Annotated in this window: 111 protein-coding genes and 1 pseudogene (2 of these 112 only partly in view); 53 read left to right on the top strand and 59 right to left on the bottom strand. The window is 68.7% G+C overall.

Annotated features, from left to right (window positions below; all coding sequences use genetic code 11):
• A protein-coding gene (gene acnA / locus CV103_RS00215) for an aconitate hydratase AcnA (protein WP_107393569.1) crosses the window boundary here: on the bottom strand, nucleotides 1-1427 show its 5' portion. The gene continues 1252 nt to the left of window position 1, outside the view; 1427 of the gene's 2679 nt are visible here — the first part of the coding sequence; the start codon lies at nucleotides 1425-1427; its stop codon lies off the left edge, out of view.
• Between the two features lie 239 nt (nucleotides 1428-1666).
• On the opposite strand from acnA, the gene CV103_RS00220 reads away from it, so the two are divergent.
• Complete coding sequence (locus CV103_RS00220; RefSeq protein WP_015458857.1) at nucleotides 1667-2536, top strand: LLM class F420-dependent oxidoreductase; 870 nt, start codon at nucleotides 1667-1669, stop codon at nucleotides 2534-2536.
• Between the two features lie 38 nt (nucleotides 2537-2574).
• On the opposite strand, the gene CV103_RS00225 is transcribed toward CV103_RS00220, so the two are convergent.
• The 5 genes and pseudogenes from CV103_RS00225 to CV103_RS00245 all read right to left on the bottom strand — a co-directional run bounded on the left by CV103_RS00225 (nucleotide 2575) and on the right by CV103_RS00245 (nucleotide 10873).
• Nucleotides 2575-3576 carry a fumarylacetoacetate hydrolase family protein gene (locus CV103_RS00225; protein ID WP_070931705.1) on the bottom strand — a complete coding sequence of 334 codons (1002 nt, stop codon included), beginning with the start codon at nucleotides 3574-3576 and terminating at the stop codon, nucleotides 2575-2577.
• Between the two features lie 36 nt (nucleotides 3577-3612).
• Nucleotides 3613-4932, bottom strand: coding sequence for a UDP-glucose dehydrogenase family protein (locus tag CV103_RS00230; RefSeq protein WP_070931703.1), 1320 nt, complete (start codon nucleotides 4930-4932; stop codon nucleotides 3613-3615).
• A gap of 172 nt (nucleotides 4933-5104) precedes the next feature.
• Nucleotides 5105-6529, bottom strand: a complete 1425-nt coding sequence (locus CV103_RS00235) for an efflux transporter outer membrane subunit (RefSeq protein ID WP_015458854.1) — start codon at nucleotides 6527-6529, stop codon at nucleotides 5105-5107.
• Nucleotides 6522-9690: pseudogene (locus CV103_RS00240) on the bottom strand (efflux RND transporter permease subunit). Before CV103_RS00240 ends, CV103_RS00235 begins: the two are co-directional and overlap by 8 nt.
• 4 nt (nucleotides 9691-9694) lie before the next feature.
• Entirely contained in the window at nucleotides 9695-10873 is a 1179-nt protein-coding gene (locus tag CV103_RS00245) for an efflux RND transporter periplasmic adaptor subunit (protein WP_070931701.1), read from the bottom strand.
• Between the two features lie 170 nt (nucleotides 10874-11043).
• Here CV103_RS00245 and CV103_RS00250 point away from each other — a divergent pair, with 170 nt between their 5' ends.
• The gene (locus tag CV103_RS00250; RefSeq protein WP_015458851.1) at nucleotides 11044-11703 is read left to right on the top strand and encodes a TetR/AcrR family transcriptional regulator; all 660 of its coding nucleotides are present in this window, start codon (nucleotides 11044-11046) and stop codon (nucleotides 11701-11703) included.
• Entirely contained in the window at nucleotides 11700-12470 is a 771-nt protein-coding gene (locus tag CV103_RS00255) for an NUDIX hydrolase (protein WP_107393570.1), read from the top strand. The genes CV103_RS00250 and CV103_RS00255 overlap by 4 nt, the downstream gene beginning before the upstream one ends.
• Before the next feature lie 90 nt (nucleotides 12471-12560).
• On the opposite strand, the gene CV103_RS00260 is transcribed toward CV103_RS00255, so the two are convergent.
• The 4 genes from CV103_RS00260 to hisS form a co-directional block, all read right to left on the bottom strand.
• On the bottom strand, nucleotides 12561-13316 hold the full coding sequence (locus CV103_RS00260; protein ID WP_107393571.1) for a DUF4167 domain-containing protein: 756 nt from the start codon (nucleotides 13314-13316) through the stop codon (nucleotides 12561-12563).
• Nucleotides 13317-13604: 288 nt separating this feature from the next.
• Nucleotides 13605-14459, bottom strand: a complete 855-nt coding sequence (prmC, locus tag CV103_RS00265) for a peptide chain release factor N(5)-glutamine methyltransferase (protein ID WP_107393572.1) — start codon at nucleotides 14457-14459, stop codon at nucleotides 13605-13607.
• On the bottom strand, nucleotides 14449-15534 hold the full coding sequence (prfA, locus tag CV103_RS00270) for a peptide chain release factor 1 (protein WP_107393573.1): 1086 nt from the start codon (nucleotides 15532-15534) through the stop codon (nucleotides 14449-14451). Before prfA ends, prmC begins: the two co-directional genes overlap by 11 nt.
• Nucleotides 15534-16781: a histidine--tRNA ligase gene (hisS, locus tag CV103_RS00275; RefSeq protein WP_107393574.1), complete on the bottom strand. Its 1248-nt coding sequence runs from the start codon at nucleotides 16779-16781 to the stop codon at nucleotides 15534-15536. Before hisS ends, prfA begins: the two co-directional genes overlap by 1 nt.
• An 87-nt stretch (nucleotides 16782-16868) precedes the next feature.
• Between hisS and ppa the strand changes: the two genes are divergently transcribed.
• Nucleotides 16869-17414 (top strand): inorganic diphosphatase, encoded by a 546-nt coding sequence (gene ppa / locus CV103_RS00280; protein WP_015458845.1) that lies wholly within the window; start codon nucleotides 16869-16871, stop codon nucleotides 17412-17414.
• A gap of 61 nt (nucleotides 17415-17475) precedes the next feature.
• Nucleotides 17476-19590: an AsmA family protein gene (locus tag CV103_RS00285; protein WP_107393575.1), complete on the top strand. Its 2115-nt coding sequence runs from the start codon at nucleotides 17476-17478 to the stop codon at nucleotides 19588-19590.
• 18 nt (nucleotides 19591-19608) lie between these two features.
• Here CV103_RS00285 and hisN read toward each other — a convergent pair whose 3' ends face one another.
• Nucleotides 19609-20373 (bottom strand): histidinol-phosphatase, encoded by a 765-nt coding sequence (hisN, locus tag CV103_RS00290; RefSeq protein ID WP_107393576.1) that lies wholly within the window; start codon nucleotides 20371-20373, stop codon nucleotides 19609-19611.
• Nucleotides 20374-20520: 147 nt separating this feature from the next.
• On the opposite strand from hisN, the gene CV103_RS00295 reads away from it, so the two are divergent.
• The gene (locus CV103_RS00295; protein WP_107393621.1) at nucleotides 20521-20940 is read left to right on the top strand and encodes a VOC family protein; all 420 of its coding nucleotides are present in this window, start codon (nucleotides 20521-20523) and stop codon (nucleotides 20938-20940) included.
• Nucleotides 20941-20968: 28 nt separating this feature from the next.
• On the opposite strand, the gene thrS is transcribed toward CV103_RS00295, so the two are convergent.
• Nucleotides 20969-22966, bottom strand: coding sequence for a threonine--tRNA ligase (thrS, locus tag CV103_RS00300; RefSeq protein ID WP_107393577.1), 1998 nt, complete (start codon nucleotides 22964-22966; stop codon nucleotides 20969-20971).
• A gap of 86 nt (nucleotides 22967-23052) precedes the next feature.
• Between thrS and CV103_RS00305 the strand changes: the two genes are divergently transcribed.
• Nucleotides 23053-23796, top strand: coding sequence for an alpha/beta fold hydrolase (locus tag CV103_RS00305; protein WP_015458840.1), 744 nt, complete (start codon nucleotides 23053-23055; stop codon nucleotides 23794-23796).
• Complete coding sequence (locus CV103_RS00310; protein WP_015458839.1) at nucleotides 23793-24524, top strand: tetratricopeptide repeat protein; 732 nt, start codon at nucleotides 23793-23795, stop codon at nucleotides 24522-24524. Before CV103_RS00305 ends, CV103_RS00310 begins: the two co-directional genes overlap by 4 nt.
• A gap of 84 nt (nucleotides 24525-24608) precedes the next feature.
• On the opposite strand, the gene CV103_RS22285 is transcribed toward CV103_RS00310, so the two are convergent.
• Nucleotides 24609-24857 (bottom strand): hypothetical protein, encoded by a 249-nt coding sequence (locus tag CV103_RS22285; protein WP_170112513.1) that lies wholly within the window; start codon nucleotides 24855-24857, stop codon nucleotides 24609-24611.
• On the opposite strand from CV103_RS22285, the gene CV103_RS00315 reads away from it, so the two are divergent.
• The 6 genes from CV103_RS00315 to CV103_RS00340 all read left to right on the top strand — a co-directional run bounded on the left by CV103_RS00315 (nucleotide 24814) and on the right by CV103_RS00340 (nucleotide 30273).
• A complete protein-coding gene (locus CV103_RS00315) occupies nucleotides 24814-25560 on the top strand; it encodes a hypothetical protein (protein WP_245896585.1) in 747 nt (248 codons plus the stop codon). The genes CV103_RS22285 and CV103_RS00315 overlap by 44 nt on opposite strands.
• Nucleotides 25557-26726 carry a M48 family metallopeptidase gene (locus CV103_RS00320; protein ID WP_015458837.1) on the top strand — a complete coding sequence of 390 codons (1170 nt, stop codon included), beginning with the start codon at nucleotides 25557-25559 and terminating at the stop codon, nucleotides 26724-26726. Before CV103_RS00315 ends, CV103_RS00320 begins: the two co-directional genes overlap by 4 nt.
• An 8-nt stretch (nucleotides 26727-26734) precedes the next feature.
• Nucleotides 26735-27319, top strand: coding sequence for a hypothetical protein (locus tag CV103_RS00325; RefSeq protein ID WP_015458836.1), 585 nt, complete (start codon nucleotides 26735-26737; stop codon nucleotides 27317-27319).
• A gap of 115 nt (nucleotides 27320-27434) precedes the next feature.
• Nucleotides 27435-29204, top strand: a complete 1770-nt coding sequence (gene recQ / locus CV103_RS00330; RefSeq protein WP_107393579.1) for a DNA helicase RecQ — start codon at nucleotides 27435-27437, stop codon at nucleotides 29202-29204.
• Between the two features lie 135 nt (nucleotides 29205-29339).
• The gene (locus CV103_RS00335) at nucleotides 29340-29753 is read left to right on the top strand and encodes a protein tyrosine phosphatase family protein (RefSeq protein ID WP_070935326.1); all 414 of its coding nucleotides are present in this window, start codon (nucleotides 29340-29342) and stop codon (nucleotides 29751-29753) included.
• Between the two features lie 7 nt (nucleotides 29754-29760).
• Nucleotides 29761-30273, top strand: a complete 513-nt coding sequence (locus CV103_RS00340) for a DUF1993 domain-containing protein (RefSeq protein WP_015458833.1) — start codon at nucleotides 29761-29763, stop codon at nucleotides 30271-30273.
• Between the two features lie 151 nt (nucleotides 30274-30424).
• On the opposite strand, the gene CV103_RS00345 is transcribed toward CV103_RS00340, so the two are convergent.
• The 3 genes from CV103_RS00345 to CV103_RS00355 form a co-directional block, all read right to left on the bottom strand.
• Nucleotides 30425-31729: an ammonium transporter gene (locus tag CV103_RS00345; protein WP_015458832.1), complete on the bottom strand. Its 1305-nt coding sequence runs from the start codon at nucleotides 31727-31729 to the stop codon at nucleotides 30425-30427.
• A gap of 16 nt (nucleotides 31730-31745) precedes the next feature.
• Entirely contained in the window at nucleotides 31746-32084 is a 339-nt protein-coding gene (locus tag CV103_RS00350) for a P-II family nitrogen regulator (protein WP_015458831.1), read from the bottom strand.
• 188 nt (nucleotides 32085-32272) lie between these two features.
• A complete protein-coding gene (locus CV103_RS00355) occupies nucleotides 32273-32815 on the bottom strand; it encodes a TlpA family protein disulfide reductase (RefSeq protein WP_070931683.1) in 543 nt (180 codons plus the stop codon).
• Nucleotides 32816-32843: 28 nt separating this feature from the next.
• Here CV103_RS00355 and argH point away from each other — a divergent pair, with 28 nt between their 5' ends.
• From argH to CV103_RS00385, 6 genes are all read left to right on the top strand, one after another.
• Nucleotides 32844-34220 carry an argininosuccinate lyase gene (gene argH, locus CV103_RS00360; RefSeq protein WP_107393580.1) on the top strand — a complete coding sequence of 459 codons (1377 nt, stop codon included), beginning with the start codon at nucleotides 32844-32846 and terminating at the stop codon, nucleotides 34218-34220.
• The gene (locus CV103_RS00365; RefSeq protein WP_107393581.1) at nucleotides 34217-34456 is read left to right on the top strand and encodes a hypothetical protein; all 240 of its coding nucleotides are present in this window, start codon (nucleotides 34217-34219) and stop codon (nucleotides 34454-34456) included. The genes argH and CV103_RS00365 overlap by 4 nt, the downstream gene beginning before the upstream one ends.
• A 40-nt stretch (nucleotides 34457-34496) precedes the next feature.
• Complete coding sequence (lysA, locus tag CV103_RS00370) at nucleotides 34497-35771, top strand: diaminopimelate decarboxylase (RefSeq protein WP_107393582.1); 1275 nt, start codon at nucleotides 34497-34499, stop codon at nucleotides 35769-35771.
• An 18-nt stretch (nucleotides 35772-35789) separates the two neighbouring features.
• A complete protein-coding gene (gene galU / locus CV103_RS00375) occupies nucleotides 35790-36656 on the top strand; it encodes a UTP--glucose-1-phosphate uridylyltransferase GalU (RefSeq protein ID WP_107393583.1) in 867 nt (288 codons plus the stop codon).
• 67 nt (nucleotides 36657-36723) lie between these two features.
• Nucleotides 36724-37455, top strand: coding sequence for a precorrin-2 dehydrogenase/sirohydrochlorin ferrochelatase family protein (locus CV103_RS00380; RefSeq protein WP_107393584.1), 732 nt, complete (start codon nucleotides 36724-36726; stop codon nucleotides 37453-37455).
• Nucleotides 37452-38414, top strand: coding sequence for a zinc transporter ZntB (locus CV103_RS00385; protein ID WP_015458824.1), 963 nt, complete (start codon nucleotides 37452-37454; stop codon nucleotides 38412-38414). Before CV103_RS00380 ends, CV103_RS00385 begins: the two co-directional genes overlap by 4 nt.
• A 457-nt stretch (nucleotides 38415-38871) precedes the next feature.
• Here CV103_RS00385 and mnmA read toward each other — a convergent pair whose 3' ends face one another.
• A complete protein-coding gene (gene mnmA / locus CV103_RS00390) occupies nucleotides 38872-39996 on the bottom strand; it encodes a tRNA 2-thiouridine(34) synthase MnmA (protein ID WP_107393622.1) in 1125 nt (374 codons plus the stop codon).
• Nucleotides 39997-40118: 122 nt separating this feature from the next.
• Here mnmA and CV103_RS00395 point away from each other — a divergent pair, with 122 nt between their 5' ends.
• The 3 genes from CV103_RS00395 (at nucleotide 40119) to CV103_RS00405 (ending at nucleotide 41335) form a co-directional block, all read left to right on the top strand.
• Entirely contained in the window at nucleotides 40119-40418 is a 300-nt protein-coding gene (locus CV103_RS00395; RefSeq protein ID WP_015458822.1) for a hypothetical protein, read from the top strand.
• 114 nt (nucleotides 40419-40532) lie between these two features.
• Complete coding sequence (sciP, locus tag CV103_RS00400; protein ID WP_015458821.1) at nucleotides 40533-40832, top strand: CtrA inhibitor SciP; 300 nt, start codon at nucleotides 40533-40535, stop codon at nucleotides 40830-40832.
• 245 nt (nucleotides 40833-41077) lie between these two features.
• Nucleotides 41078-41335, top strand: a complete 258-nt coding sequence (locus CV103_RS00405) for a GlsB/YeaQ/YmgE family stress response membrane protein (protein ID WP_015458820.1) — start codon at nucleotides 41078-41080, stop codon at nucleotides 41333-41335.
• A gap of 69 nt (nucleotides 41336-41404) precedes the next feature.
• Here the strand turns inward: CV103_RS00405 and CV103_RS00410 are convergent, their stop codons facing one another.
• A complete protein-coding gene (locus tag CV103_RS00410) occupies nucleotides 41405-42127 on the bottom strand; it encodes an SIMPL domain-containing protein (RefSeq protein ID WP_041865329.1) in 723 nt (240 codons plus the stop codon).
• A 134-nt stretch (nucleotides 42128-42261) separates the two neighbouring features.
• Nucleotides 42262-42522, bottom strand: a complete 261-nt coding sequence (locus tag CV103_RS00415; RefSeq protein WP_015458818.1) for a GlsB/YeaQ/YmgE family stress response membrane protein — start codon at nucleotides 42520-42522, stop codon at nucleotides 42262-42264.
• A 275-nt stretch (nucleotides 42523-42797) separates the two neighbouring features.
• On the opposite strand from CV103_RS00415, the gene CV103_RS00420 reads away from it, so the two are divergent.
• From CV103_RS00420 to CV103_RS00430, 3 genes are all read left to right on the top strand, one after another.
• Entirely contained in the window at nucleotides 42798-43946 is a 1149-nt protein-coding gene (locus CV103_RS00420; protein ID WP_041865328.1) for an efflux RND transporter periplasmic adaptor subunit, read from the top strand.
• A gap of 26 nt (nucleotides 43947-43972) precedes the next feature.
• Nucleotides 43973-47044 carry an efflux RND transporter permease subunit gene (locus CV103_RS00425; protein ID WP_015458816.1) on the top strand — a complete coding sequence of 1024 codons (3072 nt, stop codon included), beginning with the start codon at nucleotides 43973-43975 and terminating at the stop codon, nucleotides 47042-47044.
• A 97-nt stretch (nucleotides 47045-47141) separates the two neighbouring features.
• On the top strand, nucleotides 47142-48425 hold the full coding sequence (locus tag CV103_RS00430; protein WP_211314312.1) for a DUF445 domain-containing protein: 1284 nt from the start codon (nucleotides 47142-47144) through the stop codon (nucleotides 48423-48425).
• 27 nt (nucleotides 48426-48452) lie between these two features.
• Here CV103_RS00430 and CV103_RS00435 read toward each other — a convergent pair whose 3' ends face one another.
• A complete protein-coding gene (locus CV103_RS00435; protein ID WP_070931669.1) occupies nucleotides 48453-48674 on the bottom strand; it encodes a hypothetical protein in 222 nt (73 codons plus the stop codon).
• A gap of 192 nt (nucleotides 48675-48866) precedes the next feature.
• Nucleotides 48867-49154: a hypothetical protein gene (locus CV103_RS00440; protein WP_144062030.1), complete on the bottom strand. Its 288-nt coding sequence runs from the start codon at nucleotides 49152-49154 to the stop codon at nucleotides 48867-48869.
• 118 nt (nucleotides 49155-49272) lie between these two features.
• Between CV103_RS00440 and hisC the strand changes: the two genes are divergently transcribed.
• On the top strand, nucleotides 49273-50385 hold the full coding sequence (hisC, locus tag CV103_RS00445; protein ID WP_070931665.1) for a histidinol-phosphate transaminase: 1113 nt from the start codon (nucleotides 49273-49275) through the stop codon (nucleotides 50383-50385).
• Complete coding sequence (locus CV103_RS00450; protein ID WP_070931663.1) at nucleotides 50385-51293, top strand: prephenate/arogenate dehydrogenase family protein; 909 nt, start codon at nucleotides 50385-50387, stop codon at nucleotides 51291-51293. Before hisC ends, CV103_RS00450 begins: the two co-directional genes overlap by 1 nt.
• Before the next feature lie 83 nt (nucleotides 51294-51376).
• Here CV103_RS00450 and CV103_RS00455 read toward each other — a convergent pair whose 3' ends face one another.
• The 7 genes from CV103_RS00455 to hisB form a co-directional block, all read right to left on the bottom strand.
• Nucleotides 51377-52939 (bottom strand): amino acid permease, encoded by a 1563-nt coding sequence (locus CV103_RS00455; RefSeq protein ID WP_107393586.1) that lies wholly within the window; start codon nucleotides 52937-52939, stop codon nucleotides 51377-51379.
• A 99-nt stretch (nucleotides 52940-53038) separates the two neighbouring features.
• A complete protein-coding gene (locus CV103_RS00460) occupies nucleotides 53039-53419 on the bottom strand; it encodes a histidine triad nucleotide-binding protein (RefSeq protein ID WP_015458809.1) in 381 nt (126 codons plus the stop codon).
• 20 nt (nucleotides 53420-53439) lie between these two features.
• Nucleotides 53440-53760 carry a phosphoribosyl-ATP diphosphatase gene (locus CV103_RS00465; protein WP_070931657.1) on the bottom strand — a complete coding sequence of 107 codons (321 nt, stop codon included), beginning with the start codon at nucleotides 53758-53760 and terminating at the stop codon, nucleotides 53440-53442.
• Nucleotides 53761-53795: 35 nt separating this feature from the next.
• Nucleotides 53796-54557 carry an imidazole glycerol phosphate synthase subunit HisF gene (hisF, locus tag CV103_RS00470; protein ID WP_107393587.1) on the bottom strand — a complete coding sequence of 254 codons (762 nt, stop codon included), beginning with the start codon at nucleotides 54555-54557 and terminating at the stop codon, nucleotides 53796-53798.
• On the bottom strand, nucleotides 54554-55285 hold the full coding sequence (gene hisA / locus CV103_RS00475) for a 1-(5-phosphoribosyl)-5-[(5-phosphoribosylamino)methylideneamino]imidazole-4-carboxamide isomerase (RefSeq protein ID WP_107393588.1): 732 nt from the start codon (nucleotides 55283-55285) through the stop codon (nucleotides 54554-54556). The genes hisF and hisA overlap by 4 nt, the downstream gene beginning before the upstream one ends.
• Before the next feature lie 56 nt (nucleotides 55286-55341).
• Nucleotides 55342-55965 carry an imidazole glycerol phosphate synthase subunit HisH gene (gene hisH / locus CV103_RS00480; RefSeq protein WP_107393589.1) on the bottom strand — a complete coding sequence of 208 codons (624 nt, stop codon included), beginning with the start codon at nucleotides 55963-55965 and terminating at the stop codon, nucleotides 55342-55344.
• Nucleotides 55955-56581: an imidazoleglycerol-phosphate dehydratase HisB gene (gene hisB / locus CV103_RS00485; RefSeq protein ID WP_015458804.1), complete on the bottom strand. Its 627-nt coding sequence runs from the start codon at nucleotides 56579-56581 to the stop codon at nucleotides 55955-55957. The genes hisH and hisB overlap by 11 nt, the downstream gene beginning before the upstream one ends.
• Before the next feature lie 79 nt (nucleotides 56582-56660).
• Between hisB and CV103_RS00490 the strand changes: the two genes are divergently transcribed.
• The 4 genes from CV103_RS00490 to CV103_RS00505 all read left to right on the top strand — a co-directional run bounded on the left by CV103_RS00490 (nucleotide 56661) and on the right by CV103_RS00505 (nucleotide 59595).
• Nucleotides 56661-57140, top strand: coding sequence for an SspB family protein (locus CV103_RS00490; protein WP_107393590.1), 480 nt, complete (start codon nucleotides 56661-56663; stop codon nucleotides 57138-57140).
• Nucleotides 57141-57276: 136 nt separating this feature from the next.
• Nucleotides 57277-58665, top strand: coding sequence for a class II fumarate hydratase (fumC, locus tag CV103_RS00495; protein ID WP_107393591.1), 1389 nt, complete (start codon nucleotides 57277-57279; stop codon nucleotides 58663-58665).
• A 126-nt stretch (nucleotides 58666-58791) separates the two neighbouring features.
• Nucleotides 58792-59322: a nuclear transport factor 2 family protein gene (locus CV103_RS00500; RefSeq protein ID WP_015458801.1), complete on the top strand. Its 531-nt coding sequence runs from the start codon at nucleotides 58792-58794 to the stop codon at nucleotides 59320-59322.
• 75 nt (nucleotides 59323-59397) lie between these two features.
• A complete protein-coding gene (locus CV103_RS00505) occupies nucleotides 59398-59595 on the top strand; it encodes a hypothetical protein (protein ID WP_015458800.1) in 198 nt (65 codons plus the stop codon).
• A gap of 99 nt (nucleotides 59596-59694) precedes the next feature.
• Here CV103_RS00505 and CV103_RS00510 read toward each other — a convergent pair whose 3' ends face one another.
• Entirely contained in the window at nucleotides 59695-61035 is a 1341-nt protein-coding gene (locus tag CV103_RS00510; protein ID WP_015458799.1) for a sensor histidine kinase, read from the bottom strand.
• Entirely contained in the window at nucleotides 61025-62422 is a 1398-nt protein-coding gene (locus CV103_RS00515; protein WP_107393592.1) for a sigma-54-dependent transcriptional regulator, read from the bottom strand. Before CV103_RS00515 ends, CV103_RS00510 begins: the two co-directional genes overlap by 11 nt.
• Before the next feature lie 235 nt (nucleotides 62423-62657).
• On the opposite strand from CV103_RS00515, the gene CV103_RS00520 reads away from it, so the two are divergent.
• Genes CV103_RS00520 through CV103_RS00530 form a run of 3 tightly spaced genes read left to right on the top strand, consistent with a single transcriptional unit; the run spans nucleotide 62658 to nucleotide 67203 of the window.
• The gene (locus CV103_RS00520; RefSeq protein ID WP_015458797.1) at nucleotides 62658-63983 is read left to right on the top strand and encodes an efflux RND transporter periplasmic adaptor subunit; all 1326 of its coding nucleotides are present in this window, start codon (nucleotides 62658-62660) and stop codon (nucleotides 63981-63983) included.
• A 6-nt stretch (nucleotides 63984-63989) separates the two neighbouring features.
• Nucleotides 63990-64670 carry an ABC transporter ATP-binding protein gene (locus CV103_RS00525; protein ID WP_015458796.1) on the top strand — a complete coding sequence of 227 codons (681 nt, stop codon included), beginning with the start codon at nucleotides 63990-63992 and terminating at the stop codon, nucleotides 64668-64670.
• 28 nt (nucleotides 64671-64698) lie between these two features.
• Entirely contained in the window at nucleotides 64699-67203 is a 2505-nt protein-coding gene (locus CV103_RS00530) for an ABC transporter permease (protein WP_015458795.1), read from the top strand.
• A gap of 42 nt (nucleotides 67204-67245) precedes the next feature.
• Here CV103_RS00530 and CV103_RS00535 read toward each other — a convergent pair whose 3' ends face one another.
• Both CV103_RS00535 and CV103_RS00540 read right to left on the bottom strand, forming a co-directional pair.
• A complete protein-coding gene (locus tag CV103_RS00535; RefSeq protein WP_015458794.1) occupies nucleotides 67246-67776 on the bottom strand; it encodes a GNAT family N-acetyltransferase in 531 nt (176 codons plus the stop codon).
• A 71-nt stretch (nucleotides 67777-67847) separates the two neighbouring features.
• Nucleotides 67848-68822 carry an alpha/beta fold hydrolase gene (locus CV103_RS00540; protein ID WP_070931642.1) on the bottom strand — a complete coding sequence of 325 codons (975 nt, stop codon included), beginning with the start codon at nucleotides 68820-68822 and terminating at the stop codon, nucleotides 67848-67850.
• A 225-nt stretch (nucleotides 68823-69047) separates the two neighbouring features.
• Between CV103_RS00540 and CV103_RS00545 the strand changes: the two genes are divergently transcribed.
• Nucleotides 69048-69710 (top strand): DUF4893 domain-containing protein, encoded by a 663-nt coding sequence (locus CV103_RS00545; protein WP_245896586.1) that lies wholly within the window; start codon nucleotides 69048-69050, stop codon nucleotides 69708-69710.
• A gap of 166 nt (nucleotides 69711-69876) precedes the next feature.
• Here the strand turns inward: CV103_RS00545 and CV103_RS00550 are convergent, their stop codons facing one another.
• Entirely contained in the window at nucleotides 69877-70968 is a 1092-nt protein-coding gene (locus CV103_RS00550) for an ABC transporter substrate-binding protein (RefSeq protein ID WP_107393594.1), read from the bottom strand.
• An 85-nt stretch (nucleotides 70969-71053) separates the two neighbouring features.
• On the opposite strand from CV103_RS00550, the gene CV103_RS00555 reads away from it, so the two are divergent.
• On the top strand, nucleotides 71054-72355 hold the full coding sequence (locus CV103_RS00555) for an NAD(P)/FAD-dependent oxidoreductase (protein ID WP_107393623.1): 1302 nt from the start codon (nucleotides 71054-71056) through the stop codon (nucleotides 72353-72355).
• Between the two features lie 208 nt (nucleotides 72356-72563).
• Here the strand turns inward: CV103_RS00555 and CV103_RS00560 are convergent, their stop codons facing one another.
• The 8 genes from CV103_RS00560 to CV103_RS00595 all read right to left on the bottom strand — a co-directional run bounded on the left by CV103_RS00560 (nucleotide 72564) and on the right by CV103_RS00595 (nucleotide 81921).
• Complete coding sequence (locus CV103_RS00560) at nucleotides 72564-73910, bottom strand: glutamine synthetase family protein (protein ID WP_107393595.1); 1347 nt, start codon at nucleotides 73908-73910, stop codon at nucleotides 72564-72566.
• Complete coding sequence (locus tag CV103_RS00565) at nucleotides 73907-75313, bottom strand: aminotransferase (RefSeq protein WP_107393596.1); 1407 nt, start codon at nucleotides 75311-75313, stop codon at nucleotides 73907-73909. The genes CV103_RS00560 and CV103_RS00565 overlap by 4 nt, the downstream gene beginning before the upstream one ends.
• 2 nt (nucleotides 75314-75315) lie before the next feature.
• Nucleotides 75316-76083, bottom strand: coding sequence for a gamma-glutamyl-gamma-aminobutyrate hydrolase family protein (locus CV103_RS00570; protein WP_107393597.1), 768 nt, complete (start codon nucleotides 76081-76083; stop codon nucleotides 75316-75318).
• Between the two features lie 70 nt (nucleotides 76084-76153).
• On the bottom strand, nucleotides 76154-77278 hold the full coding sequence (locus tag CV103_RS00575; protein ID WP_015458786.1) for an ABC transporter ATP-binding protein: 1125 nt from the start codon (nucleotides 77276-77278) through the stop codon (nucleotides 76154-76156).
• Nucleotides 77278-78117 (bottom strand): ABC transporter permease, encoded by an 840-nt coding sequence (locus CV103_RS00580; protein ID WP_015458785.1) that lies wholly within the window; start codon nucleotides 78115-78117, stop codon nucleotides 77278-77280. Before CV103_RS00580 ends, CV103_RS00575 begins: the two co-directional genes overlap by 1 nt.
• Nucleotides 78114-79001: an ABC transporter permease gene (locus CV103_RS00585; protein ID WP_015458784.1), complete on the bottom strand. Its 888-nt coding sequence runs from the start codon at nucleotides 78999-79001 to the stop codon at nucleotides 78114-78116. Before CV103_RS00585 ends, CV103_RS00580 begins: the two co-directional genes overlap by 4 nt.
• 23 nt (nucleotides 79002-79024) lie before the next feature.
• Nucleotides 79025-80407: a glutamine synthetase family protein gene (locus tag CV103_RS00590; protein ID WP_107393598.1), complete on the bottom strand. Its 1383-nt coding sequence runs from the start codon at nucleotides 80405-80407 to the stop codon at nucleotides 79025-79027.
• Nucleotides 80404-81921: an aldehyde dehydrogenase gene (locus CV103_RS00595; protein ID WP_107393599.1), complete on the bottom strand. Its 1518-nt coding sequence runs from the start codon at nucleotides 81919-81921 to the stop codon at nucleotides 80404-80406. The genes CV103_RS00590 and CV103_RS00595 overlap by 4 nt, the downstream gene beginning before the upstream one ends.
• A 192-nt stretch (nucleotides 81922-82113) precedes the next feature.
• Between CV103_RS00595 and CV103_RS00600 the strand changes: the two genes are divergently transcribed.
• The 5 genes from CV103_RS00600 to CV103_RS00620 all read left to right on the top strand — a co-directional run bounded on the left by CV103_RS00600 (nucleotide 82114) and on the right by CV103_RS00620 (nucleotide 87526).
• A complete protein-coding gene (locus CV103_RS00600; RefSeq protein WP_107393600.1) occupies nucleotides 82114-83193 on the top strand; it encodes a type III polyketide synthase in 1080 nt (359 codons plus the stop codon).
• A complete protein-coding gene (locus CV103_RS00605) occupies nucleotides 83190-83885 on the top strand; it encodes a methyltransferase domain-containing protein (protein ID WP_107393601.1) in 696 nt (231 codons plus the stop codon). The genes CV103_RS00600 and CV103_RS00605 overlap by 4 nt, the downstream gene beginning before the upstream one ends.
• A complete protein-coding gene (locus tag CV103_RS00610; RefSeq protein ID WP_107393602.1) occupies nucleotides 83864-84958 on the top strand; it encodes an NAD(P)/FAD-dependent oxidoreductase in 1095 nt (364 codons plus the stop codon). Before CV103_RS00605 ends, CV103_RS00610 begins: the two co-directional genes overlap by 22 nt.
• 32 nt (nucleotides 84959-84990) lie before the next feature.
• The gene (msrB, locus tag CV103_RS00615; RefSeq protein WP_015458778.1) at nucleotides 84991-85401 is read left to right on the top strand and encodes a peptide-methionine (R)-S-oxide reductase MsrB; all 411 of its coding nucleotides are present in this window, start codon (nucleotides 84991-84993) and stop codon (nucleotides 85399-85401) included.
• A 64-nt stretch (nucleotides 85402-85465) separates the two neighbouring features.
• Nucleotides 85466-87526, top strand: coding sequence for a transglycosylase domain-containing protein (locus CV103_RS00620; RefSeq protein ID WP_236626759.1), 2061 nt, complete (start codon nucleotides 85466-85468; stop codon nucleotides 87524-87526).
• On the opposite strand, the gene CV103_RS00625 is transcribed toward CV103_RS00620, so the two are convergent.
• Genes CV103_RS00625 through CV103_RS00635 form a run of 3 tightly spaced genes read right to left on the bottom strand, consistent with a single transcriptional unit; the run spans nucleotide 87502 to nucleotide 89223 of the window.
• Nucleotides 87502-88218 (bottom strand): M48 family metallopeptidase, encoded by a 717-nt coding sequence (locus CV103_RS00625; RefSeq protein ID WP_015458776.1) that lies wholly within the window; start codon nucleotides 88216-88218, stop codon nucleotides 87502-87504. The genes CV103_RS00620 and CV103_RS00625 overlap by 25 nt on opposite strands.
• A complete protein-coding gene (locus tag CV103_RS00630; protein WP_015458775.1) occupies nucleotides 88199-88639 on the bottom strand; it encodes a YcgN family cysteine cluster protein in 441 nt (146 codons plus the stop codon). Before CV103_RS00630 ends, CV103_RS00625 begins: the two co-directional genes overlap by 20 nt.
• The gene (locus CV103_RS00635) at nucleotides 88627-89223 is read right to left on the bottom strand and encodes an SCO family protein (RefSeq protein ID WP_041864875.1); all 597 of its coding nucleotides are present in this window, start codon (nucleotides 89221-89223) and stop codon (nucleotides 88627-88629) included. The genes CV103_RS00630 and CV103_RS00635 overlap by 13 nt, the downstream gene beginning before the upstream one ends.
• Before the next feature lie 61 nt (nucleotides 89224-89284).
• Between CV103_RS00635 and CV103_RS00640 the strand changes: the two genes are divergently transcribed.
• Nucleotides 89285-89896, top strand: a complete 612-nt coding sequence (locus CV103_RS00640; protein ID WP_015458773.1) for an ankyrin repeat domain-containing protein — start codon at nucleotides 89285-89287, stop codon at nucleotides 89894-89896.
• Nucleotides 89897-89977: 81 nt separating this feature from the next.
• Here CV103_RS00640 and CV103_RS00645 read toward each other — a convergent pair whose 3' ends face one another.
• The 10 genes from CV103_RS00645 to CV103_RS00690 form a co-directional block, all read right to left on the bottom strand.
• The gene (locus CV103_RS00645) at nucleotides 89978-90463 is read right to left on the bottom strand and encodes an MmcB family DNA repair protein (RefSeq protein ID WP_015458772.1); all 486 of its coding nucleotides are present in this window, start codon (nucleotides 90461-90463) and stop codon (nucleotides 89978-89980) included.
• A 36-nt stretch (nucleotides 90464-90499) separates the two neighbouring features.
• Entirely contained in the window at nucleotides 90500-90838 is a 339-nt protein-coding gene (locus CV103_RS00650; protein ID WP_015458771.1) for a DUF1491 family protein, read from the bottom strand.
• Nucleotides 90835-91305, bottom strand: coding sequence for a PaaI family thioesterase (locus CV103_RS00655; RefSeq protein ID WP_015458770.1), 471 nt, complete (start codon nucleotides 91303-91305; stop codon nucleotides 90835-90837). Before CV103_RS00655 ends, CV103_RS00650 begins: the two co-directional genes overlap by 4 nt.
• The gene (gene ptsN, locus CV103_RS00660; protein ID WP_015458769.1) at nucleotides 91295-91804 is read right to left on the bottom strand and encodes a PTS IIA-like nitrogen regulatory protein PtsN; all 510 of its coding nucleotides are present in this window, start codon (nucleotides 91802-91804) and stop codon (nucleotides 91295-91297) included. The genes CV103_RS00655 and ptsN overlap by 11 nt, the downstream gene beginning before the upstream one ends.
• A gap of 7 nt (nucleotides 91805-91811) precedes the next feature.
• Nucleotides 91812-92399 (bottom strand): ribosome hibernation-promoting factor, HPF/YfiA family, encoded by a 588-nt coding sequence (gene hpf / locus CV103_RS00665; protein WP_015458768.1) that lies wholly within the window; start codon nucleotides 92397-92399, stop codon nucleotides 91812-91814.
• A 78-nt stretch (nucleotides 92400-92477) separates the two neighbouring features.
• The gene (dnaQ, locus tag CV103_RS00670) at nucleotides 92478-93191 is read right to left on the bottom strand and encodes a DNA polymerase III subunit epsilon (RefSeq protein WP_107393603.1); all 714 of its coding nucleotides are present in this window, start codon (nucleotides 93189-93191) and stop codon (nucleotides 92478-92480) included.
• 9 nt (nucleotides 93192-93200) lie between these two features.
• Nucleotides 93201-93797 (bottom strand): dephospho-CoA kinase, encoded by a 597-nt coding sequence (coaE, locus tag CV103_RS00675; protein WP_015458766.1) that lies wholly within the window; start codon nucleotides 93795-93797, stop codon nucleotides 93201-93203.
• Nucleotides 93794-94654, bottom strand: coding sequence for a shikimate dehydrogenase (gene aroE, locus CV103_RS00680; RefSeq protein WP_107393604.1), 861 nt, complete (start codon nucleotides 94652-94654; stop codon nucleotides 93794-93796). Before aroE ends, coaE begins: the two co-directional genes overlap by 4 nt.
• The gene (locus CV103_RS00685) at nucleotides 94651-95247 is read right to left on the bottom strand and encodes a Maf family protein (RefSeq protein WP_107393605.1); all 597 of its coding nucleotides are present in this window, start codon (nucleotides 95245-95247) and stop codon (nucleotides 94651-94653) included. The genes aroE and CV103_RS00685 overlap by 4 nt, the downstream gene beginning before the upstream one ends.
• Nucleotides 95244-96068 (bottom strand): pyruvate, water dikinase regulatory protein, encoded by an 825-nt coding sequence (locus CV103_RS00690; protein ID WP_015458763.1) that lies wholly within the window; start codon nucleotides 96066-96068, stop codon nucleotides 95244-95246. The genes CV103_RS00685 and CV103_RS00690 overlap by 4 nt, the downstream gene beginning before the upstream one ends.
• Before the next feature lie 312 nt (nucleotides 96069-96380).
• On the opposite strand from CV103_RS00690, the gene hemE reads away from it, so the two are divergent.
• The 4 genes from hemE (at nucleotide 96381) to CV103_RS00710 (ending at nucleotide 100140) form a co-directional block, all read left to right on the top strand.
• A complete protein-coding gene (gene hemE, locus CV103_RS00695; RefSeq protein ID WP_070931618.1) occupies nucleotides 96381-97442 on the top strand; it encodes a uroporphyrinogen decarboxylase in 1062 nt (353 codons plus the stop codon).
• A gap of 11 nt (nucleotides 97443-97453) precedes the next feature.
• A complete protein-coding gene (locus tag CV103_RS00700; RefSeq protein WP_015458761.1) occupies nucleotides 97454-97921 on the top strand; it encodes a CopD family protein in 468 nt (155 codons plus the stop codon).
• Between the two features lie 160 nt (nucleotides 97922-98081).
• Entirely contained in the window at nucleotides 98082-99338 is a 1257-nt protein-coding gene (rho, locus tag CV103_RS00705; RefSeq protein ID WP_015458760.1) for a transcription termination factor Rho, read from the top strand.
• A 130-nt stretch (nucleotides 99339-99468) separates the two neighbouring features.
• Nucleotides 99469-100140 (top strand): YjbE family putative metal transport protein, encoded by a 672-nt coding sequence (locus tag CV103_RS00710; protein ID WP_015458759.1) that lies wholly within the window; start codon nucleotides 99469-99471, stop codon nucleotides 100138-100140.
• Between the two features lie 42 nt (nucleotides 100141-100182).
• Here CV103_RS00710 and CV103_RS00715 read toward each other — a convergent pair whose 3' ends face one another.
• From CV103_RS00715 to CV103_RS00725, 3 genes are read right to left on the bottom strand one after another with little or no spacing between them, the layout of a single operon-like run.
• On the bottom strand, nucleotides 100183-101163 hold the full coding sequence (locus CV103_RS00715; protein WP_107393606.1) for a quinone oxidoreductase family protein: 981 nt from the start codon (nucleotides 101161-101163) through the stop codon (nucleotides 100183-100185).
• Nucleotides 101160-101855: a dienelactone hydrolase family protein gene (locus CV103_RS00720; RefSeq protein WP_107393607.1), complete on the bottom strand. Its 696-nt coding sequence runs from the start codon at nucleotides 101853-101855 to the stop codon at nucleotides 101160-101162. The genes CV103_RS00715 and CV103_RS00720 overlap by 4 nt, the downstream gene beginning before the upstream one ends.
• Nucleotides 101856-101857: 2 nt before the next feature.
• Nucleotides 101858-102313, bottom strand: coding sequence for a methylated-DNA--[protein]-cysteine S-methyltransferase (locus CV103_RS00725; RefSeq protein WP_107393608.1), 456 nt, complete (start codon nucleotides 102311-102313; stop codon nucleotides 101858-101860).
• 63 nt (nucleotides 102314-102376) lie between these two features.
• Here CV103_RS00725 and CV103_RS00730 point away from each other — a divergent pair, with 63 nt between their 5' ends.
• The 6 genes from CV103_RS00730 to CV103_RS00755 are packed head-to-tail and all read left to right on the top strand — an operon-like array spanning nucleotide 102377 to nucleotide 108144.
• Nucleotides 102377-102613, top strand: a complete 237-nt coding sequence (locus CV103_RS00730; RefSeq protein WP_015458755.1) for a DUF6489 family protein — start codon at nucleotides 102377-102379, stop codon at nucleotides 102611-102613.
• A gap of 13 nt (nucleotides 102614-102626) precedes the next feature.
• The gene (gene mnmE / locus CV103_RS00735) at nucleotides 102627-103898 is read left to right on the top strand and encodes a tRNA uridine-5-carboxymethylaminomethyl(34) synthesis GTPase MnmE (RefSeq protein WP_107393609.1); all 1272 of its coding nucleotides are present in this window, start codon (nucleotides 102627-102629) and stop codon (nucleotides 103896-103898) included.
• Nucleotides 103899-103953: 55 nt separating this feature from the next.
• Nucleotides 103954-105816, top strand: coding sequence for a tRNA uridine-5-carboxymethylaminomethyl(34) synthesis enzyme MnmG (mnmG, locus tag CV103_RS00740; RefSeq protein ID WP_107393610.1), 1863 nt, complete (start codon nucleotides 103954-103956; stop codon nucleotides 105814-105816).
• Nucleotides 105813-106454, top strand: coding sequence for a 16S rRNA (guanine(527)-N(7))-methyltransferase RsmG (gene rsmG / locus CV103_RS00745; protein ID WP_107393611.1), 642 nt, complete (start codon nucleotides 105813-105815; stop codon nucleotides 106452-106454). Before mnmG ends, rsmG begins: the two co-directional genes overlap by 4 nt.
• A complete protein-coding gene (locus tag CV103_RS00750) occupies nucleotides 106451-107245 on the top strand; it encodes a ParA family protein (protein WP_107393612.1) in 795 nt (264 codons plus the stop codon). The genes rsmG and CV103_RS00750 overlap by 4 nt, the downstream gene beginning before the upstream one ends.
• The gene (locus CV103_RS00755) at nucleotides 107242-108144 is read left to right on the top strand and encodes a ParB/RepB/Spo0J family partition protein (protein ID WP_015458750.1); all 903 of its coding nucleotides are present in this window, start codon (nucleotides 107242-107244) and stop codon (nucleotides 108142-108144) included. Before CV103_RS00750 ends, CV103_RS00755 begins: the two co-directional genes overlap by 4 nt.
• A 309-nt stretch (nucleotides 108145-108453) precedes the next feature.
• Here CV103_RS00755 and ssb read toward each other — a convergent pair whose 3' ends face one another.
• Together ssb and CV103_RS00765 are read right to left on the bottom strand one after the other, a co-directional pair.
• Complete coding sequence (gene ssb, locus CV103_RS00760; protein WP_041864874.1) at nucleotides 108454-109005, bottom strand: single-stranded DNA-binding protein; 552 nt, start codon at nucleotides 109003-109005, stop codon at nucleotides 108454-108456.
• Between the two features lie 96 nt (nucleotides 109006-109101).
• Nucleotides 109102-110305, bottom strand: partial view of an autotransporter outer membrane beta-barrel domain-containing protein gene (locus CV103_RS00765; RefSeq protein WP_107393613.1) — the 3' end only. The gene runs 2027 nt beyond the window's last position; 1204 of the gene's 3231 nt are visible here — the last part of the coding sequence; its start codon lies beyond the right edge, outside the window; it ends in the stop codon at nucleotides 109102-109104.

A 110305-nucleotide genomic window follows, 5' to 3' on the forward strand; every position in this document is an offset into this window, starting at 1 on the left:
ACGACCTGGCTGCCGGGGGCGAGCGAGGTCTTGACCCAGGGCTTCGGCTTCAGGCCCTTCTCTACCGCCTTCCTGGCGACGAGGCCGGCGGCGACCAGCACGCTGGGGTTGGAGGTGTTGGTGCAGCTGGTGATCGCGGCGATCACCACGTCGCCGTCGCCGATGTCATGATCGCGGCCCTCGACGGGAACGCGCTTGGCGGCGGCCTTCTTGTAGACGGTCTCGAGGTCGTTGTTGAACACCTCGTCCACCTGGGTCAGCACCACCTTGTCCTGCGGGCGCTTCGGGCCGGCGAGCGACGGCACCACCGTGCCCATGTCCAGCTCGAGCGTGTCGGTGAAGACGGGATCGGCGGCGGCGGGATCGAGCCAGAAGCCCTGCGCCTTGGCATAGGCCTCGGTCAGCGCGATCTGTTCCTCGTCGCGGCCGGTGAGGCGCATATAATCGAGCGTCTTGCCGTCGATCGGGAAGAAGCCGCAGGTCGCGCCATATTCCGGCGCCATGTTGGCGATGGTCGCGCGGTCGGCGAGGCTGAGGGCCGAGACGCCGGGGCCGTAAAATTCGACGAAGCGGCCGACCACGCCCTTGGCGCGCAGCATCTGGGTGACGGTGAGCACGAGATCGGTGGCGGTGATGCCTTCGGACAGCGCGCCGGTGAGCTTGAAGCCGACCACTTCCGGGATCAGCATGGACACCGGCTGGCCGAGCATGGCGGCTTCCGCCTCGATGCCGCCCACGCCCCAGCCGAGCACGCCGAGGCCGTTGATCATCGTGGTGTGGCTGTCGGTGCCGACGCAGGTATCGGGATAAGCGACGGTGGCGCCGTCCGCATCGGCCGAGGTCCACACCGCCTGGGCGATATTCTCAAGGTTCACCTGGTGACAGATGCCGGTGCCCGGCGGCACCACCTTGAAATTGTCGAGCGCCTTGGAACCCCATTTCAGGAATTCATAGCGCTCGCCGTTGCGCTGATATTCCAGCTCGACATTGTCCTCGAACGCCTTGGGCGTGCCGAATTCGTCGACCATCACCGAATGGTCGATCACGAGGTGCACGGGCACCTGCGGGTTGATCTTGGTGGCGTCGGCGCCCAGCGCGTTCATCGCGTCGCGCATCGCGGCCAGATCGACCACGCAGGGCACGCCGGTGAAATCCTGCATCAGCACGCGGGCCGGGCGATACTGGATCTCCCGTTCGGAGGTGCGATCCTTCTGCCAGTCGGCGATCGCCTGGATATCCTCGGCGGTCACGGTCACGCCGTCCTCGAAGCGCAGCAGATTCTCCAGCAGCACCTTCATCGAGAAAGGCAGGCGGGACACGTCGCCGAGCTTCTCGGCCGCCTTCGGGATGGAGTAATAATGGACGGTCTTGCCGCCGACCTGAAGAGTCGTGCGGGTGTTGAGCGTGTCCTGTCCGACGGCGGTCATGGCGCTGTTCCCTATGCTGCGGATGCGAGAGTCCCGGCGCCCTTAGCAGGCCGCATCCGGGGGGGGAAAGCCTGAATCGGGCGAAAGGGCCGGTGCGGACCGGCAGGCCCGCGCAGGAAGCGGTGCGCAGAACGGGCCAATCGCGGCCGATCGGGCCACGGATGCCGCGCGGGGCTTTCCTCCCGGCCGATCGGATGGAAACCTGCCGGCAAACAGAAAGCCCCTTGGGAGATTTGCCGATGAAGTTCGTCCTGTCCGCCGCCTTCGCGCCGGTGCCCGCCTTGCCCGATATCGCCGTCGCCGCCGACGAGGCCGGCTGGGCGATGATCACCATGTCGGATCATGTCGTGAATCCCGAAACGCTGACCGTGCCTTATCCCTATACACCCGATGGCTCGCGGCGCTGGCCCGAATTCACCGACTGGCCGGACCAGATGGTGATGATGGGCGCCTATGCGGCGATCACCAAGCGCATCCGCTTCACCACCAACGCCTTCGTGCTGCCGATGCGCAATCCCTTCCTGGTCGCCAAGGCGGTATCGACCGTGTCGGCCATCTCCAACAACCGGGTGGTGCTGACCTGCGGGGTCGGCTGGTCGAAGGACGAATATGGCCTGCTGGGGCAGGATTTCCACACGCGCGGCAAGCGCGCGGACGAGATGATCGAGATCATGAAGCTGCTGTGGACGGGCGAATATGTCGAATATCACGGCAAATATTACGATTTCCCGCGGATCGAGATGAATCCGAAGCCCGCCGGCCCGGTGCCGATCTGGATCGCCGGCATATCCGATGCCGCGCTGAAGCGCGCGGCGCGCGTGGGCGAAGGCTGGCTGACCGATCTGCAGCCGGCGGCCGAGATATTGGAAAGCATCGCCCGCATCCGCGAGCTGCGCCGCGAATATGGCCGCGATCACCTGCCGTTCGACGTGCTCGCCTCGCCCTCGGACGTGTTCGACGTCGACGGCTACAAGCGGCTGGAGGACCAGGGCATCACCCATATCCTGATGCAGCCCTGGCACCTCTATCATCCCGGAACCCAGGATGTCGGCCAGATGATCGACAGCGTGAAGCGCTACGCCGACGACGTGATCGCGCGCTTCGAATAAGCGCGCGGCCGGGGGGCGGGCCTGACCTGGAGTCGGGCTCAGCCCACCGTCTGCTCGATCGCGCCGAAGATGCTGTGGCCGCGATCGTCCTCGGCCCAGATCCGCACCGTATCGCCCCGCTTCAGGAACGGCGTCGAAGGCGCGCCGTTGAGGATCGTCTCCACCATCCGCACCTCGGCGATGCAGCTATAGCCGCGCCCGCCATCCGCGATCGGCCGGCCGGGGCCGCCATCGGCATCGCGGTTGGAAACGGTGCCCGAACCGATGATGCTGCCGGCGCAGAGGCTGCGCGTCTTGGCGAGATGCGCGATCAGCGTGCCGAAATCGAAGGTCATGTCCTCACCCGCCTGGGTGCGGCCGAAGGGCGCGCCGTTGATGTCGACGTCCAGCCGGCGATGGAGCTTGCCGTCGCGCCATCCGTCCCCCAGCTCGTCCGGCGTCACCAGCACCGGCGACAGCGCGGAGGCCGGCTTCGACTGGACGAAGCCGAAGCCCTTGGCCAGCTCCGCCGGGATCAGGTTGCGCAGCGACACGTCGTTGACGAGGCCGACCAGCCGGATCGCGCCCAGCGCGGTCTCGCGATCGCTGCCCTGCGCGACGTCGCCCGTCACCACCACGATCTCCGCCTCGAGATCGCAGCCCCAGGCCTCGTCCGCCAGCGGGATGGGATCGCGCGGCCCCAGGAAGCCGTCGGACCCGCCCTGATACATCAGCGGATCGGTCCAGAAGCTTTCGGGCAGCTCCGCGCCCCGCGCCTGCCGGACGAGCTGGACATGGTTCACATAGGCCGATCCGTCCGCCCACTGATAGGCGCGCGGCAGCGGGGCCGCCGCCAGCCGTTCGTGGAAGCGCATCATCGGGATCGCCTCATGGGCGAGATCGGTCGCGAGCAGTTCCAACCCGGGCGCGACATTCTCCCAATCGTCCAGCGCGGCCTGCAGCGTCGGCGCGATGTGCGTCGCATCCGCGCACCAGGCGAGATCGCCGCTGACGACCACCAGCCGCCCGTCACGCCCCTGCTTCAGCGATGCCAGCTTCATTCCGCCTCTCCCTGATTCATGTTCCGGCGTTCGTCCTCAGGCTTCATCGGCATCGCCGCGGCCGACGCCGGTATAGCGCAGCCCGGCGCGCAGCGCCTCCTCCGGCGGATAGATATTGCGCAGGTCGACCAGCACGGGCGCGGCCAGCAGGCCGGCGATCCGCTTGAGATCGAGCGCGCGGAAGGCGTTCCATTCGGTGACGATCACCAGCGCGTCGGCGCCGTCCGCCACGGCATAGGGATCCTCGGCGAAATCGACATTGGGCAGCAGCGGCCTTGCCTGCTCATGCCCTTCGGGATCGAAGGCGCGCACCCTGGCGCCGGCATCCTCCAGCGTCTGGATCAGCGAGAGGGACGGCGCGTCGCGCATGTCGTCGGTATTGGGCTTGAAGGTGAGGCCGAGCACGCCGACGGTGCGGCCACGCACGTCGCCGCCCATCGCCTTGATGACCTTGCGGCCCATCGCCCGCTTGCGCGCGTCGTTCACCTTCACCGTGGCCTCGACGATGCGCAGCGGCGTCTCATGATCGTCCGCCGTCTTGAGCAGCGCCAGCGTATCCTTGGGGAAGCAGGACCCGCCATAGCCGGGGCCGGCGTGGAGGAACTTGGCGCCGATGCGGTTGTCGAGCCCGATGCCGCGCGCCACCTGCTGCACGTCGGCGCCGGCGACCTCGCAAAGGTCGGCGATCTCGTTGATGAAGGTGATCTTCACCGCCAGGAAGGCGTTGGCGGCATATTTGATCAGCTCGGACGTCCGCCGGCCGACGAACAGCAGCGGCGCCTGGTTCAAATAAAGCGGGCGGTAGATTTCCTGCATCACCGCGCGGGCGGGCTCGTCCTCCAGGCCGATGACGATGCGATCCGGCCGCTTGAAATCCTCGATCGCCGCACCTTCGCGCAGGAATTCCGGGTTGGAGACGACATAGGCCTCCGCATCGGGCGCCACCTCGCGGATGATGCGCTCCACCTCGTCGCCGGTGCCGACCGGCACGGTCGATTTGGTGACGACCACGGTCGGCCCGGTGATCGCGGCCGCGATCTCGCGCGTGGCGGCGAAGACGTAGGAGAGATCGGCATGCCCGTCGCCCCGGCGCGAGGGCGTGCCGACGGCGATGAACACCGCGTCCGCCCCGGCGACGGCGGAGGCGAGATCGGTGGTGAAGGACAGCCGCCCCGCGCGGACATTGCCGGCGACCAGCGCATCGAGCCCAGGCTCGTAGATCGGGATTCCGCCCGCCTCGAGCGCCGCGATCTTGCCGGCATCCTTGTCGACGCAGATGACGTCATGACCGAAATCGGCAAAGCAGGCCCCGGACACCAGCCCGACATAGCCGGTGCCGATCATTGCGATACGCATGGTGGGCTATTTCCCCTTGTAAGCGGTTGCCGGCCATCGGCTAGCATCGACCATGCCGCGCCGCAACCGGAGCCCCATGAGCGGAGGCCGGCCATCGCCGGGCCGCACCGGATACGGGCCGGCAGGGGCGGCGGCGGATGCCCGGCCAGCCGCTGCCGGACACCCGCGCCGTTCATTCCTGCGACGTCAGCCCGCCGCCCAGCGCGACATAGAGCGAGACGAGATTGGCCAGTTCCGCCCGGCGGAGCTGGATCAGGCTCTGCTCGGCGGAGAACAGGTTACGCTCGGCATCGAGCACCTCGATATATTGCGCGACGCCATTGTCGTAACGCGACCGCGCCAGCTCGGCGAGACGCCGCTGGGCGTTGGCCGCGCGTTCCTGCGCGGCGACCTGATCGGCCAGCCAGCGGCGCCCGGCCAGCGCGTCCGCCACCTCGCGGAAGGCGGTCTGCACCGTCTTTTCATAGGTGGCCACCGCGATGTTCTCGCGCGCGACGGCGACGCTGAGATTGCCCTTGGTGGCGCCCCAGTCGAAGATCGGCAGGCGGATGCTGGGGCCGAAGCTCCAGGTCGTGCCGCCATCCTTGAACAGGCCGTCGAGCTGGTTGGAGGCGAAGCCCGCCGATCCCGTCAGGCTGATCGTCGGGAAGAAGGCGGCGCGGGCCGCGCCGACATTGGCGCGCGCGGCGCGAAGCTGCTCCTCGGCCGCCAATATGTCCGGCCGGTTGTTGAGCAGGTCGGACGGCAGGCCCGGCCCGATATCGCGGATGATGCCCTGCCGCGCCATCGGCAGCGGATCGGGCAGATCGTCCGGGATCGGCCGGCCGACCAGCACGTAGGAATAGTTGCGGGTCTGGGCGCGGGCCAGCCGCAGATTGGCAAGCTCCGTCTCCGCCTGGGTCAGCAGCGTTTCCGCCTGGCGATAATCGAGCGCGGAGGTGACGCCGGCATCGAGGCGGAGCTTGGCGATGCGAAGCCCCTCCTGCCGGCTGCTCACCGTCTGCTCGGCCAGCGCGATCCGCTCCGCCTGCTCGCGCGCCTGGAGATAATTGACCGCGACGTCGCGGATCAGCGACAGGCGGAAGGCCCGCTCGGCCGCGACCGTCGACAGGTAGGTGGAACGCGCGGCCTCCGACAGATTGGCCACCCGACCCCAGAAATCGAGCTCGAACGAGGCCACGCCGACGCCGATATCGTAGCGGTTGAGCGTCTCCGGCCCGCCGACGGTGCCGCCGCCCGGCAAGTTGAACTGGCCGTTGTTGGTGCGGCTGCGGGTGAAGCCGCCGTCCAGCGCGATTTCCGGCAGGCGCGCGGAATTCTGGATGCGATATTGGCCGCGCGCCTCGGCGATCCGTTCCACCGAGATGCGCAGATCGCGATTATTGTCCAGCGCCATCTGGATCACCGCCTGGAGGCGGGGATCGGTGAAGAAATCCTTCCAGCCGATCTCCGTCGCCTTCCGCATGCCTGCCTCGGGCTGATATTCGGGCGGATAGAGCGGCGCCGCGGCGAAGGGCGGCCGGCTATGCTCGGGCGCGAAGGAACAGCCGGCCAGCACCGTCGCGGCCAGCAGCGGGAGGAGAATGCGCTTAGCCATGCGCCGTCTCCCCGCCATCGGGGCCGTGCGACACACCGGGCGCATGCGGCGCCTTGCGCGTCAGCCAGCGGCGCACCGCCAGATAGAAAAGCGGGATGAAGAAGATGCCGAGCAGGGTCGCCGCGATCATGCCGCCCATCACGCCCGTGCCCACCGCCCGGCGGCTGGCAGCGCCGGCGCCGGTGGAGATGAACAGGGGCACCATGCCGAGGATGAAGGCGAGCGACGTCATGATGATCGGCCGCAGGCGCAGCTTCACCGCATCCATCGTCGCATCGAACACGGATCGGCCTTCCGCCTCGCGCTCGATCGCGAACTCGACGATCAGGATCGCGTTCTTCGCCGCCAGCCCGATGATCGAGATCAGCCCGACGTTGAAATAGACGTCCGCCGAAAGCCCGCGCATCATCGAGAAGAACACCGCCCCCAGCACGCCCAGCGGCACCACCAGCAGCACCGCCACCGGCACCGACCAGCTTTCGTAGAGCGCGGCCAGCAGCAGGAAGACGACAATCAGCGAAAGGCCGAGCAGCGCGCCGACCTGGCCCGCCGACTGGCGTTCCTCATAGGAGGTGCCGGTCCATTCGAAGTCGAAGCCGTCGGGAAGCTGCTGCGCCAGCCGCTCCATCTCGTCCATCGCCTCGCCCGACGAGCGGCCCGGCGCCGCCTGGCCCGAGATCGTCATCGCCGGATAGCCGTTATAGCGCTGGAGCTGCGGCGAACCCGAGGTCCATTGCGCGGTGGTGAAGGCGCCGAACGGCACCATCTGCCCCTGCGTGTTGCGCACGCGCAGGTTCAGCACGTCCTCCGGCGTCATGCGCGATCGCGCGTCCGCCTGCAGCATCACCTTCAGGATGCGGCCGTCATAGGCGAAGTCGTTGGCATAAGCCGATCCGAACGCGATCGAGAGCGTCGCGTTGACGTCGCCGATCGAGAGGTTGAGCGCGCGCGCCTTGACGCGATCGATCTCCACCTTGAGCTGCGGCGCATCCTCCTGCCCTTCCGGGCGGACGCCGGTGAGGATCGGGCTCTGGCTGGCGAGGCCCAGCATCATGTTGCGCGCCTCGACCAGCTTGTCATGCCCCAGCGCGCCGCGATCCTGCAGCATGAAGGTGAAGCCGCTGGCATTGCCCAGCTCGCGGATCGGCGGCGGGTTGATCGTGAAGATCATCGCCTGCTTGATCTGCATGAGCGCGCCGAACGCGCGGCCGACAAAGGCCTCGATGCCGTTCTCCTGGCCCTTGCGGTCCTTCCAGTCCTTCAGCACGACGAACATCATCGCCGCGTTCTGGCCCTGGCCGAAGAAGCTGAAGCCCCGGATCAGCACATAGCGGTCGATCTGCGGCTGCTCGGCATAATAATCCTTCATCTGCCGGATGGCTTCCTCGGTCCGCTCCAGGGTCGCGCCCGGCGGCGCCTGGACGATCGAGATGGCATAGCCCTGGTCCTCGTTCGGCAGGAAGCTGCTCGGCAGGCGCAGGAAGAGGAGCGCCGTCAGGCCGACCAGCGCCACGAACACCGTCAGCCAGCGCAGCGGGCGGGACATGATCTTGCCCACCCGGCCCTGATAGGCATCGGTCGTGCGGCCGAACCAGCCGTTGAACCGGTTGAAGAAGGCCTGGAGCCAGGGGAAGCGCGATTTCGCCTCGGGATCGTGCGGCTTCAGCATCGTCGCGCAGAGCGCAGGCGTGAGCGTGAGCGCCAGCAGCGCCGAAAAGGCGATCGACACGACCAGCGTGATCGAGAACTGGCGGTAGATGCCGCCCGTCGATCCGGGGAAGAAGGCCATCGGCACGAACACGGCGATCAGCACCAGCGTGATGCCGATGATGGCGGTGGTGATCTGGCCCATCGCCTTCACCGTCGCGTCGCGCGGGCTCAGATGCTCCTCGCTCATGATGCGCTCGACATTCTCGATCACGACGATGGCGTCGTCGACGAGGATGCCGATGGCCAGCACCATGCCGAACAGGGTGAGCACGTTGATCGAGAAGCCGAACAGCCAGAGGCCCAGGCAGGCGCCCGCGAGTGCGATCGGCACCACCAGCGTCGGGATCAGCGTGGCCCGCAGATTCTGGAGGAAGAGGAACATGACGAGGAAGACGAGCACCATCGCCTCGCCCAGCGTCTTCACCACTTCCTCGACCGAGATGGTGATGAAGGGCGTGGTGTCATAGGGCACGGACCAGGTGATGTCCGGCGGGAAGCCGCGCGCCAGCTCCTCCATCCGCCCGCGCGCGCACGCCCTCGGCGGTCGACAGCGCGTTGGCGCCCGGCACGGTCTGCACGGCGATGCCCGCCATCGGCCGGCCCGAAAGCTCCGTGCCGATGCCATAGCTCGCCGCCCCCAGCTCCACCTTGGCCACGTCGCCCAGCCGGATCGTCGATCCGTCCGGATTGGCGCGCAGGATGATGTTGCGGAACTGGTCCGCATTGGTGAAGCGGTTCTGGGTGATGATGGTGGCGTTCAGCTCCGCGCCCTTGGCGATCGGCTGGTCGCCGAGCTGGCCGCCGGCCGTCTGGCTGTTCTGCTCCTGCACCGCGGCGAGCGCCTCGGCCGCCGACATGCTGTAGCCGGCGAGCTTGTCGGGATCGAGCCAGACGCGCATCGCATATTCGGAACCCAGCAGGCGCAGGTCGCCCACGCCGGGCACGCGGCGCAGCTCGTCGATCACCTTGGCGGAGGCGACGTTGCCGAGCGCGAGGCTGTCGGTCGTCCCGCTCTTCGACGAGATGGCGACGATCATCAGGAAGCCGGAACCGGCCTTGTTCACCTGGATGCCCTGACGCCGCACCTCTTCGGGCAGGCGCTGCTCCACGCGGCGCAGGCGGTTGTTCACCTCCATTTGCGCGACGTCGAGATCGGTGCCCGAACGGAAGGTGACGGTGATCGTCGCCGTGCCGTTCGATTGGCTGTTCGAGAGCATGTAGAGGAAGCCCTCGACGCCGTTCAGCTCCTGCTCGATCACCTGGGTGACGTTGGTGGAGAGCGTCTCCGCGTCCGCGCCCGGATAGGTGACGCTGACGGTGAGCGAGGGCGGCGCCACGCTCGGATATTGCTCGATCGGCAGGTTGCGCAGCGCCAGCACGCCGGCGAGCGCGATGCCGAGGGCGATCACCCAGGCGAAGACCGGGCGGTCGATGAAGAAGCGGGCGAACATGCGATCAGCCGGCCACGGGCGTGGCGGGCTTGGCGGCCGGCTTCGCGCCGGGCTTGGCCGGCGGCGTCACCGTTACCGGCTGGCCGGGGCGCACCTTCTGCAGGCCGCTCACGATCACCCGGTCGCCGGGCTTCAGGCCTTCGTTGATTACCCAGGAATCGCCCTGCAGGCTGCCGAGCTTCACCGGCCGCGCCACCGCGACATTGTTCGCGCCGACGATCATCACATTGGCCCCCTGCTGGGTGACCTGCACCGCCCGTTGCGGCACCATGATGCCGCTGGGATTCACGCCCGCCTCCACCCGCGCGCGGACGAACTGGCCCGGCAGCAGGATGCGCTGGCGATTGGGGAATTCCGCGCGGAGCGAAACCGTGCCGGTCGATTCGTCGACCGCCATGTCGAGGAAGTCGAGATGCCCGGCCGGGCCATAGGGGCTGCCGTCCTCGAGGATCAGCGTCACGCGCACGCGATCGAGATTGTCCGCCTTGATCGCGCCGGTCGACATCTTGCGCCGGATCTGGAGCAGCTCGTTGCTGGACTGGGAAAAGTTCACATAGACGGGATCGAGCTGCTCGACCGTCGTCATCAGCGTCGCCGACGTCGCGCTGACCAGCGCGCCTTCCGTCACCTGCGCGCGGCCCGCCCGGCCCGATATGGGCGACGTGACCAGCGTGTAGTTGAGATCGAGCTTGGCGCGATCGAGCGCGGCGCGCGCCGAATTCACATCCGCCTCGGCCTGGCGGGCCTGGGCGACGGCGGCGTCATATTCCTGGTTGCTGATCGCCTGCTGCTTCACCAGCGGTGCATAGCGGCCGACCACCGCGCGGGTGTTGGCGGCCCCGGCCTCGGCCCGCGAAAGCGCGGCGGCCGCCGAATTATAGGCCGCCTGGTTCTGGCGCGGATCGATGCGGAACAGCGGCTGATCGGCGCGGACGTCGGTGCCTTCCTCATAGAGGCGGCGCTCGACGATGCCGTCGACGCGCGCACGCACCTCGGCGGTGCGCACCGCCTGGACGCGGCCCGGCAGCTCGATCACGTCGACCACGGCGGTGGGCGCGACGGTGACAACGTCCACCGGCGGCGGCGGCGGCGCCTGTTGCGGCTGTCCGCCGCAGGCCGAAAGGAAGGCAAGCCCTGCCAGCGCGGCAGCAAGCCGCGGCGTTTCCCCTGTGACAGCGCGCATGCGCACCAACGCTCCCTTGCAACTGGGACCGATTTCGAAAACCGGCCATACATGGTTGCGCAAACCGGCCCATAAGTCGATTGCGCTTGTGATTTTTCCGTAATGTAGGATACACTACAGGTCAAGCGGATGATGCGATGCAAAAATCCAGGCGGGAATCAGGGGAGATAATGCGCGCCACCACGACCGGTTCCGAAGCGAAGGGAGAATCCGAACGGCGCGAACGCCGGCGCCAGGCGATGATCGATGCAGCGCGCGCGCTGTTCGTGGAGCGCGGCTATGACGCCGTCAGCCTGTCGGAGATCGTCAAGCGCTCCGGCGGGTCGCTGGCGACGCTCTATGAGCTGTTCGAAAACAAGCACGGCCTTTTGACCGCGATCGTCGCCAGCGAGGATTTCCAGACCCACGAGCGGATCGACGAGGTGGTGGCGCGCGGCGGTTCGCCGGCGAAGGTGCTCGCGGAGATCGCCGGGATCATCGTCGACGGCTTTTCCGATCCGGAGAAGATCGGCCTCGTCCGCATCGTCATGGGCGAGTCATTGCGCGACCAGGCCTTTGCCGAAATGATGGTGCGGGCCGCGCACCAGCCGGCGGTGGAACGGCTCGCCAGCCTGTTCCGGACCTGGCACGAAAGCGGCAAGGCGGTTATCCCCGATCCGATCGTGACTGTGCACCTGTTCTTCGGCCTCGTGACCCACAGTTCCCACATGCGCGCGCTGTTCGGCGATTCATCGGTCGTCACCGACCTGCCCGCGCGCGACCGGCTGATCCGCGAGGCGACGGCATTGTTCGTCAATCATTACCGCATCCAGGACGACGAGCCGGCATGACGGGCGAGCTGGCCCCGGCCATTCCGGCGGCGACGCTGGTGCTGATGCGCGAATGCGGCGGCGCTGCGCCCGAGCTGCTGATGATCGAGCGCGCCGGCACCATGGCGTTCGCCGCGGGCGCGCTGGTCTTCCCCGGCGGCCGGATCGATCCCGGCGACGCGGCGCTGGCCGCCAATGCCGCCGTGGTGGGCGAAAGCCCGCCCGAGGATGCCGCCGCCCGGATCGCCGCGATTCGCGAGACGATCGAGGAAGTGGGCATCGCCATCGGCATCCGGCCCGCGCCCGAACCCTCGGCGATCGCGGCGTTGCGCGCGGCGCTGGCGGAAGGCGGCGATTTCGGCGCCCTGCTGGCCGCCGGCGGCTGGCGGCTGGATCTCGACGCGCTGACGGCCTTCGCCCGCTGGCGGCCCAATTTCAAGGAAACCCGGCTGTTCGATACCCGCTTCTATCTGGCGGCCGCTCCCGTCGATGCGACGCCGGCCGCCGATGGCGGCGAAAGCATCCATGCCCTGTGGATCGGCGCGGCCGATGCGCTGGCCGGGGCGTTGGACGGGCGGTTCCGGGTGATCTTCCCCACCCGGCGCAACCTGGAAAGGCTCGCTTTGTTCGACGGCATCGACGCGGCCATTGCCCATGCGGCGCGCTTCACGGTCGAGATGGTGACGCCCTGGGTCGAGGATCGCGGCGGCACGCAATATCTCTGCATCCGCGACGACCAGGGCTATCCGGTCACCGCCGTGCCCCTGGCGGACGAGCTGCGCGGCTGAACACGGGACCTATCGCCCCAAAGCAGGCGGCCCCGCCATCCACCTGGGGATGACGGGGCCGCTTTTTCGCATGTCGAAAGCGGGGCCGGATCAGGCCTCGGCGCCGGCGGCCTCCGCACGGGGGCGGCGGGTGCGGCGCTTGGGCTTCTCCTCGGTATCCGTCGGAGCCTCGGCGGGCTCGCTCGCCAGCGAGAGCGAGGGCGGCAGCCGGTCCATGTCGATGCGCTCGGCGGTTTCCGCCGGCGCGGCGGCCTCGGTCCGCCGGGGACGGCCACGGCGACGCGGCGCTTCGGCCTCGGCGGCTTCCGGGGCGGCCGCAACGGCATCCTCGCCCTGCTCCGCTTCGTCGCGCGGCGCGCGATCCTCACGGGGGCGGCGATCCTCGCGGGCCATCCGCTCCTCGCGCGGCGCGCGATCCTCGCGGAAGCTCCGCTCCTCGCGCGGGCGCGGCTCGCGACGCTCGCGACGCTCGCGATAATTGCGCTCGCCGCCGTCATTGCCACCGCGTTCCTCGCGCTCGCCGCCGGCAACGGCCTCGTCCTCGCCTTCCTCGTCCTCGAAGTCGGCATTGTCGAAGCGGTCGCGGCGCTGCTGCTCCTCGAAGCGCGGCCGGTTCTCGCTCAGCACGCGGAAATAATGGTCCGCGAACTGGAGATAATATTCGGTCATGACCCGATCGCCCTGGGTCTGGGCATCCCGCGCGAGGGTCTTGTACTTCTCATGAAGCTGGGCCGCGTTGCCGCGCGCGCGATTATCAATCCGGTTGCCGCCCTGGCCGTTGCCGCCATTCTGCCGGGGCGCGCCGCCGCGTCCACGGCGGCGACCGTTCTGACGATTGTTGATCAACGTTTCGCTGCCTTCGTCACTGGTGGTCGTTCGTCGCCACTCCCAATCCGGGCCCGCCCCGGACCTTACGGATTTCCGCCCCTTGAGGATGCGCCAAGGCAGGTGCGGTGCCGAATGGCCACGCAACCGCCTATCGCAGAACCGGCACCGCCAAATAGCGGATATCGCGGCAAAGCCATCGGGGGTCGGCGGGGGTTCTTACAGCCAGATGCTTGACGAAACCCCCAGTCCTGAGGCCGATGTAGTGGCTCACCGGGGGGATTCCAAGCGGAAATATGTTTCGCCTGCCTAGGAGGCTTCCGCCGCGACGATTATGCAACGGTCCCGCCCGCCGAGATCGCGACGAACCGTTGGAACGGCTCCTTCGGCCGCGAGGAGAGCGGATACCACCGCCGCCTGCCGATGCCCGATCTCGATCGCCGCCATTCCGCCCGGCGCGATCAGGCGCGGAATGGCGGGCGCCAGCCGGCGATAGTCGTCCAGGCCGTCGGCGCCCGCGAACAGCGCCCCGTGCGGCTCATGCTCCATGACGTCGCGGGCAAGCGCGGCATCGCTTTCCACATAAGGCGGGTTGCACAGCAGCAGATCGAACCGGCCGAGCGCATCCGCCCAGCCCGCCCTGGTCCAGTCGCCTTCGGCAAAGCGTGCCCTGGCGCCCATGCCGAGGCGCCCGGCATTGGCGGCGGCGACCGCGAGCGCGGCGGGCGATCGATCGATCCCCAGCCCCAGCGCCTCCGGCCACTCCGCCAGCGCCGCCAGCAGCAGCGCGCCCGATCCCGTGCCGAGATCGATCACCGATGCCGGCGCCCGGCCGGCCCGCGCGAAATGATCGACCGCCGCCTCGATCAGCGTCTCGCTGTCCGGCCGGGGGATCAGCACGGCAGGCGTGACGCCCAGATCGATCGTCCAGAAGGCGCGCGTGCCGGTGATATAGGCCACTGGCTCGCCCGCTTCCCGCCGCGCGACCAGATCGGCGAAGGCGGGCGGCGCGGGATCGTCCAGCGCGGCCAACAGCATCGCATCGCGCGACCGGCCCAGCGCATGGGCCATCAGCAGCTCGGCATCGAGCCGGGGCGTGGCGCTGACGGGTTCGAGGCGGCGGGCGGCGGCGGCCAGCGCCGCGCGCACCGTTTCAGGCGGCATCGAGATTGGCGAGCCGCGCCGCCTCGTCCTCCGCGATCAGGGCCGAGATCAGCTCGTCAAGGCCGGGGCCTTCCAATATCTCCGCCAGCCGGTGCAGCGTCAGGTTGATCCGGTGATCGGTCACGCGGCCTTGCGGGAAATTATAGGTGCGGATGCGTTCGGAACGGTCGCCCGATCCCACCATCGCCTTGCGCTCGCCGGCGCGCGCGCTGGCCAGCCGCTCGCGCTCCTGCTCGTAGAGCCGGGTGCGGAGCACCTTGAGCGCCTTGGCCTTGTTCTTGTGCTGCGATTTTTCGTCCTGCTGGATCACCACCAGCCCGGACGGGATATGGGTGATCCGCACCGCCGAATCGGTGGTGTTGACCGATTGGCCGCCCGGCCCGGAGGAACGATAGACGTCGATCCGAAGATCCTTGTCGTCGATCTGGAGGTCCACCTCCTCCGCCTCCGGCAGCACCGCGACGGTGGCGGCGGAGGTATGGATGCGGCCGCCGCTTTCGGTGGCGGGCACGCGCTGGACGCGATGGACGCCGCTTTCGAACTTCAGCCGCGCGAACACGCCCGCGCCGGTGACGGAGGCGACGACCTCCTTATAGCCGCCAAGCTCGGCCGGGCTGGCGGAGATCAGCTCCACCTTCCAGCCATGATCCTCGGCATAGCGCTGATACATGCGGAACAGATCGCCCGCGAACAGCGCCGCCTCGTCCCCGCCGGTGCCGGCGCGGATTTCCAGCATCGCCGCGCGCTCGTCCGCCGCGTCGCGCGGCAGCAGGCGGAGCGCGAGCTGGCGTTCGGCATCGGGCAGGCGGGCGCGGATGGAGGCCGCCTCGTCCTGCGCCATGTCGCGTATCTCGGCATCCGATTCGGGATCGTCGATCATGTGCGCGAGGTTGGCGAGCTCCGCGCGCAGCCGGCGCACCTCGCCGGCGGCCACAGCCACCGGCTCCAGCTCGGCATATTCCTTGGATACGGCGACGAAGCGATCGGCGGAAAGATCGCCGCGGGCCATCATCGCCTGCAGTTCATCGCGCCGGGCCTCGATCTGCGCGATCCGCGCGGGGGGAATCGAAACCATCAGCCAGCGAGCGCCCCGGCCAGCGCGTCGATCGGAACCGGCCGCTGCGTGCCGTCCGCCAGCGTCTTCACCGCCGCCTCGCAGCGCGCCAGCTCGTCATCGCCCAGGATCACGGCATAGCGCGCACCCCAGGCATCGGCCTTCTGCATCCGCTTCTTCATATTGCCGCGATAGGCCATGTCGCAGGCGATGCCGGCGCGGCGCAGCCTGGCGATGATGCCGGCGGCGGCGGCCTCGGCGGCCTCGCCCAGCGGCACGATGGCGACATCCACCGTCTGCGGCGCGGGCTGGTCGATCAGCATCGCCAGCCGCTCGATCCCGGCGGCCCAGCCGACGGCCGGCGTGTGCGGGCCGCCCAGCGCCTCGATCAGCCCGTCATAGCGGCCGCCGCCCAGCACCGTGCCCTGCGCGCCCAGCCTGTCGGTCACGAACTCGAAGGCGGTGTGGCGATAATAATCGAGGCCGCGCACCAGCGCGCCGTTGCGGACATAGGCGACGCCCGCCGCATCCAGCCCGTTGCGCACCGTATCGAAGAAGGCGCCCGCTTCGGCGGAAAGATAATCGTCGATCACCGGCGCGGCATCGGCCACCGGGCGATCGCGCTTGTCCTTCGAATCGAGGATGCGCAGCGGATTCTTGGCCAGCCGCTCCACGCTTTCTTCCGACAACGCATCGCGATGCGCCTCGAAATGCTTCACCAGCGCGGCGCGCCAGGCCTCGCGGGTTGCCGCATCGCCCAGCGTGTTGAGCTGGAGGGTGACGCCGTCGGACACGCCCAGCTCGCGCAGCAGCTGATCGGCGAACACCAGCAACTCCACGTCCGCCGCCGGCTCGCCCGCGCCGATCACCTCGGCATCGAGCTGGTGGAACTGGCGGAAACGCCCCTTCTGCGGGCGTTCGTAGCGGAACAGCGGGCCGTGCGTCGCCACCTTGAGCGGCGCGTGCTGCTGCCAGCCGTTGGTGAGGTAGGCGCGCGCGATGCCGGCGGTGAATTCCGGCCGGAGCGTGAGCGAATCGCCGCCGCGATCCTCGAACGTATACATCTCCTTCGAGACGACGTCGGTGGTTTCGCCGAGCGAGCGGGCGAAGACGGCCGTCGCCTCGAACACCGGCACCTCGACCCGGCCGAAGCCGTAGAGCCGGCGGACGCGATCGAAGGTTTCGACGACGCGGGCGAAGCGCAGCGCTTCCTCGCCGAGCATGTCCTGGGTGCCGCGAACGGCTTGGGGAGTGACGACCTTGGCCATGGGATGCGGCCCTAGAGCAACTTCCGGCCGGAAAAAAGCGGCGGATGCGACTTGACCCGTCACGAGGGAGGACTATTGCGCCGCACCATGAACATCGAACTCATCCCGACCGGCGATAATCCGCCCGAAAGCCTGAACGTGATCATCGAGGTTCCCGTTGGCGGCGAACCGGTGAAATATGAGTTCGACAAGAAATCGGGCGCGTTGTTCGTCGATCGCATCCTCCACACGCCGATGCGCTATCCGGCCAATTACGGCTTCGTGCCGCACACGCTTTCGCCGGACGGCGATCCGCTGGACGCGCTGGTGGTGGCGCGTTCGCCCTTCATCCCCGGCTGCGTGGTCAAGGTGCGGCCGATCGCCGTGCTGAAGCTGGAGGACGAGGCCGGCGGCGACGAGAAGCTGCTGACCGTGCCGGTGGACGCCACCTTCCCTTATTATGAGAAGGTGGATGAGAAGGAGCATCTGCCCGCGATCGTGATGCAGCAGATCGAACACTTCTTCACCCACTACAAGGATCTTGAAGCCAAGAAGTGGGTGCGGATCGGCACCTGGGGCGACGCCGCCGAGGCCCGCCGCATCATCCTGGAAGCGATCGAGGCCGACAAGGTCGCGAAGGCGGCCAAGGCCTGATCCACTCCGCCCCCGGCGCCAGCCGGGGGAACGGCCGGGGCCACTGGCGGGTTTTTCCGTCATGGCCGATCGTGATCCCAGCGATTTTCCGGGTCGCGCCACCGTAAAGCCCACGGCGGCGGCACCGGCAGCACTGCCTGGAAAATGGCGGATAGGGCGCGGCCGGCCTTGGCCCCGCCCGGTCCGCATCGCGATCCGCATCATTGCCGCGCTGGTCGGCCTCCTGATCCTGGCCTGGGCGATATTGTTCATCACCAAGGGCCGCTTCCTGAAACCCAGCTTCGAGCGGATGGCGACCGCATCTGCCGGGCGCGATGTCCGGGTGGCTGGCGATTTCCAGTTCTATTTCAACCCGATAAATCTGAAATTCGTGGCCGAGGGGCTGCGCATCGCCAATCCCGGCTGGGCGACGCGGCCCACCCTGTTCGAAGCACGGCGCATCGATCTGGACGGCGCCACCATCGCCTTCCTCTTCGGTAAGCGCCGGATCAACCGGCTGGACCTGGCGGACGGGCGGCTGGACCTGGAATGGGATGCCGCGGGACGCCGCAACAGCTGGACCTTCGGCGACCCCGACCGGCCCGGCAAGCCGCTGGACCTGCCCGTGATCCGCCGCGCGACCGTGGCCGGAACCCGGCTCCGCTATAGCGATCCTCGCATGCAGCTTGCCGCCGACATGCGCTTCGAAACGATCCGCGCCGCCGATACGCGCTTTGCCGGCGACGTGCGCTTCAGCGGCGAAGGCCGGATGCGCGGCCACGCCTTCACGCTCTCCGGCGGCCTGCTCTCCCCGAACGAGACGGTGGCAGGCGGCCGCAACCGGCTGGTCGCCGCCGCGCGGTCGGGGCGGACCGCGCTGGACGTTTCGGGCACGCTGCCGGCCGCGACCCGGATCGAGGGTGCCGACCTGCGGTTGGTGGCGCGTGGGCCGGACCTTGCATTGCTGTTCGATTTTCTCGGCGTCGCGATACCCGAAACCCGCGCCTATCGCTTCACCTCGCACCTGGCCAAGGACGGCGAGGCCTGGAAATTCACCAGCCTCGCCGGGCGCTTCGGCGATAGCGACCTTGCCGGGCGGATGACGATCACCATGCCGGGGGGCCGGCTGCGCATCGATGCCGGCCTGCGATCCGACGCCGTGGACATCATCGATGTCGGGCCGTTCATCGGCTACGATCCCGAACGGCTGGCCGCGCAGGGCGCCAAGGGCGCGGTGCGGCGGGTGAACGGCGCGCCGCGCCTGCTGCCCGATGCGCCGCTGCGGATCGAGGCGATCCGCAATTTCGACGCGCATGTCGATTATGCCGTGCGCGCCATCCGCGCGCCCAACCTGCCGATATCCAACGTGGCGCTGACCCTGGACCTCGACCGGAGCCTGCTGAAGCTCTCCCCGCTGACGATGGACGTGGCCGGCGGCAAGCTGGCGTCCGACATCACGCTCAACGCCCGCGCCCGGCCGGTGATGACCAGTTACGACATCCGCCTTGCGCCGACGCCGATGGGGCGGCTGCTGAAGGGCTGGGGCGTGGAGGAATCGGGCACGTCCGGCGTGGTGAAGGCGCGCGTGCAGATGAAGGGCGCGGGCGACACGGTGCATGAATCGCTGGCCCATGCGGACGGGCGGATCGCCGTGATCCTGCCGGCCGGCACCTTCTGGACCCGCAACATCCAGCTTTCCGAGCTGGATGTCGGCACCTTCATCACCAAGATGTTCGAGGACAAGCTGAAAAAGCCGGTGGCGGTCAATTGCGGGCTGATCGCCTTCACCGTGCGGCAGGGCGTGGCGGCGGCCGATCCGATCCTGATCGATACCGACAAGAATGTGATGCTGGGCACCGGCAGCTTCAGCTTCCGCGACGAATCGCTCGATCTGAAATTCCGCGCTGACGGCAAGAAGTTCAGCCTGCTGTCCGCCCAGTCGCCGGTGCGGATCGGCGGCTATTTCGCGGCTCCCGCGCTGGGCGTGATCGGCCCGGAGCTGCTGGCGCGGGGCGGCGCGGGCGTGGCGCTGGGCCTGGTGGCGAGCCCGATCGCGCCGATTCTGGCCTTCGTCGACATTGGCGACGCCAAGTCCGCCGCGTGCGGTCCGGTTCTGGCCGGCGCCAAGGCGAGCGGGCAGCGGACCAGCAAGGGCAAGCCACGCGACGATGTGGGATCGGGCCGGCCGAAGGGGTGAGCTTGGCCCGCCCTTGCGTCAGCTGAGCTTTTCCAGCGCCGCATCCAGCAGGCGGGGATCGCCGGTTGCGATCACCTGGCCGCTGCTGTCACGGGTGAGCGGCCGGCCGGCCCAGTCGCGCATCGCGCCGCCGGCCCCTTCCACCACCGGCACCAGCGCCGCGAGGTCGTAGAGCTTGAGCCCGCCTTCGACGACGAGGTCGAGATGGCCCGAGGCGAGCAGCGCATAATTATAGCAATCCCCGCCCCATAATGTGTCGCGCGCGGCATCGGACAAGCGATCGAAGGCCGCCTTTTCCGCTTCGGTGAACAGGCGCGGGCCGGTGGTGGCGAGATGCGCCCGATCGAGCGCCGGGCAGGCGCGGGCGCGGGTGGGCGCGCCGTTGAGCAGGGTGGGCCGCCCCGCGGCACCGATCCAGCGTTCGCCGATGATCGGCTGATCGATCACGCCGAGCACCGGCGCCCCGCCTTCGATCAGCGCGATCAGCGTACCGAAGATCGGCCGGCCGGCGATGAAGCTGCGGGTGCCGTCGATCGGATCGAGCACCCACAGCCGATCGGCCCCTTCGCGGGCATTGCCATATTCCTCGCCGATGATGCCGTCCGCCGGCCGTTCCGCCTCCAGGATCGCGCGGATCGCGGCTTCGGCGGCGCGATCGGCCTGGGTGACGGGGGAGGCATCCGCCTTGGTCTCGATATCGAACCGGGCGCGGAAATAGGGGCGGATGGCGGCGCCGGCGGCATCGGCGAGGCGGTGGGCAAGGGCGATATCGGCTTCGTTCATGCCCCCGTCCTAAAGCATTTTCGGGGCCGGCGGAATCGGGACGAAAGCGGAAGCCGGCGCCCCAGCCATGGCGGGCGATGGCGCTTTGGGATAGGCTGGCGTCACCCTTTCCGCAGGCCCGCCCGGCCGCCCATGAGGGAGACGGCGATGCCCCAACAGACGATCATCCCCTGCCTGCGCTATGCCGATGCGCCCACCGCCATCGATTTCCTGTGCCGCGCCTTCGGTTTCGACCGGCACGCCATCCATGCCGACGATGCGGACCCGCGAATCGTCCACCATGCCCAATTGCGGCTGGGCGCCAATCTGGTGATGCTGGGTTCCGCGCGGGCGGACGAGGCGCAGGCCCGCTATCGCTGGAAGACGCCGGCCGAGGCGGCAGGCGTCACCGCCTGCATCTATTGCGTGATCGACGACGACGACGCCCATTATGTCCGCGCGCGGGCCGAGGGCGCCGATATCGCGACGCAGCCGCACGACAATGAAGGCTATCCGGGCCGCAGCTACAGCGCGCGCGACCCGGAAGGGAATATCTGGGACTTCGGCACCTACGATCCCTGGGCCTGACGGGCCCGGAAACCGCGCCCGCGCCGCCTCAGCCGCGCAGATCGGGCGGCGTCGCCTCCGCCTTGAGCAGCGCGATCACCTCGTCCAGCGGCAGCACCGCCTGCGCCTGCTCGCCCAGGCGGCGGACGGCGACGGTGCCTTCCTCCGCCTCGCGCTTGCCGACGACCAACAGCACCGGGACCTTCGCCAGCGAATGTTCGCGGACCTTGTAGTTGATCTTCTCGTTGCGGACGTCGGATTCGGCGCGGATGCCGGCCGCCTTCAGCTTCTCCACCACCGCTTCGGCATAGCCGTCGGCATCCGACACGATCGTCGGCACCACCGCCTGCACCGGCGCCAGCCAGAGCGGGAACTTGCCGGCATGATGCTCGATCAGGATGCCGATGAAGCGTTCGAACGTGCCGAGGATGGCGCGGTGGAGCATCACCGGGCGGTGGCGCTGGCCGTCCTCGCCGACATAGGAGGCGTCCAGCCGTTCCGGCAGCACCGTATCGGCCTGGATCGTGCCCACCTGCCAGGTGCGGCCGATCGCGTCGGTCAGGTGGAATTCCAGCTTCGGCGCGTAGAAGGCGCCCTCGCCGAGCAGCTCCTCCCACCCATATTCGGGCGTGGCGCGGCCGGCGGCGGCGACGGCATCGCGCAGCGTCTGTTCCGCCTTGTCCCACATCTCGTCCGATCCGAAGCGCTTTTCGGGGCGGAGCGCGAGCTTGATCGCGTAGCTTTCGAAGCCGAGGTCGCGATAGACCGAATCGAGCAGGTCGCAGAAATCGCGGATCTCATCGATCAGCTGGTCCTCGCGCACGAAGATATGCGCGTCGTCCTGGGTGAACTGGCGGACGCGCATGATGCCGTGGAGCGCGCCGTGCGGCTCGTTGCGGTGGCAGCAGCCGAATTCGGCCATGCGGATCGGCAGGTCGCGATAGCTCTTGATCCCCTGGCGGAAGATCAGGACGTGCGCGGGGCAGTTCATCGGCTTCAGCGCCATCAGATCGGCATCGCTGGAGACGACCGGGCCTTCATCCTCGGTGGAGGGAATCTCGTCCGGCACGACGAACATGTTCTCGCGATACTTGCCCCAGTGGCCGGATTGCTCCCACTGGCGCGCGTCCATCAGCTGCGGCGTCTTCACCTCGGCATAGCCCGAGGCATCGAGCCGGCGGCGCATATAGGCTTCGAGCTGGCGCCACAGGATGAAGCCCTTGGGGTGCCAGAAGACCGAGCCCTGCGCCTCGGACTGAAGGTGGAACAGGTCCATCTCCGCGCCGATCTTGCGGTGATCGCGCTTGGCGGCCTCCTCCAGCCGGTGGAGGTGCGCGTCGAGCTGCTTCTTGTTGAGCCAGCCGGTGCCGTAGATGCGGCTCAGCATCGCGTTCTTCTGGTCGCCGCGCCAATAGGCGCCGGACACGCGCGTCAGCCTGAAGGCCTGCGGATCGAGCTTGCCGGTGGAGGCGAGGTGCGGCCCGCGGCACATGTCCAGCCAGTCGCCGCCCGACCAGTATACCGTCAGCTCCTCGCCCTCCGGCAGCTCGGCCGCCCATTCGGCCTTGAACGTCTCGCCTTCCGCCTGCCAGCGCGCGATCAGCGCCTCGCGGCTCCACACCTCGCGGCGGAGCGGCTTGTCCTCGGCGATCAGCCGGCGCATCTCCGCCTCGATCGCGGGCAGGTCCTCCTCGGTGAAGGGGCGGTCCTTCGGCGCGAAGTCGTAATAGAAGCCGTCTTCGGTGGCCGGGCCGAAGGTGATCTGCGTGCCGGGAAACAGCTTCTGCACCGCTTCGGCCAGCAGGTGGGCATAATCGTGGCGGACGAGCTCCAGCGCGTCGGCCTCGTCCTTCGCGGTCACCAGGGCCAGCGCGGCATCCGCTTCCAGCGGGCGGTTGATGTCGCGCAGCTCGCCATCGACGCGCGCGGCCAGCGCCGCCTTGGCGAGGCCGGGGCCGATGCTCTGGGCGATCTCAGCCGGGGTGGTGCCGGCGGCGACTTCGCGCACGGACCCATCCGGAAGGCTGATCTTGAGCATGGCGGACATCGGCTGAACAATCCTGTCGGCTGGAGGAAAACGCCGCGCTTATGCCCGCGATGGCGGCGAAAGGGCAAGCACGCTAGGAAGCGGGCATGAACGATCCCGATTTTCTCGCCCGGCCCGACGGGCTGAAGCTCGCCTACCGCCACCGCAAGGGCTGGGGGCCGACCATCGTCTTCCTGCCGGGCTACATGTCCGACATGGAGGGCGGCAAGGCGACCGCGCTCGATGCCTGGGCGGAGGAGATCGGCCGCGCGATGCTGCGCCTCGATTATGCCGGCTGCGGCGCGAGCGAGGGCCGCTTCGCCGACGGCACGCTGGCGAGCTGGCGGGACGACGTGCTCCACCTGATCGACCATCTGACCGATGGGCCGCTGCTGCTGGTGGGGTCCTCCATGGGCGGCTGGCTGATGTTGCTGGTGGCGCTCGCCCGGCCCGATCGGGTGAAGGGGCTGGTGGGCATCGCCGCCGCGCCCGACTTCACCGAATGGGGATTCGACGCGGAGGACCGGGAGAAGCTCGCCCGCGACGGCCGGATCGAGGAGATTTCCGAATATTCGGACGAGCCCTATGTCACCACCCGCGCCTTCTGGGAAAGCGGGCAGGCGAACCGGCTGCTGACGGGCGAGGAGATCGGCTTCGACGGGCCGGTGCGGCTGCTCCACGGCCAGCAGGATGACGACGTGCCCTGGCCGATCGCGGTGAAGCTGGCCGCCGCCCTCCGTTCAGCCGACGTCCATACGCTGCTGATCAAGGATGGCGACCACCGGCTTTCGCGCGGCGAGGATATCGCCCGCCTGATCTGGACGGTGGACGAGATATTGGAACGCCTGTGATCCTGCCCCTGATCCTCCTGCTGCAGACATCCTCCGCCCCCTTTCCGGACGGCGCGCAGAAACGCTTCGAGGCCTGCGCCGCCCTGGCGGAGAAGCAGCCCGAGCAGGCGGTGAAGGAAGCCGACGCCTGGCGCACCGGCGGCGGCGGGCTGCCGGCCCGGATGTGCCTGGGCCTGGCCTATGTTTCGCTGGAACGCTGGGGGCCGGCCGCGATCACCTTCGAGCAGGCGGCCAGGGAGGCCGAGATCCAGCGCGACGGCCGCGCCGCGCCGCTCTGGGTGCAGGCGGGCAATGCCGCGCTGGCGGGCGACGATCCGGCGATGGCGCGCGGCTATTTCGATCGCGCGCTGGCGCTGCCGGTGCTGTCCGATGCGATGCGCGGGGAAACCCTGCTCGATCGCGCCCGCGCGCAGGTGGCGATCAACAATCTGGCCGATGCCCGCGCCGATCTGGACAAGGCGCTCACCCTGGTGCCGCGCGATCCGATGGCCTGGCTGCTTTCCGCGACGCTGGCCCGCCGGCAGGGCGACGCCGCCCGCGCGACCAAGGATATCGCCGAGGCCGCCCGCCTCGCCCCCAACGAGGCGCCCGTCGCCTATGAGGAAGGCAATGCGGCGGCGCTGGCCGGCGACATGGACAAGGCCAAGGCCGCCTGGCAGCGCGCCGTGACGCTCGCGCCCGACAGTGATGCCGGCCAGGCGGCGGCGCTGGCGATCAGGGGGCAGTGACACCCGCCCCCCTCCTGTAGCGGTTGCGCCGTGAAGTGCGGCGCGAAATCCCTGGAATATCGATCCGATCCGAAGTTGCCGGCCTTATGGCGCGCAATGTTGGCCGGCCTTGCCCGCCAACAATTCAGCCGAACCACTTGCATCGCCGCTGGCCGGAACATGGATCGCACCGGTTTTCGGCAAAGGGGAAAATAGAGAACAAGAATTGCATAAAGCCCCTTCCGTTTCCCGAAGTTTCCAATAATCATCGCCGCGCCGATGGGGATCGGCATGAAATTCGGGGGGAGCAATGCGGAAGACACGTCTTCTTGCAGCCGCCATGGCGTGCGGCATATCATTATCGTTATTGTCGGCGCCGGCGCTGGCGCAGGAAAAAACCGGAGTGAAGGCCGGCTTTGTGATGCCGGCCGGCGGGACCCGCATCGTCCTGATGCGTCCCTCGGTCCGCGTCGGCGCGCAATCGACCGGCGGGCTGTTCGAACCCAATGCCGACTGGACCGCGCAGGCCCGCGAGAATCTCGACGCCGCGATCCGCAAGGCGCAGGGCCAGCTCGGGCATCAGGTGACGCCCTATGAGGACGGGACGGGCGCCGCCGACAGCCTGAGCAACCAGTATCGCGGCCTTTTCACCTCGCTTGCCGATTCCGTGCGCGAGTTCCAGTTCTTCCCAGGGAACCGGCTGCCGACCAAGAAGCGCAAGGACAGCTTCGAATGGACCATCGGGCCGGAGGCGAAGAATCTGCCCGGTCTGGAAAATGCCGACTATGTCCTGTTCATCACCACCGAGGACCATTACGGATCGGCCGGCCGGAAAGCCTTGCAGATCTTCGCCGCCCTTGGCGGCGTGGGCATCACATCCGGCGTGCATCTGGGCTATGCCGGCCTTGTCGACGTGCGGACCGGCGAGCTTGTCTGGCTGAATGCCGATCAGCAGATGGGCGGCGACGTCCGCACGACGGAAGGCGCGGAAAAGCGGGTATCGCAGCTTCTGGAAGGATTTCCGGGGAGCACGATCCGATCGGCATCGGCGCAATGATCGCCCCTCTCTGCCGGCGCGGGGCGGCGGCCGTGGCCCTTCTGGCGGGCCTTGCCTGCGGGCCGGCGATGGCCGCCGACCGCGCGGCCCTGCCCCCCTACAGCTTCGCCTACGAGCCCCAGGGCGTCGACGAGCGCGGAATGTGGATGATGGCGGACGAGGACGAACGGATCCTTCGCACGTCGAGCTTCGTGATCCGCGACGAGGAGCTCAACGCCTATGTCCGCGGCGTGCTCTGCCGGACGGTGGGTGAGGATCGCTGCCGCAACGTCCGCGTCTATGTGATGCGCATCCCGCAGTTCAACGCCACCATGTATGCCAATGGCATGATGACCGTCTGGTCCGGGCTGCTGCTCCGGGTCCAGAACGAGGCGGAGCTGGGTGCCGTGCTGGGCCACGAATTCGGCCATTTCGAGAAACGCCATTCGCTGAACGGTTTCAAGAACAAGCGCTCGGTATCGGACGTGCTGGCATGGCTCGGGATGGTGGGCCCGAATGCCGGCCTGTCGGCGTCGCTGGCGGGCTATGTCTATTCCTTCAGCCGCGCCCAGGAAACCGAAGCCGACCTGATCGGGATCCAGTATCTCGCATCGTCGGCCTATCCCTCCGCCGCGGCGCCGAAGGTCTGGTCCCGGCTGATGGCCGAGCAGGATGCGACGGCGGCGGGGCGCAAGCGCAAGGTCCGGCACAGCTATGCGGCCGGCTTCTTCGCCTCGCATCCGACCGAAGCCGCGCGGGAAGCCTATCTGTCCAGGGAAGCGGCGAAATATGCCGACGCGGGCGATCCGGGCGCCGAGGCCTATCGCAAGGGCATCGCCAAATGGCTGCCCCAGCTGCTCGACGACCAGATAAAGCTGAACGACTTCGGCGGAAGCGAATATCTGCTCGATCAGCTTGCCGCATCGGGCGGGAGCGCCGACGTGACCTTCGCGCGCGCCGAGCTCTACAGCCAGCGCGGCAACCCGCGCGATTATGTAACCGCCGCCGAACTCTATCGCGAGGCGATCGCGAAGGGATGCGACAGGCCCGAGGCGCGGCGCGGGCTGGGCCTCGCCCTGCTCCGCACGCAACAATCGGACGAAGGCAAGCAGGCCCTGCGCAGCTACCTCGAATTTCGGCCCGATGCCCCGGACGGGCCCATGATCAAATCGCTTGTTGGGAATTGAGGACCAGGATGAAACCGATCACCCTCATCATCGCCGCCGCGCTGGCGGCCGCACCCGCTTATGCCGGCAATTCGCTGATCCCGGCCGGGCGGACGGTGCAAGTCGCCAAATCGGCCATGGCCGTGACGCCCGGCAGCGAATGGAACAAGCTGGGCAGGCGCCCCGGCACCAATGGCGAGATCTGGACGCTGGACGGCGACAAGCTGAACAGGGTGACTTTCTATGGCGGCATCGCCCAGGACACCACCTTGTTCCGCGAAGTCGACAGGAAGAACAGCCCGCTCCCGCGCTTTTCCCAGACCATGCTTCTGACCGACGTTCCGAAGCTGCTGGAAAACAGCTATCGCGTCGCGCTCGGCAGCGCCCTCTTCACGATCGACCAGATGGAGCCCGCCAGGTTCGGCGGAGTCGACGGCATCCGCTTCACCTACAGCTTCGTCGCAGGCAATCAGGAAGTGCAATCGAAGGGCGAGGCGCGGGCCGCGATCGTCAAGGGCAGGCTCTACATGATATCCTATGAGGCGCCGGCCCTGCATTTCTTCGAGAAGAACGTGGCCCAGTTCCGCCAGATCGCGGACAGCGCGACATTCTGATTTTTTGAGGGCCTTTGCCGGCGGCGAAGGCCCGATCCGGGCGGCCCGGCCCGCTTCCGCGATTTCGGGCCGCTGGATGATTCCATCCGCCGCGAAATCCCTCTAAGGCCGGGCCATGCCCCAGCCGCTCGACGTTCTCCACGCCACCTTCGGCTATTCCGCCTTCCGGGGCCGGCAGTCCGAGGTGATCGATCGGGTGATGGCGGGCCGGCACACGCTGGCGGTGATGCCGACGGGCGCCGGCAAATCGCTGACCTACCAGATCCCGGCCCTCTGCCGGCCGGGCACGGGGCTGGTGATATCGCCGCTGATCGCGCTGATGCACGATCAGGTGCGATCGGCCGAGGCCGCCGGCATCCGCGCCGCCGCGCTGACGTCCGCCGACGACAATCGCGACGAGACCATCGCCCGTTTCCGCGACGGCGCGATCGACCTGCTCTATGTGGCGCCCGAGCGCGCATCGACCGAAGGCTTCCGCCGGATGATCGACCGCGCGCCGCCGCTGGCGCTGATCGCGATCGACGAGGCGCATTGCGTTTCCGAATGGGGCCATGATTTCCGCCCCGATTACCGGCTGCTGCGCCCGCTGCTGGATGCCTATCCCGATGTGCCGCGCCTGGCGCTGACCGCGACGGCCGACCGCCATACCCGCGCCGATATCCTGACGCAGCTGGGCATCCCCGAGGACGGGCTGATCCTCGCAGGGTTCGACCGGCCGAACATCCGCTATGCCATCAGCCCGCGCGACGGCCTGCCCCGCCAGCTCGCCGCGCTGGTGGCGGAGACGGAGGGGCCGGGCATCGTCTACGCCCCCAGCCGCGACGGGGCCGAGCGGCTGGCCGCCGCGCTGGCCGCCACCGGCCGGCCGACGCGCGCTTATCATGCCGGGCTCGATCCCTCCGTCCGCGCCGCCAACCAGCGCGCCTTCGTGGCATCGGAGGATATGGTGATGGTGGCGACGATCGCCTTCGGCATGGGCATCGACAAGCCCGACGTGCGCTTCGTCGCCCATGCCGGCCTGCCCAAGTCGATCGAGGCTTATTATCAGGAAACCGGCCGCGCCGGGCGCGATGGCGATCCGGCGGTGGCGCACCTGTTCTGGGGCGCGGAGGATTTCGCCCGCGCGCGGCGCCGGATCGAGACCGAGGTGGAGGAGGCCCGCCTGCCCGGCGAGCGCCAGCGGCTGAACGCGCTGGCCGGGCTGGTGGAGACGGCGGGCTGCCGGCGCGCCGTGCTGCTGCGCCATTTCGGCGAGACGCCGCCCGCCGCCTGCGGCAATTGCGACAATTGCCTGAACCCGCCCGCCTCGGTGGACGCGACCGAGGTGGCGCGCAAGCTGCTGTCCGCCGCCTTCCGCACCGAGATGCGATACGGCATCGGCCATCTGACCGACGTGCTGGCCGGCCGCGACAATGCCAAGGTGCGGACGCTGGGGCATGACCGGCTTTCGGTGTTCGGCATCGCCGAGGCGGACGAGCTGCGGCTGATCAAGCCCGTGGCCCGCGCGCTGATGGCGCGCGACGCGCTGCGCGCCGACGAATATGGCGGGCTGAGCTTCGGCCCCGCCGCCCGGCCGATCCTGAAGGGCGAGGAAGCGGTGGCCGTCGTGCTGCCGCCGGTGCGGGCGAAGCGGCAGCGGCGCGGCGGGCCGGCGGAGGAATGGCCGCACGATCCGCTGTTCGAGGCGCTGCGCGCCCGCCGGCGCGAGATCGCCAAGGAACTGGGCGTGCCGCCTTATGTGATCTTCCACGATGCCACCCTGCGCGAGATGGCGGGCCTCAAGCCCACCACCCGCCACGGCCTGGGGCAGGTGACGGGCGTGGGCACCCGCAAGCTGGACGATTATGGCGAGGCCTTCCTCGACGTGATCCGCGCGCATGGCTGACCGGAGAAGATGATGATGACACCCCTCCTCCTGCTGCTGGCCGCGCTTTCCGATCCGGGGGGAGTTTCCCCCGGCACCGATATCGCTCTAAACCCCGCCCGACCCACCAGGGAAACGGCAATCCGGGAGACGGCCATGTTCCGCAAGATCGACGACAGCATTTCGGTAAGCCCGCAGATCAGCCCCGATCAGGTGGCCGAGGCCGCGGCGCAGGGCTTCACCATGATCATCAACAACCGGCCGGACGACGAGCAGCCGGGCCAGCCTTCCGGCGCGGAGATCGAGGCCGCGGCCAAGGCGGCGGGCCTGCAATATCGCGCCATCCCGATCGGCCATTCGGGCTTTTCCGAACCGCAGGTGAAGGCGATGGCCGCGGCCCTTGCCGATGCGAACGGCCCGGCGCTCGCCTTCTGCCGATCGGGCACGCGCTCGACCTTCGCCTGGGCGCTCGCCCGGGGAGCGGCCGGCGACACGGCCGAGGGGATCGCCGCCAAGGCCGCCGCCGCGGGCTACGACATCGCCCCGATCCGCGCCTTCCTGCCGAACTGAGGACGTCATGACCGGCATGCTCGCGCGGACCGCGCATATCTTCACCTCGCGCCTCCATACCCTGCTGAAGCTGCTGGACAGGGGCGAGGCGGAGTGCGGCATCGACACGCTGATCGCCGCCCGGCTGGCGGAGGACATGCTGCCGCTCCCCTACCAGATCGTCTTCGCCAGCGACCAGGCCAGCCATTTCGCCGCCTGGTGCCTGGACGAGCCCTTCCCCCGCACCGACGCCGCCGGCCTCGATTGGGCGGCGCTGAAGCGCTACGCCGCCGATGCGATCGCGCTGGTCGAGCGGGCGGCGGGGGCCGTCGACGACGGGGTTTTCGCGCGCGGCAAGCGGGTCGATCTGCTGGACGGCATGTATCTGGAATTTTCGGGCGCGGATTATCGCGACGAATGGCTGATGCCGAACTTCTATTTCCACCTCGTCACCGCCTACGACATCCTGCGCGCGAACGGCGTGGCGATCGGCAAGCCGGATTATATGGCGCATCTGCTGGATCGCATCCGCAAGGACTGACGCGGCCGGGGTGGGCCGGGAGCGCATCGCACCGCCGGTCCGGCCCCAAAAAAGCCGGCGCATAAAAGAGGGCCGGCGGAAAACCACCGGCCCAGTCGTTCGCAGGAGGAACCCCTGTGGGGGCGCGGGACTGCCCCGCGCCCCGATCCGATCAGTAGTTGTAGGCGCGCTCGCCATGCTCCCCGAGGTCGAGGCCTTCGCGCTCGACTTCCTCGCTCACCCTCAGGCCGAACACGGCCTTGACGATGCCGAAGGCGATCGCCGAGCCGACGCCGGCCCACAGGATGGCGACGGCGGTCGCGAAAAGCTGGGTGCCGAGCTGCGGCCCGATCGCATAATCGGCCGCACCCGGCCCGCCGAAGCCCGGGGCATAGGTGAAGGCGGTGCCGATCGAGCCGACGATGCCCGCGACACCGTGGATGCCGAACACGTCGGCGGTGTCGTCGAAGCCCAGCTTCGGCTTGATGGTGGACACGAACACATAAGCGATGACCGAGGCGATCGCGCCGAGCACGATCGCGCCGAACGGCCCCGCATTGCCGGCCGCCGGCGTGACCGCGACGAGGCCGGCGATGACGCCCGAGCAGCCACCGAGCAGCGACGGCTTGTGGCCGGCCACCTTCTCGGCAAGCATCCAGACGAGCGCGGCGGCGGCGGTGGCGGTGAAGGTGTTGATCATCGCCAGGCCGGCGGTGCCGTTCGCCGCGAGCGCGGAACCGGCGTTGAAGCCGAACCAGCCCACCCACAGCAGGCCGGTGCCGATGAACGTCATCGTCAGCGAGTGCGGCGCCAGGACATCGCGCTGATAGCCGATCCGCTTGCCGAGCAGCAGGCAGCCGACCAGGCCGGAAACGCCCGCGTTGATGTGGACGACGGTGCCGCCCGCGAAATCAAGCGCGCCGCGTTCGAAGAAGAAGCCACCGGCCGACCAGACCATGTGCGCCAGCGGGAAATAGACGATGGTGAGCCAGATCAGCGTGGCCGCGAGCAGCGCGCCGAACTTGACGCGTTCGGCCAGCGAGCCGACGAACAGCGCGGCGGTGATCGCCGCGAATGTCATCTGGAAGCTGATGAACACGAATTCCGGGATCGTGCCGGACAATGTGTCGGCCGCCACGCCCTTCAGGAAGAGCTTCGAAAAGCCGCCAAAGAAGGGGGAACCTTCGGTGAAGGCGATCGAATAGCCCCAGGTGACCCACACCACCATCGCGAGGCAGGCCACGGCGAGGACATGCGTCAACATCGACAGCATGTTCTTGGTGCGCAGCAGGCCGCCGTAGAAGAGGGCGAGGCCGGGCAGGATCATCGCCAGCACCAGCACGGTCGAAACGAGCATCCAGGCGGTATCGCCCGCGCTCAGCGTCGGCGCCGCATCCTGGGCCCAGGCGGGCATCGCGGCGAGCAGCGTCGAGCCGACGGCCCCCGCCCCCGTCGCTATCTTGGTTGAAAGCTTCATGTGTCCCCCTTTTCGATCAGAGAGCGGAATCGTCGGTTTCGCCGGTGCGGATGCGCACGGCCTGGCCGACATCGAGGACGAAGATCTTGCCGTCGCCGATCGCGCCGGTGTTGGCGGCCTGCTGGATGGCTTCCACCACCCGGCCGGCGAGATCGTCTCCCGCGACGACCTCGATCTTGATCTTCGGCACCATGTTCGTGCTGTATTCGGCCCCCCGATAGATCTCGGTCTGCCCCTTTTGCCGTCCGAAGCCCTTAACCTCGGTCACGGTCATGCCCTGCACGCCCAGCGCGGAGAGGGCTTCGCGCACCTCGTCGAGCTTGAACGGCTTGATGACGGCTATCACGAGTTTCATTACGCCTCCCTCGCATTCTGGCGAGGATGCGTATCGCAAGGGCCATGCCAGCTTGCGGTTTCGGAATGATTCCGTTGCGTTGCAGCGAAAGGGTTGCTGCAACGCACATAATGGAGGCGAAACGATCGCCCAGCAATTGGGCAGGAAAAAGCCGCTGCCCAATAATTAGGCAGCGGCCTGGGTCGAAATCAGGGCTTTCCGGGCGGGTTGAGCGCGCCTTCGATCAGCGTCTTCGCGCGCTCGCCCGACCAGTCCATCGATCCGACGACGCGCCACTGCTCGCGGCCATGCGCGTCGTAGAAGAGCGTGGTCGGCAGCGTATCCGTCTTCAGCGCTTCCATCAGCACGTTCTGCTTGTCGAGATAGGGCCTGAGCGCCTTGAACCCCGCCTTGGCGAAATAGGGATCGACGGCGCGGCGCCCGGCCATGTCCATGCTGACGACGATCAGCTGCAGGCGATCCTTCTCCCGCCCGGCCAGCGCATCGAGGGTCGGCATCTCGTGCACGCAGGGCGCGCACCAGGTGGCCCAGAGGTTGACGATCAGCGGCTTGCCACGGAAGGTGGCGAGCGTGGCGGGGCCGCCGTCCGGCCCTTCGAAGGGGATGGCGGGGGCTTGCTGCCCGGCGTGGGAAATATCGACCTTGCCGATCGGTTCCTTCGCGTCGGCTTGCGGCGACTGGCTCTTCTCCTTATCGCAGGCACCGAGCGCAAGAGCGAGGATCAGGACCATTAGCAACCGCACGGACAGCTCCAATTCGATGTGGGGCGGGCGCTTCGCCGAAGGGCCCGCGGCGATCATGCGCGAGATCAACGCCTCGATACCCTTCGACCAGCGACTCTGGCGGCAGGACATAGCGGGATCGAAGGCCCACGTCTCCATGCTCGCCGCCAACGGCATCGTCACCGCCGAGGACGGCGCCGCCATCGCCCGCGGGCTGGACCGGATCGCCGGCGAATATGAGGCGGACGGCGTGCCCGTGGACCTCGCGCTCGAGGATATCCACATGGCCACCGAGAGCCGGCTGGCCGAGCTGATCGGCCCCGCCGCCGGCCGCCTCCACACCGCGCGCAGCCGCAACGACCAGGTGGCGACCGATTTCCGCCTGTGGGTGCGCGACGCGATCGACGCGGTCGATGCCGGCCTCAAGGCGCTGCAGGTGGCGCTGGTGACGCGCGCGGGCGAGCATGTGGCGACGGTGATGCCCGGCTTCACCCACTTGCAGGTCGCCCAGCCGGTGACGCTGGGCCACCACCTGCTCGCTTATCACGAGATGATCGCGCGGGATCGATCGCGCTTCCGGGATGCCCGCGCGCGGCTGAACCAGTGCCCGCTGGGATCGGCGGCGCTGGCCGGCACCGGCTTCCCCATCGATCGCGAGGCGACGGCGCGCGCGCTGGGCTTCGACGGGCCGACCCGCAACTCGCTCGATTCGGTTTCCGACCGCGACTTCGCGCTCGATTATCTGATGGCGGCGACGCAGGCCTCGCTCCACCTGTCGCGGCTGGCGGAGGAGTTCATCATCTGGGCGAGCCAGCCCTACGGCTTCGTCAGCCTGCCCGATGCCTATTCGACCGGCAGCTCGATCATGCCGCAGAAGCGCAACCCCGACGCGGCCGAGCTGGTGCGCGGCCATTCGGGCCGGATCGCCGGCTGCATGACCGCGCTCGTCATGACCATGAAGGGCCTGCCGCTCGCTTATTCCAAGGACATGCAGGACGATAAGCCGCCGGTGTTCGAGGCGCACGACCTGCTGGCGCTTTCGATCGCGGCGATGACCGGGATGGTCGAAACCGTCACCTTCGGGCCGGCGAAGCTGCGCGCGGCGGCGGAGGCGGGCTTTTCCACCGCGACCGACCTGGCCGACTGGCTGGTGCGCGTGGCCGACATCCCCTTCCGCGAGGCGCACCACATCACGGGTGCGGCGGTGCGGCTGGCCGAGCGGCTGGGCGTGGCCCTGGACAAGGTGCCGCTGGAGAAGCTGAAGGAGATTGACGAGCGCATCGACGGCCGCGTGTTCGGCGCGCTTTCGGTCGATGCATCGGTGGCCAGCCGCAGCAGCTTCGGCGGCACCGCGCCCGATCAGGTGCGCGCCCGCGTGGCCGAGGCGCGGGCCTATCTGGGGATGGACGGATGAGGAAGGCAGCGATCGCGATCGCCCTCTTGGCGACGCTGGCGGCCTGCGGATCGCGCGAGGCGCTGCGCCCCGCGCCGGGCAATTCGCTGCCGCCCAAGCCGGCCTTGGCCCCCACCCAGCCGACGACGACCGACCTGCTGACCCCGCGCCCGCAGGAACGGCCCGAACGCAGCGAGGAACTGCTCCGCCAATCCGAGGAACGGCGCGACGACCGTTTCGACCTTCCGCCCCAATAGCCCCCGAGCCAGCCCGACCCACGGCAGAATCCAGGACATAATGGACCATTTCCAGCTTCGCGACGGCGTGATGCATGCCGAGGATGTTCCCCTCACCCTGATCGCCGAAGCGGTCGGAACCCCGGTCTACGTCTATTCCACCGCCACGATCCGCCGGCATGTCCGCGTGTTCCAGGAAGCGCTGGCGGGCGTGGAATCGGGGCCGGAAGGGCCGCTGATCGCTTATGCGGTGAAGGCCAATCCCAATGCCGGCGTGCTGGCGACGCTGGCCCGCGAGGGGCTGGGCGCAGACGTGGTTTCGGCGGGCGAGCTGCTGCGCGCCATCCATGCCGGCGTCGATCCCGCGAAGATCGTGTTTTCGGGCGTTGGCAAGACGGCCGACGAGATGGCGCTGGCGCTGCGCCACGGCATCGGCCAGTTCAACGTCGAATCCGAACCCGAGGCGGTGATGCTTTCGGAGGTGGCGACCGCGCTGGGCATGACCGCGCCGATCGCCTTCCGCATCAACCCCGATGTCGATGCCGGCACCCACGCCAAGATTTCCACCGGCAAGTCCGACAACAAGTTCGGCGTCGCCTATCACCGCGCGGTCGCGGCCTATGCCATGGCGCGCGACCTGCCGGGCCTCGCCATCCAGGGTGTGGCGGTGCACATCGGCAGCCAGCTGACCGATCTCGCCCCGCTGGAGGCGGCCTTCGCCAAGATCGGCGCGCTGATCGCCACGCTGAGGGCCGAGGGCCATGCGATCAGCCATGCCGACCTGGGCGGCGGGCTGGGTGTGCCCTATGATCCCGCTTTGCCGCCGCCGCCCACGCCCGCCGATTATGGCGCGATGGTCGCCCGCGTCACCGCCGGCTGGAACGTGCGGCTGATGTTCGAGCCCGGCCGGCTGATCGTGGCCAATGCCGGCGCGCTGATGTCCCGCGTGATCCGGGTGAAGGAGGGCGCGAACGCCCCCTTCGTGATCGTCGACGCCGCGATGAACGACCTGATGCGCCCCGCTTTGTATGAAGCATGGCACGATATCCGGGCGATCGTCCCGCGATCGCAACGATTTGCCGCGAACGTCGTCGGCCCGGTCTGTGAGAGCGGCGATACCTTCGCCATGAACCGGCCGATGGACGCCGTCGAGGCCGGCGACCTCGTCGGCTTCATGACCGCCGGGGCCTATGGCGCGACGATGGCCAGCACATACAATAGCCGCCCGCTGACCGCCGAGGTGATGGTCGACGGTAACAATTGGGCTGTAGTGCGGGAGAGGTTGCCCGTGGAGGCGTTGATCGCGGCGGACACGCTTCCGCCGTGGCTGGAGTGAAGCTTGGCAGGAGTAGGCATGAAACCCGTCCGCAAGGCCGTCTTCCCCGTCGCGGGCCTCGGCACCCGCTTTCTTCCGGCCACCAAGGCCGTGCCGAAGGAAATGCTGCCCGTCGTCGACAAGCCGCTGATCCAATATGCCGTGGACGAGGCGCGCGCGGCCGGCATCGAACAGATCATCTTCGTCACCGGACGCGGCAAGAACGCGATCGAGGACTATTTCGACATCGCCTATGAGCTGGAAAGCACGCTCAACGAGCGGGCGAAGCACGATATATTGGCGACGCTCGACTGCACCCGGCTGGCGCCGGGCAACGTCGCCTATATCCGCCAGCAGGAGCCGCTGGGCCTGGGCCATGCCGTGTGGTGCGCGCGCGACCTGATCGGCGACGAGCCCTTCGCCGTGCTGCTGGCGGACGAGCTACTCTGGAACCCCGCCGCGCCCTGCCTGAAGCAGATGCGCGAGGTCTATGAAGCCAAGGGCGGCAACGTCATCGCCGTGCTGGAGGTGCCGGAGGAGCACACCAACCGCTACGGCATCGTCCGGCCGGGCGCGCAGGACGGCGTCGTCACCGAAGTGGCCGGCCTGGTCGAAAAGCCGAAGACGGGCGAGGCGCCGTCGCGGCTTGCCGCCGTCGGCCGCTACATCCTCCAGCCCGACGTGTTCGGCATCCTTTCGACGGGCCAGCGCGGCGCCGGCAACGAAATCCAGCTGACCGACGCCATGGCCGAGCTGATCGGCCGCCAGCCCTTCCACGCGCTGACCTTCACCGGCGACCGGCATGACTGCGGCGACAAGGCCGGCTATATCCAGGCGAACATCGCCCTGGCGCTGGAACGCGAGGATATCGGCCCGGCGGTGCGCGCCTTCATCAAGACGCTCTGACCGGGAAGGCCGGGGGAGGAACGCCACGCACAGCCTGCCGATCCTGCTCCGCCTGTCCGGCCGGCCGGTGATCCTGACCGGCGCGGGCGATGCCGCCGCCGCCAAGAGGCGCCTGCTGGAGCGCGCGGGCGCCCGCATCGTCGGCGAGGCGGACGAGGATGCGGGACGGGCGGCGATAGCGATCGTGGCCGATGGCGACGCGGCGGCCGTGGCGCGGCTGCGCGCGCGCGGCGTGCTGGTGAACGCCACCGACCGGCCGGACCTCTGCGATTTCACCCTGCCGGCGATCGTCGATCGCGATCCGGTGCTGGTGGCGATCGGCACGGGCGGCGCATCCGCCGGGCTCGCCAAGGCGCTCCGCCAGCGGCTGGAAGCCCTGCTGCCCGCCTCGCTCGGCCGGCTGGCCGATGAGCTGGCGGAAGCGCGCGAAAGCCTGCGGGCGCGCTGGCCCGAGGCCGGCGACCGGCGCCGCGCGATCGATGCCGCGCTCCAGCCGCACGGCCCGCTCGATCCGCTGGCGGAAACGGCGGACGGCGCCGTCGCCGGCTGGCTGGCCGGCGCCGGGGAGAGCATATCGGCGGACGGCCGCGTCCTGATCCGCCTGCGCTCGCCCGATCCCGACGACCTCACCCTGCGCGAGGCGCGATTGCTCGGCCAGTGCGACAGGCTCTACCACCGCGCCGACGTGCCGGCCGCGATCCTCGACCGCGCCCGCGCCGACGCGCTCCGCATCGCCTGCGAAATTGCCCCGGCCGAGGACGGGCCGGGCCTTGCGATCGACCTGGGATGGGACCGATGAAGAGCTGGTGCTGGGCCACCGACGGCAATGGCGGCGCCGTTCCGCGCACGATCGACCGGGCCGGCGCCAGCGCGCCCGACCATGGCTTCGTCTGGTGCCACCTCGACGGCCGGCTCGCCGAGGAACGCGCCTGGCTGGACGCGGAAAGCAACCTGTCCCCCGGCGTGATCGCGGCGCTGACCGCGGTGGAGACCCGGCCCCGCGCCGAGGCGATCGGCGACGGCGCGCTCATCAACATGCGCGGGCTGGGATCGATTCCCGACGAGGATTCCGATCCGCTCGTCTCGATCCGGCTATGGGCCGAAAAGGGGCGCGTGATCTCGGTGGGCTTCCGCCCGCTGGCGGCGAGCGAGACGGTGCGCGACCAGATGCGCGCCGGCGCCATCCATGATCCGGGCGACCTGATCGCGGCGCTGGCGATGGCGATCACCGAAACGCTCGACCCGCAGGTGGCGGCGATGGGCGACAGCATCGATACGTGCGAGGCCGATCTCGATCCCGAGCGCATCTTCGCCATGCGGCGGATCATCGCCCGCACCCGATCCGACGCCATCCAGTATCGCCGCTTCGTCACCCCGCAGCGGCAGGCGCTGGAGCGGCTCGCGGTGCTGAAGGCGGACTGGCTGGAGGAGGAGGACCGGCTGCACCTGCGTGACGCGGCCGACCGCTTCGCCCGCATGGCCGAGGAGCTGGAGGCGGTGCGCGAGCGCGCGGCGCTGCTCCACGAACAGCTGACCGACCTGCGCGCCGAGCAGATCGACACGCGCACGCTGCTGATCTCCGTCGTGGCGCTGGTGTTCCTGCCGCTGACCTTCCTGACCGGCCTGCTCGGCATGAACGTGCGCGGCATCCCCTATGCGGAGGCGCCCTGGGCCTTCTGGGGCGTCGTCGGCGTCTGCGCCGCGATCGCCGGCCTGATCACGGCATATTTCCTGCGCGCCCACTGGTTCCGGGGATAGGGCGCCCGCGCGACCCGATCGCCGAAGGAAAACCAGCCTCCTCACACCGCGCAAAGCCGAGAGCATCGAATGCGGATCGGGAATCCGGCGGTGCGATGACAATCGAAGCCGCAGCAGAGGAAGCCCGCTTCTTGCCCGATCTATTCGAGGACATGCCCGACCGGGCGGGTTGAGATGCCGGCGATCACCCCCGCCTGCGTGCCCATCGACGTTCCCAAGGGCAGGCAGGCAACCGTCGACAGCGCCTTCCGCCATGCTATGCTGATGTCGGAGCCTGATCGTGGCGTATTCCGGGCCTGTCCGGGTGCGCGCTCAATCCCGTCTACCTCGGCAGACGGGGCCTTCCTGTCAGGCTCCACCGCGCCTTCACCGTTGGCCGCGCGCTCCCTCGATCCCCTTTCGCGGCGGCAACCGGCCCATCCCGGCGGCTTGATCGCGCGGACCGGGAAACCGTTCCTCAGGCGGCCGCCAGCGCCTCGGCCGGCACGGTTTCCTCGATCCAGCCGCCGCCCAATACGCGATCGCCGGCATAGAGCACCGCCGCCTGACCGGGAGCGACGCCATATTCGGGGCTGTCGAACGTCACCATCCGCCCATCGAAGCGGGCGGGCGCGGGCCTGGCCATCGAGCGCACCTTGACCGTCATCGGCCCGTCGAAGCCCTCGGCCAGCCAGTTCACCTCCTCGATCCGCGCGGCGCTGACCGCCAGCGCGCGGCGGGGGCCGGCGACGACGCGGCGCCGTTCGGCATCGAGGCGGACGACATAAAGCGGCTCGGCCTGGCCGCCAATCTCCAGCCCGCGCCGCTGGCCGACCGTATAATGGATCAGCCCCCGATGGCGGCCGATGACGCGGCCTTCGAGATCGACGATATCGCCGCCTTCTTCCGCCTCCGGCCGGATCTTGCGGACGACGCCGGCATAATCGCCGTCGGGCACGAAGCAGATATCCTGGCTGTCGGGCTTGGCGGCGACGCCCAGGCCCAGCTCCGCCGCGATCTCCCGCACGCGGGGCTTGGGCAGGTCGCCCAGCGGAAAGCGCAGATAATCGAGCTGCGCGCGCGTGGTGGCGAACAGGAAATAGCTCTGGTCGCGGGCGGGATCGGCCGGGCGGTGTAGCTCCGGGCCGTTGGCGCCGATCACGCGCCGCACATAATGGCCCGTCGCCAGGCAATCGGCGCCGAGATCGCGGGCGATGCCGAACAGGTCGGTGAACTTCACCCCCTGGTTGCAGCGCACGCAGGGTATGGGGGTGCGCCCGGCCATATAATCGTCGGCGAAGCGATCGATCACGCCCTGGCGGAAGGCGCTTTCATAATCGAACACATAATGCGCAATGCCCAGCCTGTCGGCGACGGCGCGGGCGTCGCGGATATCCTGCCCCGCGCAGCAGCTGCCGGTGCGGCCGGTGGCGGCGCCGTGATCGTAGAGCTGGAGGGTGACGCCAATCACCTCGGCGCCGCTCTTCGCCGCGAGCGCGGCCACGACCGAGCTGTCGACCCCGCCGGACATGGCGACGACGATCCGCGCGCCCTTGAGCGATGCGCCCGACTCGAAACCCGTAAGCTGGAAATCCACGTTCATGGCCGCCCACATAGGGTATCGGCGGCGCAAACAAAACCGCATCGCCTTTACCGGGCCTTCAGACATCCGCCCTAACATGCCCGCCAAACAGGGTCGAACGGCAGAAGGAGGGCAGCCGCCCGATGGATTTGAGCTTCTCCCTTCACGGGGCCGCGCTGCGCGCCATCGTGACGGGACGGACCAACATCCGCATCACCCACGCGCGGCTGATCGCGGGGCTCGCGGCCGCCCAGGCATCGACGCCGACGGCGCGTGTCGCCGCGCGCCTGCCCGCGCCCGCACCCGTCGAGGCCGATCCCGTGGACATGCTGGTGACGCTGCTGGCCGCCGATCGCGGCTGGTCCGCCGCGCCCGATGCATTGGGCGGCAGTTTCAACCCGTTGGCCGCACGCCGGCGCGGCCCCGAAGAGGATGAGGTGTAAACCTTTGTAAAGATCGCCTTTACCGTCACGCGTTAGGCTTCGTTCAACGAGACGAAGCTATTAGGTGCTCCTGCAATCACTCAAGGCCGAAAACGGCCGAGTTCGAGGTTAAGTATGATCGAAAACCAGAAGATCCGCCCAGCCCAGGTTATCGGCCCGCTCGGCGAGCCGCTGACGCTGGAGACGCTGCCGCCGCCGAGCACGACCCGCTGGGTGGTGCGCCGGAAGGCGGAGGTCGTCGCGGCGGTGAATGGCGGTCTGCTGAGCGTCGACGAGGTGTGCGAGCGCTACGGCCTGACGGTGGAGGAATTCGCCGGCTGGCAGCGCGCGGTCGACCGGTCCGGCATGCCGGGCCTGCGGGTGACGCGCATCCAGCATTACAAATCGCTGTACGAGCGCCAGCAGAAATATTGAGGGGCCGCGCGCCCGCTTTTCCATCCAATCCTTCGCCGCCGGCGGCCGGGGCCCCTCGCTCCGCCGGTTCCGAACCCGCCGGCCGCCATGCCGGCGGGTCTTTTTATGCCCGCGACGGGACATGGATCGGCTCCGTTCGACGCCTTCCAGGGAACCAAATTCGTTACCCAAGCGTATCAGCATGAGGAGCCGCACGCCCGGACGGCGCACTGCCCCCGCATCGCGTGCCGGCCAAGGAGGGCAAGATGAACTTCATTCTCTGGCTGATCATGGGTGGAATCATCGGCTGGCTCGCCAGCATCGTGATGCGGACGGATGCCCAGCAGGGCATTTTCCTGAACATCATCGTCGGCATCGTCGGCGCATTCATCGGCGGGCTGATCTTCACCGGCGGTTCGATCAACAATGCGGGCCTGTCGCTCTATTCGTTCCTGGTGTCGCTCTTAGGCGCGATCGTGCTGCTGGCGATCGTCAACCTGGTGCGGCGCGGCAGCGTCCGCTGACCCTTCCGATGCGGAAAGGGCCACGCCGGCTTTCGCCGGCGCGGCCCTCATCCGCCATTCGGGCAGGCCTTATTCCAGTTCGAAGCTGACGGCGACGCTGACGCTGAGCCTCTGCTCGCCCGCTTCCACCGCCGTGTCGGCGGCCTCGGCCTTCATCGCCGCCATCCGCACCATCGGCATCGGCGGCTGATAGCCCCCGCCCTGCTCGCTGATCGAGACGATCCGCTTCACCCGGAGCCCGGCCGCCTGGGCATAAAGGGCGGCGCGATCCCGCGCGGTGCGGATCGCGGCGGCGCGGGCCTCGTCCAGCGCGGCCTCCGGCTTGTCCACGGACAGGGCCGGGCCGCTGATCTGATTCGCGCCCTGCGCCACCAGCGTATCGAGGATCGCGCCCGACCGCTTCACGTCGCGGAAGCGGATGCTCACCTGGTTGGACGCCTGATAGCCGGTGATGACCGGCGGCTTGTTGTCGCCATAGCGATATTGCGGGCTGAGGTTGAGCGTGCTCGTCTGGATGTCGCGATCGGCCACGCCGGCCTTGCGCAGCGCCGCGACCACCGCCGCCATGCGTTCGGCATTTTCCGACATCGCCGCCCCCGCCGTGGGCGCCTGGGTGACGACGCCGGCGCTGATCGTGGCGATATCGGGAACACGCGTCACCTCGCCTTCGGCCACCACGTCCAGCCGGGTGCCCTGGATCGTCGCCGTCGGCGCCGCCTGGGCATGGGCCGCGGCCGCGAGCCCCATCGTCCCGGCCGCCGCGACGCCCGCCATCGCCATCATCGCCTTCATGCCCGCCATATGCTGCTCCCTGGTCGGAACGCCGCCGGAACTGGCGGCCGTTTCGGCACGGCTTCTTCCACCGCGCCGCTGGCTGCCGGCTGAACGATGCCGACAGCCGGCTGAAAGATTTCAGGGGATTGCCGTCAACGGCTGCGGACGTGCATGATGATCCGGTAGAGGACCAGCAGCGCGATCGCCCCCAGCGTGGCCGCGCCGAACTGGCGCATCCAGCCATCGACGCCGAGCCCCAATATCACCGCGACATAGCCCGCCAGCAGCGCGCCGGCGATGCCGAGCAGGATCGTCACCACGAATCCGCCGGGATCGCGCCCCGGCATCAGCAGCTTGCCCAGCACGCCGGCCACCAGCCCGATCAGCAGCCACCCCATCACCCCATGATTCATTGTTCTGGTTCCCATATTCTGGTTTTCGGTGCGCCCGTTCCGGCATCTGGCCCCGCCGCGAAGCGCCTGACAAGCGAAAATCGGGCCGATCCGTACCTTCCTGTGCGCGAAAGACGTGATAAGGAGCGGCAACGAAAATACCCGCTTGCGGTGGGCGCTTGAGGTGGGTGATATATTCAGATAATACAGCGGGCGGCGGATAGGCGTGGGGCCGTGTGCCGCAGGGTGGAAAGATGAAGGCGATGAACGTCGAACAGGGTTTCTGGCGCAAGCGGATGGAGACGATCGAATCCGTCGAGGGCGGCCAGGATGTGGGGAACGGCCGGCGGCGCAAGCTGCTGATTCTGGCGGGCATCGCGGTGGCGGTGCTGGCGCTGATCGCCTTCTTCGCCCTGCGCGGCGGCGAAGGCCCGGCCGCCCAGGGGCCGTCCCTGCCCCGCGTCACCGTGGTCGCCCCCGGCCGCCAGAGCGTGACCAACCTCATTTCCGCCACCGGCAACCTCGCCGCGCGGCGCGAAATGCCCGTCGGCGTGGCGGGCGAGGGCGGCATCGTCACCCGCGTGCTCGTCGAACCGGGCGACTGGGTGAGCAAGGGCCAGGTGCTGGCGACGGTCGACCGGCAGGTGCAGGTCCAGCAATCGGCGCAGATGCATGCCCAGATCGCCGCGGCCGAGGCCGATGCCCGGCTGGCCCAGAACGAGCTGGAACGCGCCCAGAAGCTGGTGGCGCGCGGCTTCGTGAGCCAGGCCGATATCGAACGCAAGACGGCCACGCGCGACGCGGCCCTCGCCAAGGTGCGGCTGGCCAGCGCCCAATATAATGAGATGAACGCCCGGCTGGGCCGCCTGGACATCCGCGCGCCGGAGGCCGGCCTCGTCCTCGCCCGCGCGGTGGAACCCGGCCAGATCGTGAGCTCGGCCAGCACCGCGCTGTTCCGCATGGCCAAGGGCGGCGAGATGGAGATGCTGGCCCGCCTGGCCGAAAGCGATCTCGCGACGCTCGCGGTCGGCCAGACCGCATTGGTGACGCCGGTGGGCACCACCACCAGCTTCACCGGCCAGATCTGGCAGCTTTCGCCGGTGATCGATCCGCTGACCCGGCAGGGCACGGTGCGCATCGCGCTCCATTACGACAAGGCGCTGCGCCCCGGCGGCTTTGCCGCGGCGGAAATCACCAGCGGCCATGTCCAGGCGCCGCTGCTCCCCGAATCCGCCGTGCAGAGCGACGAGAAGGGCAATTTCGTCTATATCGTCGATGGCGAGAACAAGGTGGTGCGCCGCGACGTGAAGACGGGTGCCGTTTCCAATGCCGGGATCGCCATCCTTTCCGGGCTCACGGGCAACGAGCATGTCGTGCTTTCCGCCGGCGCCTTCCTGAATCCCGGCGACAAGGTGATTCCCGAACGCGCGAAGGCGCGGCCGTAACGGCCGGCGGTAAAAGGCGAAGATAAATGGACTTCCGCAATATATCCGCCTGGGCCATCCGCAATCCGGTGGCGCCGATCGTGCTGTTCATCGCGCTCACGCTGGCCGGCATGATCGCGTTCAGCCGGCTGGATGTGAACCAGAATCCCGACATCAGCTTCCCGGCCGCACAGGTCGTCATCTCCCAGCCGGGCGCGGCCCCGACCGAGCTGGAGACGCAGGTGACGCAGCGCGTCGAGGCCGCGATCCGCGGCATCAACGGCGTCGACGAAATGTCCTCCTATGTGAGCGAGGGCAATTCGCGCACCTTCGTGCAGTTCCACATCGGCACGCCGGTGGACCGCGCCGTCAACGACGTGCGCGACGCGCTGGCCCGCATCCGTTCCGACCTGCCCGAAGGCATATTGGAGCCGCAGGTCGAGCGCGTCGACGTGGACGGCGGCCCGATCGCCTATGTCTCGGCCGAAGCGGTCGACATGACGCTCGAGGAATTGAGCTGGTTCGTCGACGATACCGTCGCCAAACGGCTGCTGACCATTCCCGGAATGTCCGCGGTGCGGCGCGGCGGCGGCGTGAGCCGCGAGATCCGCGTGATCCTCGATCCGGTCAAGCTGCAGGCGCAGGGCCTTACCGCCGCGCAGGTCAACGCCCAGCTCCGCCAGACCAACGTGAACGCGGCCGGCGGCCGGGCGGAGATCGCCGGCGCCGAACAATCCGTGCGCGTGCTGGGCAACGCCCGCAACGCCTACGAGCTGGGCCAGTCGCAGATCGCCGTCGGCGACGGCCGCTCGATCAAGCTCGCCGACATCGCCGACGTCCGCGATCTCTATGCCGAGCAGCGCTCGGTCGCGATGATGAACAACCGGCAGGTGCTGAGCTTCGCGCTGGAGAAGTCGAAGGGGGCATCCGACCTGGCCGTCTATGACGAAGCCAAGGCGATGCTGGCGAAGATCGAGAAGGAAAATCCCAAGATCAAGTTCACCGAGCTCTATACGAGCGTCGAATATACGCGCGAGCAATATACCTCCGCCATCCATGCGATGATCGAGGGCGCCGTGCTGGCGGTGATCGTGGTCTTCCTGTTCCTGCGCGACTGGCGCGCCACCGTGATCGCGGCGCTGGCCATCCCGCTTTCCGCCATCCCCACCTTCTGGTTCATGGACCTGATGGGCTTCACGCTCAACACGGTCAGCCTCCTCGCGCTCAGCCTGGTGGCGGGCGTGCTGGTGGACGACGCGATCGTGGAGATCGAGAATATCGTCCGCCACATGCGCATGGGCAAGACGGCCTATCAGGCCGCGATCGACGCCGCCGACGAGATCGGCCTCGCCGTGCTGGCGACGACGATGGCGATCGTCGCGGTGTTCCTGCCCGTGGGCGTGATGGGCGGCATATCCGGCCAGTTCTTCAAGCAGTTCGGCCTCACGGTCGTGGTGTCCGTGCTGCTCAGCCTCGCGGTCGCGCGCCTCATCACCCCGATGATCGCGGCCTATTTCCTCAAGGCCCATGGCGAGGAAAGCCATGGCGAGGGCTGGCTGATGGACGCCTATATGCGGGCGCTGCACTGGTCGATCACCAATCGCTGGAAGACGATGGGCATCGGCGCGCTCTCCTTCGTGGCGATGATCTTCACCTTCATGACGCTGCCCTTCACCAACCAGCCGACGATCAACACCGATTACAGCCAGGTGCAGATCCAGATGGTGCCGGGCGCGACGCTGGAGCAGACCAAGGCGGTCGCCCAGCACGTCACCGACATATTGAACGAGGCGCCCGAGGTGGCCGCCGCCTTCGCCGACGTGAATGTCGGTTCCGATACCAATGTCTTCATCACGCTCAAGAAGGATCGGAAACGCACCAGCGTGGAATTCGAGCGTGCGCTGGCGCCCAAGCTGCGCGACATACCCGATGCCCGTGTCAGCTTCCGTTCGCAATCGGGCGGGCTTGGCCGCGACATCACCGTGATGCTGGCGGGCAGCGATCCGGACAAGCTGAACGCGACCGCCAACAGGCTGGTCGCCGAGATGGCGCACCTGCCGCAGCTGCGCGCGCCGCGCGTCGATGGCGATCTGCAGCGGCCTGAAATCACGATCAAGCCGCGCCTCGATCTCGCCGCCAGCATGGGCGTGACGACCGCCGCGCTCAGCCAGACGATCCGCATCGCCACCCAGGGCGATATCGACCAGAATGTCGCGAAATTCTCGCTCAGCGATCGCCAGATTCCGATCCGGGTGGCGCTGAAGGAAGCATCGCGGCGCGATCTTTCGACGATCGAGAACCTGCCCGTGCCGACCGCCAACGGCGGATCGGTGCCGCTGAAGGTTGTGGCCGAGATCGGGTTCGGCGCGGGACCGTCGGAACTGCGGCGCTTCAACCAGAATCGCCGCATCGTCATCAGCGCCGATCTGGCGCCCGGCGCCGTGACCGCAGAGAATGAGATCAACGCGCTGCCGACGATGAAGAACCTGCCGCAGGGCGTGGAGCGCGTGTCCTTCGGCGACACCAAGATGATGGCCGAGCTGGTCAACAACTTCATCATCGCGGTGATCGCGGGCGTGTTCCTGGTCTTCGCGGTGCTGGTGCTGCTCTACAAGCGGATCATGCCGCCGCTGGTGAACATGGGGTCGCTGCTGCTGGCGCCGCTGGGCGGCGGCCTCGCCCTCCACCTCACCGGCAACCCCATCTCCATGCCGGTGCTGATCGGCCTGCTGATGCTGCTGGGCATCGTCGCCAAGAACTCGATCCTGCTCGTCGATTTCGCGCTGGAGGAGATGTACAAGGGCGTGCCCAAGTTCGAGGCGATCATGGACGCCGGCCACAAGCGCGCCCAGCCGATCGTGATGACGACGGTGGCGATGGTCGCCGGCATGCTGCCGGTGGCGCTGGCGATCTCCGGCGACGGCAGCTGGCGGGCGCCGATGGGCATCGTCGTGATCGGCGGCCTGATCCTTTCCACCTTGCTGACGCTGGTGATCGTGCCGGCCGCCTTCAGCCTGGCGATCGGCTTCGAAAGCCGGCTGGCGCCGAAGCTCAGCCGCTGGCTCACCAATAACGAGCCGCGCGAGGAAGGCCGGCCCGCGCCGCAACCGGCCGAGTGACGGGAATGGGGGCGGCGCCCATGCTCCGCCCCCTCGCCCCGGCAGGAAAACACCGCCCCGCCTTGAACCTTCGGCCGTAACGGTCATTGTTACGGACATGGCATTGCTCGCGCGTATCGGACTCGACCGTTTCAACCCCGCCCAGGGGGGAACGCGCGGGATGCGGATCGTCGCCACCGGGCTGCTTGTCGCCATGGCCGCCACCTATGTGCTGGCGCGCAGCCAGGAAGCGCGGGGGATGCCGGCCTGGGGCTATGTCCGCGCCTTTGCCGAGGCGGCGATGGTCGGCGGGCTGGCCGACTGGTTCGCCGTCACCGCGCTGTTCCGCCACCCGCTGGGCCTGCCCATTCCCCACACCGCCATCATCCCCCGCAACAAGGACAGGATCGGCGGCGCGCTCGCCACCTTCCTGCGCGACAATTTCCTGATCCCCTCGGTGGTCGCGCGCCGGCTGCGGCGGGCGGACGTGGCGGCGGCGGCGGGCCGTTTCCTCGCCCAGCCGCCTTCGGGCGAAGGACGGCTGCGCGAAGGCGCGTCCAAACTGGCCGCATCGATCCTCGAATCGCTGGACGACCAGAGGCTGGGCGGCATGGTGAAGGGCGCCGTGGCCGCGCGGCTGAAGGCGCTCGATATCGCGCCGCTGCTAGGCCAGTCGCTGCGGGCCGCCATCGCCGAGGACCGCCATGTGCCGCTGCTCGACGGCATCATCCTGTGGGCCGCGCGGACGCTGGAAGCCAATGAAGCGATGATCCGCGACATGGTGCACAAGCGCGCCGGCGCGATCATGCGCTGGACGGGGCTGGATGAGCGGCTGGCCAACGCCATCGTCGACGGGCTCAACAAGCTGCTCGCCGAGATGGCGGAGGACCCAACCCATCCGCTTCGCGCCAAGGCGGAGGAGGGTCTCGCCACGCTGGCGCTCGACCTCCAGCATGATCCGGCGATGCAGGCGAAGGTGGCCGCGTTCAAGGCGGAGATCATCGCCAATCCGGCGGTGGCGGCCTGGATCGACGGCCTGTGGCGGCAGGCGCGCGAGGCGCTGCTCAACGCCGCGCGCGATCCCCACGCGGCGATGGCCGGCCGCCTGGGCGAGGCGCTGCGCCAATTGGGCGAGACGCTGCAACAGGATGAACGGTTGCGCCGCACCATCAACCAGTTCGCCCGCCGCGCCACGGTGGGCGCGGTGGCCGCCTATGGCGATTCGATCGTCCGGCTGGTTTCGGATACGATCCGCGGCTGGGATGCGGGGACGGTGACCGACCGGCTGGAAGCCGCCGTCGGCCGCGACCTTCAATATATCCGCATCAACGGCACGGTGGTGGGCGGCCTGGTCGGCGTGGCGATCCATGCCGCCAACGCCTGGCTGCCGGCGCTGCGCTGAGCCCCCCAGCCTCTGGGAATCCTGTCCTTAAGCGAGGCGCGCCCGGTTCGGCATCTCCGATCCGGGCCGATGGTCCCACCGATCCAGCCAGCGCGCCACCGGAGTGCGCGCCAGCAGGTCGAGCCTGTCGGCACGGCGATCATAATCCCGCGCGGCATCGATCAGCACCTGCCGGCATGCCCCGGCCGGCAAGCTCCGCGCGACATCGCGACAGCGATCGGCATGCGCGCGCAGTTCGGATGATGTCATCAATGCAGCCTCCGCCTCTGGACGATGCTGCAATGCGGCAAGGCGCCCCCCGGTTCCTTGCGAAAAACGCATCCGGCCCGCCGCCGCCATGAAGCGAGGCCGCGGCGCGGCGAAGTGTCGCGGTTGCCAAGATACGGCTAAAGCATAGTTATCCGGTTGGCCGCGAACGCGCGATCTTATTCAATATTATTCCTATGAACCGCCGCACATCCCCGTTTCGGCAGTTCCGCCGCACGCACCGCCCCCCCTATTGGTCCGGATATTATCGCGCTCCCGCCGCCATTCCCGCACGGTCTTGCAGGTCTTATAGGATGCGACGAGCGAGCCGATCTTCTGGAAGCGCTTGCAGACGATTCGATCCTCGTTGTCCGCCGTCCGTTCGGGTGCGTCGGGATTGTCCTGCGGCGCCGGCGTGGTTTGCGCCTGCACCTGCACCGTCCCCGCCAACAACATCGCCCCAAGTAAAAGCTTAAGCCTCATTACCAACCCCCAAGTTGAACGCCGTCTGCTGGCATGATTCGCGTGTCGCGTAAATATGCTACCGCAAGGCCGCCCGATGCTATGTATTTCCCCGCATCGCTGCGCTAAGGCGCGGGCCATGACTGCGCCTGCCCCCAAGCCCTGGATCGATGCCATCGCGCCCTATGTGCCCGGCCGGTCCACCACCGATGACGGCCGCAAGGTCGCCAAGCTTTCCTCGAACGAGAATCCGCTCGGCACGGGCGAAGCGGCGCGGGCCGCCTTCGCCGCCGGGGCCGCGTCGCTCGATCGTTATCCCGATGCCGGCGCGGTCGCGCTGCGCGAGGCGATCGCCGCGCATTATGGCCTCGATCCCGCGCGCGTGATCCACGGCACCGGATCGGACGAGGTGCTCCACCTCGCCGCCGGCGCCTTCGCCGGCGTGGGCGACGAGGTGCTGTTCGTCCGCTACGGCTTTTCCGTCTACCCCATCGCCGCGCGCCGCGTGGGCGCGACGCCGGTGGAGGCGCCGGACACGGATTTCGCCACCGATGTCGATACGCTGCTGGCGCATGTCACCGATCGCACCCGCGTCGTCTTCATCGCCAATCCCAACAATCCGACAGGCACCTTCATCCCGCGCGCGGACCTGATGCGCCTGCATGCCGGCCTGCCTTCGGACTGCCTGTTCGTCGTCGACCAGGCCTATGCCGAATATCTCGATCCCGCCGATGACGACGGCGCCTTCGAGCTGGCGCAGACCGCATCCAACGTGCTGGTGACGCGCACCTTCTCCAAGATCTTCGGGCTGGCGGCGGAGCGGATCGGCTGGGGTTACGGCCCGGCGCCGGTGATCCAGGCGATGCACAAGATCCGCGCGCCCTTCAACGTCACCACCGCCGGCCAGATGGCGGCGGTCGCGGCGCTGGAGGACAAGGCCTTCGTCGCCCACAGCCGCGCGCATAACGATCGCTGGCGCGCCTGGCTGGAGGGCGAGATCGCGAGCCTCGGCAATGCCGGCCTGCGCGCGGTGCCGTCCAAGGCCAATTTCATCCTCGTCCTGTTCGAAGGCGAGGTGACGGCGGAGCAGGCCTATAAGGCGCTGATGGATCACGGCTATATCGTCCGCTGGCTGCCCGGCCAGGGCCTGCCGCAGGCGCTGCGCATATCGATCGGGACCGAAGCGGAGACGCGCGGCCTGGCCGACGCGCTGCGCCGGATCGTCGGCGCGAGCGCGACCGAGGCGGCCTGATGCTGCCATTCGCGCGGGTTTCGATCATCGGGCTGGGGCTGATCGGCTCCTCGATCGCCCGCGCGGTGCGCCAGCACATGCCGACGGTGCGGCTGACCGGCCATGATGCCGATCCCGGCGTCCGCGCGCGGGCGGTGGCGATCGACCTTGTCGACGATGTCGCCGATACGCCGGGCGCGGCCGTCACCGATGCCGATCTGGTGATCCTGTGCGTTCCGGTGGGCGCGATGGCGGCGGTGGCGGCGGCGGTCGCGGCGGACCTGCCGGCGGACGCGATCGTCAGCGACGTCGGATCGTCCAAGGCGGGCGTGGAGGCCGCGCTGCAGGCGGCCCTGCCCGGCGCCACCATCATCCCCGCCCATCCGGTGGCCGGCACCGAGAATAGCGGGCCGGACGCGGGCTTCGCCACGCTGTTCCACGGCCGCTGGTGCATCCTCACCCCGCCCGAAGGCGCGGGCGAGGCCGCCATCGTCCGGCTCACCGCCTTCTGGGAAGGGCTGGGCGCGAAGGTGGAGATCATGGACGCGCGGCACCATGACCTGGTGCTCGCCATCACCAGCCACCTGCCCCACCTGATCGCCTATACCATCGTCGGCACCGCTTCCGACCTGGAGGAGGTGACGCAGAGCGAGGTGATCAAATATTCGGCCGGCGGCTTCCGCGATTTCACCCGCATCGCCGCATCCGACCCGACGATGTGGCGCGACGTGTTCCTGGCCAACAAGGATGCGGTGCTGGAGATGCTCCAACGTTTCTCCGAGGACCTGACCGCGCTCCAGCGCGCGATCCGCTGGGGGGACGGCGACGCCTTGTTCGACCTGTTCACCCGCACCCGAGCGATCCGCCGCTCGATCATCGAGCAGGGACAGGACGACGCCCGCCCCGATTTCGGCCGCAGCCACGAATAGGCCGGGCCGCACCGCCCCGAAAACGAGAAAGGCCCGCCCCTTGTCCGGGGGCGGGCCTTTTTCTTTGCCGGAGGCTTGTCCGGTCAGCTGTTGAACGGCCGCTCCACCTCGCCCGGCGAGGGCGGGGCATCGGCGTCCAGCTCCGGCACCTCGACGAGGCCCCGGCCGACATGGCTCTTGCGATAGCCATAGGCGAAGTAGAGGACGAGGCCGATGCCGCCCCAGATCGGCAGCACCATCTGCGCCTCGAACGGCAGGCTGAGATAGAGGCCGACACAGCCGATCACCGTCGCCGGCGCGACGAACCAGAGCGCCGGCGTGCGGAACGGGCGGTGGCGGGCCGGATCGCGGCGGCGCAGCAGCACGACCGCGATCGCGACCGCGATGAAGGCGAAGAGCGTGCCGGCATTGGCGATGTCGGCGAGCTTGCCCACCGGCAGGAAGGCGGCCGCCAGCGTCACGCCGATACCGGTGATCGCGGTGATGATATGCGGCGTCTTCCAGGTCGGGTGGACGGTGGACAGCCGTTCCGGCAGCAGGCCATCGCGCGACATCACGAAGAACATGCGCGTCTGGCCGTAGATCATGACGAGGATCACCGAGGGCAGCGCCAGGAAGGCGGCGAGGCCGATCAGGTTGCCGACCTTGAAATAGCCGATCTCGCGCAGCACGTGCGCCAGCGCTTCCTTGGAGCAGCTGAGCGGCTCGCTGCCGATGCCGGCCAGCACCTGGCAGCGATCGGCCAGTTCCTTGGATCCCGGCGCCAGCCAGTCGCCCAGCGCGCTCATCACCGGCTGCGATCCCAGCGGCGATCCGATCGCGCCTGCCGCCACCAGCATGTAGAAGATGGTGCAGATCGCCAGCGATCCGATCAGGCCCAGCGGCACGTTGCGCTGCGGGTTCTTGGTCTCCTCCGCCGCGGTCGAGACCGCATCGAAGCCGACATAGGCGAAGAAGATCGAGGCCGCCGCGCCGATCACGCCGGCGCCGTTGCTGCCCGCCCAGCCCATCGGCGTGAAGGGTTCGAAATTCTCCATCCGCATCACCGGGATGGCGAGGACGATGAAGATGGTGAGCGCCGTCACCTTGATGGCGACGAGGACCGCATTCACCCGCGCGCTTTCGGTGGTGCCGCGGATCAGGAGCGCGGTGATCAGCATCGCGATCACCACCGCCGGCAGGTTGATGATGCCGCCCGCGAACGGGCCGCTGACCAGTTCCGGCGGCAGATCGATGCCGAACCAGCCCCGCATCTGCCCGACGAAATAACCGGACCAGCCGACCGACACCGCCGATGCCGCGACCGCATATTCGAGGACGAGCGCCCAGCCCACCAGCCAGGCCAGCAATTCGCCCATCACCGCATAGGTATAGGTGTAGGCCGATCCCGAGACCGGCACCATCGACGCCAGTTCCGAATAGCAGAGCGCCGCCACCGCGCAGACCGCGCCGGCGATGACGAAGCTGATCATCATGCCCGGCCCGGCCTTCTGCGCCGCTTCCGACGTGAGGACGAAGATACCGGTGCCGATGATGGCGCCGACGCCGAGCAAGGTGAGCTGCAGCGCGCCCAGCGAGCGGTGCAGCGATTTTTTCTCTGCGGTTCGCAGAATGGCGTCGAGTGATTTGACGCGCCCGAATATCATGAGGTGCTTTCCCCGAAGCAGACGGGCTGCGGCAATGCGCGGCCGCGCCCGGAATGACGTTAGCGTGAGCCTAAAGGCTAATCTTCACCGCGCAACAGATTATATGTGGGCGAGCATCGGCCCCAGCGGCCGCCCGGCGAAGATATGGACGTGGAGGTGCGGCACCTCCTGATGGCTGTCGAGGCCGGTATTGGCGAGGAGGCGGTAGCCCGGCTCCACCAGCCCGGCCGCGCGCGCGACCTGGCCGACGGCGCGGACGAAGCCGGCGATCTCGGCATCGCTCGCCCTGGCGCTGAAATCGTCCCACGAGACATAGGCGCCCTTGGGGATCACCAATATGTGGGTCGGCGCCTGCGGATTGATATCGTGGAAAGCCAGAGCGAAATCATCCTCATAGACGCGCTTCGCCGGCAGCTCGCCCCGCAATATCCTGGCGAAGATATTGCCGTCGTCATAGGGTTGGGTGGCGTCGATCGGCATCTTTCCGTTCCTTGATTATCCTATTCCGCCGGCCGCGCCGCCTTTTCGGCGAGACCGGACAGGCCCTCGCGCCGATCGAGCTCGGCCAGCACGTCGGCCAGCGGCACGTCCATCTCCGCCAGCAGCACCGTGAGGTGGAACAGGAGGTCGGCGGATTCCTTGATCACCTCCGCGCGATCGCCGGCCATGGCCGCGATCACGGTCTCCACCGCCTCCTCCCCCAGTTTCTGGGCGATCTTGGGCCGCCCGCGCGCGAACAGGCGGGCGACATAGGAGGTCGCGGCATCGCCGCCCTTGCGGGCGCGGACGGTAGCTTCCAGGCGGGTGAGGGTATCGGCCATGTGCCTAACTGCCGCGTGCCCCCCGCCGCCGTCAATCACGCGCGGACGGGCAGGCCGGCGGCGCGCAGCGCGGCGCGGGCCTCGGCAATGGAATGCTGGCCGAAATGGAAGATCGAGGCGGCGAGCACGGCGCTGGCATGGCCTTCCACCACCCCGGCAACGAGATGGTCGAGCGCGCCGACGCCGCCGCTGGCGATCACCGGCACGCGCACCCTGTCCGCGATCGCGCGGGTGAGCGCCAGATCATAGCCGTCGCGCGTGCCGTCCCGGTCCATCGAGGTGACGAGCAGTTCGCCCGCGCCCAGTTCCGCCAGCCGCACGGCATGGGCGACGGCATCGATCCCGGTGGGCTTGCGGCCGCCATGGGTGAAGATCTCCCACCGGCCGGGCGCCACCGCGCGGGCATCCACCGCGCCCACCACGCATTGCGCGCCGAACCGTTCGGCCATTTCGGCGACGAGTTCCGGCCGGGCGACGGCGGCGGAATTCACCGCCACCTTGTCCGCGCCCGCCAGCAGCAGGGCGCGCGCATCATCGACGCTGCGGACGCCGCCGCCCACCGTCAACGGCATGAAGCAGACGGCGGCGGTGCGCGCCACCACATCGAGGATGGTGCCGCGCCCTTCGTGCGTGGCGGTGATATCGAGGAAGCAAAGCTCGTCCGCCCCGGCCGCGTCATAGACGCGCGCCTGCTCCACGGGATCGCCGGCATCGGCGAGGTCGACGAAGTTCACGCCCTTGACGACGCGGCCGCCAGCCACGTCGAGGCAGGGGATGATCCGGGTGCGGACCGTCATCCCCGCGCCACCGAAAGCGCCGCGCGCAGATCGAGCCGGCCGTCATAGAGGGCGCGGCCGGTGATGACGCCTTCGATCCCCTCGCTCGCATTGCGGGCCAGTTCCAATATGTCGCCGAGATCGGCGACGCCGCCCGAGGCGATCACCGGGATCCGCGTGTGCCGCGCCAGGCGGACCGTCGCATCGACGTTGCAGCCCTTGAGCAGGCCGTCGCGGCCGACATCGGTGAAGAGCAGGGCCGCCACGCCGACATCGGCGAAGCGCTGGGCCAGCTCCACCACCGGCACGTCGGACACGTCCGCCCAGCCATGGGTGGCGACCATGCCGTCGCGCGCATCGACGCCGACGACGATGCGGCCGGGCAGATCGCGCGCGGCCTGCTTCACGAATTCGGGATCGTCGAGCGCCGCCGATCCGATCACCACCCGATCGACGCCGAGCCCCAGCCAGCGATCGACCGCCGCGCGATCGCGGATGCCGCCGCCCACCTGCACCTTGCCGGGGAAGGCGCGGATGATCGCTTCGACCGCATCGGCGTTCACCGCGCGGCCGGCAAAGGCGCCGTCCAGATCGACGACGTGGAGATGATCGGCGCCCGCTTCCGCGAAGATCGCCGCCTGCGCCGCCGGATCGTCGCCATAGACGGTGGCGCGGGCCATATCGCCTTCGGCCAGGCGCACGACCTGCCCGTCCTTCAGATCGATGGCGGGAAAGACGATAAGGCTCATGCGGTTCGACCCATCTTCCTGTTATCCTGCACGATGCTGTCGCCCCGCTTGCCCGTTCACGGCCGCCAGCCGAGGAAGCGGGCGAGGAAGGCGAGGCCGTAGGCCTGGCTCTTTTCCGGGTGGAACTGCACGCCGACGATCGTGTCGCGCGCCACCGCCGCCGTCACCGGGCCGCCATGATCGGTGGTCGCCGCCAGATGCGCGGGATCGACGCCGTCGAAGGCGAAGCTGTGGAGATAATAGGCCTCGCCCGCCTCGATCAGCGGGGCGATGCCGGTGGGCCGCACGTCGTTCCAGCCCATGTGCGGCACCTTGAGCGCCGGATCGGCGGGTTCCAGCACGCGCACCGTGCCGCCGATCCAGCCGAGCCCGGCATGGCGGCCATGTTCCTCGCCCGCATCGGCCAGCAGCTGCATGCCCACGCACACGCCCAGGAAGGGCCGGCCGCGCACCCGCACCGCCTCCGCCATCGCATCGACCATGCCGGGAATCGCCGAAAGCGCGCCCATGCAGGCGGCGAAGGCGCCGACGCCGGGCAGCACGATGCGGTCGGCCGCCAGCACCATGGCGGGATCGGCGGTGACGTCCACCCGTTCCGCCCCGGCCGCCCGGAGCGCGTTTTCCACCGATCTCAGATTGCCCGCGCCATAATCGACGAGCGCGATGCGCTCAGCCGCCATGATCCCCGATCTCGTTCCCGCCGGTTCCCCCGAGCGTGCCCTTGGTCGAGGGCACCGCATCCGCCTTGCGCGGGTCGATCTCCACCGCGATGCGGAGCGCGCGGGCCAGCGCCTTGTAGGCGCTTTCGACGATATGATGATTGTTGCGGCCGTAGAGCGTCTCGACATGCAGCGTGATGCCGGCCGCCTGCGCGAAGCTGTGGAACCAGTGCTCGAACAGCTCCGAATCCATCTCGCCCAGCCGGGCCTGGGAAAATTCGGTGCGCCACACCAGATAGGGCCGGCCCGAAATGTCGATGGCGACGCGGGTCAGCGTCTCGTCCATCGGCGCATAGGCCGTGCCGTAACGGGTGATGCCCCGGCGATCGCCCAGGGCCCTGGTCAGCGCCTCGCCGATCGCGATCGCGCTGTCCTCGGCCGTATGATGCTGATCGATATGGAGATCGCCCTTCACCGCGACCTTGAGGTCGATCAGCGAGTGGCGGGAAAGCTGCTCGATCATATGATCGAGGAAGCCGATGCCGGTCGACACCTCATAGCTGCCGGTCCCGTCGAGATTCAGTTCGACGCGGATGTCGGTCTCGCTGGTCGTCCGCTGGATAGTGGCCGTGCGCATGGCCGTCGCTATAGCGTCGTCACCCGATCACGCAACGAGGCTATTGACCCTGAATGGCACAATGTCCACGAAGGCAGGCATGAGCGAGACACCGCCCGACAGCCTGATTCCCTATGACGAGATCGTGCAGGAGGCCCTGCGCGCCGTCGTCGGCCGCGTGCTCGGCGAAGTGCAGGCCAATGGCGGACTGCCCGGCCAGCACCATTTCTACATCACCTTCAAGACGCATGCGCCCGGCGTGGACATTCCGCAGCACCTGACGGAACGTTTCCCGGACGAGATGACGATCGTCATCCAGCACCGCTTCTGGGACCTGAAGGTGCGCCCCGACGCGTTCGAGGTGGGCCTTTCGTTCAACCAGATGCCGGCCAAGCTGGTGATTCCTTTCGCGGCGGTGACGGGCTTCGTCGATCCGGCCGTGAATTTCGCCCTGCAGTTCCAGGCGCAGGACGATGACGAGCCGCAGGAAACCGCCACAGCCGGCAACGACGCCCCGATCGCCGAGCCGATCGAGGACGGCTCCAACGTCGTCTCGGTGGATTTCACCCGCAAGAAATAAGCGGCGGCCGGCGGGTCTCCGTAGCGGTATCGGCCGTCGGCGCCCCGGAATTTTCCGGGCGGCGCTGGAATCCGGTGCCGTCACGCGCCATCTTCGCAGGCACGGCGGGGCCGTCCGCCGGCATACGGAGACGAGCATGTCCGCTACCCGCACCGAAACCGACAGCCTGGGCGCGATCGAGGTTCCCGCCGACGCCTATTGGGGCGCGCAGACCCAGCGTTCGATCGAGAATTTCCCCTTCGGCGCCACGGAGCGGATGCCGATCGGCATCGTCCATGCGCTCGCCATCGTGAAGCAGGCGGCCGCGCACGTTAACCGGGCGCACGGGCTGGCGGGCGAGAAGGCGGATGCGATCGAGGCCGCCGCCGCCGAGGTCGCCGCCGGCAAGCTCGACGACCAGTTCCCCCTCGTCATCTGGCAGACGGGATCCGGCACCCAATCGAACATGAACGTGAACGAGGTGATCGCCGGCCGCGCCAACGAGCTGCTGACCGGCACGCGCGGCGGCAAGAGCCCCGTCCACCCCAATGACGACGTGAATCGCGGCCAATCCTCCAACGACAGCTTTCCCACCGCTTTGCATGTCGCCGCCGCGCTCGCCGCCGAGCGGCGACTGTTCCCGGCGATCGACCGGCTTTATGCCGCGCTGGAGGCCAAGGCGAAGGAATGGGCCGATATCGTCAAGATCGGCCGCACCCATTTGCAGGATGCGACGCCGCTCACCCTCGGCCAGGAATTTTCCGGCTATGCCCACCAGATCTATCGCGACCGCCGCCGGATCGAGCCGGCGGTGCGCCACGGCATGGCGCTGCTGGCGCAGGGCGGAACGGCGGTGGGCACCGGGCTCAACGCCCCGGCGGGCTTCGGCGAGGCGATCGCGGCCGAGATCGCGCGGCTGACCGGATTCGCCTTCGAGACCGCGCCCAACAAGTTCGAGGCACTGGCTTCCAACGATCCGATCGTCCACTTATCCGGCACGCTTTCGACGCTGGCCGTGTCGCTCACCAAGATCGCCAACGATATCCGGCTATTGGGTTCCGGCCCACGCTCGGGGCTGGGCGAGATCGACCTGCCGGCGAACGAGCCCGGCAGCTCGATCATGCCCGGCAAGGTCAACCCCACCCAGTGCGAGATGCTGACGATGGTGGCGGCGCAGGTGATCGGCAACCATCAGGCGATCACCGTCGGCGGGCTGCAGGGGCATCTGGAGCTCAATGTCTTCAAGCCGATGATCGGCGCCAACCTGCTGCGGTCGATCGATCTGCTGGCGACCGGCATGGACAGCTTCGCCGGGCGCTGCGTCGAGGGGCTGGAGGCGAACCGCGCCCGCATCGCCGATCTGGTCGATCGGTCGCTGATGCTGGTGACGGCACTCGCGCCCGAGATCGGCTATGACAATGCCGCCAGGATCGCCAAGCATGCCCATGCCAACGGCCTCACGCTGCGCGAGGCGGGGCTGGCGCTCGACCTGGTGGACGAGGCGACCTTCGACCGCGTGGTGCGGCCCGAAACCATGATCGGCTGATCGGGCGATCCCGCCCGTCCTTTCCCCGAAAGCGACGGGCTTTCGCGGGGCGGCCATGGGAGTGGCGCCCGCGATTGCGCGCGGGGGCCGCCGGGTCTAGCCCTTGGGCGATTAGGAGAGAGCATCATGGCCTACACCCTGCAGCAGCTTTCGGATTTCGAGGATATCCGCACCCTCAAATATCGCTACTTCCGTGGCATCGACACCGCCGACATCGGCCTGCTGAGCGACATGTTCACCGACGACATCTCGGTCGAATATCGCGGCGGCGGCTATAAGGTGAAGCTGCAGGGCCGGGAGAATATGCTGGAATTCCTAGCCAATTCCTTCAATTCCGATTGCGCGGCGATGCACCAGGGCCACCAGCCCGAAATCACGCTGACCGGCGAGGATACGGCCGAGGGGATCTGGTATCTCGAGGATATCTTCGTGAACCTCACCGATCGCACCCGCACCGAAGGCACGGCGATCTACCGCGACCAGTATCGCCGGGTGGACGGCACGTGGAAGCTCGCCCGCACCGAATATGATCGCGTGATCGAATTCGTCGACAAGCTGCCCGCCGATGTCGAGATCAAGTCCAACCTGCTGGCCCGCACCGGCCGCAAGCCGGCCGACCGCACCGATATCTCGCACATGATATCCTGGGCGGCCTGATCCCCCGCCTCGCCGCTTGACGGAACCGCAAGGGGCCTTCACGCGCTGTTCCGTCGCGTAAGGCGGAGGAATGGAATGATCGGCAAGTTGATTGGCGCGCTCGTCGGCGGGGAGATCGAACGGCGCGAGGGCGGCCGCGGCATCAAGGGCGCGGTGATCGGCGCGGCGGTGGCCGGCGGCCTGCGCCGGCTGGGTCCGATCGGCCTCGCCCTCGGCGCGGGCTATGTCGCGAAGAAGGCGTATGACCGGCACCGGGATCGCACGCGCATCTGATAGGCCCGACGGCGTATAGCGGCACCAACCCGCTCCCCTACCCGGCCACCCATAGGATATTGCCGTGGGTGGCCGGGTAGGGGAGCGGGCGGTGCCGTTTCAAATCAAAATCTCGAAGCGCGCGCCGTCCGCTTCTTCCGGCGGCGCCAGCGCGATGGTGCCGCCATGCGCCACCACGATCCGGCGGGCGAGGCTGAGGCCGACGCCGGTGCCATTGGACTTGGTGGTGAAGAAGGGCAGGAACACGTCGTCGCGGAACCCCGCCGGCACGCCGGGGCCGTTGTCGGTGATCGCGATCAGCGTGCGGCCGCCGGGCATCGGCGTCAGCTCCAGCCGCACCGCGGGCTCCGCCGCATGGCCGGCGGCCGCCTCGGCCCCGTTCTTGAGGAGGTTGATCGCCACCTGCGCCAGCAGATCGGGATCGCCATCGACCAGCATGTCATCGGGCACGGCCACGTCCAGCCGCACGTCCCCGCCCTGCGCCGACGCCGCGAACAGCCGGCCGATCTCCTCCGCCCAGGGCCGCCCGGCGAAGCGGCGCACCGCCACCTCGGGCGTGCGGATGAACTGGCGGTAGGTTTCCACGAAATGCATGATCCCGGCCGCGCGCCGGGCCAGCGTCTCCACCGCCAGGCGGGCATCGCCGATCGCGGGATCGCGGCCGTCATCCACCTCGCGCATCAGCCCGGCGGCGCTGGCGGCGAGCGAGGTGACGGGCGTCATCGAATTCATGATCTCATGCGTCAGCACCCGCACCAGATCGGCCTGCGCGCCGATCTCCACGGCGTTGAGCTCGCTCTGGATCGGCTGCACCGAAACCAGCCGCATCTCCGCGCCCATGCGGGCGATTCCGGCGGCGACCAGCATCGCCCGCTGGGCGGCACCATCCAGCAGCATCGTCGTCAGCCGCCGCTCGCCGGGGCGGATCGCCTCCAGCGCGGTGGTGAAGGTCGATCCGTGGATGGCGAAATCCTCGCGCCGGACCCCGGCCACCCGGCGGAACAGCTTGCGCGCCGCCTTGTTCGCCAGATCGATCCGCCCTTCATCGTCGATGGTGAGGAGCGCGGTCGGCGATTCATCCACCAGCGCGGCCGCGAACCGGCCCTCGTCCGCGATCGCCAGCCGTTCCTCGCGCAGCCGGCGCATCGCCTGGTCGAGCGTGCGGCCAAGCTCGTCGAAGCCGCTGCCCGCGCCCGCCCGGCCGAAGGCCTGCGAAAGATCGCCATGGCCCAGGCTTTCAACGAAGCGCGCCACTTCCATGTTGGTGCGGCGGATATGGCCCCAGAGATGAACGGCGGCCGCGATCACCGCCGCGCCCGCCACGATCCGCGTGGCGCCGAGATCCGGCTGGTGCAACGTCCACATCAGCAGCATCGCCGCCGCCAGCAGCAGCGCCACCCGCCAGGCGAGGCCGATCGCGAAGGCGCGCCTAAAGCCCATGCTTTTCCATCCTGCGATAGAGCGATCCCCGCGTCAGCCCCAGCTCGGCCGCGGCGGCCGAGATATTGTAGGCATGCTTCTTCAGCGCGCGTTCGATCATCTGCCGCTCGGCGCGTTCGAGGTTGAGGTCCTGCGCGGGCGGCGGCGCGGCGGCGGGCGAAAGCCGGATCGGCGCGCTGGCGCGCGGCAGCGGGAAATCGGCGGCGGCGAAGCTGTCGCCCCGCGCCAGCACCACCGCGCGCTCGGCCGCATGGCGCAATGCGCGGACATTGCCGGGCCAGTCATAGGCGACCAGCTCCGCCAGGAGATCGGCCGGCACGGCACGTTCGGGCGCGCCATATTTGCGGGCGTAGAAGCGCAGGAAATTATCGAGCAGCAGCGGAATATCCTCGCGCCGGCGGCGGAGCGGCGGCAGCTCGATCTCCACGGTGTTGAGGCGGAACAGGAGGTCCGGGCGGAAGACCGCCTCGTCGGCCAGCCGATCCGGGGCGAGGTTGGTGGCGGCGACCACGCGGACGTCGATGTCGACGGGGCGGTTGGCGCCCACCGGCGTCACCCTGCGCTGTTCGAGCGCGGTCAGCAGCTTGGGCTGGAGGTGGAGGGGCAGATTGCCCACCTCGTCGAGGAACAGCGTGCCGCCGTCCGCCGCCTGCATCCGGCCGATGCGATCGGCGCGGGCGTCGGTGAAGGCACCCTTCACATGGCCGAACAGTTCCGAATCGAACAGATTGTCCGCCACGGCGCCGAGATCGACTGACAGCATGACGCCATCGGCGCGGCGGGAGCGGCGGTGGATCTCGCGCGCGACCAGTTCCTTGCCGGTGCCGTTCTCCCCCAGAATCAGCACGTTGGCGTCGGTGGGCGCGGCGCGTTCGATCAGGGACAGCACGTGCGCCATCGCCGGCGACCGGCCGAGCAGCGGCGTTTCGCCCGCCGGCGGGGCGGCGATCGCGGCGGCGCGCGCTTTTTCCACCCCCGTCTCCCGGCGCGAGGCGCGCAGCGCCGCGGCGGTGCGGACGGTGGCGAGCAGGCGTTCGTTGGCCCAGGGCTTGGTGACGAAATCGGTCGCCCCCTGCTTCATGGCGTTCACCGCCACCTGCACCCCGCCATGGGCGGTGATGAGCACGATCACCGCCTGGGGATCGGCCTCCAGCATCCGCCCCAGCCAGCGGAACCCTTCCGCCCCGTCGGTCGCCCCGCGCGCGAAATTGGCGTCGAGCAGGATCACATCCGGCTCACGCGCGCGCATCAGCGCCAGCGCTTCCTCCGGCGAGGTGGTCGTCACCACATCGCGGAAGAGCTGGCGCAGCAGCAGCCGCGCGGCGAGGAGGATATCCTCGTCATCGTCCACCACCAGGCAGAGGTCAAAAGATCGTTCGCCCGCCATTCCGCTCCCTTTCCAGCGCCCCTTCTAGGGCCTGTCCGAAACCGGACAATCAAATAGCGTGCCATTTCCGCAAGGCCCCGCGCCCGCCGGCCCCTTTCGCGGCGATGGCCGGCGACTGTCCGCGACCGGACACATCATCTGTCCGGAAACGGACACCCGGCCACCGCGACCGGCGGCCAAAGCGCTGAAATCCGTGGATCGCGATGCTGGCACGAAGCTTGCGACGCCGGAGGCCATGCCTGTCGTAACCCTCAAATCCAGCGATGCCGGCGACACCGCCGCCACCCCGCCTTCGGGCGGCGCGATGGACCGCATCGTCGAGCGCAAGCGCCTGCCGGCGCGGATCAAGATCGGCCTCTGCGCCGCGGCCGGGGCCGTGGTGCTGGCCGGCGCCTGGTGGCTGGCGCCTTCGGGCAGCAGCCAGACGGTGGCCGCATCGCATGTCGCCATCGGCGAGGTGCGGCAGGGCGTGTTCGAGGATTTCCTGCCGCTGCGCGCCCGCGTCACCCCGCTCGTCACCGTCTATCTGGATGCGGTGGAGGGCGGCCGGGTGGAGAAGGTGCTGGTGGAAGACGGCGCCACCGTCGTCCAGGGCCAGCTTCTCGCCGTGCTTTCCAATGCCGACCTCCAGCTTTCGGTGCTGGCGCGGCAGACGGAAGTGACCGAGCAGCTCAACAACATGCGCAGCCAGGAGCTGGCGCTGGAGCGCAACCGGCTGGACAACCAGCGCGCCATCATCGAATCGGATGCCGCCGCCGCCAAGGCCCACCGCCAATATGAGCGCGAGGCCGCGCTGGTCGAGAAAGGCTGGGTCGCCAAGAAGACCTTCGCCGACACCGCCGAGGACTATAATTTCCAGCAGCGCCGGGCGAAGGTGCTGCGCGTGGCGCAGGCCACCGACGAGCGGCTGCAATCCCAGCAGCTCGCCCAGCTGCGCCGATCGGCCGAATCGCTGCAGACCAGCCTCGCCATCGCCAACGCCAATCTCGATGCGCTCAACCTGCGGGCGCCGGTTTCGGGCCAGCTCACCGCCTTTTCGATCCAGGTCGGCCAGTCGATGAAGCAGGGCGAGCGGCTCGGCCAGATCGACAGCCCCGGCCGCAACAAGCTGGTCGCCGGCGTCGACGAATTCTATCTGGGCCGCATCCAGCCCGGCCAGACGGCGGTGCTGGACCATGGCGGCAAGCCCTATCGGCTGAAGGTCGCCAAGATCTATCCGCAGGTGCGCGACGGCCAGTTCGAGGTGGACCTGCAGTTCGTGGGCCCCGAGCCCGCCGGCATCCAGCGCGGCCAGGGCCTGCAGGCGAAGCTGACGCTGAGCGATCCCGCGCCCGCCCGCATCATCCCCAACGGCGCCTTCTACAACGACACCGGCGGCGCCTGGGTGTTCGTGGTGTCCCCCGACGGCCGCAGCGCGGAGAAGCGCAGCGTCCGCCTGGGCCGCCGCAACAGCGATTTCATCGAGGTGCTCGACGGGCTGGAACCCGGCGAACGCATCGTCACCTCCCCCTATACCGGCCTGACGGACAAGGCCCGGCTCGACCTCTCGGACAAGGACTGAAAGCCCATGCTCAGCCTGCGCAACCTTTCCCGCGCCTATCGCACCGATACCGTGGAGACGACCGCGCTCGACGCGATCGACCTCGATATATTGGAGGGCGAATTCCTCGCCATCATGGGGCCTTCGGGCTGCGGCAAATCGACGCTGCTCAACATCCTCGGCCTGCTCGACAGCCCGACGGGGGGTTCCTACAAGTTCCGCGACACCGAGGTGGCGGGGCTGCCCGAGCCCAAGCTGGCCGACATCCGCAAGCGCCACATCGGCTTCATCTTCCAGAGCTTCAACCTGGTGGACGAGCTGAGCGTGCGCGAGAATGTGGAGCTTGCCCTCCTCTATCACGGCATCCCGGCGGCCGAGCGGCGCAAGCGGGTGGAGCAGGTGATGGACCGCGTGGGCATCGCGCATCGCGCCGACCACCGCCCCAGCCAGCTTTCCGGCGGCCAGCAGCAGCGCGTGGCCGTGGCCCGCGCGGTGGTGGGCAAGCCGGCGCTGGTGCTGGCGGACGAGCCCACCGGCAACCTCGACACCCAGCATGGCGAGGAGGTGATGCACATGCTGCAGGCGCTGAACCGCGACGGCACCACCATCGTGATGGTCACCCATTCACCCGCGCACGCCGATTATGCGAGCCGCGTCGTCAACATGCTGGACGGGCGCGTCCTCGTCGAACGCCGCCGCGCGGCCTGAGCCCACGCCCAAGGAAGGAAGCCCGGCCATGTGGCGCAACTATCTTACCGTCGGCATCCGCTCGCTCGCCAAGAACCGGGCCTATGCGCTGATCAACATATTGGGGCTGGCCATCGGCATGGCCGCCTGCCTGATGATCCTGCTCTTCGTCCGCTACGAGCTGAGCTACGACCGCTTCCTGCCGGGCGTGGAGGATACATATGAGCTCCAGTCCTTCTACACATCCAAGCAGACGGGGCAGAAGTTCAACATCCAGATGACCGCCTATGTCGCGGGCGAGCGGCTGAAGAAGGATTTCCCGCAGGTCGACAAGACGGTGTTCGCGCTGTCGGGATCGCCGGTGATCCTGAAGGACGGCCAGTCATCGATGGGCGAGGACGTGATCCTGGTGGACGGGCCGTTCTTCGACGTCGTCCGCTTCCCCTTCGTCAAGGGCAACCCCGCCACCGCGCTGGCCGAGGCCGGAGCGGCGGTGATCACCGAGAAGGAAGCGGTCCGCCAGTTCGGCACCACCGACGTGATGGGCCGCACGCTGACGATGGTGAGCCGCGGCCGCGCCACCGATTACCGCATCACCGGCGTCATCAAGGACGTGCCGAAGAACAGCAGCTTCCGCCTGTCGATCGTCGGGCGGATCGACTTTCCGAGCTTCTTTTCCGATGCCCCCGATTTCATGCGGGAATGGGGCTGGCAATCGGGCTGGTTCTTCTTCACGCTGCGCCCCGGCACCGATCCCAAGGCGATCGCGGCGCAGCTGCCGGCCTGGGAAAAGCGCAACATCCCCGACCAGGACCTGAACGGGATACGCTACAATGCCGGCGACGAGCAGGACTGGCGCATCGTCAACCTTGCCGACATCCATCTGGGCGAGGCGCAGGGCGCATCGATGTCGCCGGGCAACGACCGGCGCGCCGTCTATACCTTCGGGCTGGTGGCGCTGCTGATCCTGGGCATGGCCTGCGTCAACTTCACCAACCTCGCCACCGCCCGCGCCAGCCAGCGCGCCCGCGAGGTGGCGCTGCGCAAGGTGCTGGGCGCGAGCCGCCGCGACCTGATCGTCCAGTTCATCGGCGAATCGATCCTCGTCGCCGCCATCGCCATGCTGGTGGCGCTGGCGCTGACCGAGATCGCGCTGCCTTATTTCTCCCGCTTCCTCGACGCCGATCTGAAGCTGCATTATTTCGGCCAGGGCGGCATCCTGCTGCCGGTGGTGGCGCTGGTGCTGCTGGTGGGCCTGGCCGGCGGGCTCTATCCGGCCTTCTTCCTCTCCCGCTTCCAGCCGGCCCGCGTGCTCAAGGCCAATCGATCGGCATCCGAGGCGGAAGGTTCCGGCCGGCTGCGCGGCATATTGGTGGTGGCGCAGTTCGCCGTCTCCATCGGCCTCATCATCTGCACGGGCGTGATCTATGCCCAGACGGTCTATGCCCAGACGGCCGACCCCGGCTATCACCGCGACGGCATCCTCCAGATCGACAATTTCGGCCGGCGCCAGCTGGATACGATGCGGCAGCCGCTGCGCGACGCGATCGCGCGGATAGACGGCGTGACCGGAGTGGCCGCCACCAGCATCGGCGTGGCCACGCGCAACAACAGCAGCCGCGGCATCCAGGTGCCGGGCCGGGCCGATCTGGTGAATCTGGGCACCTATGTCGCCGATCCCGAATTCTTCGACGTGATGGGCATCAAGCTGATCGCCGGCCGCAAGCTGGACCGCAACCGGACGGTAGACGACGCCACCGTGCCCTTCCCGTCCGACCCCGTGGTCGAGGCGGCGCTGGCCAAGCGCGGCGTCAACGCCGTGATCAACCAGCTGGCCGCACGCCGGCTGGGCTTCACCGATCCGGCCGATGCGGTGGGCAAGCAGGTCCGCACATCGATGGTCGAGAGCGAGGATTACGGGCTGACCCCGGTCAACATCGTCGGCGTGGTCGAGGATACCCGCTTCCGTTCGGTGCGCACGCCGATCGATCCGCTGATGTTCACCCGGAACGACAATGCGATCGACGTGCTGGACGTGCGCTACCACGGCAACCCCGCCGAAGTGCGCAGCCGGATCGAGCGGGTGTGGAAGCAGATGGCGCCGGACGTGCCGTTCGAGGCCGAGTTCAGCGAGGATATCGTCCGCGAGCTTTACCAGGCCGAAACCGCGCGGGCGAAGATGTTTGCCGCCTTCGCGATCCTGGCCGTCATCGTCGGCTGCCTCGGCCTGTTCGGGCTGGCCACCTTCACCGCCGAACGCCGCACCAAGGAAATCGGCATCCGCAAGGTGCTGGGCGCGCGCACCCGCGATATCGTCCGCCTGCTGGTGTGGCAGTTCTCGAAGCCGGTGCTGGTCGCCAACCTCGTCGCCTGGCCGATCGCCTGGTGGGTGATGCGCAACTGGCTGAACGAGTTCGACAGCCGCATCACGCTGGGGCCGGCGCCCTTCCTGCTGGCGGGCCTGCTGGCCCTGCTGATCGCGATCGCCACGATCGGCAGCCACGCCTTCCGCGTCGCCCGCGCCAACCCGGTGCACGCGCTGCGATACGAATGACGGGCCGGGGCGCGGGCGCGGCGGGAGGCCCGGCCGCCCCCGTCAGCGCCCCGGTTCCACCGGCCGGGCCAGCACGACATCGTCATATTCGCGATCGCCGACCCGGAAGCGCCGGTCGGCGATCTGCGTGAAGCCGCTTTTCGCATAGAAGGCCCGCGCGCGGGCATTGCCGGCATAGACGCCGAGCAACAGCCGCCGCGCCCCCAGCCCGGCCGCATGATCCACCGCCTGGCGCATCAGCGCCGCGCCGATGCCGGAACCGTGGAAGCGCGACAGGGCGTAGATGCGCTTCAGCTCGATATCGCTGCCGTCGGCCGCGCCGCCGGGGAGGTTGGCGGCGCCGGCGAGGGCGAAGCCCACCGGCGCGCCGCCCGGCTTCGCCTCGGCCAACCAGGCATGGCATCCCGCCGCCAGATGGCGCCGATAGGCATCGGGGCCGTGCTCGCGCTGGCAATGGGCCACGATCGCCGTGCCGTCCAGCACGCCGGCGAAGGTTTCGAGAAAGGTCGCGGCGCCGATCAGGGCGAGGCGATCGGCATCCCCGGCCGAAGCCTGCCTTATGGTCCAGTCCATCCGCTCTCCCCGCCCGATCCTGTCTCCGGCGGGACTATCGCCCGCTTCCGCCGCGACGGGAAGCCCCGCCGTCAGCGCAGCTCGGCCAGGAAGCGGAGCATCAGCCGGTTCACCGCCTCCGGGCATTCCATCTGGACGAGGTGGCCGGCGGCGCCGGGGATCATCTCCACCGCGCGGACATCGGCATGGTGGCGGCCGATCGCGCCCAGCGGATCGTCGCCGTGGAAGCCCTCCAGGTCCACGTCCTGCTCGGTGCCGATGAAGTAGAAGGGCGCCTCGGTCCGCCGGCCTTCATAGGCGCGGCGCTGCCGCCAGCGATGGTCCATCGCGCGATACCAGTTCAGCCCGCCGGTAAAGCCCGAGCGGCTATATTCGGACACATAATATTCCATCTCCTCCTCGCTCAGCCAGCCCCACGGCAAGGGCGGCGGATCGGGCAGCGCCGCGCGATAGGCGGTGCCGGGCGGGTGGTTCCACATGTCCAGCAGATGGTGCGCGCCGCTCAGCCCCCAGAAGACCGCGCCCAGGAAATCGCGCGGATCGGCATCGAGCGCAGCATCGGCCACGCCGGGTCGATCGACGAAATAATGGATGTGCGAGAAATGGCGCGCCGCCATCTCCGCCGCCTCGGCCAGCGGGGAGAGGTGCGGCAGATGCGGGGTGTGGGGATTCTGCAGGCCGATGATCCCGGCCACGCGATCGGGATGGCGGACGGCGAGGTCGTAGACCGCGAACACCCCGAAATCGAGGCCGGCGAACACCGCCTGCTCCTCGCCCAGATGATCGAGCAGGCCGATCAGGTCGCCCACCGTATGATCGCAATCGTAGAGCGCGGGATCGGCGGGCGCCTCCGTCTGCCCCATGCCGCGCATGTCGGGCGCCACCACCCGCCAGCCGGCGGCCGCGATCGCGGGGATCTGGTGGCGCCAGCTATACCAGAGGTGCGGGAAGCCGTGGGCGAGGATGACGAGCGGGCCCTCCCCCTGCTCCACATAATGCATGGCGATCCCGTTCACCCGCGCGTGGCGATGCATCCATTGGGCCATGGCCGCCCTCTCCTCCCGGTCTTGTCCTGTGGGGCCGAGGCTATCGCGCGCCGCCGATGCTGTCGCGCGGGCGCCGGCAGTGGATGGCCGCTCCTGCCAATTCCGTCTTCTTCGGAAAATATTGCGCGATCCTGGCGCAACTGCCGCCGCGGGAGCCGGTTATTAGGGAATTGTTAACCATTTGGCGGCAATCCGATGGGCTGGAAGATCGCGGCGGAGCGTTTCATGACGTCGAGGATCCTGTGCCTGCTTGGTATCGGGCTGTATTGCCTCTCCGCCTGCGCCGCCCCCGCGCCGCCGCCGGCGACAGCCGCGGAAGCGCCGCCGCCGGCCATTCCGGTGCAATGGCGCGCCATCGCCCGCCCCGAACATGCCGGGCTGATCGACGGCCTGCCCGATCGCTGGGCGGCCGCGCGCGCGGGCCTGGGCAAGAGCCGCCAGGCGCTGGTCGCAAGCTTCGGCGCGCTGCTGGAACCCGGCGCCGCGCTCGTCCGGCCGATGCCGCCCACCGGCCGCTACCGCTGCCGCACCCTGCGCTTCGCCCCCGATCGCCCCGGCGGCTTCCAGGCCTACCAGTCCTGGTTCTGCTTCGTCGGCGACGACGGTGACCTCACCACGCTGTCCAAGGCCGATGGCAGCGACCGGCCGGCCGGCCGGCTCTGGCCCGACGGCGACCGCCGCATGGTGTTCATCGGCGCCACCGCCTTCGACGCGGAGCCGGCGCCGCCGGCCTATGGCGACAGGGCGGAGGCCGACACGGTGGGCGTGGTCGAGCGCGTGGCCGATTTCCAGTGGCGGCTCGTCCTCCCGCGCGGCGCGGCGGGGCTGGACGTGCTGGAGCTGGTGCCGGACGTGCCGCCGCCGCTGCCGGCGGGGACAGCGCGGTAAGCTGAGAATGGGGGGAGCGCTGCCTTCCGCACGGGCGGGAGGCATGGGCCAGCGCAACTGATCGGCGGACGCGGTCGGCCCGATTGAGTCGACAGGTTCCGACACAATGGAGTCCCGCCTTCGCGGGAAGGACGAAGGTGGGAAGTATGAGGGTCCGGGAGCGACCTTACGCCGCGCGGACGCGGGTTACGATTTCCTCATATTTCCGCGACAGCTCCTCGCTCGTATATTCGGCATATTCGCTGTTCTTGAGGTCCGGCGGGAAGATCACCTTATTGTCGCGATAAGCCTCGTCCATCAGCGCCTTGGCGGCCGCGTTGGGGGTGGGATACTGGATGGTGCGGGCGATCTCCGTACCCGCCTTGGCATCGAGCAGATAGTTGATGAATTCGTGCGCGAGATCGGGATTGGGCGCGCCCTTGGGGATGGCGAGGCAATCCGAGGAGATCTGGCTGCCCTCCCTGGGCACGACGAAATCGATATCCTTGTCCTCGCGCATCACCTGGGCGATGTCGCCGTTGAATTCGATGACGAGATCGACATCGCCGGCCAGCAGCAGATCCTGGCCGTTATCCTCGTGATAGACGGCGACATTGGGCTTCTGCTTGATGAGCAGCGCCTCCACCTGCTTCAGCGTGGCGTCGTCGCTCGTGTTCATCGGCTTGCCGAGATATTTCATCGCCAGCCGCACCAGATCGCCGGCTTCGGACACCAGCGAGATCCGGCCCTTGTAGCGATCGGAATCGAACATCCATTTCCAGCTGTCCGGAACGCCATCCACCTTCGACTTGCGATAGCCGATGCCCATCACCAGCCACGTATAGGGCATGGAATATTTGCGGCCGGGATCGAACACCGCATCCTGGAATTCAGGATCGACATTCCTGAAATTGGGGATCTTGGCGTGATCGAGCGGCTCCAGCATGTTCGCCGCGATCATCCGCTGGACGAAATCGTTGGTCGGCACGATCACGTCATAGCCCTGATTGCCGCCGCGCAGCTTGGCGAACAGCTCGTCATTGGTGGCGAACAGGCTCATATTGACGTCGACGCCGCTGGCCGCCTTGAAATCGGCCAGCGTCGTTTCGCCGATATAGGTATCCCAATTGTAGAAATTGAGCGTCCTGGCCTTGGCCCCGCCATCGCCGCCCTTGCCGCAGCCGGCAAGCGGGGCGAAGCTCAACCCCACCGCGGCGATGCCAAGCCCCGCGAGAAACCCCCGGCGGGAGGGCGGCACGATCGTCGGCAGGTCGGTCATCAAAGCCCCCTTCTGCTATGTGGGCGGGAAGCTAGGATCACGGCGCGCGGCCGTCAACGCCGCAATGCAGCATGGGACGCCCGGCATGCGCGGCACTGACGAAGACCCGACCCGCTGGCCGCCTTCCTGGTATGCCGCGACCGCCGCCGATCCGCCCTTTGCGCCGCCGCTGGAAGGCGATGCCCGCTGCGACGTCTGCATCGTCGGCGCGGGCTATACCGGGATCGGCGCGGCATTGCGGCTGGCGGAGGCGGGCGCCGACGTCCGCCTGATCGATCAGGCGCGGATCGGCTGGGGGGCATCCGGCCGCAATGGCGGGCAGGCGCATGTCGGCCAGCGCCGCGACCCCTTCTGGCTGGAGAGGGTGCTGGGCGCGGAGGATGCGCTCCACCTCTGGCGGATCGCGCTGGACGCCCGCGCCGATCTCGACCGGCTGATCGCCGGCCATGGCATCGCCTGCGATTTCACCCCCGGCCTGCTCCACGTGGATCATCGCCGCCGCGACCTTGCCCATAGCCGGGCGACGGTGGAGCACCTCCGCAACCGATATGATTATCCGCATGTCGATTATGTCGACGGCCCCGCCCTTGCCGGGATGATCGGCGCGCGCGGCTATCATGGCGGGATGATCGACCGGCGCGGCGGCCATCTCCACCCGCTGAACCTCGCGATTGGCCTCGCCCGCGCCGCCATGGCCGCCGGCGCCCGGCTACACGAAGGGACCCGCGCCACCGCCCTTGCCCGCGCCGCCGGCGGCGGCTGGCGGGTGGAAACGCCGCGCGGCGCGATATCCGCCGATCGCGTGATCCTGGCCGGCAACGGCTATCTCCACGGCCTGTCGCGCCCGGCGGAGGCGCGGGTGATGCCGATCAACAATTATATCGCCGTCACCGAGCCGCTGGGCGCCGGCCGCGCGCGATCGCTGATCCGCGACAATGTCGCCGTCTCCGATTCGCGCTTCGTCGTCTATTATTTCCGGCTGACCCCCGACCATCGCCTGCTGTTCGGCGGCGGCGAGACCTATGGCTGGCGCTTTCCCGCCGATATCCGCGCCTTCGTCCGCCCGCACATGCTGCGCATCTTCCCCCAGCTCGCCGATGTCGCGCTGGACCATGGCTGGGGCGGCACGCTGGCCGTCACCCCCAACCGCCTGCCCCTGTTGCGGGAGGTTGCGCCCGGCCTGATCGCGATCGGCGGCTATTCGGGCCTGGGGGTGGTGCTGGCGCCCTATTTCGGGCGGCTGGTGGCGGAGGCGATGCTTGGCGGCAGCCCGGATTTCGACCGCCTCGCCCGCCTGCCGGTGCCGGCCTTTCCCGGCGGGCGATGGCTGCGCTGGCCGATCCTGGCGGCGGCGATGTCGCTGGCGGCGCTGCGCGACCGGCTTTGAGGGGCTGGTTTGGGCGGCCATTCCTCCAACCGGTCGCACGATGGCCCTCGGGGCTTGGTCCGGGTGACGGCTTTCTCGCGTCGATCCGTCCCCTCGTCATTCCCGCGAAGGCGGGAATCCATGGGCACGGCCGGCTCGATGGAGTCGATGGCTCCCGACACAATGGATTCCCGCCTTCGCGGAAAGGACGGGTCGGGTGTTCCGCCGCCTAGACCTTCAGCAGCAGGTGATCGCGTTCCCAGCTGCTGATCACCCCCTGATAGGCGTTGAGCTCGTCCGCCTTGATGAGCAGGAAGGCGCGGACGAAGCTCTCGCCCAGCAGCTCGATCACCTCGGGGCATTCGGTGAAGCGGTCCAGCGCCTCGTCCAGGTTGCGCGGCAGGGTGCGCAGGTGGAGATAGGCATTGCCTTCCACCATCGGCGCGGGCGCGATCCGGTCGCGCACGCCGATATAGCCGCAGACCAGCGAGGCGGCGAGCGCCAGATAGGGGTTGGCGTCCGCGCCCGGCGTGCGGTTCTCGATCCGGGTATTGGGAAGATCGGTGATCGGCACGCGCAGCCCGCAGCTGCGGTTATCATAGCCCCATTGCAGGTTGATCGGCGCGGCATGGCCCGGCCGCATCCGGCGGAAGCTGTTGATGTTGGGCGCGAACAGCGGCGCGCATTCGGGCAGATAGCGCTGCAGCCCGCCGACGAAGTGGCGGAACGTCTCCGACAGGCCGTCCGGCCCCTCGCCGAACAGATTCTGCCCGGTCAGCCGATCCCTGGCGGAAATGTGGAGGTGCATGGCGCTGCCCGGCTGATGCTCCATCGGCTTGGCCATGAAGGTGGCGTAGACGCCGTGCTTCAGCGCCACCTGGCGGACGATGCGCTTGAACACCAGCACCTGATCGCACAGGTGGATGGGCTCGCCATGGTTAAAGTTGATTTCGAGCTGGGCGGTCCCGGCCTCGTGGATCATGGTATCGAGGTGGAGCGAGGCGGCCTCCGCCTGCTCGTAGATGTCCTCGATCAGGTCCTCATATTCGGTCACGGCCTCCAGCCCATAGGGTTGCGGCGCGGTTTCCGCCCGGCCCGACCGCCCGGCCGGCGGCTCCAGCGGCAGATCGGGATCGGTGTTGACCTTGGTGAGGTAGAATTCCAGCTCGGGGGCGACCACCACCTCCCAGCTCATCGCCTCATAATAAGCCAGCACCTTCTTCAGCACATGGCGCGGCGCGATCTCGTAGGGATCGCCATTCTTGTGATGCGCATCGGCGAAGACGAAGGCGGTCGGCGTCTTGAACCCCGGCGCCACGCAGAGCGAGGCGGGATCGGGGTGGAGCGACACGTCCGGATCGCTGTAGCTCGCGGCCTCCGAAGGCTCGTCGGCATATTCGCCGGTGACGGTGACGTTGAAGATGCTGCTGGGCATCCTGAGCGATCCGTTGTGCACCGATTGCAGGAATTTCTGCGCCGGCCACACCTTGCCGCGGATCACCCCGTTCATGTCGGGGACGAGGCATTCCACCTCGCTGATGCCGTTGGCGGTGATCCATTCGCGGAAGCTTCTCATCGCCCGCCCTCCTGCTTTTCCGCCGCCGTCTCCAGCGCCGCCAGCGCGGGCGCGGCCTCGTCCAGCGCGGCGCGGAGGATGGCGACCATCCGGTCCACCTCCGCATGCGTGATGACGAAGGGCGGGCACATCACGATCGAATCGCGGATCGCGCGGACCATCAGCCCGCCGGCGATGCAGGCATCGCGCACCACCGGGCCGGCCGCGCCCTCCGCCCCGCCGAAGCGCCGGTTGGTGCCTTTCTCCGCCACGATCTCGATCGCGCCCAGCAGCCCGCAGGTCCGCGTCTCGCCCACCAGCGGATGATCGTCGAGGCTGGCGACGGCGCGGGCGAAATGGGGGCCGATATCGTGCGCCACGCGATCGACCAGCTTCTCCCGCTCGATGATCTCGAGGTTGCGGAGCGCCACGGCGGCCGAGACCGGATGGCCCGAATAGGTGTAGCCATGGACGAAATCCCGGTCGCTCGCGCGCAGGGTCTCGACGATCTCGCGGCTCACCGCCGTCGCCGATATCGGCAGGTAGCCGGACGACAGGCCCTTCGCCATCGCGACGATATCCGGGGTGTAGCCGAAATGCTGGAAGCCGAACCAGCGGCCCAGACGGCCGAAGCCGCAGATCACCTCGTCCGACACCAGCAATATGCCATATTTGCGGCAGATCGCCTCGACGCGCGGCCAATAGCCGGGCGGCGGCACGATCACGCCGCCCGCGCCCTGCACCGGCTCGCCGATGAAGGCAGCGACATTGTCCGGCCCCACCGCCAGGATGCGCGCCTCGACAGCGTCGGCCGCCCGCGCGGCGAAGGCCTCCGCTTCCTCGCCGAAGCCCTCGTTGAAGGCATAAGGCTGCATCACATGCTCGATGCCCGGAATGGGCAGCCCGCCCTGCGCGTGCATCGCCGCCATGCCCCCCAGGCTCGCGCCCGCCACCGTCGATCCGTGATAGGCATTGTGGCGGCTGATGAAGATGCACCGTTCGGGCCGGCCCTTCAGCGTCCAATAATGGCGGACCAGCCGGAACACCGTGTCATTGGCCTCGGAGCCGGAGGAGTTGAAGAAGATGTGCTGCAATTCCCCGCCCAGCAGCCCCGCCACCTTCGCGGCCAGCGCGATCGCGGGCACCGTCGCCGTGCGGAAGAAGCTGTTGTAATAAGGCAGCTCCAGCATCTGCTCATAGGCGACCTCGGCCAGTTCCTTGCGGCCATAGCCCACGTCGACGCACCACAGCCCGGCCATGCCGTCGAGGATGGCGTTGCCGTCGCCGTCCCAGATGGTCGATCCTTCCGCGCGGGTGATGATGCGGCTGCCGCCCATGTCGGCGATCAGCCTGTAATTGGCCTGGGCCGGCAGGTGATGGGCCACGTCCTGCCGGCGCAGCTCGGTTATGTCGTGGTTGCGCATGGTCACGCGCCCTCCTTCAGGCGATCGCCCCCGATCGGCTCGCCGCGCAGCATGCGGCCCATGATGCCGAAGAAGCCCCGCGAGGATGCATCCCGGTCGGCCTGCCATTCGGGATGCCACTGCACGGCCAGAATATGCGCGCCGTTGGGCGCGGCGGAAACCGCCTCGATCACGCCGTCCGGCGCGCGGGCCTCCACCGCCAGCCCCTCGCCCAGCCGCTTCACCCCCTGGAAATGGACCGAGTTGACGGTCAGCGCCTCGCGCCCCAGAGCGCGGGCCAGCACGCCGTCCGGCGCCAGGGTGACGTCATGGCCGTGCGCGAACATCGCGCCGACCGGCACGCCATCGGGGGCATGGTGGACCAGCGGGCGGCCCGGATCGCCCAGCCCCCGGTCCAGGGTGCCGCCGAACGCGACGTTGATCTCCTGAAAGCCGCGGCAGATGCCGAACACCGGCTTGCCGAGGTCGATCATCGCCGCGATCAGCGCCAGGCTCATCTCGTCGCGGGCGGGATCGAACGGGCCCTTGCCGTCGGCGTCGCCGTAAAGCGCGGGGCCCACGTTGGACGGGCTGCCCGTCAGCAGCAGGCCATCGATCCGCGCCGCCGCCTCGCCTGCGCGCATCAGATCCGGCCGGGCGGGGATCAGCAGGGCGGCGGCATCGGCGTGGCGCATCGCCGCTTCCATGTAGCGATCGATCACCACCTGCGCCGCCTCCTCGCCGAAGGGGCGGTTGCAGGCGGTGATGCCGATCAGCGGGCGGGCGGCCATGCCGGCCCTTTCATGTCATCCCCCCGAAGCGGGCCGGGCATCGTCGCCTCCTCCGTTCGCGGGCGGCGGCTCATGACAGCAGCACCGCCGGCGACCGCGGATGCCAGGCGAGCCAGACCGGCTCGTCCCAGTCGAAACCGCGTTCCTCGTAGCGCGCGACATTGGGCCGCAGCACCTTGACCCGCGCGCCGCCTTCCGCATCCACCTCATACACCGTCTCGCTGCCGAGATAGGCGATGTGGCGGATGATGCCGGCCACCACGTTGCTGCCCGCCGGCACCCCCGCCACGGTGGGCGGCAGCCCGCCTTCGGGGCGGTGGAGCATCTCGATCTTCTCGGGCCGGATCGCCGCCCAGACGGTGGTGCCGGTGCCGCCCGTCACGCCATGATCGACATAGATGGGCGCGGCGAGCGTGGGGCAGGTGACCATCGCGTGGCCGGGCTCGTCCACGGCCAGCTCGCCCTCGAACAGGTTCACGCTGCCGATGAAATCGGCGACGAAGCGGCTGGCGGGATATTCGTAGAGATCGTCGGGCGTCGCCACCTGCTGCAACAGGCCGCGATTCATCACGGCGCAGCGCGTGGCCAGCGCCAGCGCCTCATCCTGATCGTGCGTCACCATCACGAAGGTGACGCCCACCTCGTCCTGGATCTGCGCCAGCTCGAAGCGCATCTGTTCGCGCAGCTTGGCATCGAGCGCGGAAAGCGGCTCGTCCAGCAGCAGCACGCGCGGCCGCTTCACCAGCGCGCGGGCCAGCGCCACGCGCTGCCGCTGCCCGCCGGAAAGCTGATCGGGCCTGCGCGCCTCCAGCCCGTCGAGCTTCACCAGCGCCAGCGCCTCCGCCACCCGATCGGCCCGTTCCGCTTTGGGCACGCCTTCCATGCGCAGGCCATAAGCGACATTATCCGCCACGCTCATATGCGGGAACACCGCGTAGGACTGGAACACCATGTTCACCGGCCGGCGATTGGGCGGCACGCCGGCCATGTCCTCGCCATCGATCAGGATACGGCCCTCGCTCGGCACCTCGAGCCCCGCGATCATGCGCAGCAGGGTCGTCTTGCCGCAGCCCGAAGGGCCGAGCAGCGCGAAGAACTCGCCCTCGGCGATGTCCAGCGTCACATCGTCCACCGCCGCGAACTGGCCGAAGCGCTTGGTGACGCCCTCGATCCGGATCAGCGCCTTTTCCGCCATCAAATCCCCCTGCTCCGGGCCATGTCGCGGCCCTGCAACCTCAGCCCCACCGCCGTCAGCGCCACCGTCAGCAGGATCAGCACGGTCGAGGCGGCGTTCACCTCCGGCGTCACCGAAAAGCGCACCATCGAATAGACCTTGACCGGGAAGGTCACCGTATCCGGCCCGGCGGTGAAGAAGGTGATGACGAAATCGTCGAGGCTGAGCGTGAAGGCCAGCAGCGCGCCCGCCACCAGCGCCGGGCGCATGTGCGGCACCAGCACGTCGATGAAGGCGCGCCATTCGCTGGCCCCCAGATCCTTGGCCGCTTCCTCCAGCTCGCGGTTGAACGAGGCCAGCCGCGCGCGGACGATCACCGCGACGAAGGGGAAGCAGAAGGAGACGTGGGCGATGATGATCGCGCCCAGGTTGAACGGCCAGGGCAGCCCCGCCGGCCACGGCATGACGCGGGCGAAGAATACCAGCATCGCCACGCCCATGCAGATTTCCGGCACCACGATCGGCAGCGCCAGCACCCCTTCGAACGCGGGCTTCAGCGGGAAGCGGAAGCGCCAGCACGCCACCGCCACCAGCGCCCCCAGCACTACGCTGATCGCCGTCGCGATCGCCGCGATCGCCAGCGAATTGGTGAACGCCTCCAGCAGGCCGGCATTGCGGAACGCCTTGAAATACCAATCGAAGGTGAATCCGGTCCAGACGATGTTGCGCTTCGATTCGTTGAAGCTGAACAGCATCAGCGTGACGAGCGGCGCATAGAGGAACAGCGCCACCAGCCCGATCCACAGCCGGAGCGGCCAGCGGGCGAGATAATCGAGCGGCCCGGCCGCCTCCCGCCTCACGGCTCCCTCCGCCGCCGGCGCCCGGCCAGCACCGTCTGCCCAGCGATCAGGATGAAGGTGAGATACATCAGGATGAAGGACAGGGCCGCCCCGAACGGCCAGTCATTGGCGCGCTTGAACTGGCGTTCGATCACGTTGGCGATCATCTGGCTGTCCGGCCCGCCCAGCAGGTCCGGCGTCAGATAGCTGCCCAGGGCCGGGATGAAGGTGATGAGCAGGCCCGAAAGGATGCCCGGCATCGCCAGCGGCACCACGATTTCCCGGATGGTGCGCAGATGCCCGGCGCCGAGATCGAGGCTGGCTTCCAGCAGCGACCGATCCAGCCGGTCGAGCGCGGCATAGAGCGGCAGCACGAGGAAGGGCAGGTTGACGTAGACCAGCCCCAGCACCACCGCGAAATTGTTGTGGAGCAGCGGCAGCGGATCGAACTGCCAGCCCAGCGCCTCGGCGATCCGGCCGATGCCCGCATTCACATAGCCTTCGCGCCGGAGCACCGCCATCAGCGCATAGGTGCGGATCAGAAGGTTGGTCCAGAAGGGCAGCATGATGAGCAGCAGCAGCCACGCCTTGGCCCGTTCGGGCGCGAAGGTGATGGCGAGCGCCACGGGGAAGCCGACGACCAGGCAGAGCGCGGTGGTGAGCGCCGCCATCCACGCCGATTTCAGGAATATCTCCAGATAGACGGGATCGAAGGCGCGGACATAATGGCGGAAGGTGCCGCTGATCTCGATCGTCGTGGGGGTCGTCGTCTCGCCGAAGCTGTAGGCCCAGACGATCGCCAGCGGCACGACAAAGAAGGCGAGCAGCCACAGCGCCGGCGCGGTGAACACCGCCGCGAACGGCCCCCTCGCCCGTTTCCAGTCCTGTTCCTCGCTCGTCGCCATCCGTCCCCCGGTTTCCGCCGGTTTCACGCGTTATGCAGATACCAGTCGTAATCAAGCGCCGTGACATGTTCGTGGAAGCGTTCCTGCTCGGTCCGCTTGACGGTGGCGAACATGTCCACCGTCCGATCGCCCAGATAATCGCGCAGGATCGCCGACCGATCGAACAGGCGCAGCGCATCGAACCAGTCGCCCGGCAGCCGCGATCCCGCGCCGGCCGCCGCGGCATAGCCATCGCCGGTGACGGGCGGGCCGGGATCGATCCCCCGGCTGATGCCGTGATGCGCCGCCGCCAGCAGCGCCGCCACCGCCAGATAGGGATTGGCATCCGCCCCGGCGACGCGATGCTCGATATGTCGCGTCGGCGCCGGACCCGCCGGCACGCGCAGCGCCACGGTGCGGTTGTTGATTCCCCAAGTGGGCGCGGTGGGCGCGTAGCTGTTGGGGCGGAAGCGGCGATAGCTGTTGGCATTGGGGGCAAGGATCGCCACGCTTTCCGCCATCAGCGCCAGCATGCCGCCGATCGCGTGGCGCAGCATCGGCGTGCCCGCCGGATCGTCCGCCGCGAACAGGTTTGTCCCCGCCGCATCCGCGATGCTGAGATGGAGGTGGAGGCCGCTTCCCGCCCGGTCCGCCCAGGGCTTGGCCATGAAGGTCGCATCGCAGCCATGCACCCGCGCCACGCCCTTGGCCGCGCGCTTATAGGCGACGGCATCGTCGGCCGCGCGCAGGGCATCCGCCCGATGGCGCAGCGTGAGTTCGAGCTGGCCCGGCGCGCATTCGGATATGGCCCCTTCCAGCGGAATCCCCTGCGCGTCGCAGGCCGCCCACAGATCGCGCAGGAAGGGGGACGCTTCCTCAAGCTGCGGCAGGCCATAGACCTCCACGCCCATGCCCGCGCCGCGCGGCAGGCGGATCGCGCCGTCGCGCCCGCGCCGGCCGTCGATCAGGTAGAATTCCAGCTCGCACGCCACCACCGGCGTCAGCCCGTCGGCGGCGAACCGATCGATCACCCGCTGCAATATCGCCCTGGGATCGAGCGCGCAGACCGTGCCGTCCAGCTCGTGAAGCGAGCAGGTCACCTGCGCCACGTCCGCGCCCAGCCAGGGGGCGGGCACGATGCCGCCGGGCACCGGCCTGGCCCGCCGGTCGGCATCGCCATCCTCCCAGACCAGACCCGTCTCCTCGCAATCGCGCCCGGTGATGTCCACCACCTGGATGGACCCCGGCAGGAAGCGCCCATAATCGTAGACCGGCGCCATTTCGTGCCGCCGCACCCTCTTGCCGCGCGGCACGCCGGAAAGACCGGTATAGAGGATCTCGAACAGCGCGACCTGCGGATGGGCCGCCAGGAAAGCGGCAAGCTCCGCCGGATCGGCGACGAAGCCGGCGGGCGGCGGCCGGTTCAAACGGCCCCTCCCCGGATGGTGAAGCTCACCGCCTTCAGATCGGCATATTTCTCCATCGCGTGCAGGCTGCGATCCCGGCCGAAGCCCGATTGCCGGAAGCCGCCGAAGGGCATGGTGATGTCGCACGCATCCCAGCCGTTCACCCAGACGAGGCCGGCCTTCAGCGCCCGCGTCGCGCGGTGGGCGCGATCGACATCGGCGGTCCACACCCCGGCGGCGAGGCCGTAGACGCTGTCATTGGCGATGGCATAGGCTTCCGCCTCGCCGGCAAAGCCGATCACGCCCAGCACCGGGCCGAACACCTCCTCGCGCGCCAGCGTCGCATCCGGGGCGACGCGATCGAAGATGGTGGGCTCGACATAGAATCCGCCGCTTTCCGCCCGCGCCCGGCCGCCGCCCAGCACCAGATCGGCGCCCTCCGCCCCGGCCGTGGCGATATAGGCCAGCGCGCGCTCCATCTGCTCCGCGCTCACCATCGCGCCGAAGCGGGTGGCGGGATCGAGCGGATCGCCCACCGCGATCTTCCGCGCGACGGCGATCACCGCATCGAGGAACGGGCCACGGATCGATTCATGCACCAGCAGGCGCGAGGCGGCGGTGCACACCTGCCCCTGGTTGAAGAAGATGCTCCACGCCGCCGATTGCGCGGCGGCTTCCATGTCCGGGCAGTCGGGAAAGACGATCTGGGGGGATTTGCCGCCCAGCTCCAGGCTCACCCGCTTCAGGTTGCTCTGGCCGGCATAGCCCATCAGCAGCCGACCGACCGCGCCCGATCCGGTGAAGGCGATCATGTCCACATCCATGTGGAGCGCCAGCGCCTTGCCCGCCGTCCCGCCCAGGCCGGGCACCACGTTCAGCACGCCCGCCGGCAGCCCCGCCTCCAGCGCCAGCTCGCCCAGGCGGATCGCCGTCATCGGCGATTGCTCGGCCGGCTTCAGCACCACCGAATTGCCCATCGCCAGCGCCGGCGCCACCTTCCACAGCGCCATGTGCAGCGGGAAGTTCCACGGCACGATCGCGCCGATCACGCCCAGCGGCTCATGCACCGCATAGGACAGCCGCGCCGGATGGTGCGGCCCCACCTCGCCATAGAGCTTGTCGACCGCCTCGGCATAATAACGCGCGGTGCCGGTGGCGAGCGGGATATCGATCGCGCGGGCATCGTGGATCGGCTTGCCGGTATCCAGCGTCTCCAGCAGCGCCAGCTCCTCGGCATGGGCCTCCATCAGATCGGCCAGGGCGTGCAGGATGCGCTTGCGATCGCGCGGCGGCAGGTTGCGCCAGCGCCCGTCCGCATAAGCGCGCCGCGCGGCGGCCACGGCGATGTCGATATCGGCGGTCCCGCCCGACGCCACCTCCGCGATCAGGCTGCCGTCGCGGGGGGAGAGGTTGGCGAAGGTGCCGCCGGCCCGCGCCGGCCGCAGCTCCCCGTCGATCACCGCCAGCGACGGCAGCGCCAGGCCGGCGATCCGCGCCAGATTGTCGGTCAGGCCGGGTGTCGGGCGCTCCGTCACAGATCCCTCACGATCCTGCCCTCCAAATCCCCGCCCCACCATAAGCGGCGGCGGGCGGCACGGGAAGCCGCCAAAATCGGCCTCCCCCCCCGGCCCCCGAGTCGCGCGGCGCGACTTTGGCGGCGGCGTTGTCCTGCCCCTTGGGAGACACTATATCCTGCCCGTCGCGCGGCAGGCGCGGCGCATTGCGGGATGCCGCCCTTGGATCGATCCTGTGCCCGTATCACCGCCATCGGCACCGCGGTTCCCGATCACGATATCCACGCCGCCTTCCAGGGCTGGGCCGAGGCGCGGCTGGGGACGCGCGAAGGCGCGCTCTTCCGGCGCATGGCGACGCGATCGGGCATCGACCATCGCTGGTCGATCCTGCCGCACGGCACGGACGGCGGATCGCCGGTCGATCCCGGCGGCTTCTACGCGGCCGGCATGCCCGGCACCGGCGCCCGCATGACCCTTTACGCCAGCGCAGCCCCCGCGCTCGCGCTGGAAGCCGTCGCCGCGCTCGGCCGCAGGACGGCGCTGGACGGCATCACCCACCTCGTCGTCGCGAGCTGCACCGGCTTCACCGCGCCGGGCATCGACCAGATCATCGCCGAACGGCTGGGGCTGGACGGCGGGATCGAGCGGACGCTGGTGGGATTCATGGGCTGCTATGCGGCGGTCGCGGCGCTGCGCGTCGCCCATCATATCGCCCGGTCGCAGCCGGCGGCGCGCGTGCTGGTGGTGACGGTGGAGCTTTCCAGCCTCCACCTCCAGCCCGCCGACGAGCTGGAGGCGCTGCTGGCCATGCTCCAGTTCGGCGACGGCGCGGCCGCCGCCCTCGTCACGGCCGAGGGGCCGGGGCTTACGCTCGATCGCTTCTTCGCCGCGACGCTGCCCGATTCGGCCGGACTGATCCGCTGGCGGATCGGCGATCACGGCTTCGCCATGCACCTTTCGGGCGAGGTGCCCGGCCGCATCGCGACGGCGCTCGCCGATCCCGGCTTCCGCGCCGCCCTCACCGCCGGCGCCGATCCCGCCGCCGTCGCCGCCTGGGCGGTCCATGCCGGCGGCCGATCCATCCTCGACGCGGTGGAACATGGCCTCGGCCTCGCCGGCGGGGCGCTGGAAGGATCGCGATCGGTGCTGCGGCGCTTCGGCAACATGTCTTCCGCGACGCTGATGTTCGTGCTGGCCGACCTGCTCGCCGCCGGGGCCGAGGGGCCGGGCGTGGCGCTCGCCTTCGGCCCCGGCCTCGCCGCCGAGGGCTTCGGCTTCGGGCACGCGGCATGAGCCTCGCCATCCGCGCCCGGACCGAGGAGCGGATGGACGATCCCACCCTGCCGGCGGCCGATTATGCGGCCGTCCTCGCCGATCTCGCCCAGGTCAACCGCGTCACCTTCGCCGCCCGGCCCACCTTGTCCTTCCTCGCGCGGGGCCTGCGCGGCCGCGATCGCTTCCGCCTGCTCGACGTCGGCTTCGGCGAGGGGGACATGCTGCGCCGCATCGCCCGCTGGGCGGCCCGGCGCGGGATCGCCGCCGATCTCGTCGGCGTGGACCTCAACCCCAACAGCGCGCCCGCCGCCCGCGCGGCGACGCCGGCCGGCATCGGCACCGCCATCGACTATCGCACCGGCGACTATGCCGACCTTGCCGGCGCGGGCTTCGACTTCATCGTCTCCAGCCTCGTCGCCCATCATATGACGGATGCGCAGCTGCGCGCCTTCCTGCGCTTCATGGAGGCCGAGGCGCGGGCCGGCTGGCTGGTCAACGACCTCCACCGCCACGGCTTCGCCCATGCCGGCTTCCCCCTGCTCGCCGCCCTGATGCGCTGGCACCCGATCGTCGCGGCGGACGGCCGGCTTTCGATCGCGCGCGCCTTCCGCCCGGCCGAATGGCGGGCGATCCTGGCGGAGGCGGGGATAGACGGCGCCCGCATCGTCCGCCGCTTCCCCTTCCGGCTATGCGTCGAACGGATGCGCTGATCGTCGGCGGCGGGCCGGCGGGCGCGGCCACCGCGATCACGCTCGCCGCCGCCGGCCGGCCGCCGCTGCTGATCGAGCGCGCGGCAACGCCCCGGCCGGTGGTGTGCGGCGGCTTCCTCGGCGGCGATGCGCTGGCCGCCCTCGCCGCGCTCGGCATCGATGCCCCGGCGCTGGGCGCGCGGCCGATCCACCGCCTCCGCATCGTCGCCCACGGCCATATGGTCGAACGCCGCCTGCCCTTCGCCGCCGCCGGCCTGTCGCGCGCCACGCTCGACGCCGCGCTGCGCGATCGCGCCCTGGCGCTCGGCGCGATCGTCGAAACCGGCCGGGCCGCCCGCGCGATCGAGGACCGGCCCGAAGGCGGCGCCATCGTCCGCCTCAACGACGGCAGCGCCATCGCCGCGCCGGCCGTCTTCCTCGCCACCGGCAAGCACGACCTGCGCGGCAGCCCCCGGCCCCGCCCCGCGCCGGGCGCCGATCCCGCCGTCGGCCTGCGCACCGTGCTGCCGGCCGACCCCGATCTTGCCGGCCGGATCGAGCTTCATCTGTTCGATCGCGGCTATGCCGGCCTGCTGGTGCAGGAGGACGGCAGCGTGAATCTGTGCCTTTCCGTCGCCCGATCGCGGCTGGCGGAGGCGGACGGGAACCCCGCCCGCCTGATCGCCGCGCTGGCCGCCGCCTCCCCCCGTTTCGCCGCGCGCATCGGCGGGGCGGCGGCGACCGGCGAAGCCTGGCAGGCGATCGCGGCGGTGCCCTATGGGTGGCAACAACCCCTCGGCGCAGAGGAGGCGCTCTACCGCGTGGGCGATCAGGCCGCCGTCATCGCCTCATTGGCCGGCGACGGCATCGCCATCGCGCTCGCCAGCGGCGCGATCGCCGCGCGCGCCTTCCTGGCCGGCCGGTCGCCCGCGGACCATGCCCGCGCGCTGGCTGCCCGCACCCGCCGGCCGATCGCCATCGCCGGCGCGATCCGCCGACTCGCCGAGGGCCCGCACCGCGCGCTGCTGCTCCGCGCCGCCGCCCTGCCCGGCGCGGCGGCGCTGGCCGCGCGCCTCACCCGCGTCGGCCATTGACCGCCCACCGGCCGGCTTCCACATTTCCCGCCATGGAGCGACTCGACCTGTCCGAGCAGGAATGGCGGAAACGGCTGACCCCGCAGCAATATCATGTGCTGCGCGAGGCCGGCACCGAACGCGCCTTCACCGGGCTGCTGACCGACAACAAGGCCCCCGGCACCTATCGCTGCGCCGGCTGCGGGGCGGTGCTGTTCGACAGCGACGCCAAGTTCGATTCGGGCAGCGGCTGGCCCAGCTTCACCCACCCCTTCAACCCCGACGCGGTGACCGAGCATGCCGACGACAGCCACGGCATGCGCCGGGTGGAGGTGCGCTGCGCGCGCTGCGACGGGCATCTGGGCCACCTGTTCCCCGACGGCCCCGGCCCCGATGGCCTGCGATTCTGCATCAACAGCGTGTCGCTGGACTTCAGGGGCCGTTCCAGGGGCCATGGCGGCTGAACAACGCTTCGGCCCATCCCGGCTTGTGGCGGGACCGGATAGGCTCTAATCCCCCACAGCGAAGATGGCATCCAGGAAGCGTCCCCGACCGCAAAGAGGCCCGATCTGGGGCGCGACCGTGAAGGTGGCCAAATATGGCTTCTTCGCGGGCCTTGCCGCGTTCGCGGCGCTGGTGGTCGCGGTGCTCGTCACGCGATCGACCCTGCCGGGCTATCAGGAGCTGCAATCCTCGCCCAACGGGCAGATGATCCGCGTCCACGCCGCCGACGGCACCGTGATCGTGTCGATGGGGCCGAGCTACGGCCAGTGGATCCCCTATGACCGCATCCCGCAGGCGATGAAGGATGCGATGGTCGCCACCGAGGACCGGCGCTTCCGCCTGCACCCCGGCATCGATCCGATCGGCATGATCCGTTCGGTGATGGTGCGCGTCGAGCGCGGGCGCTGGGCGCAGGGCGGATCGACGATCACCCAGCAGCTCGCCCGCAACATCTTCCTCACCAACACCCGCACCTTCGGCCGCAAGTTCCGCGAATGGATCCTCGCGCTGGCGATGGAGCGCAAATTCTCGAAGGACGAGATCCTCGAGCTATACCTGAACCGCGTCTATTTCGGCGGCGGCGCCTATGGCATCGACGCGGCCAGCCGCAAATTCTTCGGCCATCCGGGCACGGACCTGAGCCTGGGCGAGGCGGCGATCATCGCCGGGCTGGTGAAGGCGCCGTCCAATTATTCGCCGACCGCCGATGCCGAGGCCGCCGTGGGCCGCGCCTCCGTCGTCCTCGGCCTGATGCGCGAGCAGGGCATGATCACGCCGGCCGAAATGGCCGCCGCCGATCCCATGAACGTCAAGCTCGCGCCCGAGCCGAAGCAGAACAGCGTCCGCTACTTCACCGATTGGGCGCTCGCCCAGCTCGACACGATGATCGAGGAGACGGTGCAGCCGATCGACGTGTGGACGACGCTGGACATCAACATGCAGCGCGCCGCCGACGCGGCGATCCGCGCGAACACGCCCGAAGGGCTGCAGGGCGCGCTGGTATCGCTGGACCAGGACGGCGCGGTGCGCGCGATGGTGGGCGGCAAGGATTATGTGTCGTCGATCTACAACCGCGCCACCCAGGCGGTGCGCCAGCCGGGATCGGCGTTCAAGCTGTTCGTCTATCTGGCCGCGCTCGAGGCCGGGCACACGCCCAAGGACATCGTGGTCGACGAGCCGATCGACATCAACGGCTGGAGCCCCCGCAATTCGAACCGCCGCTATGCCGGCGAGATCGACATCCGCACCGCCTTCGCCTTCTCGATCAACACGGTCGCGGCGAAGCTGGGGCAGGAGGTGGGCTTTTCCACCGTGGCGGACATGGCCCGCCGCTTCGGCATCACCACGCCGATCAACACCCACCCCTCGATGGTGCTCGGCACCTCCGACGTGCGACTGATCGACATGACCCGCGCCTTCGCCGCCGTCAGCCGCAAGGGCGTGGCGGTGGTGCCTTACGGCATCATCAAGGTGACGGCCGGCAATGGCGAGGTGCTGTATGAGCATCAGCCCGACGACCAGCGCGTGCTGGTGGCGCCCTATGTCGCCGCGCAGATGACCGATCTTCTCCAGACGGCGGTCAACACCGGCACGGCCCGCGCCGCCCAGATCGACCGGCCCGTCGCCGGCAAGACGGGCACGACATCGTCGAACAAGGACGGCTGGTTCCTCGGCTTTTCGAGCGGGATCACCACCGGCGTGTGGATGGGCCGCGACGATGCCAAGCCGGTCGGCGGCCTGCAGGGCGGCCGCGCGCCCGCCACCGCCTTCCGCGATTTCATGAAGGTGGCGGTGGCCAACCGGCCGATCGAGAAGTTCGATACCGAGGTGACGCTGCCCGACTGGCAGCTCGAGCCCGACGCCGAAGCCTATTATGGCGAGCCGACCGAGGGCTTCGTGGACGAGAACGGCATGCCGGTGGCGCCCGAGCCCGACGCCCAGCCGGCCCCCCCCGCCCCCGAACCGGAGGACGCGCAGCAGCCGGCCGCGCCCGAGGAGCGGCTGGACGATCGCTGGCTCGACAATGCCCTGGGCCGCTCGCCGCGCGGCGAGCGCCCGCCTCAGCCGACCCGGCCCAACCAGTAAAGCGCGGCGCCGTTGGCGCGCAGCCAGGCACGCTCGGGCGCGGGATCGCGGCCGAGCAGGCGGCGGACGGCGGCGTGGAAGGCGGGGCTGTGATCCATATGCAGCCGGTGCGCCACCTCATGCGCCACCGTCGCCTCGCGGACCTCGACCGGCGCCAGCACCAGCCGCCAGCTATAACGTATGTCGCCCGTGGCCGAGCAGCTTCCCCAGCGCGTGCGGGGATCGCCCACCGCCACCCGCGCGATCGAGACGCCGGCGCCGTCCGCCATGGCGCGCGTTTCGCGATCGAGCCGGATGAGCGCCTCCGCCCGCATCCAGCGCAGCAGGCGGGCGGCGATCGTATCGGCCGGCCCGCCCAGCACGAAGCGATCCTCCTCCAGCCGCACCGCGCGCGGGGCGCCTTCGCGCCAGTCGATCAGGCGCAGCCGGCCTTCGAACGGCGCCTCGCCGCCGGCGACGATCGGCACCGCCGCCGGCAGGCGGGCCAGGGCCGCCTCGATCCAGTCCCGCTTCGATTCCACCCAGTCGAGCGCGTGGCGCAGGGCGGCGCGCTTCGGCAGCGTCAGCCGCACGGCGCCGTCGCGCGGATCGATGGCGAGCCTGAGCGCGCGCGCCTGCGCCATGCGCCGCACCTCCAGCCGCCGTGTCCGCCCCCCGCCGGTGAAGACGGGATCAGAGGAGTCGATCGACAATATGATTCTCGTAATCGCCCGCTTCGTCTTCCGAAACCGTCCAGCCGCGCACGGATTCGCCGGCCCGGTGCACCGCCTCGCGATCGCCGCAGACCAGATAATGCCATTCGGGAAGGGGCTTGCCCTCGTCCACCAGGCGATAGGCGCAGGTCGACGGCAGCCAGTCGATCTTGCGGAGCAGGGTGGGCGTGAGCCGCACGCATTCGGGCACATAGGCCCGGCGATGCTTATAGTCCCGGCACTGGCCGCTGCGCCGGTCGAGCAGGCGGCAGGCGATGTTGGTGGGGAATAATTCCCCGGTATCGTCATCCTCCAGCTTGTGGACGCAGCATTTGCCGCAGCCGTCGCAGAGCGATTCCCACTGGTCCCGGCTCATGCGGTCGAGCGGCGTGGTTTCCCAGAAGGGTTTCAGCTCACCCATTTCGCCAGCTCCGCCGCGATCTCATCGGGCGTTCCTTCCTGCGGAATCAGGGCGATCGGCTCGCCCTTGGGGCCGAACAAGGTCGCCTGCCGGGCGTGATCCACCAGATAGGCATCGGCCGTGCCGCCATCGGCCTTGCGATAATATATCGCATATTCCTTGGCCACGGCGGCGATTTCCGCCTCCGTGCCGGTAAGGCCGATCAGGCGCGGGTGGAAGGCCGGGACATATTGCGCCAGCACCGCGGGCGTATCGCGCGCGGGATCGACGGTGATGAAGATCGGCTGGATCCTGGCGGCCTTCGCCGGATCGCTCTTCTCCAGCCGCGCAAGTCCCTGCATCAGCTTCTGCAGATCAACCGGGCAGACATCCGGGCAATAGCTGTAGCCGAAATAGATCAGCCGGTATTTGCCGGCGAACTGGGTGTCGCTGACCTTCGCGCCGGTCTGGCTGGTGAGGGTGAAGGGGCCGCCGATGCGGGCGCCGGCCAGCGGCGCCTCGCCGGGCGGCGCCTGGCAGGCGGCGAACAGCAGGGGCAGCAGGATGGCGGCGAGACGGGCTTTGTTCATGGCATGACCAGCCATGCTTTGCTATTGGCCCGAGTGCAAGTGAGGCGCGTGCGCCGGCAGGACGGGACGAGTGGTTATGCGGGGTTCTGGCTTTTGGGGTCGATGGGTGGCGGCGGCGGCCGCCATGATGATCGCGGCGACGCCCGCGGCGGCCCAATTTTCGGATTCCTACAAGTTTCTGAAGGCGGTGCGCGACCGGGACGGCAATGTCGTGACCGAGATGGTCGAAAAGCCCGGATCGACCATCATCAACACCAAGGAGACGACGTCCGGCGACACCGCGCTCCATATCGTGGTGAAGCGGCGGGACGCGACCTGGCTCAACTTCCTCCTTTCCAAGGGCGCCAACCCCAATATCCGCGACGGCGAGGGCAATACGCCGATGATCGCCGCCGCCCAGCTGCGCTTCGCCGACGGCATCCAGACGCTGATCGCCGGCAAGGGCGACGTGAACGCCACCAACAGCCGGGGCGAATCGCCGCTGATCATCGCCGTCCAGAATCGCGACGTCGCATCGGTGCGGCTGCTGCTGGCGGCGGGCGCCGACGCCAGCATGCCCGATCGCATCGCCGGCATGTCGGCCCGCGATTATGCCCGGCAGGACGGGCGGTCGGACATCATCCTGAAGATGATCGAGGACGCGAAGGGCACCAAGCCCAAGGGCCCCGTCGCCGGCCCGACCCTGTAGGAGCGGGTGGCCGGGCGCGGGCGTTCCTGCGCTGTCGCGATTTCCCGGCCGGCGATCGATGCCGATCGCGGCGAGATCGCCCTAATCCATGCCCGCCAGCCCCGGATCGAGCGCGCCCAGCATCCTGAGCGCGCCGCGCCGGGCGAAGCGCAGCGTTTCCGCCTTGCGCCGGGGCGCCGGCATCGGCCGGTGGGCGGCATCGCGCATCACGGCGGCATCGTAGCGATCGGCCACGATCAGCCCGGCCGTCTCGGGCAGGAAGCCGGGTTCATCGAAGGGCGAGAGATCGAATCCCTGGGGCACCGCCCAGAAGAAGCGATCGCAATAATCCAGATATTCCTGCCACTTGCAGTCGCCGCGCAGATCGGCGCGGGAAACCTTGATCTCGACGATGGTGATGCCGCCTTTGGCGTCGATCGCGAACAGGTCCGCGCGGCGGCCATTGGCCAGCGGCACCTCGCACAGGGCATAGCTATCCTGCCGGAAAAGCAGGCGGGAAACGCCGCGCGCCACGTCGCGCGCGACCAGCGGCATATCGTCGAAACAGGATTCGGCTGTGGCGGCCATGCCGCTTTCTAGAACATCACGGGAACAAATCCAAGGTCAGCCGCCCGTCATCTCATCGGCGATGGCGCGTGCGTCCGGCCCGTCCAGCTCGACGGCCCAGAGATCGGGATCGAACCGCCGCTGCCGGGCGATATAATCGGCGAGCACGCCGGGGGCATCCGGATCCGCGGGGCCGGTTTCCGCCCAGCGATAGCGGCCTTCGGCATCGAGCGTGCGCTGGAGCACCGCCAGCGTCCTCCCGCGATCGAGGATCACCAGCAGAATCGCGCCCGAAACCGGATCGCCCCTGGCCAGCACCATGCCGCTGCCGCCCGTGGCCTCGACCCGGCGGATCAGCGCCGATACGAGGACCCCGGCCGCCAGCCGCGCCGTCATGGCAGGCGGTAGCCGGGCAGCTCGGCGAGCGGGATGCGCGATCGCATGAAGGTGCCGGTGCCGCGCGCGGCCTCCTCGCCATCGGCATCGACCAGCCGGGCCTCGGCCACCAGCACGCGGCGGCGGCCGCTGATCCACTTGCCCTCGGCCACCAGCTCGCCCCCCAGGATCGGCCGGGTGAAATAGAGGTTGAAGGCGGTGGTCAGCAGGAAATGCTCCGCCACCAGGCTGTTGGCGGCGTAGAAGGCGGCATCGTCCAGCATCTTGAAATAGGTGGTGCCGTGCACCGCGCCGGCGGCATGGTGGACGCTTTCATCCACCTTGAAGCGGATGCGCGCGAAGCCGGGCTCGACGATCTCGAGCCGGGAATGGAAGATCTGGTTGATCGGCGCCGCGGCGTAGAGCGATTCCAGGGCGCGGAAATGCGCTTCCCCCGGATGCTCCGCCACGGCATCCTCAGGCGGCATTGCGCGCCTCGCCGGTCGCGAACAGCGCATAGAGCGCGTCTTCCGAGCCCGCGCCGCGCAGCTTGGCGACGAAGGCGCGATCGCGCAGCCGGCGGCTGACCCGCGCGAGCGCCTTCAGATGCTCGACCCCGGCATCGGGCGGCGACAGCAGCAGGAAGACGAGATCGACCGGCATGTCGTCGATCGCGGCGAAATCGATCGGGGCGGCCAGGCGCACGAACGCGCCCACCACCCGATCGAGCCCGTCGATCTTGCCGTGCGGAATGGCCACGCCGCCGCCGAAGCCGGTGGAGCCCAGGCGTTCGCGTTCGGCCAGCCGTTCCACCACCTGCTTGGCATCGAGCCCGGCGAGCTTCGCCGCGATCGAACCGAGCTGCTGGAACAGCACCTTCTTGTTGGGCACGGGCAGGGTCGCCAGGATCGCCTCGGGCGCCAGCAGATCGCTCAGATCGTCAGGCGCCCGGGCGAGCCCCGCCACCGCATTCACTTCATTGTTCACGATAGGATCAATTTCCCGCTGAAACCGCCCGTTGGGGTTCAACCCAGCCGATCGTTCCATCGGTGCGGCGATAGACCATGTTATAGGCGCCCGTGCCGCTGTTGCGGAACAGAAGCGCGGTGGTGTTGCGCAGATCGAGCATCATCACCGCATCGGAGACGCTGGTTTCGGGCACGTCGACGCGGGTTTCGGCGATCACCACCGGATTATCCGCCTCGGTTTCCTCATCACCGGCATCGAAGACCGTATAGCCGGCATCATATTCCACGCCGTTAACGGCGCCGGCGCCGCTGCTGTGGCGATCCTTCAGGCGGCGCATGTAGCGGCGAAGCTGCGTTTCGATCTTGTCGGCCGCCAGATCGAAGGCCGGATGGGCCTCCATCGCCTGGCCCGATCCCTTCAGGATCACGCCCTGCATGACGTGCGCGATGATATCGCAGGAAAAACCGTTGTCGTGAGGCCCTTTTCCGAACGTCACCTGCGCCGACAGGCTGCGCGAGAAATATTTGTCGGCGATGCCCTGCAGCCGTTCCTCGACATGCGCGCGCAGCGCATCGCCGGTGTCGACCTGATGACCCGAAACGCGGATTTCCATGGCTTCACCTCCGATTAGTCTGTGCGACCGCACCGTGGTTCGGGAGCGGCCGCGCCTTAGGCCCGGTCTTCTGCCCGGTCAACCGGGCGGCCCGGCGCTTTCCCAGAGCGGGTTGATCAGCTTGGAGACAAACGCCTGATGGCGGATGATTTCCTCCTCGCTGGGGGCGTGCGGCCTTGCCGGCCGCAGCGGCCGGGCCACGCGCCGTTCCAGGATCGGCACGGCGCGTACGTCCGACGACGCATCCGCCGCCGGTTCGTTGCGAAGCGACAGGCCGATCTGCCTGCCGCCGGTAAGCTCGACATAAAGCTGGGCGAGAAGCTGGGCGTCGAGCAGCGCGCCATGCTTGACGCGATGGCTGCGATCGATGCCGTAGCGCGAGCAGAGCGCATCGAGCGAATGCTTGGCGCCGGGATGCTTCTGCCGGGCCAGGGCCAGCGTATCGACCATGCGGGTCAGGCAGATGGCGTCATGGCCGCACCAGCCCAGTTCCGCATTGAGGAAGGTGAAGTCGAACGTGGCATTGTGCGCCACCAGCGGCGCATCGCCCAGAAATTCCAGCAGCTCCCGCACCCCATCCGGGAAGAAGGGCTTGTCGGACAGGAACCTGTCGGAAAGGCCGTGGACGGCCTCGGCCTCGGCGGGCATCGCCCGGCCGGGGTTGAAATAGGCATGGAAGGTGCGGCCGGTCTCGACCCGGTTCACCAGCTCCACACAGCCGATTTCGACGAGGCGATGCCCATCCGCTGGATTGAACCCGGTGGTTTCGGTGTCGAAGACGATCTCACGCATTTGAGTCTGTTATCGGCCTCCCGAACGGCTGAGGCAAGCGATCACACGGCGAACCTGTGCTCTCGTTACGGTGAGTGTCCCCCCCGTATCGATAATGAAGTCCGCCCGCCGCCGCTTTTCGGCGTCCGGCGTCTGGAGTGACAAAATATGGCCGAGCTGGCCGGCCGTCATGCCCGGCCGCGCCAGCACGCGGCGGCGCTGGACCCAGGCCGGGGCGGAGACCACGGCGATGGCATCCACCTTGCGCCAGCCGCCCTTTTCGAACAGCAAAGGTATGTCCAGCACCACCAGAGGCCGGGCGCGATGGCGCAGCAGGAAGCGCCGCCGCACCTTGTGCAGGGCCGGGTAGAGGATATGTTCCAGCCGGCCGAGCGCCTCGTCATTCCCCCACACCGCCTTGCGCAGCGCGGCGCGATCGACGCCGCGATCGGGATGCGTGGTCCCCGGATGGAGCGCCTCAATCTCCGGGAGGAGCGGGCTGCCCGGCCCCTGCAGCCGGTGCACCTCGGCATCGGCATCGAACACCGGCACGCCTTCGGCGCGGAACATGGCCGCCACGGTGGACTTGCCCATGCCGATCGATCCGGTGAGGCCCAATATCTTCATGCCGTGAGCAGCGCCCGCAATTCGGCATCATATTGGCGCGGCGCCGGCTGGCCGAAGAAAAGCCGGAACGCCGCCGCCGCCTGGCCGATCAGCATGGCGAGGCCATCGACGACGACGAGCCCGCGCGCGCGCGCTTCGCCGAGCAGCGCGGTTTCCAGCGGCGCATAGACGATATCGTAGATCAGCGCGCCGGGCGGGACATGGCTGTAATCGAAGGGCAGGGGGGGCTGGCCGGTCATGCCCAGCGGGGTCGTGTTGACGACGATATCGAGGATGCCCTCGCGATCGTCGAAGGCGAAATCGGTGGGCCGGGCGAAATGATCGAGCGTGGCGACATGGGTGTCGACGCCCTCGATCTCGGCCGCCAGCGCCTCGGCCTGTTCCAGCTTGCGCGCGGCGATCACCAGCGTGAAGCCTTCGCCGGCCAGCGCATGCGCCACCGCGCGCGCCGCGCCGCCCGCGCCGAGGATGCGGGCCATGCGGTAGAGATGGCGGGTGGCGAGCAGCGGCAGCAGCGGTTCGAGGAAGCCCGCCGCATCGGTATTGTGGCCGACGAGGCGATCGCCGTCATGGACGATCGTGTTCACCGCGCCGATCCGCCGGGCGACCGGATCGATCCGGTCGAGGAAGGGCATCACCGCCTGCTTGTGCGGCACGGTGACGTTGCAGCCGCGCCACAGGGCATCCTGCCGCCGGCCCTCGAGGAAGGCGCCGAGATCCGGCCCATGCACCAGGCTCTTGCCGTAGCGGCCGGCAATGCCCAGCTTTTCCAGCCAGAAGCCGTGGATCAGCGGCGATTTGCTGTGCGCGATCGGATCGCCGATCACCTCGGCATGGGGAATGGCGGCGGCGGTCACGATCCCAGCACTCCACGGACGCGCAGATAATCGAGCAGCGGCAGCAGCGGCAGGCCGAGCACGGTGAAATAGCTGCCGTCGATCCGCGCGAAGAGCTGCGCGCCGAGCCCTTCCAGGCGATAGCCGCCCACGCACCCCGCGATCGCCGGCCATTCGGCGTCGAGATAGGTTTCCAGCCAGCCGTCCGAAAAATCGCGCATGGCGAGCTTGGCGACATCGACGTGGCGCCAGATCGGCTCGCCGCCCAGGCAGATCACCGCCGCGCTGATCAGCCGGTGGGTGGTGCCGCGCAGCGCGCGGAGCTGGGCCGCGGCCTCGTCGCGGGTTTCGGGCTTGTCGAACATCGCGCCGTCGACCGCCGCCAATGTCTGGTCGCACCCCAGCACCAGCGCCTCAGGGAAACGGCGGGACAATTTGAGCGCCTTCAGCTCCGCCAGCGCATCGGCCATGCGGCGGGCATCATTGCCCTCGGCCCGCAGCGCCTGCTTCGCGGCGTCCTCGTCGACCCCCGGCGCCATGGCGTCATGCGGCACGCCGGCATCGGACAGCATCGCGCGGCGCGCGGCGGATTGCGAGGCGAGGATCAGCGTCATTCCCCATTCTCCGGCTTGCGCCGTTCGTTGACGAGATTGATGATCGCGGCCGCCGTTTCCTCGATCGACCGGCGGGTGACGTCGATCACCGGCCAGCCATTGTCGGAGAATATCCGCCGGGCGAAGGCCAGCTCGGCCGCCACCGCCTCCTGATCGACATAGGGCGTTTCCGGCGCCTGGTTGAGCGAGAGCAGGCGGTTGCGCCGGATCTGGACGAGCCGGTCCGGGCTGGTGGTGAGGCCCACGACCAGCGGCTGCTTCAGCCGGAACAGGGAGGCCGGCGGCGGCGATTCCGGCACCAGCGGGATATTGGCGACCTTGTAGCCGCGATTGGCGAGATAGATGGCGGTCGGCGTCTTCGACGATCGCGAGACGCCGGCCAGCACGACATCGGCCTCCTCCCAATCCTCGGCGGCGATGCCGTCGTCATGGGCGATGGTGAACTGGATCGCCTCGACGCGGGCGAAATAGGCGGCGTCCAGCATGTGCTGGCGGCCGGGCCGCTCCATCGCTTCCTGCCCCAGCACGCGCGAAAGCGCCTCGATCACCGGGTCCAGCGCCGAAACCGTCGGCAGGCCCAGCGCGTGGCAGCGCGTCTCCAGCCGCTGGCGCACCTCGTGATTGACCAAGGTGAAGATGACGAGGCCGGGCCGCTGCGCGATCTCGACCAGCACGCGATCGAGATGCCCTTCCGATCGCACCATCGGCCAGAAATGCTTGATCGTCTCCACCCCGTCGAACTGGGCGAGGCCGGCCTTGGCGATATTCTCCAGCGTCTCGCCCGTGGAATCGGAGAGGAGATGCAAATGGAGCCGGATCATAGCGCCCCCCGGCGATCTGTGGGCACAGCCCTGTGGAAAACCATGGGGATGGCGCTAGCGTGAAGCTGGGCATGGATTCAAGCGGAGGATTCCATGCCCGCCATTCTGACTCGATTCAGCGATTCCTCCACAGGCTATCCAGCGGAATCGGCGCCTGTGGATAACGGGGAGCGATTCAACGACTCTGCGGGGAATCGATATGAGTCAGCCGAGTCAAGCTGTTGGCGGAATCGGGGCCAGGAAATTAACCCCGGTTTGCCACCGCCCTACAATCTTCTACAGAATCTCTAAGATTCTTAAGATTGGATAGTTATGGAGTCCGAACCCGCGACGCCGCGCGACGCCGCGCTGGCGCAAGATCGCCCCCTTCTCGCCGTGCTGCGCGGGGAAAGGCGCGATCCACCCCCCGTCTGGCTGATGCGCCAGGCCGGCCGCTATCTTCCCGAATATCGCGCGCTCCGGGCCGAGAAAGGCGGGTTCCTCGAGCTGGTGAACGACAGCGCCGCCGCGGCCGAGGTGACTCTCCAGCCGATCCGCCGCTTCGGATTCGACGGCGCGATCCTGTTTTCCGATATCCTCGTCATCCCGCATGCGCTGGGCCAGGACCTGTGGTTCGAGGCGGGCGAGGGGCCGAGGCTTGCTCCCCGGCTGGTCGATCATGCGCTGGGCGGGCTGGCGGCGGTGCCCGAACGGCTCGATCCGGTCTACGAGACGGTGCGGCTGGTCCGCGCGCAGCTTCCGGCCGCGACCACCTTCCTCGGCTTCGCGGGCTCGCCCTGGACGGTCGCGACCTACATGGTGGCGGGGCAGGGGAGCCGGGAGCAGGCCGAAGCCCGCCGGCTGGCCTATCGCGATCCCGCCGCCTTCCAGGCGATCATCGACGCGATCGTGGCGGCGACGGTGGATTATCTTTCCGGGCAGATCGCGGCCGGGGTCGATGCCGTCCAGCTTTTCGACAGCTGGGCCGGCAGCCTTGCCCCCGCCCAGTTCGAACGCTGGGTGATCGCGCCCACCGTCGCCATCGTCGAGGCGCTCCGGGCCCGCCATCCCGATACGCCGATCATCGGCTTTCCGAAGGGCGCGGGCGGCAAATTGCCGGCCTATGCCCGCGAAACCGGGGTCGATGCGCTCGGCCTCGACGAAACCGTCGATCCGCACTGGGCGCATCGCAGCCTGCCGGAGGGGCTTCCCGTGCAGGGCAATCTCGATCCGCTGGCGCTGATCACCGGCGGCGACGCGCTGGACGAGGCGGTGGCCGCGATCCGCGCGGCGCTGGCCGGGCGGCCGCATGTCTTCAACCTCGGCCATGGCATATTGCCCGATGCGCCGATCGCGCATGTCGAACGCTTGCTCGCGCTCCTCAGGTCACGCTAGAGCTTGCCGCCATGGACATCGCCAGCCTGCTTCCCGGAATCGGTTTCATGGGCGCGGCCTATCCGTGGGTGAAGGCCGCCCACCTGATCTTCGTGATCTTCTGGATGGCGGGCCTGTTCATGCTGCCGCGCTTCCTGGTCTACCACCAGCCGGTGCCGCCGGGATCGGCCGAGGACAGGCTGTGGATCAACCGCGAGGATCGGCTGCGCAAGATCATCATCAACCCTTCGATGATCATCGTCTGGGTGATCGGGCTGGCGCTGGCCGTCAATGTCGGCGCCTTCCAGGAAGGCTGGTTCCACGCGAAGCTGGCGGCCGTGCTGGGCCTTTCGGCCTATCATGGCTGGATGATCGGCTATGCCAGGAAAATGGCCGACGGCTTCCGCCCGGCAAGCGACAAGCCGCTGCGCATCATGAACGAGATCCCCGGCATCGCCACCGCGGTGATCGTGATCCTGGTGATCGTCCGCCCCTTCTGATCGGGCCGCCGGCTCCGGCTGAATCGGACGCTGCCTGCTTGACTTGAATCACCGCCTTGCTTTACCGCGCGGAACCGAGGCCTGCCGTCCGTGTTAGGCCATTTTCCTGATCATTCTTACGTCTTGCGCGCCTCCAGCGCTTCCTGCCCGGGAATATCCGATGCACCTCAAGGATTTGAAGAAGAAAACCCCCGCCGAACTCGTCGGCATGGCCGAGGAATTGGGCGTCGAGGGCGCATCGACGCTGCGCAAGCAGGATCTGATGTTCGCGATCCTGAAGGTGCAGGCCGAAAATGGCGAGCAGATCATGGGGCTGGGCACCATCGAGGTGCTGCCCGACGGCTTCGGCTTCCTGCGCAGCCCGGAAGCCAATTATCTCGCCGGTCCCGACGATATCTACGTCTCGCCCAATCAGGTCCGTAAATTCGGCCTGAGGACCGGTGACACGGTGGAAGGCGAGATTCGCGGGCCGAAGGACGGCGAACGCTATTTCGCGCTCACGCGGCTCGTATCGGTCAATTTCGACGATCCCGACGTCGTCCGCCATCGCGTCAATTTCGACAACCTCACCCCGCTCTATCCCGAGCAGAAGCTGACGCTCGATCCGCAGGACCCGACGGTCAAGGACAAGTCGGCCCGGGTGATCGACATCGTCGCGCCGCAGGGCAAGGGCCAGCGCGCGCTGATCGTGGCGCCGCCGCGCGTCGGCAAGACCGTGCTGCTCCAGAACATCGCCAAGGCGATCACGGACAATCATCCGGAAGTCTTCCTGATCGTGCTGCTGATCGACGAGCGGCCCGAGGAAGTCACCGACATGCAGCGTTCGGTGAAGGGCGAGGTGATCTCCTCCACCTTCGACGAGCCGGCGCAGCGCCACGTCCAGGTCGCCGAGATGGTGATCGAGAAGGCGAAGCGCCTCGTCGAGCACAAGAAGGACGTGGTGATCCTGCTCGATTCGATCACCCGCCTCGGCCGCGCCTACAACACGGTGGTCCCGTCCTCCGGCAAGGTGCTGACCGGCGGCGTCGACGCCAATGCGCTGCAGCGGCCCAAGCGCTTCTTCGGCGCGGCCCGCAATATCGAGGAAGGCGGCTCGCTCTCGATCATCGCCACCGCGCTGATCGACACCGGCAGCCGCATGGACGAGGTGATCTTCGAAGAGTTCAAGGGCACCGGCAACTCGGAAATCGTCCTCGACCGCAAGGTTGCCGACAAGCGCATCTTCCCGGCGATGGACGTCGGCAAGTCCGGCACCCGCAAGGAAGAGCTGCTGGTCGACAAGGCCAAGCTTTCCAAGATGTGGGTGCTGCGCCGCATCCTGATGCAGATGGGCACGATCGACGCGATGGAGTTCCTGCTCGACAAGATGAAGGATTCGAAGACCAACGAGGACTTCTTCGATTCGATGAACCAGTAAGGCCATCGACGGTTCTTCCCCCATCCCCCGCCGCGATCCGCGCGCGGGCATTTGAAACCTAATGTGTCTGGCGCGTCACGGCGGAGGAAGGCTGTGGCGCGCGGACTTTCGAATCCGCTAAGGACGCATCATGCTTGAGCTTTGGCATCACATCGTCGCGGATTTTTCGAACATCGGCTCGCCGTCGGCCCTGGCGGCGTTCGGCCAGGTGCTGATGATCGACATCATGCTGGCGGGCGACAATGCGATCGTGGTCGGCGCGCTGGCGGCGGGCCTGCCGGCCGATCAGCGCCGCAAGGTGATAATGATCGGCATCATCGCCGCCTTGGTGCTGCGCATCGCCTTCGCGCTGGTCGTGACCCAGCTGATGCAGATCGTCGGGCTGATCTTTGCCGGCGGCCTGCTGCTGCTGTGGGTATCGTGGAAGATGTATCGCGAGCTGCATCCCGCCCCGAACAGCCCCGGATCGCCCGAGATCGCCGGCGACGAGGGATCGGGCGTGGCGCCGGCCAAGAGCTTCGCGGCGGCCGCCTGGGCGGTGGCGGTGGCGGACGTGAGCATGAGCCTGGACAATGTGCTGGCGGTGGCCGGCGCGGCGCGCGAGCATCCCGGCATCCTGATCGTCGGCCTGATCCTGTCGGTGGCGCTGATGGGCGTCGCGGCGAACATCATCGCCAAATATATCGAGCGGTTCCGCTGGATCGCCTATGTCGGCCTGCTCGTGATCCTCTACGTCGCCGTCAAGATGATCTACGAAGGCTGGATCGACCCCAGCGTCGGCCTCATGCGCATCTTCGCCTGAAACCCTCCCCGGTGGCCCGCGCCGCCGGGGAAGGGCTTGCGTTCAGGGGATCAGGATCGTCGATCCCGTCGTCGTCCGCGCTTCCAGCGCCCGGTGGGCATCGGCCGCCGCCGCGAGGGCGAAGCGCTGGCCGATATCGGCCCGGATCGTGCCGCCGGCGATCAGCCCGAACAGCCGTTCGCCGCCCGCGCGGCGGTCGTCCGCCGTTTCGATATAGTCGAACAGCGTCGGCCGGATGAGGAAGATCGATCCCACGCGCAGCAGGTCCAGCGGCGATATCGCCGGCACCGGGCCGGAGGCATTGCCGTAGGTGACGAGGATGCCGCGCTTGGCGACGCTGGCGAGCGAGGCTGCCCAGCTATCGGCCCCGACGCCGTCCAGCACCGCATCGACGCCGCGCCCGCCGGTGAGCGCGCGAACCTCCCCGGCGAGCTGGTCGAAGGGGAGGTGGAGGGCATGGTCCGCGCCGCTGTCGCGGGCGCGTGCCGCCTTGGCGGCGCTGCCGGCATGGGCGATCACCGTCGCGCCCGCCGCCTTCAGCCAGGGAACCAGCACCGATCCCACGCCACCGGCGGCGGCATGGACCAGCACGCTCTGCCCCGGCTGCACCCTGGCGCACCGTTCCACGAGCATCCAGGCGGTAAGGCCCTTGAGCAGCAGGGCGGCCGCCGTTTCGGCGGAGACGGCATCGGGCAGGGGAAAGAGCCGCGCCACGGGCGCCAGGCCATGCGTGGCATAGGTGCCCGGCGCTTGCGCGACATAGGCCACCCGGCGGCCGACCCATGCCGGGTCCGCGCCTTCGCCCACCGCCTCGACGATGCCGGCGGCTTCGGTGCCGAGGCCGGTGGGGAGGGGCAGGGGATAGAGCCCGCCCCGATGGTAGGTATCGATGAAATTGACGCCGACGGCCTCGTGCCTGACCCTCGCCTCACCGGGGCCGGGGACGGGAAGCGCGATGTCCTCCCGTTCCAGCACCTCGGGCCCGCCGGTGCGGGGGGCCACGATCCGCCAGGCGCCGCTCATGCGAGATGTTCGGCGAAGAAGGCCGAGGTCCGCGAATCCGCGAGCCTGGCGGCATCGTCCGCGCGGCGCTTGCCGAACTGGGTGGCGAAGCCGTGGTCGAGGCCGGGATAGTCCCAGAGCGTCACGCGCGGATGATTGTCCAGCCCCTCGTGCATCTTCTTCTGCACTTCCGGCGGCACGAACCCGTCATTGCCGGCGATGTGCAGCATCAGCGGCCGGGCGATCGCGTGGCTTTCGCCGAGCAGCCCGTCGATCCCCACGGCATAATAGCCGACGCTGGCATCGATATCAGTGCGGGCGGCGGTCATATAGGCGAGCCGCCCGCCAAGGCAGTAGCCGACGGCGCCCACCTTGCCGCCGTTCACCAGCGCGCGCGCGGTGCGGATGGTCGCCTCGATATCCTCGATGCCCTTCTGCTGATCGAACCTGGGGAACAGGTCCAGCGCCTGCTGCAGCTGGGTATCGGGATCAAGCTCGATGCCCGGCTCCAGCCGCCAGAACAGGTCCGGCGCGATCGCCAGATAGCCTTCCTTCGCCAGGCTGTCCGCCTTGTCGCGTATGCCGGCGTTGATGCCGAACACTTCCTGGATCACGACCACCGCCGCCTTGGGCGATCCGCCGGCGGGCTCCGCGACATAGGCGTTGAAGGTGCCGCTGCCGTCCAGCGCCTCGATCGTGATCGTCTTTCCCATGTTCAGCCTTTCCGTTGTCGTTCGTGTTGCAGCAGCCACGCCTTGGTGGGGACGCCGTCTCCGGCGCTATAATGGCCGATCGCGCCGCCGGCGGCGAGCACGCGATGGCAGGGGACGATGATCGGCAGGGGGTTGCGGCGGCAGGCCTGGCCCACCGCGCGGGGCGACGATGCGATGCGCCGCGCGATCTCGCCATAGCTTTGGGTTTCGCCATAGGGGATGGCGATCATTGCGGCGCGATGCGCCTCGCCACGTGGCGTCGTGAGAGGATCGAGCGGCAGATCGAAATCCACCAGCCGCCCGGCGAACCAGGCGACGAGCTGGGCCAGCGCCTCGCCGATGATCGCATCCAATCGGTCATCCCCGCCGGCCTTGCCGATCGTCAGGCCGGTCAGCGCGGCATCGCGCGCGGTAACGAATATCGGTCCGATCGGGCTCAGATAGGTTGCGTGCGACATGGACCCTTTCCCGAGAACGCTTTACCAGCATGCATAGCGCTCGCTCAACAGGAGACGGTGAATATGAAGATCAGCGTCGATGTCGATTGCACGCCCGAGGAAGCCCGCCGTTTCATGGGCTTGCCCGATCTTAGCAGCGTGCATGACGTCTATCTAGAAAAGATGCGCCGCACGATCGAGGACGGCATCACCCCGGACACGCTGACCAGCATGATCCAGAGCTGGGCGCCCATGGGCGAGGCCGGGATGGGCATGTGGCGGCAATTGTTCGAGCAGATGAGCGGCACCGGCAAGAAATGAGGCGCCGCGCCGGATGACTTCCACGATCTTCGCCTTGTCGAGCGGATCGCCGCCTGCGGCAATCGGCGTGATCCGGATCAGCGGCCCGCGCGCCGGCGCGGCGCTGGAGGCGCTGGCCGGACCCTTGCCGGCGCCCCGCACCGCAGCCCTGCGCTGGCTGGTGGACGCGCGGGGCGATCGGCTGGATCGCGCGCTGATATTGTGGTTTCCCGGCCCGCGCACCGCGACCGGCGAGGATCTGGCCGAGCTTCACGTTCATGGCGGCCGGGCCGTGGTGGCGGCGCTGCAGGCCGCGCTGGGCGCTGTGGACGGGCTGCGCCCCGCCGAACCGGGGGAATTCACCCGCCGGGCCTTCGCCAATGGCGTGATCGACCTTGCCGAGGCGGAGGGGCTCGGCGATCTCCTCGCCGCCGAGACGGAAGGGCAGCGGCGGCACGCGCTGGCCATTGCGGGCGGGGCGCTGAGCCGCCAGGTCGAGGCGTGGCAGCAGGCGATATTGGAGGCTTCCGCCCGCATCGAGGCGATACTGGATTTCGGCGACGAGGGGGATGTCGACGCCGATGAGGCACGGCCCCGCGCGATCGCCGACGGGGTTGCCGCCGGCATCGCCCGCCTGCTCGCCGCGCCGCCGGCGGAGCGGCTGCGGGATGGTGTCCGCGTCGTGCTCGCTGGCCCGCCCAATGCCGGCAAGTCGACGCTGTTCAATGCGCTCGCCGGGCGCGAGGCGGCGATCGTCACCGATATTCCGGGTACGACGCGGGATGTGATCGAAGCGCCGATCGTGCTGGCGGGCCAACCGATCCTGCTGATCGACACGGCCGGCCTTCGCGATGGCGACGATCCCGTGGAGCGGATCGGCGTGGCCCGCGCGGAGGATGCGTTGGCCGGCGCGGATATCCTGCTGTGGCTTGGCGATCCCGGCGCGGCGCCCGACCATCCCGACCTGATCCGCATCGGCGCACGCTGCGATGCGACCGGGCACAGGGCGGGTGTCGACTTGTCGGTTTCGGTGCATGCGGGCGAGGGGATGGATCGGTTGCGCGATCTGCTGATCGATCATGTCCGGGCCTTGCTGCCGCGCGAGGCCGACCTTGCCGTCAATGCGCGGCAGCGGGCCGCGCTGGAGGAAGCTCTGGAGGGTCTGCATCTGGCCACCTCGCCCGATGCCTTGCTCTTTGCGGAGGGGCTGCGGCTGGCGCGGGTGGCGCTGGATCGCATCACCGGGCGGGCGGGGATCGAGGATATGCTGGACGGCCTGTTCGGCCGCTTCTGCATCGGCAAATGACATGTTCCACGTGGAACAGCTTTGACTTGATCCGGCCGCTGGCCTAGCGGGCCGCATGCCCGATAGCTTTGACATCATCGTCGTCGGCGGTGGTCACGCCGGCACGGAGGCCGCCGCTGCCGCCGCGCGGATGGGCGCGCGCGTCGCCCTGGTCTCGATGCGGCGCGACATGATCGGGGCGATGTCCTGCAATCCCGCCATCGGCGGCCTGGGCAAAGGCCATCTCGTCCGCGAAGTCGATGCCTGCGACGGGCTGATCGCGCGCGCGGCCGATCATGCGGCGATCCATTATCGCATGCTCAATGCCAGCAAGGGCGCGGCCGTCCAGGGACCGCGCGTGCAGGCCGATCGGGTCCGCTATCGCGCGGCCATCCACGAACTTCTGGCGGACCTGCCCTCGCTGGAGATCGTCGAGGGCGAGGCGGCATCGCTTCGCCTCGGCGGGCCGGAGGGGCGCCGGGTGAAAGGGCTGGTGCTGGCCGACGGCCGTATGCTCGCTGCCCGCGCCGTGGTGCTGGCGACAGGCACGTTCCTCAATGCCCGCCTCCATTTCGGCATGCGTCATGTCGCCGGGGGGCGGGTGGGCGAGGGGGCATCGGTGCCGCTCGCCGAACAGCTCCGCGCGCTCGACCTGCCGATGGCCCGCCTCAAGACGGGAACGCCGCCCCGGCTCGACGGCCGGACGATCGACTGGGCGGCGCTCGATCGGCAGGAATCCGATGCCGATCCGTGGACGATGTCGCCGCTGGGCAAGGGCCGGGTCGCACCCCAGCTTTTCTGCGCGATCAGCCGCACCAATGCCGAGACACATGCGATCATCCGTGGCGGCCTGGATCGCTCGCCGCTGTTCGCGGGGGTGATTGAGGGGCAGGGGCCGCGTTATTGCCCTTCGATCGAGGACAAGGTGGTCCGCTTCGGCGATCGCGACGGGCATCAGATCTTCCTCGAGCCGGAAGGGCTCGACACGCATCTCGTCTATCCCAACGGCATCTCCACCTCGCTGCCGGAAGATGTGCAGATCGCCCTCGTCCGCAGTATCGCCGGGCTCGATCGCGCCGAGATCGTGCAGATGGGTTATGCCGTGGAATATGACCATATCGACCCGCGCGCGCTCGATTCCGGTCTCGCCGTTCGGGCGATGGAAGGCCTGTTCCTCGCCGGGCAGATCAACGGGACGACCGGTTATGAAGAAGCGGCCGCGCAGGGCCTCGTCGCCGGGATGAGCGCGGCGGCCTTTGCCGGTGGCACGCAGCCGATGCGCTTTGATCGCACCGAAAGCTATATCGGGGTGATGATCGACGATCTGACCTTGCATGGCGCTTCGGAACCCTATCGGATGCTGACCGCGCGCGCCGAATATCGCCTGCGCCTGCGTGCGGACAATGCGCCGACGCGGCTGACCGGCGCGGCGATCGCGGCCGGAATGGTGGGGCCGGAGCGTCGCGCCTGGTTCGAAAGCCGGATGGCCGCGCGCCAACGGCTGGAGGAGGCGACGACCGAGCGGCTCTCGGCCGATCGCATGGCCGATACCGGTGCGCAGGTGACCCGCGACGGGAGCGTGCGATCGCTCGGCGAATGGCTGCGCTTCCCCGGTGTCGGGGCGGACACGCTTCTCGCGCTTCGCCCCGCGCTTGCCGATATCGACGGCGACATCATCGCGGAGTTCCGCACCGATGCGCATTATGCGCCCTATCTCGCCCGGCAGGAGGATGAGATACAGCGGCTCAAGTCGGACGACGGCATTGCCTTGCCGGCCGACATGGATTTCGCCGGGATACCGGGGCTCTCCAACGAGATGGTCGAGCGGCTGGGAAAGGCCCGGCCGTCGTCGATCGGGGCGGCGGGCCGGGTGAGGGGGGTGACGCCCGCGGCGCTGGCCGCCATCCTCGTCCACGCCCGGCGCCGGGCGGCGGCATGACCGAGGACGAAGCGCGGCGCTGGCTGTCCGCCAATTTCGATGTTCCACGTGAAACATGGGACCGGCTCGAACGCTTCGTGGCCGAAGTCATCGCGGAAAACGAGCATCAGAATCTGATATCGGCGGCGACGATCCCGGAAATCTGGGCCCGCCATATCGTCGATTCCGCCCAGCTTCTGCGCCATGCGCCGCTCGGCCCCTGGATCGATCTGGGATCGGGGCCGGGCTTTCCGGGGCTGGTGATCGCGGCGATGGGGGATTTTCCCGTCACCCTGGTCGAATCGCGCCGCCGCCGCGCGGACTTCCTGGCCCGGACGGCGGAGCGCCTCGGCATTGCCAATCGCGTAACGGTGATCGACAAACGGCTGGAGCAGGTCGAAAGCCGGCCCTTCGCCGCGATCAGCGCCAGGGCCTTCGCCCCGCTGGACCGGCTGCTGCCGCTCGCCGCCCGTTTTGCCACGCCTGATACGATTTGGGTGCTTCCCAAGGGGCGGAGCGCGCAGGCGGAACTGGATACCGCGCGGATAACATGGCAGGGTGCGTTCCGGATCGAACCGAGCGTCACCGATCCGGAAGCCGGTGTCATCGTTGCCACGGATGTCCGGTCCAAGACCATCAGGCCAGGGAAAGCGCGATGATCCGGATTGCGATCGCAAATCAGAAGGGCGGGGTGGGCAAGACGACCACGGCCATCAACATGGCGACCGCGCTCGCCGCCACGGGATCGCGGGTGCTGCTGGTCGATCTCGATCCGCAGGGCAATGCTTCCACGGGCCTCGGCGTCGATCAGGCGGCGCGCGTGCGCTCCTCCTACGAACTGCTCACCGGCGACGCCAGCGTGACCGAAGCCGTGATCGCAACCAAGGTGCCGCGCCTCGATCTGATCGCCGCGACCGTCGATCTATCGGGGGCGGAGATCGAGCTTATCGATTTCGACAACCGCACCCATCGCCTCGATACCGCGCTGGCGGAGGCGCCGGCCGGGCGTTGGGACATCTGCCTGATCGATTGCCCGCCCTCGCTGGGGCTGCTCACCGTCAACGCGCTGGTCGCCGCGCAATCGCTGCTGGTGCCGCTCCAGTGCGAATTCTTCGCGCTCGAAGGGTTGAGCCAGCTTCTTACCACCATCGAGCGCGTGCGCGCGCGCTTCAATCCCGAGCTGCGCATCCTCGGCATCGCGCTCACCATGTATGATCGCCGCAACCGCCTGTCGGAACAGGTGTCGCAGGATGTGCGGGCAACGCTGGGGCCGGTGGTGTTCCAGACGGTCATTCCCCGCAACGTCCGCCTTTCCGAAGCGCCGAGCCATGGGGTTCCCGCCTTGATCTACGATTATCGCTGCGCCGGATCGGAAGCCTATATGGCATTGGCACGTGAACTGATCGCCCGCTTGCCCAAGATCGCCGCTAGCGCCGGAGTTGCGGCATGAGCGAGGAAGCGGCCGCCCGCCGCCGTCCATCCGGCCTCGGCCGCGGTCTCTCCGCCCTGCTGGGGGAGGCCGCGCGCGAACAGCCGATCGCCGCCGATGGCGAGCAGCGCGCCCCCGGCGTGCAGATCGTCGCCGTCGCCACCATTCGCCCGCATCCCGGCCAGCCGCGCCGCCGCTTCAACGAGGAAGCGCTGGAGGAACTCGCCCAGTCGATCCGCGCGCGCGGCGTCATCCAGCCGATCGTGGTGCGGCCGCACGGCACCGGTTTCCAGATCGTCGCCGGCGAACGGCGCTGGCGGGCGGCGCAGCGCGCGCAGCTTCACGAAGTCCCTGTCATCATTCGCGATTTCAGCGAGGCGGAGACGCTGGAAGTCGCGCTGATCGAGAATATCCAGCGCGAGGACCTGAATGCGATCGAAGAAGCGGAAGCCTATAGCCGGCTGATCCGCGATTATGGCCATACCCAGGAGGCGCTGGGCCGGCTGGTGGCGAAATCGCGCAGCCACGTCGCCAACCTGCTGCGCCTGCTCGACCTGCCGGCGCCGGTGCGGACGATGGTGGCCGATGGCGCGCTTTCCATGGGCCATGCCCGCGCGCTGATCACCGCCGCCGATCCCGAAACCCTCGCGCGCGAGGTGGTGCAGCGCGGGCTATCCGTGCGCGACACCGAGGGGCTGGCGCGCAAGGCCAAGGGCGCCACGGGCCGGGCGGCGGCCCAGATCGAGCCCAAGGCCGGCAACGATGCCGATATCGCGGCGCTGGAACGGCAATTGGGCGACATGCTGGGGCTGAAGGTCTCGATCCAGCATGCCGGGCAGGGGGGCACGGTGACGCTCGCTTATTCCTCGCTCGACCAGCTCGACATGGTCTGCCAGCGGCTGAGCGGCGAACCGATCTGACGGGCATTTCCGGCGGTTGATCCGGCCGATCCGCGTGGATCGGGCGCCTTGGCGCGGCCTGTCGCAATATGATGCTGTTGTGGGGCGCCGGTCGCGGCGGGCAGGCCATCGTCCGGCCTGACGCCGGCGCGTGACGGGCGTTCGACGCCGGGAACGCCGATTGCTTCCCGCCGCCGGCTCGCCCGCTCAATCGGGCACCGCCCCGGAAGCGGAAGGCCGCATTCGGGGCTGGTGCGCGCTGGACTTCACTGGTTTGCTCGCCGGATTTCGAACGGGCGGGACCCGCTCAGCCGATCGCAGGGAGGCGGATCAGAAGGGAACGTCGTCGTCGAGATCGTTGTCGAACGGGTTGGAGGGGCGCGCCGCGCCGCCGCCGGCCGGGCTGCCGCCCCGGTTGCCGCCGCCGAAGCCGCCACCGCCGCCCATGCCGGTCGATCCGTAATCGGGATCGTCATCGCCCCAGCCGCCGCCGGCACCGCCGCCCCGGCTGCCGCCGCCGCCACCTTCGCCGCGCCCGTCGAGCATGACGAGCTGGGCGTTGAAGCCCTGGAGGACGATTTCGGTGGAATAGCGATCCTGGCCGGACTGGTCCTGCCACTTCCGGGTCTGGAGCTGGCCCTCGATATAGACCTTGCTGCCCTTGCGCAGATATTGCTCGGCCGTGCGGGCGAGGCCTTCGTTGAAGATCGCGACCGAATGCCATTCGGTCTTTTCCCGCCGTTCGCCGGTGGCGCGATCCTTCCAGCTTTCGGAGGTGGCGATGCGCAGGTTCACCACCTTGCCGCCATTCTGGAAGCTGCGTGATTCAGGATCGCGGCCGAGATTACCGACCAGAATTACCTTGTTCACGCTGCCAGCCATGTCCGTCTCCCGATAACAGTCGCCTGCTCTAAGCATCGGGAGCCCGCGCTGCAATCCCGCCCGTTCCATCTTGCGGCACGGGCGGGATCGGGGAGCCTAGAAACCGATGTTGATCGAGGCGCGGAAGGCGATGGCGGCGTGGCCCTGCTGTTCCTCGGCGCTCAGTTCGCCGCCGGCGGTGAAGCCGCTATTGCCGCCGAGCAGCCTGAGGCGGCCGACCCAGCCGTTGGTGCGGTCTTCCGGCACCAGGGTGAAGGCCTCGCCATCGCGGAAGCGGGCGGTGGTGCTGCCCAGCTTGCCGCCGATGATCTGGCGGCGGCCGCCCTCGATCTCGGTGCGGAACCAGCCGGCGTCCGGATCCTTGCCACCGAAGTTCAGGCCGACGGCGACGGTGCCGTTGGCGGCGAACTCGTCGCTGGTGCGGCTGTCGACGATCAGGTTGAAGGCATCGCCGCCCCCGGTTTCGTCATAGCCCTTCTCATGCAGGCGGTAATAATCGATCGATCCCACCGGCCGCACGCTGACGCGGCCGAACTGCATCTCGTAGGAGGCGCCGCCCGCCGCCGAGAAGAGCGTGCCGTTCCATTTGCCCCTGGTCTGGCGGGTGACCTCCTCGTCCCCGAACGTGCCGGCGAAATCGCGCCGGCCCTTGAACTTCACATAAGCGCCGGATGCGCGCGCGAAGGTGTGGAGGGCGCCGAAATCGGCCCGCCAGTAACCGGCCAGCTCGAACTGGTTGGACTGGACCTCGTTGTCCGTGCCGCCATCGGCATCCTTGCCGTAGAGATAGGCGAGCGACACGCCGAAATTGCCGAAGCCGTCCGTCTTGGCCTCGGCGCCGCCGGAGGCGCCCCAGCCGGTGATGTCGTAGGAGGCGGTATCCCCCAGGCTCTTGGACGTGCCCCAGGCCACCTGCTGCAGCCAGAAGCCCCAGCCGCCCTGATCGGCGAAGGGCGCGCGCGGATCGGCGAGCATGCGGGCGCTGGCGCGCGAACCGGAGGTCACCGCCTCGAACGTGCCGCCGGCATGATCGGGCAGCATCTGGCGGAGCTGGCGGCGGAAGCGATCGCCATCGGCGATGTCGAGGAAGGCGCCGGCGATCTTGGCGTCCTTGTCCAGCACCTTGAACACCGCGTCATAAGCGGCGGCCTGCGAACGGTTGAGGCCAAGCTCGGTCGCGTTCTTGCGCTGGATGTCGATCGCCAGCTCGTTGGCGTTGGCGCCGGCGACCACGCTGCTCTTGAACATGTAGGGCAGCGCCGTATCGGCCGAGGCGAGCTGATCGCCGCCGGTAACGCTG

This window comes from Edaphosphingomonas fennica (assembly GCF_003034225.1).
Taxonomy (GTDB): Bacteria; Pseudomonadota; Alphaproteobacteria; order Sphingomonadales; family Sphingomonadaceae; genus Sphingomonas_E; species Sphingomonas_E fennica.

What these genes read in the sequence shown, in the direction of transcription:
- CV103_RS00220 (WP_015458857.1), top strand. Translation starts at nt 1,667, where the DNA reads ATGAAGTTCGTCCTGTCCGCCGCCTTCGCGCCGGTGCCCGCCTTGCCC.
- CV103_RS00225 (WP_070931705.1), bottom strand. Translation starts at nt 3,576, where the DNA reads ATGAAGCTGGCATCGCTGAAGCAGGGGCGTGACGGGCGGCTGGTGGTC.
- CV103_RS00230 (WP_070931703.1), bottom strand. Translation starts at nt 4,932, where the DNA reads ATGCGTATCGCAATGATCGGCACCGGCTATGTCGGGCTGGTGTCCGGG.
- CV103_RS00235 (WP_015458854.1), bottom strand. Translation starts at nt 6,529, where the DNA reads ATGGCTAAGCGCATTCTCCTCCCGCTGCTGGCCGCGACGGTGCTGGCC.
- CV103_RS00245 (WP_070931701.1), bottom strand. Translation starts at nt 10,873, where the DNA reads ATGCGCGCTGTCACAGGGGAAACGCCGCGGCTTGCTGCCGCGCTGGCA.
- CV103_RS00250 (WP_015458851.1), top strand. Translation starts at nt 11,044, where the DNA reads ATGCGCGCCACCACGACCGGTTCCGAAGCGAAGGGAGAATCCGAACGG.
- CV103_RS00255 (WP_107393570.1), top strand. Translation starts at nt 11,700, where the DNA reads ATGACGGGCGAGCTGGCCCCGGCCATTCCGGCGGCGACGCTGGTGCTG.
- prmC (WP_107393572.1), bottom strand. Translation starts at nt 14,459, where the DNA reads ATGCCGCCTGAAACGGTGCGCGCGGCGCTGGCCGCCGCCGCCCGCCGC.
- prfA (WP_107393573.1), bottom strand. Translation starts at nt 15,534, where the DNA reads ATGGTTTCGATTCCCCCCGCGCGGATCGCGCAGATCGAGGCCCGGCGC.
- hisS (WP_107393574.1), bottom strand. Translation starts at nt 16,781, where the DNA reads ATGGCCAAGGTCGTCACTCCCCAAGCCGTTCGCGGCACCCAGGACATG.
- ppa (WP_015458845.1), top strand. Translation starts at nt 16,869, where the DNA reads ATGAACATCGAACTCATCCCGACCGGCGATAATCCGCCCGAAAGCCTG.
- CV103_RS00285 (WP_107393575.1), top strand. Translation starts at nt 17,476, where the DNA reads ATGGCCGATCGTGATCCCAGCGATTTTCCGGGTCGCGCCACCGTAAAG.
- hisN (WP_107393576.1), bottom strand. Translation starts at nt 20,373, where the DNA reads ATGAACGAAGCCGATATCGCCCTTGCCCACCGCCTCGCCGATGCCGCC.
- CV103_RS00295 (WP_107393621.1), top strand. Translation starts at nt 20,521, where the DNA reads ATGCCCCAACAGACGATCATCCCCTGCCTGCGCTATGCCGATGCGCCC.
- thrS (WP_107393577.1), bottom strand. Translation starts at nt 22,966, where the DNA reads ATGTCCGCCATGCTCAAGATCAGCCTTCCGGATGGGTCCGTGCGCGAA.
- CV103_RS00305 (WP_015458840.1), top strand. Translation starts at nt 23,053, where the DNA reads ATGAACGATCCCGATTTTCTCGCCCGGCCCGACGGGCTGAAGCTCGCC.
- CV103_RS00315 (WP_245896585.1), top strand. Translation starts at nt 24,814, where the DNA reads ATGCGGAAGACACGTCTTCTTGCAGCCGCCATGGCGTGCGGCATATCA.
- CV103_RS22285 (WP_170112513.1), bottom strand. Translation starts at nt 24,857, where the DNA reads ATGCCGCACGCCATGGCGGCTGCAAGAAGACGTGTCTTCCGCATTGCT.
- CV103_RS00320 (WP_015458837.1), top strand. Translation starts at nt 25,557, where the DNA reads ATGATCGCCCCTCTCTGCCGGCGCGGGGCGGCGGCCGTGGCCCTTCTG.
- CV103_RS00325 (WP_015458836.1), top strand. Translation starts at nt 26,735, where the DNA reads ATGAAACCGATCACCCTCATCATCGCCGCCGCGCTGGCGGCCGCACCC.
- recQ (WP_107393579.1), top strand. Translation starts at nt 27,435, where the DNA reads ATGCCCCAGCCGCTCGACGTTCTCCACGCCACCTTCGGCTATTCCGCC.
- CV103_RS00335 (WP_070935326.1), top strand. Translation starts at nt 29,340, where the DNA reads ATGTTCCGCAAGATCGACGACAGCATTTCGGTAAGCCCGCAGATCAGC.
- CV103_RS00340 (WP_015458833.1), top strand. Translation starts at nt 29,761, where the DNA reads ATGACCGGCATGCTCGCGCGGACCGCGCATATCTTCACCTCGCGCCTC.
- CV103_RS00345 (WP_015458832.1), bottom strand. Translation starts at nt 31,729, where the DNA reads ATGAAGCTTTCAACCAAGATAGCGACGGGGGCGGGGGCCGTCGGCTCG.
- CV103_RS00350 (WP_015458831.1), bottom strand. Translation starts at nt 32,084, where the DNA reads ATGAAACTCGTGATAGCCGTCATCAAGCCGTTCAAGCTCGACGAGGTG.
- CV103_RS00355 (WP_070931683.1), bottom strand. Translation starts at nt 32,815, where the DNA reads ATGGTCCTGATCCTCGCTCTTGCGCTCGGTGCCTGCGATAAGGAGAAG.
- argH (WP_107393580.1), top strand. Translation starts at nt 32,844, where the DNA reads ATGTGGGGCGGGCGCTTCGCCGAAGGGCCCGCGGCGATCATGCGCGAG.
- CV103_RS00365 (WP_107393581.1), top strand. Translation starts at nt 34,217, where the DNA reads ATGAGGAAGGCAGCGATCGCGATCGCCCTCTTGGCGACGCTGGCGGCC.
- lysA (WP_107393582.1), top strand. Translation starts at nt 34,497, where the DNA reads ATGGACCATTTCCAGCTTCGCGACGGCGTGATGCATGCCGAGGATGTT.
- galU (WP_107393583.1), top strand. Translation starts at nt 35,790, where the DNA reads ATGAAACCCGTCCGCAAGGCCGTCTTCCCCGTCGCGGGCCTCGGCACC.
- CV103_RS00385 (WP_015458824.1), top strand. Translation starts at nt 37,452, where the DNA reads ATGAAGAGCTGGTGCTGGGCCACCGACGGCAATGGCGGCGCCGTTCCG.
- mnmA (WP_107393622.1), bottom strand. Translation starts at nt 39,996, where the DNA reads ATGAACGTGGATTTCCAGCTTACGGGTTTCGAGTCGGGCGCATCGCTC.
- CV103_RS00395 (WP_015458822.1), top strand. Translation starts at nt 40,119, where the DNA reads ATGGATTTGAGCTTCTCCCTTCACGGGGCCGCGCTGCGCGCCATCGTG.
- sciP (WP_015458821.1), top strand. Translation starts at nt 40,533, where the DNA reads ATGATCGAAAACCAGAAGATCCGCCCAGCCCAGGTTATCGGCCCGCTC.
- CV103_RS00405 (WP_015458820.1), top strand. Translation starts at nt 41,078, where the DNA reads ATGAACTTCATTCTCTGGCTGATCATGGGTGGAATCATCGGCTGGCTC.
- CV103_RS00410 (WP_041865329.1), bottom strand. Translation starts at nt 42,127, where the DNA reads ATGAAGGCGATGATGGCGATGGCGGGCGTCGCGGCGGCCGGGACGATG.
- CV103_RS00415 (WP_015458818.1), bottom strand. Translation starts at nt 42,522, where the DNA reads ATGAATCATGGGGTGATGGGGTGGCTGCTGATCGGGCTGGTGGCCGGC.
- CV103_RS00420 (WP_041865328.1), top strand. Translation starts at nt 42,798, where the DNA reads ATGGAGACGATCGAATCCGTCGAGGGCGGCCAGGATGTGGGGAACGGC.
- CV103_RS00425 (WP_015458816.1), top strand. Translation starts at nt 43,973, where the DNA reads ATGGACTTCCGCAATATATCCGCCTGGGCCATCCGCAATCCGGTGGCG.
- CV103_RS00430 (WP_211314312.1), top strand. Translation starts at nt 47,142, where the DNA reads ATGGCATTGCTCGCGCGTATCGGACTCGACCGTTTCAACCCCGCCCAG.
- CV103_RS00435 (WP_070931669.1), bottom strand. Translation starts at nt 48,674, where the DNA reads ATGACATCATCCGAACTGCGCGCGCATGCCGATCGCTGTCGCGATGTC.
- CV103_RS00440 (WP_144062030.1), bottom strand. Translation starts at nt 49,154, where the DNA reads ATGAGGCTTAAGCTTTTACTTGGGGCGATGTTGTTGGCGGGGACGGTG.
- hisC (WP_070931665.1), top strand. Translation starts at nt 49,273, where the DNA reads ATGACTGCGCCTGCCCCCAAGCCCTGGATCGATGCCATCGCGCCCTAT.
- CV103_RS00450 (WP_070931663.1), top strand. Translation starts at nt 50,385, where the DNA reads ATGCTGCCATTCGCGCGGGTTTCGATCATCGGGCTGGGGCTGATCGGC.
- CV103_RS00455 (WP_107393586.1), bottom strand. Translation starts at nt 52,939, where the DNA reads ATGATATTCGGGCGCGTCAAATCACTCGACGCCATTCTGCGAACCGCA.
- CV103_RS00460 (WP_015458809.1), bottom strand. Translation starts at nt 53,419, where the DNA reads ATGCCGATCGACGCCACCCAACCCTATGACGACGGCAATATCTTCGCC.
- CV103_RS00465 (WP_070931657.1), bottom strand. Translation starts at nt 53,760, where the DNA reads ATGGCCGATACCCTCACCCGCCTGGAAGCTACCGTCCGCGCCCGCAAG.
- hisF (WP_107393587.1), bottom strand. Translation starts at nt 54,557, where the DNA reads ATGACGGTCCGCACCCGGATCATCCCCTGCCTCGACGTGGCTGGCGGC.
- hisA (WP_107393588.1), bottom strand. Translation starts at nt 55,285, where the DNA reads ATGAGCCTTATCGTCTTTCCCGCCATCGATCTGAAGGACGGGCAGGTC.
- hisH (WP_107393589.1), bottom strand. Translation starts at nt 55,965, where the DNA reads ATGGCGGCTGAGCGCATCGCGCTCGTCGATTATGGCGCGGGCAATCTG.
- hisB (WP_015458804.1), bottom strand. Translation starts at nt 56,581, where the DNA reads ATGCGCACGGCCACTATCCAGCGGACGACCAGCGAGACCGACATCCGC.
- CV103_RS00490 (WP_107393590.1), top strand. Translation starts at nt 56,661, where the DNA reads ATGAGCGAGACACCGCCCGACAGCCTGATTCCCTATGACGAGATCGTG.
- fumC (WP_107393591.1), top strand. Translation starts at nt 57,277, where the DNA reads ATGTCCGCTACCCGCACCGAAACCGACAGCCTGGGCGCGATCGAGGTT.
- CV103_RS00500 (WP_015458801.1), top strand. Translation starts at nt 58,792, where the DNA reads ATGGCCTACACCCTGCAGCAGCTTTCGGATTTCGAGGATATCCGCACC.
- CV103_RS00505 (WP_015458800.1), top strand. Translation starts at nt 59,398, where the DNA reads ATGATCGGCAAGTTGATTGGCGCGCTCGTCGGCGGGGAGATCGAACGG.
- CV103_RS00510 (WP_015458799.1), bottom strand. Translation starts at nt 61,035, where the DNA reads ATGGGCTTTAGGCGCGCCTTCGCGATCGGCCTCGCCTGGCGGGTGGCG.
- CV103_RS00515 (WP_107393592.1), bottom strand. Translation starts at nt 62,422, where the DNA reads ATGGCGGGCGAACGATCTTTTGACCTCTGCCTGGTGGTGGACGATGAC.
- CV103_RS00520 (WP_015458797.1), top strand. Translation starts at nt 62,658, where the DNA reads ATGCCTGTCGTAACCCTCAAATCCAGCGATGCCGGCGACACCGCCGCC.
- CV103_RS00525 (WP_015458796.1), top strand. Translation starts at nt 63,990, where the DNA reads ATGCTCAGCCTGCGCAACCTTTCCCGCGCCTATCGCACCGATACCGTG.
- CV103_RS00530 (WP_015458795.1), top strand. Translation starts at nt 64,699, where the DNA reads ATGTGGCGCAACTATCTTACCGTCGGCATCCGCTCGCTCGCCAAGAAC.
- CV103_RS00535 (WP_015458794.1), bottom strand. Translation starts at nt 67,776, where the DNA reads ATGGACTGGACCATAAGGCAGGCTTCGGCCGGGGATGCCGATCGCCTC.
- CV103_RS00540 (WP_070931642.1), bottom strand. Translation starts at nt 68,822, where the DNA reads ATGGCCCAATGGATGCATCGCCACGCGCGGGTGAACGGGATCGCCATG.
- CV103_RS00545 (WP_245896586.1), top strand. Translation starts at nt 69,048, where the DNA reads ATGACGTCGAGGATCCTGTGCCTGCTTGGTATCGGGCTGTATTGCCTC.
- CV103_RS00550 (WP_107393594.1), bottom strand. Translation starts at nt 70,968, where the DNA reads ATGACCGACCTGCCGACGATCGTGCCGCCCTCCCGCCGGGGGTTTCTC.
- CV103_RS00555 (WP_107393623.1), top strand. Translation starts at nt 71,054, where the DNA reads ATGCGCGGCACTGACGAAGACCCGACCCGCTGGCCGCCTTCCTGGTAT.
- CV103_RS00560 (WP_107393595.1), bottom strand. Translation starts at nt 73,910, where the DNA reads ATGAGAAGCTTCCGCGAATGGATCACCGCCAACGGCATCAGCGAGGTG.
- CV103_RS00565 (WP_107393596.1), bottom strand. Translation starts at nt 75,313, where the DNA reads ATGCGCAACCACGACATAACCGAGCTGCGCCGGCAGGACGTGGCCCAT.
- CV103_RS00570 (WP_107393597.1), bottom strand. Translation starts at nt 76,083, where the DNA reads ATGGCCGCCCGCCCGCTGATCGGCATCACCGCCTGCAACCGCCCCTTC.
- CV103_RS00575 (WP_015458786.1), bottom strand. Translation starts at nt 77,278, where the DNA reads ATGGCGGAAAAGGCGCTGATCCGGATCGAGGGCGTCACCAAGCGCTTC.
- CV103_RS00585 (WP_015458784.1), bottom strand. Translation starts at nt 79,001, where the DNA reads ATGGCGACGAGCGAGGAACAGGACTGGAAACGGGCGAGGGGGCCGTTC.
- CV103_RS00600 (WP_107393600.1), top strand. Translation starts at nt 82,114, where the DNA reads ATGCCGCCCTTGGATCGATCCTGTGCCCGTATCACCGCCATCGGCACC.
- CV103_RS00605 (WP_107393601.1), top strand. Translation starts at nt 83,190, where the DNA reads ATGAGCCTCGCCATCCGCGCCCGGACCGAGGAGCGGATGGACGATCCC.
- CV103_RS00610 (WP_107393602.1), top strand. Translation starts at nt 83,864, where the DNA reads ATGCGTCGAACGGATGCGCTGATCGTCGGCGGCGGGCCGGCGGGCGCG.
- msrB (WP_015458778.1), top strand. Translation starts at nt 84,991, where the DNA reads ATGGAGCGACTCGACCTGTCCGAGCAGGAATGGCGGAAACGGCTGACC.
- CV103_RS00620 (WP_236626759.1), top strand. Translation starts at nt 85,466, where the DNA reads ATGGCATCCAGGAAGCGTCCCCGACCGCAAAGAGGCCCGATCTGGGGC.
- CV103_RS00630 (WP_015458775.1), bottom strand. Translation starts at nt 88,639, where the DNA reads ATGGGTGAGCTGAAACCCTTCTGGGAAACCACGCCGCTCGACCGCATG.
- CV103_RS00635 (WP_041864875.1), bottom strand. Translation starts at nt 89,223, where the DNA reads ATGGCTGGTCATGCCATGAACAAAGCCCGTCTCGCCGCCATCCTGCTG.
- CV103_RS00640 (WP_015458773.1), top strand. Translation starts at nt 89,285, where the DNA reads ATGCGGGGTTCTGGCTTTTGGGGTCGATGGGTGGCGGCGGCGGCCGCC.
- CV103_RS00645 (WP_015458772.1), bottom strand. Translation starts at nt 90,463, where the DNA reads ATGGCCGCCACAGCCGAATCCTGTTTCGACGATATGCCGCTGGTCGCG.
- CV103_RS00650 (WP_015458771.1), bottom strand. Translation starts at nt 90,838, where the DNA reads ATGACGGCGCGGCTGGCGGCCGGGGTCCTCGTATCGGCGCTGATCCGC.
- CV103_RS00655 (WP_015458770.1), bottom strand. Translation starts at nt 91,305, where the DNA reads ATGCCGCCTGAGGATGCCGTGGCGGAGCATCCGGGGGAAGCGCATTTC.
- hpf (WP_015458768.1), bottom strand. Translation starts at nt 92,399, where the DNA reads ATGGAAATCCGCGTTTCGGGTCATCAGGTCGACACCGGCGATGCGCTG.
- dnaQ (WP_107393603.1), bottom strand. Translation starts at nt 93,191, where the DNA reads ATGCGTGAGATCGTCTTCGACACCGAAACCACCGGGTTCAATCCAGCG.
- coaE (WP_015458766.1), bottom strand. Translation starts at nt 93,797, where the DNA reads ATGAAGATATTGGGCCTCACCGGATCGATCGGCATGGGCAAGTCCACC.
- CV103_RS00685 (WP_107393605.1), bottom strand. Translation starts at nt 95,247, where the DNA reads ATGACGCTGATCCTCGCCTCGCAATCCGCCGCGCGCCGCGCGATGCTG.
- CV103_RS00690 (WP_015458763.1), bottom strand. Translation starts at nt 96,068, where the DNA reads ATGATCCGGCTCCATTTGCATCTCCTCTCCGATTCCACGGGCGAGACG.
- hemE (WP_070931618.1), top strand. Translation starts at nt 96,381, where the DNA reads ATGGAGTCCGAACCCGCGACGCCGCGCGACGCCGCGCTGGCGCAAGAT.
- CV103_RS00700 (WP_015458761.1), top strand. Translation starts at nt 97,454, where the DNA reads ATGGACATCGCCAGCCTGCTTCCCGGAATCGGTTTCATGGGCGCGGCC.
- rho (WP_015458760.1), top strand. Translation starts at nt 98,082, where the DNA reads ATGCACCTCAAGGATTTGAAGAAGAAAACCCCCGCCGAACTCGTCGGC.
- CV103_RS00710 (WP_015458759.1), top strand. Translation starts at nt 99,469, where the DNA reads ATGCTTGAGCTTTGGCATCACATCGTCGCGGATTTTTCGAACATCGGC.
- CV103_RS00715 (WP_107393606.1), bottom strand. Translation starts at nt 101,163, where the DNA reads ATGAGCGGCGCCTGGCGGATCGTGGCCCCCCGCACCGGCGGGCCCGAG.
- CV103_RS00720 (WP_107393607.1), bottom strand. Translation starts at nt 101,855, where the DNA reads ATGGGAAAGACGATCACGATCGAGGCGCTGGACGGCAGCGGCACCTTC.
- CV103_RS00725 (WP_107393608.1), bottom strand. Translation starts at nt 102,313, where the DNA reads ATGTCGCACGCAACCTATCTGAGCCCGATCGGACCGATATTCGTTACC.
- CV103_RS00730 (WP_015458755.1), top strand. Translation starts at nt 102,377, where the DNA reads ATGAAGATCAGCGTCGATGTCGATTGCACGCCCGAGGAAGCCCGCCGT.
- mnmE (WP_107393609.1), top strand. Translation starts at nt 102,627, where the DNA reads ATGACTTCCACGATCTTCGCCTTGTCGAGCGGATCGCCGCCTGCGGCA.
- mnmG (WP_107393610.1), top strand. Translation starts at nt 103,954, where the DNA reads ATGCCCGATAGCTTTGACATCATCGTCGTCGGCGGTGGTCACGCCGGC.
- rsmG (WP_107393611.1), top strand. Translation starts at nt 105,813, where the DNA reads ATGACCGAGGACGAAGCGCGGCGCTGGCTGTCCGCCAATTTCGATGTT.
- CV103_RS00750 (WP_107393612.1), top strand. Translation starts at nt 106,451, where the DNA reads ATGATCCGGATTGCGATCGCAAATCAGAAGGGCGGGGTGGGCAAGACG.
- CV103_RS00755 (WP_015458750.1), top strand. Translation starts at nt 107,242, where the DNA reads ATGAGCGAGGAAGCGGCCGCCCGCCGCCGTCCATCCGGCCTCGGCCGC.
- ssb (WP_041864874.1), bottom strand. Translation starts at nt 109,005, where the DNA reads ATGGCTGGCAGCGTGAACAAGGTAATTCTGGTCGGTAATCTCGGCCGC.